Below are 114,542 nucleotides of genomic sequence, written 5' to 3' on the forward strand. Positions count from 1 at the left end.
CGGTCGGCGGCGGCCAGCACGGCCGCGCCGCCCAGGCTGTGGCCGATCAACAGGCGCGGCGCGGCGAAATTGTCCCGCAGGAAATCAGCGGCGGCCACCAGGTCGGCCAGGTTGGACGAGAAATTGGTGTTGGCGAACTCGCCCTCGCTCGCGCCCAGGCCGGTGAAGTCGAAGCGCAGCACGGCGATGCCGTGGCCGGTCAGCGCCTGCGCGATGCGGCTGGCGGCGAACACGTCCTTGCCACACGTGAAGCAGTGGGCGAACAAGGCGTAGGCCTTGATGTCGGCCGCGTCGCCATCGGGCGCGTCGAGCCGCGCGGCCAGTTTGGCGCCGTCGGCGCCGGGGAATGCCTGTTTATGTGATCGCATAGGGGTTCCCTGGATGAGTTCCGCCAAGAATACATCAAACCCCGGCCGCCATGTCAGCCGAATAGCCCGTGCAAATACCAGCGCGTGACCGCCTCGGCGTCGTTGCCGCTGCGTTCCCGGTACAACCAGTAATGCGCGTGGTCGCGCCCTTCTGCCATGAAATAATCGCGGTTCTGCATCTCGGCCCACCAGCCCGCCTCGATGCGCTCGCCGGTCGACACGATCTTCAACGGCGAGCCGTAAAACGGCCGGTGCTCGCGCATCAGCAGGGCGATCGGCTTGGCCAGCAGCCACGCCGGACGCGGCAGGCTCGGCAGGTCCGGCGGCAACTGCGCGCGGGCGTCGGCCGGGCGTATTTTGTCGTGCACGCCGACCCAGGCGTTGGCGTGCTCGGGCCGGTAATCGGCGCGCGGCGCCGCCTGCAACACGTTCTCCGGCCCCAGCCGCGCGGTCAGCAACTCGAGCAGGCGCTGCCAGTCCTCCTTGCTGCCGCCCGGCTCGGGAAACAGCGATTCGCTCGGCGGCGCCATCGGCCGCACCCGCGGCGCCTCCAGGCACAGGCCGATCACCGGCGCCTCCAACACCTGCTTGGCCAGGCGCTCCTTGAGCAGGCGCACCAGATGCTCGTCGCGCCAGGTCGGCTCGGCCAGCACCACCTCGAGCGCCGTCGGCGGGCGCGCCACCCGGCCGCGCTCGTGCTCGAGCAACAGGACGATGCGCTCGACGGCGAACTGGTGCGCGCTGAGCCACCCGGTCAGCTGCAGCAGCAGCCGGTGCGCGCCGAACAGCAGCGCCTCGGCGTTCTCGACCCGGTCGAACAACTCGAGCTTGGCGCGGAAGCTGGCCGGCGCCGCCAGCCACTGGTGCATTTCCGGGCGCTCGCCGTGGGCGTCGTCGAGCATGTCGAGCAAGGCGCGCCCGCAGCGCCGCTGCAGGCCCGGACGCGGCAGCGCGCGCGCCTGGCCCACGGTCAGGCAGCCGATGCCCTCCAGCCAGGCCAGGTAGGGCCGCGCCGGCGGCAGCAGGCCCACCGGCAGGCGCGCCAGGCGCCGCGTCATCGACGCCACCGTCAGCGCGCGCCCGGCGTCGGCGCGCGCCAGCAGCCAGGCGCCGCGCGCGGTCGGCGCGCAAGCGATGACGGCGCTGAAACCGAGCGCGCGCAGGCTGGCGGCGATCTGCCGGCACAATGACCGCACGCCGCCGAACAGGCGCAGGCTGGCGCCCACGTCGAGCAACAGGGTCGCCTCCTCGGCCATGGCCAGTTGCGGCGTGAAGCGCAGCAGCGCCATCGCCACCGCCTGCAGCGCCTCGGCCTCCTGCTGCGGGGCGCGCTGCTGGAAGCGCGCGTGCGGCGCCAGCATCAGCGCGCCGCCGCGCCGCATGCCCGGCCCGACGCCGGCCGCGCGCGCCGACGCCGACATCGCCGCCACCCGCTCCTGCTCGAGCACGACGGTGCAGGTGTCGTCAGACCAGCGCGGGCAAAACACTTCGAGCGGCAGCCGGGGCAGGTGCAGGGCGATCCAGAGGCGCATGGCGTTGTAGCAAAGAAGGGGTCAAAGGTAAGAACAAGGGGGTGTCGCGCTGCGGCCCGCGCCGCTTGACGAAACCGATGTCGACACCGCCGGCGGCGGCCGTCAGCGACAGGCGCAGCGGCGCCGGCGAGGCGTCCTGCGCGGCCGCCAGCGGGCGCAGCATGCAAAACAGCGTGTCCGCGCTTTGCGCGGCCAGATGCAGCCGGCGCAAGGTTTCGCCGCGCGCGTGGGTTTGCCACAGCAGCAGCGCGCCGCAACAGCCGCTGCGCAGCACCTGCTCGGCCGCCCACAAGGCGTCGCCGCCGCCTTTGCCCTGGGCGCCGCCGCCCCGTATCCAGATCAATTGCGACGGCTCGAGCCCCAGCGCGGCCAGCGCCAGCGCCTGCGGCGGGTGCGGCGGCTGCAACAGCACGATGGGCCGCTTGCCCAGCGCCGCCAGCGCCGGGCGCAGCAGGCGCAACTCGCCGATGCCGTCCTGCTGCAGCAGCAAGTCGATCAGGGTGCCCAGCGGCCAGCCGCCGCCGGGCAACTGCGCCGACAAGGCGGCAAAGCCGGTGTCGACGCAGCGCGTGGCGCTGTGCGCCAGTTGCGACGCCCGCCACAGCGACGGATGGACGGTTTCCGGCGCGGCAATAAGGGGGAAGGATTCATGATGTCACCAGCGCATTGTAGCGCAAATACTGTATAAATACACAGTACTATTTCAACCCCGTTTTGGCAAGGCCGAATTTGTATGGCGCGCGGCATGCTGTAACATGACGCGACGGAAACATCACCAGGACATTATTTTGCACACAATACAACTGGTCGGCGCGGTCATTTTCGGCCTCGCCCTGCTCCACACCTTCACCGCCAAATCCTTCGAGGTGCTCTCGCGCCGCCACCCGCGCCACGCCGGCCTGTTCCACCTGCTGGGCGAAGTGGAGGTCGTGTTCGGCTTCTGGGCCTTTATTTTGATCACCGCCATGGCCTTCCTCGACGGCCCCCAAGCCGCCATCGACTACGCCGAAACGCGCCACTACACCGAGCCGCTGTTCGTCTTCACCGTGATGGTGGTGGCCGCCTCGCGCCCGGTGCTCGACATCGTCCGGCGCGTGCTGCGCACCCTGGCCCGGCTGCTGCCGGTGTCGACCGACCTGGCGCTGGCCTGGTTCGGCCTGGCGCTGGTGCCGCTGACGGGCTCGCTGATCACCGAGCCGGCCGCGATGACCTTGGCGGCGCTGATGCTGGCGCCGCTCATTTTCCGCCAGGGCATGCCCGAATGGCTCAAGTACGCCGCCCTTGGCGTGCTGTTCGTCAACGTCTCGATCGGCGGCACGCTCACCGCCTACGCCGCGCCGCCGGTGCTGATGGTCGCCTCCACCTGGCAATGGGACAGCGCCCACATGGCGAGCCACTTCGGCTGGAAGGCGGCCGTCGCCGTCGCCTTCAACGCCAGCGTCGTCAGCTTGCTGCTGCGCCCGCACCTGCGCGCGCTGGCCGGCGCCGCCGGGCCGGGCCCGGACGGCGACGCCGTCGCCGTCGATACACCGTTGCCGGTGCCATGGCCGGTCACCCTGATCCACCTCGCCTTCCTGGCCGGCGTGGTGCTGCTCAGCCACCATCCGGTGCTGTTCCTCGGCCTGTTCATGCTGTTCCTCGGCTTCACGTCGGCCTACCAGCGCTACCAGAACCCCTTGATCATCAAGGAAGGCTTGCTGGTGGGCTTTTTCCTGGCCGGCCTGGTGGTGCTCGGCGGCATGCAGCAATGGTGGTTGCAGCCCATCGTCGAAAGCCTGTCGCCGGTGGCCTTGTTCTTCGGCGCGCTGGGCTTGACGGCGATCACCGACAACGCCGCGCTGACCTACCTCGGCTCGCTGATCGTCGGCATCTCCGAACAATCGCAATACATGCTGATGGCCGGCGCGGTGGCCGGCGGCGGCCTGACGGTGATCGCCAACGCGCCCAATCCGGCCGGCGCCTCGCTGCTGCGGCGCGGCTTCAACGACGAATCGATCGGCGCCGTCGGCCTGCTGCTCGGCGCGCTGGGACCGACCCTCGTCGCGGCGGCCGCCTTCCTGCTGCTGTAAGCCCGATGGTCCCGCGTGGCGGTACTTGTCAAAAAATAATGCCCAATCATTAAAATCATCTTAGTATCTAACTGCAACCTTTTCACCCATCAACTGTTAGAGATAGGATCGATGATGAGAACAACACCATTGGGTCTGCTGCTGCTGGGTGCCGCCTGCCTGCCGTCGTTCGCCCACGCGGCGGCGCGGCCCACCGACAGCGCCTTCGCCACACCGCAGCTGCGGGTCGACATCGGCGGGCGCAAGCTCAACCTGTACTGCAGCGGCGCGGGCAAAACCACCGTGCTGTTCGACAGCCCTTCGGGCGACGGCGGCTGGAGCTGGTTCAAGGTGCAACCGGAGGTGGCCAAGCACACCCGCGCCTGCGTGTACGACCGCGCCGGCTACGGCTTCAGCGACCCGGCCAGCCGGCCCAACACGTCGGACAACGCGGTCGAGGACCTGCACAAGGCGCTGGCCAAGGCTGGCGTCAAGCCACCCTATCTCCTGGTCGGCAACTCGCTGGGCGGCGGCAACGCCCAGGTCTATGCCTACCGCCATCCGGACGAGGTCAAAGGCCTGGTACTGGTCGAACCGCAAACCGAGGACGAGACCACGCGCCTGAACAAAGCCTCCGGCGGCATGATCGACAAAATCTACGACATGGTCAAACAGAATGATGACGACTGCCTGCGCGCGGCGGCCAAGGGATTCAAGGCCGGCGGCGAGGCGCTGGCCAACTGCGTCGGCAATCCCGCCGACTACTACGGCCCGGTGATCGGCCCGCAAGTGCTCAAGACGATGAAGACGACAGCCTACTGGCGCACGCGGGTCGACGAATACAAGGCGATCCCGACCAGCGACAACCAGCTGCGCGCGCTGCGCAAACCCTTCGGCGAGCTGCCGCTGCTGGTGCTCACGCGCGGCGTCAGCCCGTACGCCATTCCGGACAAGCCGCAAAGCGCAATTAACAAGGCCATGGAGGACGAGAACGAAAAGATCCACAAGGAGATCGCGGCGCTCTCGACCAAAGGCGCGCAACGCGTGGTGGCCGGTGCCGCGCACGGCATCCAAGGCGACCAGCCGGCCGCCGTGACGGCCGCCGTGCTGGAAATACTGAAACAAATCGACTAGGCGCGGTCGCCGGCACACCTGGCGCGCACCGTAGCGCCAGGATATTGCTTAACCGTCAATTATAGTATCATCAATGTTTCGGTCGGCTACGCCACCTCGCCCGCCCAACATTCCGACAGGACCACCAATGAAACCAGCAATCGCCCTCCTCGTGACCTTACCCCTCCTGACGTCAGCCGTTCACGCGGTCGACTTCGACGTGTCGGGCGTCAAACTCGGCATGCCGAGCGAAGCGGCGCAGAAGGTGCTCAAGGCAAGCAACCCAAAATATCAGATCACCACCATCAAATCGCCCAGCGGCGTCGCGGCCGGCGTGGACGGCATTGTGATGGGCTCGCAACAAACGGCCGAGGAACATTTCCAGATGCTCACCAACCCGTCGGGACAGGTCTGGTTCGTCGGCAAGGCACAAACAGTTCCCAAGGGTAAAAGCTTCGGCGGTGCGCAAATGAAAGCCTCGTTGATCGAAAAATACGGCCGCCCCACGGACGACTATGCCAGCAGCGCCGGCAGCGGACACATGCGCTGGCACTTCGACCGGGCGGGAAAACTTTATCAGGGAGACCCTGTGCTCTCGCCCTGCGTCGCCCCGCCCGGCGAAGCCCAGATCGGCTTGAGCGTGATTGGCGTCTGGGTCAAATACCCCACCAGTTTCAACCCGAAATGCGGCAAGGTGATCGACGCCGTCTATATGGGCGACGGAGCCACGGGCCTGGTCGAGAAGTACGTGACGCGTGCCTACGAGGCGGCGGCGACCTACGACACCATCGTGCGGGAAACCGCGGCGATGAAAAAGCAGCGCGACGACGCGATCAACAAAGAGACCAAGGCTGGAAACAAACCTGGCCTGTAACGCGTTGCGTCAGGCGCGCTGGTGGCGGTCGAAAAACTGCATCATCATCTTGCTGGCGTCCGGGCCGGCTTTGGTGTTGTAGGCCAGCGTGTCGTCGCCGCCGCTCCAGGCGTGCTCGAGCTGCTCGATCTGCGCCACGCGCAGCAGCAGCTTCCTGCCGTCGTAGAAGTCGTCGATGCGGTGGGCGTTGTGGCGCCCGCCCCGCCCCTGCGACTTGAGCGTGGTCTTCGGTTGCGCGACGGCGCCGATGCGGTTGAACGCCTGGCTCTGGCGGACCAGTTGCGTCTGATTGATCGGGCGCACCACGCTGTCGCCCTCGCCCTGGATCAGGATCATCGGCATGCCGGGGAACTGCGGCTGGCGCATCAGCACTTCGCGCACCGCCATATCGGCGCGCAGGCCGCCGCCGTGCTGCATGACGCCCAGCGCGCCCATCTGGCTGTGGCCGGCGCCGAACACGGGACCCGAATGCATGCCCACCGCCGCAAACAAACGCGGGTGGTTGAGCGCGACGATGTTGGCCATGCCGGCCCCCGCAGAGATGCCGGCGATATAGATGCGCGAGCGGTCGATCGCGTATTCCGTCATGACCTTGTTGACCATGCCGACGATCATCGGCACGTCGCCGCCCCCCTCCTGCGTGGCGCGGTCGTACCATTTCCAGCAGCGCTGCGCGTGCGCGCTGACCGACTGCTGCGGATAGAGCACGGCGTAGCCCATCTGCTCGGCCCACTGGTTCATGCGCGTGCCCTGCGCGAACTGGGTGGCGGTCTGCTGGCAACCGTGCAGCATCACCACCAGCGGCAAGCCCTTGCGGATCGCCTGGGCGGGAATATTGTTGGGCAGGTACAGCCAGTACCCGAGACGATGCGCGGGCGTACCCACGCCGGCCGGCGTCGCGTAGTGCGAGGCCAGCCATTTGCCGGGGGCCGGCGGAGTGTGGGGAGCGGGCGTGGGCGGGTTGGCGGCGCGAACCGGACGTTTAACCCGCACCCCGGCATCCGGGACCGCCCGCGCCGCCGGTTTTGGGGTCGGACCCCGTACGGGGTCCGACCCCTTCTTGGCTAGGGGTTTGGCCACCTTGACCACCTTGGCCACCTTGGCCAGCTTGGCCGCCGGCGCCCGCTTGCGCTTGGGCGCGGGCGGCGTGGCGGCCTTGAACAGCGCCGTCATCAACTTGTTGACGGACTTACTCTGACGTGTGCCGGTACGCACCAGACTACGCAGCAAACCAGCGGCACTCTTCATCGGATAGACCTCCTGTTGCCATAAAGTCTACCCTGAAAACGTCCTGCACCTGCGTTCGCCACCTCGCTTACCGGCCTATCGATGCGGCATCAACGCAACATCGACTCCCACACTTTCTGCAAGCGCTTGGCCGACACCGGCATCGGCGTGCGCAGCTCCTGGGCGAACAGCGACACGCGCAACTCCTCGAGCATCCAGCGGAATTCGACCATCTTCGGATCGGTGTTCTTGCCGGCCGATTTATCCTTGTTGGCACGCTGGTACAACGCCGCCGCCGACTGCCATTCGGCCATCAGCTTGGCGTCGCGCGCGGGGTCGCCGCGCAGCTTTTCGATGCGCACGTTGATCGCCTTCAGATAGCGCGGGAAGTGCGCCAGCTGGCTGTATTCGTTGTCCGACAGGAAGCGCTTGTTGACCAGCGCCTGCAACTGCGCCTGCATGTCGGCGGCGGCCGCCGCCGGCAGCCCCTGCAAGCGCTTGGGCAGGCCGTGGAATTCGGTCAGCACCTGCGACAGCAGGCGCGCGATCTCGTTCACCAGCAGCACCAGGCGCGACTTGCCCTCGTCCTTGCGCTTGGCGAAACTGGCGGCATCGAGCGGCAACGGATCTTGCAGGCAGGCGATATCGAGCGCCTTGTTGATGATCTGTTCGCGCAGCTCCTCCTGCGTGCCCATGCTCATGAACTGCATGCCCATTTGCTGCAGGCCGGGGATGCCCTTTTCGATGAACTTGATCTGGTCCTTCATCTGCAGCGCGAACAGCCGGCGCAGGCCGATCCGGTGGGTGCGCGCCGCCACCGTCGGATCGTCGAAGACCTCCAGGTCGCAGTGCGTGCCCTTGTCGACCAGCGCCGGGAAGCCGATCAGGGTCAGCTTGCCCTGGACGATCTCCAGCAGCTCCGGCAGCTCGCCGAAGGTCCAGCTGGTGAGGCCCGTCAAGGTGATGCCGCTGGCGGCGCTGGACGCCTCCTTGGCCTTATCGCTGCCCTTGCCCGGCGCCGACGCCGCTGCCGCGTTGCCGCCGGCCGCGCGCGACGGCACTGCCGAAGGCGCAGCAGCGCCCCCGCTGCCCAGCGCCCGCATCGTCACCCCCTGCGTGCCCGACGTCTCGGCCATCTTCTGGAAGCTCTCGCGCGCCTGCGCGCCGAATTCGGCCTGCAGGGTGGCCAGGTTGCGGCCCATCTCCAGCTGGCGTCCGTGCTCGTCGATCACCTTGAAGTTCATGAAGTGATGGGCCGGCAAGGTCTCGGGCTTGAAGTCGGTGGTCAGCACCGAGATCGTGATTTGCGACCGGATGTCGGCGATGATCGCGTCGATCAAGTCGCCCCGGCCGAAGATGCCCGCCTCGTGTACCCGCTCGCAGAACCTGGCCGCGTAATCGGGCAGCGGCACGCAATGGCGGCGCAGCTTTTGCGGCAGGGATTTGAGCAGCAGGTGCACCTTCTCCTTCAACATGCCCGGCACCAGCCACTCGCAGCGCTCGCGCGGCAACTGGTTCAACGCGAACAGCGGCACGGCCATCGTCACGCCATCGCGCACGCTGCCAGGTTCGAAGTGGTAGGTCAGCGCCATTTCCAGTCCCGTCACCGACATCATCTTCGGGAACAGGTCCGTGGTGACGCCGGCCGCCTCGTGGCGCATCAATTCGTCGCGATTGAGGTACAGCAGTTTCGGCTCGGCCGCCGTGGCGTCCTTGTGCCACTTCTCGAAGCCGGCGCCGTTGACCACGTCGGCCGGTATCAGCTTGTCGTAGAAGGCGGCGATCAATTCATCGTCGACCAGCACGTCGAGGCGGCGCGACTTGTGCTCGAGGTTCTCGATCTCCTTGATCAACTTGTGGTTGTGGGCGAAGAACGGCGCGCGCGTGTCGTAGTCGCCGCCGACCAGCGCGTCGCGGATGAAGATTTCGCGCGCCTCGGCCGGATTGTGCAGCGCATAGTTGATGCGGCGCTGGCTGTACACCACCAAGCCATACAACGTGGCGCGCTCGGACGCGCTGACCTGCGCCCCGCGTTTTTCCCAGCGCGGCTCGCCCCACGATTTTTTCAGCAGGTGGCCGCCGACCTTCTCCAGCCACTCCGGCTCGATGCGGGCCACGCAACGCGCGTACAGGCGCGTGGTGTCGACCAGTTCCGCCGCCATGATCCACTTGCCCGGTTTTTTCAGCAGCGAGGAACCCGGCCAGATATTGAACTTGATGCCGCGCGCGCCCAGGTAGCCCGCGCCCGGTTCGTCCTCGCTCTTGAAGCCGATGTTGCCCAGCAGGCCGGTCAGCAGCGCCAGGTGCAGGTTTTCGTACGTGGCCGGCGCCTCGTTGATGCGCCAGCCCTGCTCCTTGACGATGGTCAGCAGCTGCGAGTGCACGTCGCGCCACTCGCGCAGCCGCAGTTGCGACAGGAAGTTGGCGCGGCAGTTGTCCATCAGCTGGCGGTTGGTTTTTTTATGCTCGATGGCGTTCTCGAACCACTGCCAGATCTTCAGATAGCTGATGAACTCCGACTTCTCGTCGGCGAACTTCTTGTGCGCCTCGTCGGCCGCCTGCTGGTGCTCCATGGGGCGGTCGCGTGGGTCCTGCACCGACAGCGCGGAGGCGATGATCAGCACTTCGTTCAGGCTCGCGTTGTCCAGCGCGGCGAGGATCATGCGGCCCACCCTCGGGTCCAGCGGCAGCTTGGCGAGCTTGTTGCCCAGTGGCGTGAGCTGGTTGTATTCGTCGACCGCGCCCAGTTCCTGCAGCAGCTGGTAGCCGTCGGCGATGGCGCGCGCCAGCGGCGGCTCGATGAACGGGAAGGTCTCGACATCGGTCAGGTGCAGGGACTTCATGCGCAGGATGACGGCCGCCAGCGACGAGCGCAGGATCTCCGGCTCGGTGAACTTGGGCCGTTGCAGGAAGTCCTGCTCCTCGTACAGGCGGATGCAGACACCGTCGGCGACGCGGCCGCAACGGCCGGCGCGCTGGTTGGCGGCCGACTGCGCGATCGGCTCGATCTGCAGCTGTTCGACCTTGTTGCGGTAGCTGTAGCGCTTGACCCGCGCCAGGCCGGCGTCGACCACGTAGCGGATGCCGGGCACCGTCAGCGACGTTTCGGCGACGTTGGTGGCCAGGACGATGCGGCGCGCGTTGGTCAGCTTGAACACGCGCTCCTGCTCCTCGGCCGACAGGCGGGCGAACAGCGGCAGGATCTCAACGTGCGGCGGATGGTGCTTGCGCAGCGCCTCGGCGGCGTCGCGGATTTCGCGCTCGCCGGGCAGGAACACCAGCACGTCGCCGGAGCCGAGGCGGCACAGTTCATCGACGCCGTCGACCACCGCGTCCATCAGGTCGCGCTTTTCGCGGGCGGCGGCGGTGCGCTGGCCCTTGCCCTCGGCGTTGGCCACGGCCGGATTCTGCACATCGCTCTCGATCGGGCGGTAGCGCACCTCGACTTTATACAGGCGGCCGGAGACCTCGATCACCGGCGCCGGCATGTCCGGCGTGCCGAAATGGCGCGAGAAGCGCTCGGCGTCGATGGTCGCCGAGGTAATGATCACCTTCAGGTCCGGACGGCGCGGCAGCAGCTGCTTCAGGTAGCCGAGCAGGAAGTCGATGTTCAGGCTGCGTTCGTGCGCCTCGTCGATGATGATGGTGTCGTAGTTCTTCAGCAGCGGGTCGGTCTGGGTCTCGGCCAGCAGGATACCGTCGGTCATCAGCTTGACCGACGCGCCCTTCATCAGGGTGTCGGCGAAGCGCACCTTGAAGCCGACCGTCTCGCCCAGCGGCGTGCCCAGTTCCTGGGCGATGCGCTTGGCGGTGGACGAGGCGGCGATGCGGCGCGGCTGCGTGTGGCCGATCAGCGCCTTCTGGCCGCGTCCCAGCTCCAGGCAGATCTTCGGCAGCTGGGTGGTCTTGCCGGAGCCGGTTTCGCCCGAGACGATGATCACCTGGTGCTTTTGCAGCGCCTCGGCGATTTCGTGGCGGCGGCCGGAGACCGGCAGGTCTTCCGGGAACGTAATCGGCGGCAGCGGGTTGCGGAACGCGCGCTCGGCGGCGCGGGCGGCCTGCTCCTCGGGTGTCAGGCGTGGCTTCGGCGCGCGCTGTCCGACCCGCACACCGGAGCCAGGGGTCTGACCCCGCACGGGGTCAGACCCCGCCTTGGCCTGGGGTTCGCCTCTGGGATTGCGCGCCTGCTGGCCCTGCGCTTGCGGGGTGCGGGACGGGGCGTTGCGGGGGCTGCGGGGCTGGCCAGGCGTGCGGTTGTCGGCGGTTTTCGGTTTATTGCTGGCTTCTGACATTGTTTTTTACAAGATTGGAGCGCGGAACTCGCGCACCGAATTATAATGCGGCTAATGGAAAACCCTACCCAATTCGTCCAATGGCTGCGTTCCGTCGCGCCCTACATCCACGCCTTCCGCGGCAAGACCTTCGTGGTCGCCTTCCCCGGTGAACTGGTCAGCGCCGGCGCGCTGCAGGTGCTGGCCCACGATTTGTCGCTGCTGCACGCGCTCGACATCAACGTCACCGTGGTCTACGGCTCGCGCCCGCAGGTGGCCGAGCAGCTGGCCCTGCGGAACGTCGAGGGCCGCTTCCACAACGGCGTGCGCATCACCGACACGGCCGCCATGGAGTGCGCCAAGGAGGCCGCCGGCGAGTTGCGCCTCGACATCGAGGCCGCCTTCAGCCAGGGCTTGCCGAACACGCCGATGTCGAACGCGGCCATCCGTATCATTTCCGGCAACTTCATCACCGCCCGCCCGCTCGGCGTCATCGACGGCGTCGACCTGGAACTGACCGGCGTCACCCGCAAGGTCGACGCCGAGACGATCCACTCGATCCTCGGCTCCGACGGCCTGGTGCTGCTGTCGCCGCTGGGCTTCTCGCCCACCGGCGAGGCGTTCAACCTGACCATGGAGGACGTCGCCTGCAGCGCCGCCATCGCGCTGCACGCCGACAAACTGGTGTTCATCACCGAGACCGACATGATGGTCGACGCCGCCGGCACCGAAATCCGCGAGCTGTCGTCGCACCAGGCCGAGGCCGTGCTGCAAGCGGGATTCCTGCCCGATTCGACCGCGTTCTACCTGAAACACTGCATCAAGGCCTGCGACAACGGCGTCGAACGCTCGCACATCGTGCCGTTCGCGATGGACGGCTCGGCGCTGCTCGAGCTGTTCACCCACGACGGCGTGGGCACCATGATCTCGCACGAAAACCTCGAATCGCTGCGCAAGGCCACAATTGAGGACGTCGGCGGGATTATCAAGCTGATCGAGCCGCTCGAGGCCGACGGCACGCTGGTCAAGCGCGGACGCGAGCTGATCGAGCGCGAGATCGATTATTTCTCCGTCATCGAACACGATGGCGTGATCTTCGGCTGCGCGGCGCTGTACCCGTTCCCGGAACAGAAAATGGCCGAAATGGCATGCCTGACCGTCAACCCCGAGGTCCAGGCCCAGGGCGACGGCGAGCGCATTTTGAAACACATGGAAAACCGCGCGCGCGCCATCGGCGTGACCAAGTTGTTCGTGCTCACCACGCGCACCTCGCACTGGTTCCAGAAGCGCGGCTTCGTGCCGACCACGGTCGACTCGCTGCCGAAGGACCGCCAGCGCATGTATAACTGGCAGCGCAAATCCCAGGTCCTGATTAAATCTTTATAATCACGGTTTATCGAACCGTTTTCAGGAGCAACACAGATGGCCCGCACCGTGCAATGCGTCAAACTCAACAAGGAAGCCGAAGGACTGGACTTCCCGCCGTATCCGGGCGAACTGGGTAAGAAGATCTACGAGACGGTCTCCAAGGAAGCCTGGGCCGCCTGGCTCAAGCACCAGACCATGCTGGTCAACGAGAACCGCCTGAACCTGGCCGACCAGCGCGCGCGCAAGTACCTGGCGCAGCAGATGGAAAAGCATTTCTTCGGCGACGGCGCCGACGCGGCCATGGGCTACGTGCCGCCGACCGAGTAAATCTTAAAAACCCCGAACCAGCGTTGTGGCCAGCGGCCGCCGCGGGTTTGGGGTCGTACCCAGTTGGGTACGACCCCGGTTTGGCCGGGGGTATGCCTCTTAAAACTTCAACGTCTTCACGCCTTCGGCGGTGCCCAGCAGGCACACATTGGCCCCGCGCGCGGCGAACAATCCCACCGCGATCACGCCGACGATCTGGTTGATCCGCGCTTCCAGCGCCACCGGATCGGTGATGGCCAGGCCGGCCACGTCGATCAGCATGCCGCCGTTGTCGGTGATGAAAGCCTCGTCCGTGCCCGGCTTCAGACGCAGCTTCGGCTCGCCGCCCAGCTTGGCCAGCTCCCGCGTGACCGACGCGCGCGCCATCGGCAGCACCTCGACCGGCAGCGCGAACTTGCCCATCACGTCGACCAGCTTGGAGCCGTCGGCGATGCACACAAAACGCTTGGCCACCGAGGCGACGATTTTTTCGCACGTGAGCGCTGCGCCGCCGCCCTTGATCATCGCGCCGGTGTGGGTGATCTCGTCGGCGCCGTCGATGTAGACGGCGATCTCCGGCACGTCGTTCAAGTCGAACACGGCGATGCCGTGGCCGCGCAGGCGCGCCGCGGTGGCTTCCGACGACGCCACGGCGCCCTTGATGTCGGCCTTGATCTTGGCGAGCTCGTCAATGAAAAAATTGGCGGTCGAGCCGGTGCCCACGCCGATGATCTCGTTCTTGACCACGTAATCGATGGCGGCGCGCGCCACGGCTTGCTTCAGTTCGTCTTGAGTCATGATGCTATTTCTATATAAAAGGGAAAACGGTGTGGCCGCAAAGTGACTGAAATGCGGCCGAATAGCCGCCATTTTAGCGGATCGCCCCCGCCCGCCCCCGATTTCCGCTAAAAATTGCGCTTGGACAACATCGACCTGGACCCGGTGTCGCAGACTTGCACAACGGTGGCGCGGACGGTACGAACCTCGCCAGCGGCGCCGCCGATTGTGCGAAAATAAACCCAGCAGATCCCATCCAAACGCTCGTCCGGGGAGTTCCATGCCGCAAGCTAAAACAGTCTTGATCGTCGACGACAGCCGCGTCTCGCGCCTGATGGCCCGCCAATACATCACCGGCCTGCATCCCGACTGGATCGTCGAGGAGGCCGGCACCGGCGAGGAATCGCTGGTCAAGTCGCGCGACGTGCACCCGGACCTGGTGCTGATGGACGTGAACATGCCCGGCATGGGCGGCATCGCCGCCGCCGAGCAGCTGCGCCGCGAAAATCCCGACCTGCCGATTTCGCTGCTGACGGCCAACGTGCAGACGGCCACGCGCGAGGCGGCCGAGGCGATCGGCGTCGGCTTCGTCGAAAAACCCATCACCGAGGCGCGCATCGCCCGCCTGCTCTCGCCGCTCGAAGAGGCCGGGCCATGATCGTGCTGTCCGAGCTGGAAAACGACGCCCTGATCGAGATCTTCAACATCGGCGTCGGCCAGGCGGCCGCCTCGATGAGCGCCATCGTCAACGAGGCGGTGCGCATGTCGGTGCCGTCGATCACCTTCGTCCACCGCGCCGACGCCGCGCGCCTGCTGCGCAACCGGGTCTTCGAGCCCGAGCGCATCTGCGGCGTGAGCCAGCACTACGAGGGCGCCTTCGAGACCGAGGCGATCCTGATGTTCCCCGAGGATAAAAGCCTCGAGATCGTGCGCCTGATGGTCGGCGAGAGCGTGCCGCTGGCCGAGCTGACCGACATGGAGCAGGAAGCCATGTGCGAGATCGGCAACATCATCCTGAACTCCTGCGTCGGCACGCTGGCCAACATCTTCCAGCACGAGCTGCGCGGCTCGCTGCCGGCCTACCACGTGGGCACCAGCGACGAAATCCTGACCGCCTCGGGCAGCGAGCCGGACGCCGTGGTGCTGATGCTGCACATCGACTTCGTGCTTGAAAAGCACCAGATCCAGGGCTACGTCGCGTTCGTGCTCGACCTGTCGGCCATGCACGACCTCAAGGCCCAGATCAACCAGTACATCGCGCGCGCGATGGGGCAGGCCTGAGCCGTGCGGGCGATGGACAGCACGCTGCCGGAGGCGCACCGGCTCAAGGTGCTGCGCAGCGTGCTCGGGGCGGTCAACCTGGGCATGGTGGTGATCGACGCCGACGGCCGCGTGGTGCTGTGGAACGCCTGGATGAGCCGCCACTCGGGGCTGGCACAGGAAGGCATCGTCGGCGCCGAGCTGCTGGCGGCCTGCCCGGAGCTGCGCGGCGGCCGGGTCGACTCGGCCATCGGCCAGGCGCTGCGCGACAACTTCCCGTCGCTGCTGTCGCAAAGCCTGAACAAGGCGCCGTTCGCGCTGTACGCCAACGCGGCGGCGGCCGCGCGCGGCGAGCGCCTGCAGCAGGCGGTGGAAGTCACGCCGATCGAGGTCGAGGGCGCGCCGCGCCACTGCCTCGTGCAGATCAGCGACGTCAGCGTGGCCGTCGCGCGCGAAAAACTGCTGCGCGAGCAGACCATGGTGCTGCGCTCGCAAACCTTCGCCGACGGCCTGACCGGCATCGCCAACCGGCGCCACTTCGACGTGGCCATGGAAAAGGAGCACCGGCGCGCCAAACGTGGCGGCGCGGCGCTGTCGCTGCTGATGATCGACATCGACCATTTCAAGGCCTACAACGACCACTACGGCCACCAGAAGGGCGACCAGTGTTTGATCCAGGTGGCCGCCGCGCTGGCGGCCATGCTCAAGCGCCCGTGCGACCTGATGGCGCGCTACGGCGGCGAGGAGTTCGCCGTCATCCTGCCCGAGCTCGACATCGGGCAGGCCGGCCAGATCGCCGAAACGATCCGCGCCCGCGCGCTGGAGCTGGCGATCCCGCACGAGCGCAACGGCGACATGCCGTACGTCACGGTGAGCATCGGCGTGACGTCGCAGCGGCCGGAAGCGCCGGTCGACATCGAAGCGCTGATCGGCGCCGCCGACCGCGCGCTGTACGAAGCCAAGAACGCCGGCCGCAACCGCAGCGCCGCGCGCCTGCCGTAAGACGCGCCAAAGCACGCGAATCGCCCGCGCCGCACTCACACCCGGACTCAAAACCCGGGACACCACAGAGACACGTAGGGCGGATTAGGCGGCACGCCGTAATCCGCCAAGCGCCGCCTCGCGACAAAACGCAGGCACACCGCGCCAGGGGCGGCATGATGATGCGCGTCGAGTCGCGCACGGTGGCGGGCATCGCCAAAATTTATACGAAAGCGTGGCGAACGCGCCGCATTGTCGCAAGCGTTCAATACACCGCCTCGGCGACGCCGCATAGTGGCACAATGCAGAACCATGGAGACAACCAATGATGGAACACACCTTACCCTTAGCAGCGCGTGAAATCGCCGACCTGCCCGGCCCGGCCCCGTGGCCGCTGGTGGGCAACCTGCCGCAAATCCGGCCGCTGCGCGTCCACCAGGATGTCGAAGCCTGGAGCCGCCAATACGGCCCGCTGTTCAAGATCCGCTTCGGCCGCACCGACATCGTGGTACTGGCCAGCCACGAGCTGGTCGGCGCCGCGCTGCGCGACCGGCCCGACGGCTTCCGCCGGCCCGCGATCACCAGCGACGTGGGCGAGGAAATGGGCGGACGCCCCGGCGTGTTCGTGTCCGAGGGCGCGAACTGGCGCGAACAGCGCCGCATGGTGATGGCCGCGTTGTCGCCGCACGCGGTCAAGGCCTACTTTCCGGCGCTGGTGGCGGTGGCGTTGCGGCTGCGCGAGCACTGGCGGCGCGCGGCGGCCGGCAACCACGCGATCGACCTGACCGACGACCTGAAACGCTTCAGCGTCGATGTCATCGCCGGGCTGGCGTTCGGCACCGACGTCAACACCATCGACGGCGGCGAGGACGTCATCCAGCGCCACCTGGACATCATCCTGCCGGCGGTGGCGCGCCGCTCGATCGCACTGGTGCCGTACTGGCGCTACGTGCGCCTGCCGCAGGACCGGCAGCTCGACGCCAGCGTGGCCGCGCTCAACGACTCGATCGACGCGCTGATCGCCTCGGCGCGCGCGAAGCTCGTCGCCGAGCCGGCGCGGCGCGAGCGCCCCGCCCATTTGCTCGACGCGATGATCTGCGCGGCCGACGAAGGCGGAGGCATCGACGACCGCATCATCGCCGGTAATGTCATGACGATGCTGCTGGCCGGGGAGGACACCACCAGCCATACGTTGGCTTGGATGCTGTACCTGTTGCAGAAAAATCCGGCGGCGCTGGGCAAGGCGCGCGAGGAAGTAGCGCGCGTGGCGCCCGATCCGGAGGGGGTGACGATAGCGCAGATGGACGGACTGGATTACCTGGACGCCTGCGCGCAGGAGGCCATGCGCCTCAAGCCGGTGGCGCCGTTCATTCCGCTCGAGGCCTTGCGCGAGACCATGATCGGCGGCGTGCGCATTCCCAAGGGTGGCCTGGTCTGGTGCGTGATGCGCAACGACAGCGTCGACGAGATGCACGTGCCGCGTGCCGACGCGTTTGAGCCGGAGCGCTGGCTACGCAGCGGCGACGAGGCGATCGACAAGCACCTGTCGATGCCGTTCGGCGCCGGCGTGCGCACCTGCCCCGGACGCTATCTGGCACTGCTGGAGATCAAGCTCGCCAGCGCCATGCTGCTGAGCAGCTTCGAGATCGCGTCGATCGACACGGTGGATGGCAAGGAGCCGGAGGAGTTGATGGGGTTTACAATGTCGCCGATTGGATTACGCATGCGTCTCGGGCGGCTCAATCAGGCCTGATTGGCGCTGCCCCTGACGTTTTCACATTGCACTTCCGACGTCTTGGGGAGTGGCTTTCCTGCCAGCCGAATCCTTCTAAAAAATTTGAATGGACGGCTTACGCTGGTGGGCTCCGAGATTATTGGGATCGCAAACTCTTCGTTTGAAAGCAATGTCAGCGTCCACAATACGCCATCGAAGAACTGAAATCGAACGGTATTTGGCTCCGTCAAATCCAACGCTGAAAATATGCCGGTCGAGTACATGGCGCCCATGCGAGCCGAGTCCACGACAGTCAGATCCTGGTCAAGCAGATACATGCGCAGCGTGTCCTCAAATGGGACGTCATCAGTGAGGAAAAGTAGTACAAACTCGCCCACCTCAACGCAGCTCTCAGTATCGCACCAGCGACGACTTTCCCGGTGCGCAAGCCAGCAACCATAATTTCACTCTGCGGCGTCAATTCTGGCGTCGGTGCAGTAATTACGCGGATTGAGTACTCTGCGGCGGGGATCAATTTCATGGCAGCTCTACCAGATATAACTTGTTCCTAGGGCAGCAAACGCGCCACCTACAAACGCCCCCACTGTAACGCAAATCGGAGCAGCAGGGCCACATGCAAGTCCCGCTAGCGCGCCACCGGCGATTCCGCCCGCGACGCCCGCGCCGTTGCTTACGACCTCCTTTTTAAACGCTGCAATCGGATTACTTCCATGATCAGATTTCGAGTTTCTTGCGCTTGCCCAGCCGCATCGGCCCAAGTAATTCTGCGCGCAATGGCATCAGCTCGTAGCCTATGGGACATGCGCTTGATCTCTATCGTGTGCGTGAGCCGTGCCTTGGAGTCGATGGTCAGGTGAGCTCCAGCGCTGGTAATCTGGGCCTCCAAAGATTGCATAGTACGATCAAAAAGAATTTCGTCGTCGCTGCGTGTGATTGCATTCATATGCTCGCCATTGAGATTGGGTTATCGACGTAGGATAAGCTCAATGCTCGCTTAGTCGATTGTGGTGCCGCAATAATGTGGCGGCGCTACTCGGCGCTACTGGGGATCAAGCTCGCCAGCGTCGTGCCGCTGAGCAGCTTCGATATCGAATCAATGGAGACGGTGGACGGCAAGGAGTCGGAGGAATTGATAGGGTTTACAATGCCGCCGACTGGATTAAGATGCATCTTGGACCAATGAAAACCGCTCGATGAAGAGGAAAAAGATGTCCTCCGAAAAAGATAATTTTGAACGGAGCCTGTAAGAATTTCTGTGTGAACCGGGGTCATGAAATAATACCGAAAGGGATGTTCCATGACCGACACGATGACCACGAAGAAACCTCGCAAAAAGAAAGAGCCATATCCATTCCCAGTTGAGCTGATCGACCAACTGCTGGCCCAGGTTCAGGACAAGAACGCCGAGTCGATCCTCGGTGAGACTGGCTTAGCTGGCCAGCTCAAGAAGATGCTGGCGGAGCGAATGCTGGCGGCCGAATTGACGCATCACTTGGCCAACGAGGACGCGACCAGCAAGAATCATAGAAACGGCACCACGCCCAAGAAGGTGCTGGCACCGGGCGGAGAGCTGCACCTCGACATTCCACGTGACCGGCTGTCCAGCTTTGAGCCGCAATTGGTGGCCAAAGGCCAGCGGCGCATGCCGGGCTTCGATGATCATGTGATCAGCATGTATGCGCGCGGCATGAGCGTGCGCGAGATCCAGGGACATCTGCTGGAGTTGTACGGCACCGAGGTGTCGCCGATGCTGATCTCGACCATCACGGACGAGGTCATTGAGGAAGTGACCCAGTGGCAGCAGCGTCCGTTGGAGCCGATGTATCCCATCGTCTACTTCGACGCGCTGCGCTTGAAAATCCGCGACGAAGGCACAGTCAAGAATAAGGCGGTCTACCTGGCGTTGGGCATACGCGCTGACGGCCGCAAGGAAGTGCTGGGGCTGTGGATCGAGCAGACCGAGGGCGCCAAGTTCTGGTTGAAGGTGTTTAACGAGCTCAAGAACCGTGGGCTGGACGATATCCTGATCGCCGTCGTTGACGGCCTGCGCGGCTTCCCTGAGGCCATAGAGGCCGTCTATCCTCAGGCACAAATCCAGACCTGCATCGTGCACCTGATCCGCAACTCGACCACGTTGGCGTCGTGGAAGGACCGCAAAGAACTGGCGGCGGCTCTGAAGCCGGTCTACCAAGCCGCCAATGCCGACTTGGCTGCAGCGGCGCTGGACGAGTTTGAGGCGGGGCCGTGGGGGATGAAATTCCCGACCGTCGCAGCCATGTGGCGGCGCCAGTGGCAGCAGGTGATTCCGTTCTTTGCCTACCCGCCGGAGGTGCGCACCATTATCTATACCACCAACGCCATCGAGAGCCTGCATATGCGTCTGAGGAAGATCGTCAAGAACCGTGGGCACTTCCCCAGCGACGAGGCAGCGACCAAACTGCTGTTCCTGGCCTTGCGCAATATCGAAAAAGATTGGAAGATGCCGCAGCGGACTTGGAAGCTGGCGGCCAATCAGTTTGCCATCATGTTTGGCGAACGCTTCACGAACGCGATTAACTAAAACCCGGCCCCGCACACACAGAATTTCTTACACGTCCTTTGAACGCGACTTGCTTGAATCGGTAAAACAAATGCGCACTGGAGCGTTCGCGCGAGTCACCGTCGTCGATACTGGGCAGAACGGCGATCTCAGCCTATCTGCGTTACAGAATGATTTCGCGGCGTCGCATCCTCGTGAAACAGATCGAACAGGTATTCGCACAACTCCTCGTCGGCGACGTCGTCGGGAACGATGAAGTCCGCCGGGCGACGCTTGCCCTCCGCGCCAAGTTCGAACGTGCGCCGCTCACCGGCTTCGCCGCATATCGCGATCAACCGCCCGAATACATTGAAGCGAAACTCCTTCATTTGCGCCCTCCCCTTTTGATAGAGAAGTATATACTCGAGCGTCGCCCAGTATGATTCAAAGGATAGTATGAAGATGTTGACTCGCGTTGACGCGAACCTTGCAGAACAAATTAATAAGCAATTCCCCAACCTGAACGACATCTGGCAGCTCGGCGCCGATGGCGGCATGCAGCGCGTGGCCATCTCCGTGTTCGACCACTGGCTCGACGACGAATCGGAGTGGCACCTGATGGCCTGTTTCGAAGGCGAGGAGCGCGAGCGCAGGAACCAGAAAATGCTGGCCCACTGGGCGGCGCTGTACGACCTGACGCCGGTGTACACGTTGCGCTATCGCGGCCGCTGGCCCGCCAAGGCCAAAACCGTCATCAAACGCTACACCAACCGCGACGGCTTCCTGATCCAGTCGCGCTACGACAAACACCATCCGCCGTCCCAGTTCCTGATCATGCCGGAACTGGGCTGCATCTGCGCGGCCGGTTGGGACGACACCAACATCCTGTACTTCCACGATAAGGCGCAGGCAGCGCCGGTGCTGGAACTGGCCACCAAGGCCGGCCTGTTTGTCCTCGAGGGCGACGCGGCCTGACAGCGCGCGGCGTCACGCCTTCCGATGCGCGGCGAATCCGGTTAGGCCGGGAGCCACGTCCTCGCGCAAGGTTAATTGCGGGATGTCGTAATCGCCGCCATTCTGCGGACGGAAGGCGATTGGCGCGGTCGTCGCCAGCGTGTCGAGGCGCCGTCCCAGCTCCTGACGGATGGTATCGAAGCGCGTCTCGTCCACCTTGCTGGTGCGGTACACCACGAACGGCGGCAGCACCTCGAAGCCCGGGTAGTACAAAATGCCGTGCTGGATCGGGAAAAGGATGTCGTCGATCGGGCCGTTGATGCCGCGCGGGCTGTAGTGGGATTCCCAGCCGCCGGTGGTCACGACCAGCATCGCGCGCTTGCCCGCCAAGCTACCCTCGCCATAGCGGTCGCCCCAACGCAGGTCCGAATGCTCCCCCACGCCGTAGGCGAAACCATGGGCGTAGACCCGCTCGACCCAGCCCTTTAAAATCGCCGGCATCGAGAACCACCACATTGGAAACTGCAGGATCACGGTATCGGCCCACATCAATTTTTGCTGTTCGAGGGCGATGTCCGCGCTTTGCCGACCGCTGTCGAAGGCGCGCTTGGAATCGAGCGCGGCGTCGAAGCGTTCGGTCGCCGCGCCATCCAGGCTGTCGTTGGCGTCGAGCGCGGGTTTCCACTGCATCGCATACAGATCCGACACCTGCACGGCATGGCCGGCCGCTTCGAGACGTTCGACCGTGAAGTTTTTGATTGAGCCGTTCAGGGACAACGGCTCGGGATGGGCGAAGACGATAAGGACGTTCATGACGGTGGCTCCTGATGGAAAGCACACAGCGTAGGCCCGCCTCAGGTATATTGGAAATGAATTCGCAACATAGCAGGTATCAACAGGAATAATTTCGATGGATAGTTTACGGCGGCTCGACCTCAATCTGCTGGTGACGCTCGACGTCCTGCTCTCGGAGCACAACGTCACCCGCGCGGCACGGCGGCTCAATTTTTCGCAGCCATCGATCAGCGTGCACCTGGCCAAACTGCGCGACATCTTCGGCGATCCGCTGCTGCTGCCCGGACCGCGCGGCATGAAGCCGACCGCCAGGGCGGAGGAGCTGCGCGAACCCTTGCGGCAGGCGCTGGAAGCGCTCGGGCGCGCGGTGTCACCCGCGCAGCCCTTCGAACCGTCAAAAGCAGATCAAACCTGGCGCGTAGCCGCGACCGACTACGGGGAATCGACAATCCTGCTGCCGGTACTTTCCGAGCTGCGCGCCCTGGCGCCGGGCACCCGGCTGGCGGTGCTGGAGATGAACCCGGCGCGCATCGCGCGACAAGCGGAGCAAGGAGAAATCGACCTCGCCTTCCACACCGTCGCAGGCTCGCCCCCGGGCATGCGACGCCGCACCTTGTTCGCCGAGCGCTATGTGCTGGCCGGCCGCGCCGATCATCCACGACTGAAGCGGAAACCGACCCTGAAACAATTTTGCGCTTTGGAACACGTGCTGGTATCGTCAGATGGCGGCGGCTTTCATGGCGTCACCGACACGGCGCTGGCGCAAGTCGGCCTGTCGCGCCGGGTGGCGCTGTCGGTGCCGCACTTCCTGTTCATGGTATCGGTACTGCAAAGCACGGACCTGGTGGCGATGCTGCCGGAACGGCTGGTGCGCGACAACGCGGCGCTCAAGATAGTCGAGCCGCCGGTCGACATCCCCGGCTACGAAATGGCGATGCTGTGGCACGAGCGTTCGCACCGCGACCCCGCCCACCAATGGCTGCGCGAGCATATCCAGAAATCGGTTTAAGGATGCAACTCCGGGGCTAGGTCTACCATTTCCACACAAACGCAACCGCACAACGGGGGTCAAGTCTGACATTCGGACACGGCCCCTACCGTGGAGTGTCCTTAAGCTTGAGCTCGTGTCCGAATGACAGACTTGACCCCGACGGTAGGCTGTTTTGTGATTAAAGCGCCAAGGCCAAAAAAACCGCCCGGCTTGCACCGGACGGCTTCGACGCCTTGGCGTCGTTTCAGCGGGGTCAGGTATTAACGCAAACCGCTGGCCGCCTTGGCCAGATCAGTGATGCACAACGGGGGTCAAGTCTGACATTCGGACACGGCCCCTACCGTGGAGTGTCCTTAAGCTTGAGCTCGTGTCCGAATGACAGACTTGACCCCGACGGTAGGCTGTTTTGTGATTAAAGCGCCAAGGCCAAAAAAAACCGCCCGGCTTGCACCGGACGGCTTCGACGCCTTGGCGTCGTTTCAGCGGGGTCAGGTATTAACGCAAACCGCTGGCCGCCTTGGCCAGGTCGGTGATGCGGCCCCAGTCGCCGGCGGCGATGGCGTCCTTCGGCGTCAACCACGAGCCGCCCACGCAGGCGACATTCTTCAGCGCCAGGAACTGCGACGCCGTCTCCTGCGAAATCCCGCCCGTCGGGCAGAACGTCACGTCCGGCAGCGGACCGTTGATCGCGTTGAGCATGCCGATGCCGCCGGCCGGCACCGCCGGGAACAGCTTCAGTTGACGGAAGCCCTGCTCGCGCGCGGCCATCACTTCCGACGGCGTCATCACGCCAGGCAGCAGCGGCAGGCCGCTGCTCTTGGCGGCGGCGATCAGCGCGGCCGTCAGGCCCGGCGAGACGCCGAACACCGCGCCGGCGTCACGCGCGGCGGCAAATTCTTCCGGCTGCGTCAACGTGCCGACACCGACGATGGCGCCTTCCACTTCCGACATGGCGCGGATCGCGCCCAGGCCGTGCTTGGTGCGCAAGGTCACTTCCAGCACGCGGATGCCGCCAGCCACCAGCGCGCGCGCCAACGGCACGGCGTGTTCAGGTTCGTCAATCGCGATCACCGGGATCACGGCCGAGGTACGCATAATATCCAGCAAAGTCATAGTCATGATTTACGCTTCTTTCTTCATCGAGAAATCTTCATCGGAACCCGGCACGGTATTACCGACCGGGTCTTTGTCATGCAGGCCGACGATCGTCGGAATCGGCGACGGCAGCGGGAACGTGGTCGCGCCCTTCTCCGCTTCGCACACGCTGTTGCGGAACATGGCGAACAACTCGCGGCCCATGCCAACGCCGTTCGGCGTCAGGTCGGCAGTGGCTTGTTCGCGCGCGGCCCAGACGCCCGGCTCCACCAGCGCCTCCAGGGTGCCGTTCTTGGCGCAGACGCGGATGATGTCGCCGTCGCGCACGCGGCCCAGCGGGCCACCGGCCAAAATCTCCGGCGAGACGTGGATCGCCGCCGGCACCTTGCCGGAAGCGCCCGACATGCGGCCGTCGGTCACCAGCGCCACATGGCGGCCGGCGTCCTGCAGGTTGGCCAGCGCCGGCGTCAGCGCGTGCAGTTCCGGCATGCCGTTGGCGCGCGGGCCCTGGAAGCGCAGCACCGCGACGAAGTCGCGATCGAGCTGGCCGGCCTTGTAGGCTTCCATGAAATCTTCCTGCGAATTGAACACCAGCGCCGGCGCTTCCACCGTCTGGTGTTCCGGCTTGACGGCCGACACCTTCATCACCGCGCGGCCCAGGTTACCCTTGACCAGCACCGTGCCGCCGTCCGGCGAGAACGGCGCGGTGATTTTGCGCAGCACCGCTTCGTCGCCCGATTCGGCCGGCGCGTCGCGCCAGACCACGCCCTGGCCGGCTTCGCCCAGGAACGGTTCGGTGCAATGCGCGCGCAGGCCCTTGCCCAGGATGGTGGTGACGTCGTCGTGCAGCAGGCCGCCGTTGAGCAGCTCGCGGATGACGAAGCCGGTGCCGCCGGCGGCGTGGAAGTGGTTCACGTCGGCGTTGCCGTTCGGGTAGATGCGCGTCAGCAGCGGCACCACTTTCGACAGCTCGTCGAAGTCATCCCAGTCGATGACGATACCGGCCGCCTTGGCGATGGCCACCAGGTGCAAGGTGTGGTTGGTCGAGCCGCCGGTGGTCAGCAGCGCGACGATGGCGTTGACGATGGACTTCTCGTCGACCACGTGGCCGACCGGCAGGTACTCGCTCGATTGCGCCGTGATGACGGCCGCGCGGCGGGCGGCGGCCTTGGTCAGTTCGTCGCGCAGCGGCGTGTTCGGCGTGATGAAGGCGGCGCCAGGCAGGTGCAGGCCCATGACTTCCATCAGCATCTGGTTGCTGTTGGCGGTGCCGTAGAAGGTACAGGTGCCGGCGCCGTGGTAGGACTGCGATTCGCCTTCGAGCAGCTCGGCGCGGCCGACTTTGCCCTGCGCGTACAGCTGGCGGATCTTGGCTTTCTCGGAGTTCGACAGGCCGGTCGTCATCGGGCCGGCCGGCACGAACACGGCCGGCAGGTGGCCGAAGTGCAGCGCGCCGATCAGCAGGCCCGGCACGATCTTGTCGCACACGCCCAGGTAGACGGCCGAGTCGAACATATTGTGCGACAACGCGATGGCGGTCGCCATGGCAATGGCGTCGCGCGAAAACAGCGACAGTTCCATGCCCGGCTGGCCCTGCGTGACGCCGTCGCACATGGCGGGCGTGCCGCCGGCGAATTGCGCCACCGCGCCCACTTCGCGCACGGCGTCCTTGATCAGCGCCGGGAAGCCTTCGAACGGCTGGTGCGCCGACAGCATGTCGTTGTAGGCCGAGACGATCGCCACCGATGGCTTTTTCAATTCCTTCAGCGACAGCTTGTCGTTGGCCGGGAAGGCGGCGAAGCCGTGCGCCAGGTTCGTGCACGCCAGGGTGCTGCGTTGCACGCCTTTCACGCGCGCCGCCTCCAGGTGCGCCAGATACGCGCCGCGCGAAGGTTTGCTACGCTCGATGATGCGAGCGGTGACAGTTTCCAAGACCGGATGCAACGCCATGATTGTTCCTTATGAATGAATTCCGTGAAATTTTACTACAAAATCTCAAAACCGACTGTTTTTTCTCGTGTTTAAGCACACACACGCTGGCAAACGCTGGCGACTGGCCGGCACCGGAAAAGCATCCTGGCATGCAGGAAAAACTACCTCCAGAGCGATAAAAATTCTATTCTTTCAACAGTGTCGTAGTGAATTTACCGGGTTTTCCTGTATTATTCAGGCCATCCCCTCCTACCCATCAGACGAAGACGCCCGACTATTATGCGCCAGCCCGCCCTGACCTCCCTCGCCAGCTTCAAAGCCCTCGAATCGCACGCCACCGACGCCAAACACTGGCAATTGCGCCAACTGTTCGCGCACGACGCCAAGCGATTCCCGACCTTGACGGTCGACGCGGCCGGCCTGTTTCTCGACTATTCCAAGAACCGCCTGACCAGCACCACCATCGATTTATTGCTGGACCTGGCACGCGAGCGGAGCGTCGAAGCGAAACGCGACGCCATGTTCAATGGCGAGAAGATCAATATTACAGAACATCGCGCCGTGCTGCATACCGCATTGAGATTGCCGCGCGGGAAGAGTTTAACGGTCGACGGCCAGGATATTGGCGCCGACGTCCACGCCGTGCTTGACCACGTCAAGGAATTCACCGACCAGGTCCGCTCCGGCGCCTGGCTCGGCCACACCGGCAAGCCGATCACCGACGTCGTCAACATCGGCATCGGCGGCTCGGACCTGGGCCCGAAAATGGCCGTGCTGGCGCTGCGCTCTTACGCCCATCCGCGCCTGAAGATGCACTTCGTCTCCAACGTCGACGGCCACGACATGGACGCCGCGCTGGCCCTGGTCGACCCCGAGACCACCTTGTTCATCATCGCCTCCAAGACCTTCGTCACGGCCGAGACCATGCTCAATGCCGGCACCGCCCGCACCTGGTTCCTCAAAACGGCCAAGGAGGAGGACCTGGCGCGCCACTTCGTCGCCGTCTCCACCAATACCGAGGCGGTCAAGGCCTTCGGCATCGACCCTGCCAACATGTTCCCGTTCTGGGACTGGGTCGGCGGCCGTTATTCGGTCTGGTCGGCGATCGGCCTGGCCGTCGCGCTGGCGGTCGGCTACGGTTACTTCAGCGACTTCCTGGCCGGCGCCCACGCCATGGATGAGCACTTCCGCACCGCCCCGCTGGCGCAAAACATGCCCGTGCTGCTGGCCATGGTCGGCTTCTGGAACCGCCAGTTCCTCGGCGCCGGCTCGCTGTCGATCGCGCCCTACCACCAGGATCTGAACCGCTTCCCGGCCTACCTGCAGCAGCTCGACATGGAAAGCAACGGCAAGCGCGTCACCCGCGACGGCGCCGAAGTCGATACGCCGACCTGCCCGGTGGTTTGGGGCGAGTGCGGCACCAACGCGCAGCACGCCTACTTCCAGCTGCTGCACCAGGGCACCGACGTCACGCCCATCGACTTCATCGCCACCTTGCGCGCCACGCACGACCTGCCGGGCCACCACGACTCGCTGCTGGCCAACTGCTTCGCCCAGTCGGAAGCGTTCATGACCGGCAAAACCGCCGACGAAGTACGCGCCGACCTGACCGCGCAAAAACTGGGCGCCGAGGAAATCGAAGCGCTGGTGCCGCACAAGACCTTCCCCGGCAACCGCCCGTCCAACACCATCCTGATGGACCAGCTGACGCCAACCACCCTGGGCGCGCTGATCGCGCTGTACGAACATAAAACCTTCGTCCAGGGCGTGCTGTGGGACGTCAACAGCTTCGACCAGTGGGGTGTGGAGCTGGGCAAAGTGCTGGCCAAGAACATCCACGCCGAACTGACGGGCGAAGTCCAGCCGGACCGCCACGACAGCTCGACCAATGGCCTGATCGTCATGGCCAAAGCCGCCCAGCACATTTAATCCAGGGATGACCATGAGCGCACCGCACATCGAAGTGGCTTACGACGCCGTCATGCAAACCGGCGAATGCCCGCTGTGGCACGAGGGGGAACAGGCGCTGTACTGGGTCGACATCCCCGACTTCACCGTGCACCGGCTCGACCCGGCCAGCGGCGGGCACCGCGCGTGGCGGCTCTCGAGCGAGCCGGCCAGCCTGGCGGTCAGCGACAACGGCGGTTTGATCGTCGCCATGCGCAGCGGCTTTTATCACCTCGATACCGGCAGCGACGAGGTGCGCATCACCGAGATCGCGCCGGCGCCGTATGACACCTCGCTGGCCCGCTTCAACGACGGCCGGGTCGATCCGGCCGGGCGCTTCTGGGTCGGCACCATCTACGAGCCGCGCGACCGTCCGGCCGCCGAGATGTTCGTGCTGGAGCAAGGCGAGATCCGCAAGGCCTGGTCGGGCGGCATGACCAACTCGAACGGCCTCGCTTTCAGCCTCGATGGCAAAGCCATGTACCACGCCGACACCACGGCGCACCTGGTGCGGCGCTTCGACTTCGACGTCGACGCCGGCACGGTGGAGAACCAGCGGCCGCTGATGCAGTTCTCGGCCGACAAGGCCAATAATTACGGCGGCCGGCCCGACGGCGCAGCGGTCGATAGCGACGGCAACTACTGGTGCGCGCTGTTCGAAGGCGGCCGGCTGGTCAAGCTGTCGCCGGACGGCGAACTGCTCGACGACATCAAGCTGCCGCTGCGCTGCCCGACGATGCTGGCCTTCGGCGGCGCCGATTTGCGCACCTTATATGTCACCAGCGCCGGCGAACGCCCGGCCGCCGAGCTGGCGCAGTACCCGCTCAGCGGCAAGCTGCTGGCAATCAAGGTCGACGTCGCCGGCCGCGTGAATCCACTATATCGTAACTAATCGCCATTTAAAGCGACCGAAAACGGCAGCAAAATGTAGTAAAATTACTTGCATTTCACTGCTTGCCGTAGTAAATTTACACAACGAAAAATCGCCTCCGGGTATAGTGTCAAACCGGTGGCGCCGCTGTGCAGCGACTTCCCTTTCAGGCACTACTTACTCTTGCGACGACTCTCTATTATGGCTCTTACCGATTTTGATCTGGTTCTGTTCGGCGGCAGCGGCGATCTGGCGATGCGCAAATTGCTGCCGGCGATGTACGCCCGCGATGTGGCCAACGACCTGCCCCCGACCGCGCGCATCATCTGCGTCGGCCGCGCGGACGCCAGCCAGGAAGACTTCCTGCACACGGTCGAAACCACCTCCAAGCCCCACGTCAAGTCGCCGGCCATCACCCCGGCCGCCTGGAGCCGCTTCACCGCGCGCATCGTCTACGTGTCGCTCAACGCCACCGACAGCGCCAGCTACAAGAACCTGGTCGAGGCGCTGCGCAAGGACGACGCCATCACCCGCGTCTACTACCTGGCCACGCCGCCGGCGATCTTCTCGCAGATCTGCGACAACCTCAAAGAGAACGGCCTGGTCACCAAGAACTCGCGCGTGGTGCTGGAAAAGCCGCTCGGGCGCGACCTCGCCTCGGCCAAGCAGATCAACGCCGAAGTCGGCAAAGTGTTCGAGGAATCGCAGATCTACCGGATCGACCACTACCTGGGCAAGGAAACCGTGCAGAACCTGCTGGCCCTGCGCTTCGGCAACATCCTGTTCGAGCCGCTGTGGCGCCGCGAATGGATCTCCGACGTCCAGATCACCATCGCCGAAAAGCTCGGCGTCGGCAACCGCATGGGCTACTACGACACCTCCGGCGCGCTGCGCGACATGCTGCAAAACCACCTGCTGCAACTGTTGTGCATCGTCGCCATGGAGCCGCCGACCTCGATCGCCCCTGACGCCGTGCGCGACGCCAAGCTGCAAGTGCTGCGCTCGCTTAAAAAATTCACGCCGACCACCTTGGCGCAAAATATCGTGCGCGGCCAGTACCGCGCCGGCCACGTCGACGGCAAGGCCGTGCCGAGCTACCGCGACGAGCCGGACGCGCCGGAACACTCGCGCACCGAGACTTTTGTTGCCATGAAGGCGGAGATCGACACCTGGCGCTGGGCCGGCGTGCCGTTCTACCTGCGCACCGGCAAGCGCATGGCCGACGGCCTGGCCGAGATCGTCGTGCGCTTCAAGCAGATCCCGCACTCGATCTTCGCCCAGCCGACCAACAGCTTCCAGCCGAACTCCCTGGTGATCCGCCTGCAGCCCGACGAGGGCCTGCGCATGAATCTGATGGCCAAGACGCCCGGCGACGGCATGCGCCTGAAGCAAGCCGAGCTGGAACTGGACTTCCGCGAATCGTTCAAGTCGCCCCGCATGGACGCCTACGAGCGCCTGCTGCTGGACGTGCTGCGCGGCCAGCTGACGCTGTTCATGCGCGGCGACGAGCTGGAAGCGGCGTGGGAATGGGTCGAGCCGATCCTCAACAACTGGGAATCCGACGACAGCTACCCGATCCCGTACGCCTCCGGCACCTGGGGTCCGGCCGCCGCCTCCGCGCTGATCGGCCGCGACGGCCTGCAGTGGCGCGAAGAAGCGCTGCCGGAAGACTGACAGCCCGACCGCTCCGATGCTGCTCGACTCCATCCGCACCCAGCTCGACTCGCTCTCCAAATCGGAGCGCAAAGTCGCGCTGGCGGTGCTTGACCACCCCGGCCAGACGGTTAGCCAGAACATCACCGCGCTCGCCAAGAGCGCGCAAGTGTCCGAGCCGACCGTGGTGCGCTTTTGCCGCACCCTGGGGTACGACGGCTGGCACGAGTTCAAGCTGAAGCTGGCGCAGGGGCTGGCGCTGGCCCTGCCGGGCCTCAACGAGCAACCGACCCAGGACGACCTCGCGGCCGACCTGGTCAACAAGATTTGCAGCCGCTCGATCAACACCCTGCTCGACCTGCGCAACAACCTCGACCCGGACGCCATCCAGAAGGCGCTCGACATCCTGGCCAAGGCCAACAAGATCGAATTCTACGGCCAGGGCACGTCCGGCATCGTCGCCGCCGACGCCCAGCACAAGTTTTTCCGCTCCGGCGTGCCGACGGTGGCCTACGCCGACCCGCACATCCACAGCATCGCCGCCGCCCTGCTGCGCACCGGCGACGCCGTGGTCGCCATTTCCCAGCGCGGCAACAGCCCGTCGCTGGTGCGTTCGATCAAGCTGGCCCGCCGTGGCGGCGCCGAGGTCATCGTGCTGGCGCCGTCGGGCACGCCGCTGGCCGACCTGGCCACGGTGCTCATCCCGATCGACCTGATCTTCAACATCGACCCCTACACGCCGATCTCGGCGCGCCTGGCCTACCTGGTCGTCATCGACGTGCTGGCCGTCGGCCTGGCGCTGCAGCGCGGCCCGGAATTCCGCAAGAAAATGCAGAACGCCCAAAAGGCGCTGCAAGAGTTCGACTTGCAATTCGACTCCTTCATCGGCTAAGCTCTCGGCTTACAAAAAAACCACTACCTGCTCCCGTGGGTGTGCTGGCGTACGTGGGCTTCGCGCGAGGCCTCCTATAATTCTTGCTGTGCTACAGTGTGTCTGTTTTTACGCAGACGCAATATTGCTTTTTTGCACACGCAGTACGTTCGTGGCCGACGAGCCCCCGAGAGTGGACATGACTACCTTTACCTCCCATACCGCCCAACCCGCAGTGCGCATGCCGCTGCTGCAGACGGGCGTGTCCGGTTTCGACCAGATCCTCGGCGGCGGCTTTCCGGCCCACAGCCTGTATCTGATCCAGGGGCTAGCCGGCAGCGGCAAGACCACTCTGGCCTGCCAGATCGGCTTCCAGCACGCCCACCAGGGCAAAAAGGTGCTGATCCTGACCTTGATCGCCGAAACCCACGGCAAGATGCTCAACCACCTGAGCAGCTTTTCCTTCTTTGACGAAAAGCTGGTCGGCGAGCGCATCATCTTCCTCGGCGCCTACAACGAACTGCTCAAAGGCGGTTTGCGCGAGCTGCTCAAATCGATCGCCGCCACGCTGGCCGACCAGCGCCCCGACATCATGATCATCGACGGCTTCCGCACCGTGCGCGAGGCCAAGCCGTCGGACGTGGCGCTGTCGGAGTTCATGCTCTCGCTCAATTCGCTGGTGGCGACCATGCAGTGCACCACCTTCCTGCTCTCGCCCACAGAGGGCAACGTGGCCGATTCGGAAAACACCCTGGTCGACGGCTTGATCGAACTGAGCCAGTATGAGCAGGGCTTGCAGCTGATCCGCGAAATCAAGGTGTTTAAGTTGCGCGGCAGCAAGCACCTGCTGGGCCGCCACGTGTTCGAGGTCGGCGTCGACGGCGTCGCCATCTACCCGCGCCTGGAGGCCGTCAGCACCGTCTCCGGCGCCACCCCGGCCGTGTCGCGCCAGCGCCTCGGCTTCGGCATCGCCGGCTGGGACAAGCTGACCAACGGCGGCGTGGCGCGCGGCTCGACCACGGCGCTGCTGGGCAACCCCGGCGTCGGCAAGACCCTGATGGGCCTGCATTTCATCTACGAGGGCCTGCAACGCGGGGAAAATTGCCTGATCGCCGGCTTTTACGAGTCGCCGCTGCGGCTGCTGGAAAAGTCGGCCAGCGTCGGCATGGACATGACACCCTACTATAAAAGCGGGGCGCTGGAGATCATCTGGCACCCGCCGCTCGAGGTGCTGGTCGACGCCATGGCCCAGGACATGCTGCGCAATGTCGAGCGGCGCGGCGTCACGCGCCTGCTGATGGACGGCCTCGACGGCCTGCGCGAGATCGTCATCCACGAGGGCCGCTCGCGCTCCTTCCTGGCCGCGCTGGTCAACGAGCTGCGCTGCCGCAACGTCACCAGCTTCTTCACGCAAGAGCTGCCGTACTTCGGCAACGGGCCGGCGCACAGCGAAGTGTCGGCCTCGATGTTGTTCGAAAACATCATCCTGTTGCGTTATGTCGACGTGCGCGGCATTAACCGCCGCCAGATCGGCGTGCTCAAGCTGCGCGAGAACAGCTACGACGCGGCCAACCACATCCTGCTCATCACCGACGAAGGCATGACGATCGAGGGCGCCGTGTTCGGCCCCGTCGTGCCGCCGCAGACGCTATAGCGAGATGACATGAGCGACTCCCCGGCAATCATGGACGCCAACCCGGATGGAAAAATCATCCTGGTGGTCGACGACGAGTTCGACGTCTTGTCGGCGTACACGATGCTGTTCGAATACCGCGGCTACCGCGTGCGCACCGCAGGCAACGGCGCCGAGGCGCTGGAGCTGGCCGCGCGCGAACGCCCGGACATCGTCGTCTCCGACTACATGATGCCGGTGATGGACGGCGCCCAACTGTGCCTGCAATGGCGCGCCGACCCCGCGTTGGCCGCCATCCCCTTCATCCTGGCCAGCGCCGGCATCCCGCGCAAGGACGAAGTGGTCCCCTACGACACCTTCTTCCGCAAGCCGATCCGCTTCGAAGTGCTGCTTGACGAAATCGCCCGCCTGATCGCCGCCCGCGCGGCGTCTTGATATAACCACTATCGCGCACGCTTGCTTTCTCTCGGGCGCTGCCTTGAGTACAATAAGACAACGCAATCCCCTTACCTCTGATTGGCAGCGCACATGAACCAACTCGAACAGCTCAAGCAATTCACCACCGTGGTCGCCGACACCGGCGATTTCCAGTCGATCCAGGCCTACACCCCGCGCGACGCCACCACCAACCCGTCGCTGATCCTCAAGGCGGTGCAAAAGGACGAATACAAGCCGCTGCTGGAAAAAGCCGTGCGCGACAACCTCGACCGCTCGATCCCGGACACCATCGACCACCTGCTGGTGGCCTTCGGCAAGCAGATCCTGCGCATCATTCCGGGCCGCGTGTCGACCGAGATCGACGCCCGCCTGTCGTTCGACGTCGACGGCTCGGTGGCCAAGGGCCGCGACCTGATCAAGCTGTACGAGGCGGCCGGCATCGAGCGCGAACGCGTGCTCATCAAGATGGCCGCCACCTGGGAGGGCATCCGCGCCGCCGAGATCCTGGAAAAGGAAGGCATCCGCTGCAACATGACGTTGCTGTTCTCGCTGGGCCAGGCGATCGCCTGCGCCGACGCCGGCGCCCAGCTGATCTCGCCGTTCGTCGGCCGCATCTACGACTGGTACAAGAAATCCACCGGCCTCGACTACACCGGCGCCGAAGACCCGGGCGTGCAGTCGGTCAAGCGCATCTATAACTACTACCGCAAGTTCGGCTACAAGACCGAGGTCATGGGCGCGAGCTTCCGCAACACCGGCCAGATCCTGGAACTGGCCGGCTGCGACCTGCTGACCATCAGCCCGGAGCTGCTGCAAAAGCTGGCCGACACCGACGCCCCGGTCGAGCGCAAGCTCAGCGCCGACAAAGTGCCGGCCTCGGGCATCATCAAACTGACGCAGGACGAGAAGACCTTCCGCTTCCAGCTCAACGAGGACCAGATGGCGTCCGAGAAGCTGGCCGAAGGCATCCGCGCCTTCTGCGCCGATTCGGGCAAGCTGAAACAAATCATCTCCGGCATGCGCTGACCCCGGCGTGACGGCCGGGTCGCACCGGAAGGGGCGGGAGCACGGCGGCGGCCGTCCTCCCGCCCTTTGTCTTTCAGGGCACGTCCCGGAAACCGTTGGTTAACATCCGGCTACCGGCGCACGGCCATCTTGCACCAAAATGCGGCAATTTCGCGCAACTTGAGACAAATTGATAATTACAAAACGTTACATAACTGACTGTATTACAATGTTGCAGCGTCGGCCGGCAACCGCTTCGGCTGGCATACGTCCAACACCATTCTTTTCAGAGACCATCCAATGAGATCCGTCCCTCGTTCCACCGTATTCGCCTGCGCCACCCTCACTCTCGCCGCTGCAGGGCTGAGCGCCTGCGGCAAGAAAGACGCCGCGCCCGCCGCCCCGCCGCCGCCGACAGTGGCGGTCGTCACGGTGGCGCCGGCCAGCATCACCTTGACCAGCGAACTGCCGGGCCGCACCGAGGCCTCGCGCATCGCCGAGGTGCGCGCTCGCACCGCCGGCATCGTGCTGAAACGGGTGTTCAAGGAGGGCGGCGACGTCAAGGCGGGCGAGGTGCTGTTCCGCATCGATCCGGCCAGCTTCCAGGCCTCGTTCGACAGCGCGCAGGCCGCCGTCGGCCGCGCCGAGGCCAACCTGGCCCAGGCCGACCTGCGCGTCAAACGCTACACGCCGCTGCTGGCCGCGCAGGCCGTCAGCCAGCAGGAATACGACGACGCCATCACCTCGCAGAAGCAGGCCCGCGCCGACCTGGCCACCGCCAAGGCCGCGCGCACCAATGCCGGCCTGACCCTGGGCTACGCCACCGTCACCGCGCCGATCTCCGGGCGCATCGGCCGCGCACTGGTGACCGAGGGCGCGCTGGTCGGCCAGGGCGAAGCGACGCCGATGGCCACCGTGCAGCAGCTCGATCCGATCTACGTCACCATCACGCAATCGTCGACCGAGCTGCTCAAGCTGCGCCGGGCGCTGGCCGACGGCAAGCTGAAGAGCGCCGGCAAGGACGAAGCACGCGTCTCGCTGGTGACCGAGGACGGCCAAACCTATCCGCAAACGGGCAGGCTGCTGTTCGCCGACGTCTCGGTCGACCAGACCACCGGCTCGGTGTCGATGCGCGCCGAATTCCCGAATCCGAACCGCACCCTGCTGCCGGGCATGTACGTGCGCGCGCGCCTCGAGCAAGGCGTCAACGAGGCCGCCATCACCGTGCCGCAACAGGCCGTGGTGCGCGGCACCGACGGCGCCTCCGTGCTCATCGTCGGCGCCGACAACAAGGTCAGCGCCCAGCCGGTCAAGGCCGACGCCGCGCAAAACGGCAGCTGGGTCATCAGCTCCGGCCTCAAGGGCGGCGAGCGCGTGATCGTCGAGGGCTTCCAGAAGGCCAAGCCCGGCGCCACCGTCACGCCGGCAGCCTGGAAGGGTCCGGTCGGCGCCGCACCTGCCGCCGCCGCTCCCGCAGCCGCCCCGGCCGCCGCCACCAAATAATCGGGAGACCAGATGGCAAAGTTCTTCATCGACCGCCCCGTTTTCGCGTGGGTGATCGCGTTGTTCATCCTGATCGGCGGCGCGCTGTCGATCTCGCTGCTGCCGGTGGCGCAATACCCGACCATCGCGCCGCCGTCGATCGTCATCGACGCCAATTATCCGGGCGCCACCGCCCAGATCCTCGACGACGCCGTCACCAGCGTGATCGAACAGGAAATGAACGGCGCCGACGGCCTGCAATATGTCGAGTCGGTCAGCGACGGCAACGGCGCGGTGTCGATCACCGTCACCTTCCTGCCGGGCACCAACCCCGACCTGGCCTCGGTCGACGTGCAAAACCGCATCAAGCGAGTCGAGTCGCGCCTGCCGCAGGCGGTCACGCAACAGGGCGTCAACGTCAACAAGGCGCGCAGCAACATCCTGATGTTCGTCGGCGCCTCGTCGACCGACGGCAAGATGGACACGGCCGCCATCGGCGACTACCTGGCGCGCAACGTCGTCAATGAAATCAAGCGCCTGCCGGGTGTGGGCCAGGCCCAGCTGTTCGGCACCGAGCGCGCCATGCGCATCTGGGTCGATCCGGCCAAGCTGCTCGGCCTGCGCCTGACAATGGCCGAGGTCACCGCCGCCATCCGCGCCCAGAACGCCCAAGTCACCGCCGGCACCCTGGGCGACCTGCCGTCGCCCGAATCGCAGGCCTACGCCGCGCCCATCGTGGTGCAGGGCCAGATGACGTCGCCGGAGGAATTCGGCAAGATCGTGCTGCGCGCCAACACCAACGGCTCCTTCGTGCGCCTGAGCGACGTGGCCCGCATCGAAATGGCCGGCGCCAACTTCAGCCGCAGCGCCCGCCTCGACGGCAAACCGTTCGTCGCCGTCGCCGTGCAGCAGTCGCTGACCGGCAACGCGCTGGCCACCGCCACCCTGGTGCGCGCCAAGATGGACGAGCTGTCCAAGTTCTTCCCGCCCGGCCTGAAGTACACGGTGCCGTACGACACCTCGACCTTCGTCAAGATCTCGATCGAGGAAGTAGTCAAAACCTTGTTCGAGGCGGTGCTGCTGGTGTTCATCGTCATGTACATCTTCCTGCAGAACCTGCGCTACACCTTGATCCCGACCATCGTCGTGCCAATCGCGCTGATGGGCACCTTCGCCGTCATGCAGCTGGCCGGCTTCTCGATCAACGTGCTCACCATGTTCGGCATGGTGCTGGCGATCGGCATCCTGGTCGACGACGCCATCGTCGTCGTCGAAAACGTCGAGCGCATCATGAGCGAGGAAGGCCTGTCGCCGCGTGACGCCACCCGCAAGGCGATGTCGCAGATCACCGGCGCCATCGTCGGCATCACCCTGGTGCTGATCGCCGTGTTCATCCCGATGGCCTTCTTCGGCGGCGCCGTCGGCGCCATCTACCGCCAGTTCTCGCTGGCGATGGTGTCGGCGATGGTGTTCTCGGCGCTGATGGCGCTGACGCTGACGCCGGCGCTGTGCACCACCATTTTGAAACCGGTCGAAGCGGGCCACCACATCGAGAAGAAAGGCTTCTTCGGCTGGTTCAACCGCAAGTTCGCCGTCACCGCCACCGGTTACCAGGGCATGATCGCCAAGATGCTCACGCGCACCGGCCGCTTCATGATCGTGTTCCTGCTGATCTGCGGCGTGGTCGGCTGGCTGTACGCGCGCCTGCCGTCGTCGTTCCTGCCGAACGAGGACCAGGGCTACATCATCGCCAACGTCCAGCTGCCGCCGGGCGCCTCGCGCAGCCGCACCGAGGCCGTGCTGGCCCAGGTCGAAGACTACCTGCACAAGCAGCCGGCCGTGGCCCGCACCATCGCGGTGGCCGGCTTCAGCTTCTCCGGCGCCGGCCAGAACGTCGGCCTGGTGTTCGTGCCGCTGAAGGACTGGGACGAACGCGGTCCGGACGACGCCGCCGACAAGGTCGCCGCGCGCGCGTTGAAGGCGCTGTCGGGCATCGCCGACGCCGTGGTCTTCCCGCTCAGCCCTCCGCCGATCCGCGAGCTGGGCAACGCCACCGGCATCACCGCGCGCCTGCAGGACCGCGCCGGCGCCGGCCACGCCGGCCTGCTCGACGCCCGCAACCAGCTGTTGGGACTCGCCGCCAAGAGCGAGGTCCTCAAAGGCGTGCGCCCCGAGGGACTGGAAGACGCGCCGCAGCTGCAGATCGACGTCGACCGCGACAAGGCCAACGCGCTGGGCGTGGCCTTCGCCGACATCAACAGCCTGCTGTCGGTGGGCCTGGGCTCGAGCTACGTCAACGACTTCACCAGCAGCGGACGACAACAGCGCGTCATCGTGCAGGCCGACGCGCCGCAGCGGCTGCAACCGGATGATCTGATGCGCCTGAACGTGCGCAGCGCCTCCGGCGGCATGGTGCCGCTGTCGGCTTTCGCCACCACGCGCTGGATCAACGGCCCGGTGCAGCTGGTGCGCTACAACGGCTATCCAGCCATCAAGCTGACCGGCGACGCCGCGCCCGGCCGCAGCACCGGCGAGGCGATGGCCGAACTGGAACGCCTGGCCACGCAACTGCCGCCCGGCTTCAGCATCGAATGGACCGGCCAGTCGCTGGAGGAGAAAACCTCCGGCTCGCAGGCGCCGGCGCTGTTCGCGCTGTCGATGCTGGCGGCCTTCCTGGTGCTGGCCGCGCTCTATGAAAGCGAATCGATTCCGGTCGCGGTGCTGCTGGTGGTGCCGCTGGGGATCCTGGGCGCGCTGCTCGGCGCCCACATCCGCGACCTGCCCAACGACGTGTACTTCAAGGTGGGCCTGATCGCGATTATCGGGCTGTCGGCAAAGAACGCGATCCTGATCATCGAATTCGCCAAGGACCTCCAGGCGCAGGGCATGGGCCTGATCGAGGCGACGCTGGAGGCGGTGCACCTGCGCTTCCGCCCCATCATCATGACCTCGCTCGCCTTCATCCTCGGCGTGCTGCCGCTGGTGATCGCCACCGGCGCCGGCTCGGCCAGCCAGCGCGCCATCGGCACCGGCGTCATGGGCGGCATGATCACGGCGACGGTGCTGGCGGTGTTCCTGGTGCCGGTATTCTTCGTGGTGATCCGCAAAATCTTCAAGGGCAGCGAACGCCAACGCAAGTTGGCCGCTCACGAAATGGACGACAAAAAGCATGAGACTTATGACTAACCCGGCCCGCGCATCCTCTGCCGCCCCGCGCACCACGCTGCTGGCGGCGGCCCTGGTGGGCGCGGCACTGCTGTCGGCCTGCTCGCTGGCGCCGACCTATCAGCGTCCCGACGCACCGGTGGCCGCTACCTTCCCGGCCGACGACGCCGGCAAGGCCGCCAGGACCGGCGCGGCGCCAGCCGCCGCCCCGAATCAGCGCGACGCCGTCGATACCGGCTGGCGCGAGTACTTCAACGAGCCGCGCCTGCAACAGTTGATCGCCGCGGCGCTGGAGAACAACCGCGACCTGCGCACCGCCGCCCTGCGCATCGAAGAAGCGCGCGCGCTGTACAACGTGCAGTCGGCCGACCGCCTGCCCAACCTGAACGCCAGCGTCGGCGCCACGCGCGCCAGGACGCCGGCCACGGTCTCGCCAACCGGCGAGACCGTGATCGGCCGCCGCGTCGACGCCGGCCTGTCGATCTCCTCGTTCGAGCTCGATTTCTTCGGCCGCGTGAAAAGCCTGAACGACGCCGCGCTGGCGGCCTACCTGGCCACCGACGAAGCACGCCAGGCGGCGCAAATCAGCCTGGTCGCGCAGGTGGCGCAGGCCTACTTCACCGAGCGCGCCTACGCCGAACAGTATGCGCTGGCGCAGCAGACCTACGAGGCGCGCGCGCGCACCTACAAGCTCACGCAGCAGCGCGCCGAAGCGGGCGCCTCGTCGCGCCTCGACCTGCGCTCCAACGAAACACTGATGGAGACGGCGCGTGCCGCCGCGCTGACGTTGGCGCGCCAGCGCGCGCAAGCCGAAAACGCCCTGACCTTGCTGGTCGGCCAGCCGTCGGCCGCCGGCGCTGCCGGCACCAACGCCAACGCCATGCCGACCGACGCCCAGATCGACGCGCTCAGCGCCTTGCCGGCCGGCTTGCCGTCCGACCTGCTGGCGCGCCGCCCGGACATCCGCGCCGCCGAGCAGCGGCTCAAATCGGCCAACGCCAACATCGGCGCCGCCCGCGCGGCATTCTTCCCGCGCATCAGCCTGACGGCGGCCATCGGCAGCACCAGCCCCACCCTGGGCGGCTTGTTCGACAGCGGCACCGGCAACTGGTCGTTCGCGCCGCAACTGGTGCTGCCGATCTTCGACGCTGGCCGCAACCGCGCCAACCTGACCTTGAGCGAAGTGCGCAAGAACATCGCGGTGGCCGACTACGAGAAGACCATCCAGACCGCCTTCCGCGAAGTGGCAGACGCGCTGGCCGCGCGCGACTACCTGGGCGAACAGGTGGCGGCGCAGCGCGCGGTGCAGGACGCACAGGCGGACCGCTTGAAGCTGTCGCAGCTGCGCTTCGACAACGGCGTCGCCAGTTCGCTCGACGTGCTGGACGCGCAGCGCGAGTTGTTCAGCGCCCAGCAATCGCTGGTGCAGGCACGCCTGCTGCGCACCACCAGCGCGATCGACCTGTATCGCGCGCTGGGCGGAGGCATAAAATAACACCACCGACCCCGGCACACCGGGGTCGTACCCCAATGGGTACGACCCCATGCGGTTCACGCCGTGCGGGTTAAAAACGCTCCCACCTAACGCATACACCGCATGTCGTCGCCAATTAACATCCGCCTTGGTCAGCGTGCCCGCCAGCGCATCGCCGCTGAGGGCGTCCTGCCCTCCGACATCGCCATCATTCCGGCCGCCGCCGGCGGCCCCAAAGGCCTGATCCTCAACGGCCTCGATCTGTGGCTGTTCGGTTCCTGGCTCAAGACCGCGCCGCGCCCGCGCAAGCTGGTCGGCGCCTCGATCGGCGCGTGGCGCATGGCCGCTTCCGCCTTCGACGACCCGGTGGCCGCGCACAAACGCCTGGCCCACCTGTACGCCCACCAGCGCTATCCGGCCAAGGTCACCGCCTCCTATGTCAGCCAGACCTGCCGCGCGCTGCTCGACGAACTGCTCGACGGCCGCGCCGCCGAGGCGGTCGAGCATCCGCACCACCACGTCAGCGTGCTGACCGCGCGCGGCACCGGATCGCTGGCCCGGGCCAACGGCGTGCGCTGGCGCGAGCTGGCCGGCTTCCTGCTGGCCGCCGCCGGCAACGCCGTTTCGCGCGACCGCCTGGCCGGGGCGATGGAACGCGTGATCTTCCACAACCGCCACGACAACGCGCACTGGCTGCGCGAGCCGTTCGACGCCTTCGCCGGCCACTTCGTCGATCTGTCGCAAGCGAACCTGCGCGACGCGTTGCTGGCTTCCGGCTCGATCCCGCTGGTGCTCGAGGCGGTGACCGCCATCGCCGGCGCGCCCGCCGGCGCCTACTGGGACGGCGGCTTGATCGACTACCACCTGCACCTGCCCTACCAGCGCGACCCCGGCCTGGTGCTCTACCCGCACTTCAGCGACTACATCGTGCCGGGCTGGCTGGACAAGTCGATGCCGTGGCGCCGCGCCGGCGCCGCCGATCCCGCGCTGGACAACGTGATCCTGGTCTCGCCGTCGGCCTCCTTCGTCGCCGCGCTCCCGAACGGCAAACTGCCGGACCGCAAGGACTTCACCGCCTACGGCCAGAACCACGGCGGCCGCATCCGCGACTGGACGCGCGCCATCGCCGAAAGCGAACGCATGGCCGAGGCCTTCGCCCGCTGGTGCGAAAAACCCGACCTGAAGGCAACATTGTCTTTTTAAGCAAGACACATTGTTTCATATTTGCAACAATAATTCATCGACCTTCATTGACCGCATGACCGCCCGCGATGTCGGGTGCATACTTGCAACCATAACTAAGCCGCCGCGGCACGTGCCGTTCTGGCACGCACATAGTCAATGGAGTCCACCATGAATTTCCTCTCGCATACGCGCATCGGAACCCGCCTCGCCGTCGCCTTCGCCACCGTCCTGCTGCTGGCGGTCGTCGCCACCACGGCCGGCCTGGTCAACGCCCGCAGCAATGCCGCCGCCACCAGACAGATGATGGAACAGCCGCTGGCCAAGGAACGCCTGGTGTCCGACTGGTACGTGCTGATCTACTCCGCCGTTGCCCGCACCGAGCTGATCGCGCGCAGCAAGGACGACACCTTGCCGGTGGTGTTTGCCGACACCATCGCCGCCAGCACCAAGCGCGGCAGCGAACTGATCGGCAAGATCAAGGAACTGCTGGCCACCGACGAGGAGCGCAAGCTGTACGATGCCACCATCACGCTGCGCGCCGCCTATCAGAAGGCCAAGAACGACGTCGGCGACATCCGTAAAACGGGCGACGACGCCGCCGCGGAAGCGGCCTACCGCGACAAGTTCCTGCCGGCCGCCGAGGCGTACAAGAACAAGGTCAACGAGCTGCTGGCCCACCAGCGCAAGGCCATCGACGATACCGCGCACGCGATCGACGACGCCAATGACCGCAGCAACACGCTGCTGCTCATCCTGACGGTGCTGATGGTCGCCATCGGCTCGCTGGCGGCGTGGATCATCTCGCGCTCGATCACCGCGCCGCTCAAGTCGGCGATCGACATCGCCGCGACGGTCGCCAACGGCGACCTGACCACGCGCTTCGACGGCCCCACCTCGCGCTCGGAAATCGGCGAGCTGATGACGGCACTGAAAGGCATGAACGACTCGCTGCGCAACGTCGTCAGCCAGGTGCAGGTCGGCACCAAGACCATCGCCACCGCGTCCAACGAAATCGCCGCCGGCAATATGGACCTGTCGCAGCGCACCGAGGAACAAGCCAGCTCGCTGGAGGAAACCGCGTCGTCGATGGAGGAACTGACATCGACCGTACGCCAGAACGCCGAGAACGCCCGACAGGCCAACCAGCTGGCGCACGCCGCCTCCGACGTGGCAGAACGTGGCGGCTCGATCGTCGGCCAGGTGGTCAACACCATGGGCACGATCAACGACTCGTCGCGCAAGATCTTCGACATCATCAGCGTCATCGACGGCATCGCCTTCCAGACCAATATCCTGGCGCTGAACGCGGCGGTGGAAGCGGCGCGCGCCGGCGAACAGGGACGCGGCTTCGCGGTGGTGGCCTCGGAGGTGCGCAATCTGGCGCAGCGCTCGGCGGCGGCGGCCAAGGAGATCAAGGAATTGATCGGCAATTCGGTCGAGCAGGTCGACATCGGCTCGAAGCTGGTGCAGCAGGCCGGCAGCACGATGAACGAAGTGGTCGACAGCGTGCGGCGTGTCACGGACATCATGGGCGAGATCACCTCGGCCAGCAGCGAGCAAAGCATCGGCATCGATCAAGTCAACACCGCGATCACGCAGATGGACCAGGTCACGCAGCAAAACGCCGCGCTGGTCGAGGAAGCCGCTGCGGCGGCGGCCAGCATGCAGGAACAGGCCGAGCGCCTGGCCGACGTGGCGTCGTCGTTCAAGCTCGATGACGGTGGGGCGCGTCAGTCGCTGGCGCCGCCGCCGGGCGCGCGCAAGATCGCCACGCCGGTGCATTCTGCGCCAGCCCGTCCGGCGCCAGCGGCCCCGAAAAAGCCGGCCGTGCGTCTGGCGACGTCCAGCGCCAGCAGCACCACCCGCAAACCGGCAACCGTCGGCAACGATAAGGATTGGGAAGAGTTTTGACCCCAAGCCACGGCTGGGGTCTGACCCCACGGGGTCAGACCCCGAACTTCCGGGTCAGCTGGTCAAGAACATCTGCTGCAAATCGTTGAGGAAACGCTGGCCCAACTCCGTGGGCCGGATGACCTTGTAATCCCGGTACAGCAAGCCTTTGGCCTCGGCCGCGTTGAGGCTCTTCTCGATCGCGTTCAAACTCAAACCGGTGCGCTCGCTGAACAGGTTCGGATCGAAGCCGCCGTGCAGGCGCAAGGTGTTGAGCATGAACTCGAAGCCCATGTCCTCGCGGGCGATCTCGACCTCCTCCTGCACCGGCGTACCCAGCCTGACCTGCTCCATATAGGCTTTCGGCTGCTTGTAGCGCGCCTGCCGCAGTATGCGATGCGGGAACGATATCTTCGAATGCGCCCCGGCGCCGATGCCCAGATAATCGCCAAACTCCCAGTAATTCAGATTGTGGCGCGCGCGGTGGCCTTCCTTGGCGTACGCCGACACCTCGTACTGCTGGTAGCCGTTGGCGGCGGTGAGTTCGGCGATCATGTCCTGCATGTCGGCGCTGGCGTCGTCGTCGGGCAGCGACGGCGGATACTTGGCGAACAGCGTATTCGGCTCCATCGTCAGGTGGTACAGCGACAGGTGCGGCGGCTTGAAAGCCATCGCCGTCTCCACATCCAGCCTGGCCTCCTCCAGCGTCTGCGACGGCAGCGCGTACATCAAATCCAGATTGAAGTTGTCGAAGTTGGCCAGCGCGATATCGACCGCGCGCCGCGCCTCGTTGTCGTCATGGATGCGGCCCAGCGCCTTCAAATGGCGGGCGTTGAAGCTCTGGATGCCGATCGACAGCCGGTTGACGCCACTGGCGCGGTAGGACTTGAACTTCTCCGCCTCGAAGGTGCCGGGGTTGGCCTCCATCGTGATCTCGACATCGCTGTCGAGCGGCAGCAGGGTGCGCACGTCCGACAGCAGGCGGTCCAGGCCCGCCGCCGACATCAGGCTGGGCGTGCCGCCGCCGATGAAGATCGTATAGATCTTGCGGCCCCAGATCAGCGGCAGCGCCATTTCCAGGTCGGCGCGCATGGCGTCCAGGTATTCCTGCTCCGGGAAGGCGCCGCCCTCCTTGGCCTCGTGCGAGTTGAAGTCGCAATACGGGCACTTTTTCACGCACCACGGAAAGTGAATGTACAGCGACAGCGGCGGCAGCGCCGACAGGTTCAGCGCGCCGCTTTGCAGGTACTTGAGCGCGACGCCGGCGGCGTCGCCCAGGTCGGCGCTGGGGGCCACCGGTGAAGCCGGCTTGCCGCCGGCGCCGACGATTTTGATCGGGATCATTTCAGTTTCTCTACCAGCGCGCGCAGGGCCTGGCCGCGATGCGACAGGGCGTTCTTCTCATCGGCGGTCAGCTCGGCCGCGCACTTGCCCAGAGCCGGGATGAAGAAGTAAGGATCGTAGCCGAAGCCGCCATTGCCGCGCGGCGTGGCGATCATCTCGCCGTTCCAGCGGCCGTCGGCGATGACCGGCTGCGGATCGTCCGCATGGCGCACGAACACCAGCACGCAATAGTAGTAGGCCGATTTGTCGGCGTGCGCGGCCAGGTCGGCGATCATCTTCTCGTTGTTGCGGGCGTCCGACTTCGGCTCGCCGGCGAAGCGCGCCGAGTACACGCCGGGCGCGCCGCCCAGGGCGTTGACGCACACGCCGGAATCGTCGGCCAAGGCCGGCAAGCCGGTCAGGCGCGACGCGTGGCGCGCCTTTTGCAGTGCATTTTCGACAAACGTGTGAAAAGGTTCATCCGCTTCGGGCACGCCGAATTCGCCCTGCGCGTGGACGGAAAAGCCCACGGTGGACAGCAGTTCGTTGAATTCCTTGAGTTTGCCGGCGTTGTTGGAGGCGAGGATCAGGCGTTGGGTCATGGTATGGGCTGCGATCGAGTCATGCGGAGAAGGCGACATTGTAAACCTTTTGCATGGCGCCCACCCGCCGGCGATATGCCGCTAGGGCACCAGCAATGACTGGATCTCGGGCCGCAGATGGTTTTCCAGGGTGACCATCACCGCCTCGGTTACGATATCGCGCCCTTTGACGGGGGCGCCCCTGGCTGCGGCGATGGCCGCCTTCATGCCCTGATAGCCCATCTGACGCGCGTTTTGCAGCACCAGGCCGTGGATTTCCTGCTTTTTCAAGCCGTCGAGCAGGAAATCGCTGGTGTCGAAGCCGATGAGCTTCTTCTTGCCGGCCTCCCCGGTCTGGCGCAGCGCGCGCAGCATGCCGTCGCTGGCCGACTCGTTGACCGCGAAGATGCCGTCGATCTGCTTGTGCTTTGTCAGCGCCGCCAGTCCGGCGCGGGCGATCTTGCCGCGCGTGCCGCCGCCGTATTCGTCGATGACGGTGATGTGCGGCGCGTGCCTGGCGAGATAGTTGACGAAGCCGTTGGCGCGGTCCTCGGTCGATGCGCTGCCCGGGATGGTGCGCATCACCAGCACGGCGCCATGCCCGTTCAGCAGCGACGACAGGCGCTCGGCGGCGAGCCGGCCGGCGGCGTGGTTGTCGGTGCCGACGAAGTTGGTGTGCCAGTTGCCGCCCAGCGCGGAATCGACGACGACGATCTTCACGCCCATCTCCGCCGCCTTGCGCACCGGCTCCATCAGGCGCACGCGGTCGGTCGGCACGATGATGACGGCGTCGACGTCGGACCGGGAGTACAGGCGCAGGATATCGATCTGCGAATCGATATCGTCGTTGTAGGCCGGGCCGCGCCAGGTCAGCTTGACGCCGCCCTCCTCGCGCACCGCCCTGTCGACGCCCTGGCGCATGAAGGTCCAGAAATCCTGGTCGCGCGACTTGGGGATGAAGACGATATTGAGGTCTTTGGACAAGGCCGCGAACGGCCAGCCCGCAAGAAAGAAAGCCCACAACAGCAGCACTAACGGCCACTTTTTCATGAATGTCTCCTCCACCAAGGCGGTCGCCATGCAACGGAACCACGTAGGGCGGATTAGGCGGAACGCCGTAATCCGCCAATCCATGAGCCGTCAGCGGCGCATGCATGGCGGATTACGCTTCGCTAATCCGCCCTACGTGGATTTGTGGCGACCCGGCGTCCGTTAAGCGACGCCCAGCACCTGCTTTTGCAACTTGATCAAATCGGCGATGCCGCCCTGCGCCAGATCGAGCAGGCGATTCATGCCGGCGCGGTCGAACGCCGCGCCTTCGGCCGTACCCTGCACCTCGATGAAGTGGCCGGCGTCGTTCATCACCACATTCATATCGGTATCGCAGCCCGAATCCTCGACATAATCGAGGTCCAGCACCGGCACGCCCTGGTACACGCCGACCGAGATCGCCGCCACAAAACCCTTCAGCGGAATGGCCGGCACCGCGCCGCGCGCGACCAGCTTGGAAAACGCGTCATGCGCGGCGACCATGGCGCCGGTGATCGACGCGGTGCGGGTGCCGCCATCGGCCTGGATCACGTCGCAATCGAGGTGCAAGGTGCGTTCGCCGAAGGCCTGCAGATCGAAGGCGGCGCGCAGCGAACGGCCGATCAGGCGCTGGATCTCCTGCGTGCGGCCGGACTGCTTGCCGCGCGCGGCCTCGCGGTCCATGCGCGTATGGGTCGAACGCGGCAGCATGCCGTATTCGGCCGTCATCCAGCCCTGGCCCTTGCCCTTCAGGAAGCCGGGCACCTTGTCCTCGATGCTGGCGGTGCAAATGACCTTGGTGTCGCCGCATTCGATCAGCACCGAGCCTTCGGCGTGCTTGGTGTAGTCGCGGGTCAGGCGCAGGGCGCGCAAGGCGTCGACCGGGCGGCCGCTGGGACGGGCGAAGGTGGGTGTTGCTAAGGTCATACGGTGTCCTTGTAAATTGTGTGGGAATTATTTGAGGATCTGGGAGGATTTTTCGATCGCGCCGCGTATCTCGGCGATGGCTTTTTCAATGTCATCGTCATCGAAGGCGGCATCCATATCCGCGACCGGCGGTTCCGCCGGCGCCTGGACCGGCCCGCCCTGGATGGTGGTGCTGTGCAGGTCCTGCGGCAGGGCTTCCGTCGAGATCTCGGTCGAGATCACCGTCGGCATCCCGGCCGCCGTCATCGCGCCCATGTCGCCGGCGACCGAACCGCCCTGCCACATGATGGCCAGCGCGGTGACGTTGTCGCTGCCATCGCCGGCGGCGTCGAGCGCCGCCCGCAGCAGATCCGGCACCGCCCGCACCACCGTATGCGCATGCATGCGGCGCGCCATTTCATCGTCCGGCAGCATAGACCACAAACCGTCGGAGCACAACAGCATCTGGTCGCCCGGCAGCAGGCCGCCGCCGCTGGACACCTCCACCTTCGGCAGGCTGTCGGCGCCGAGGCAGTTATACAGCTTGTTGCGGTCCGGGTGGGTGGCGCGCCCCGACGCCGGCACCAGCCCCTTGGCGATCAGGCTTTCGATATGCGAGTGGTCGCGCGTGCGCGCCAGGATGCACCCTGCGCGCAGCCAGTACAGGCGCGAGTCGCCGCAGTGCGCCCAGGTCGCCGTGTTGTGCTGGATCAGGCAGGCGACGATGGTGGTGCGCGGCGTCTCCGGCATGGCATGGGCCCTGCGATAGTCGTGGATGTCGTGGTGCGCCGCCATGAAGGCCTCCTCGAGGAAGCGCTGCGGTTTTTTGACGTAGGGTTTGGCCTGCTGCTGGAACATGGCGGATATGGTTTGCAGCGCGACGGCGGCGGCGATCTCGCCGCGCAGGTGGCCGCCCATGCCGTCGGCCAGCACCAGCAGCAAGGCGTCGCGCGTAAAGCTGTAGCCCATGCGGTCCTGGTTGACCTTGCGGCCGCCGATGTGGCTTTCCTGATACACGGAGAATTGCATTGTTTGCCTGTCGCCTTGTTTAACGCATTCGGTGCCCGGTCGGCTCAGACCAGCGTATCCGGTCCGGCCTTCGCCTTCGGTCCGTCCGCGCCGCCCAGCCGTCCCACCAGGCCGCGCAGGCCGCCGCCCAACTTTTCGATGATACCCCGCCGCGCCTGCGCCGATGGCGGCGGCTCTGGCGCCGGCGCCGCCGCCTGCAGCACTTTCTGCAGCGCGAACAGGCTTTGCGGCCGCTCCAGCGGATCGACCATCAGGCACCATTGCACCAGCCGCACCAGCTCCGGGGTGTAAGCGCCGGCGAGCTTTTCAAAGTGTGCGGCCATTTTATCGTCGGTCTTGCGCTGGTCGGCCGGCTGCGGCGGCGAGCCGACCATGCACGCGAACATCGACGCGCCGATGCTGTAGACGTCCGACCACGGCCCCAGGCCGCCGGTTTTGGCGTACAGCTCCGGCGGCGCGAAGCCCGGCGTGTACATCGGCGCCAGGGTCGGCATGTCGTTGTTGACGGTCTGGCGCGCCGCGCCGAAGTCTAACAGCATCGGCGTGCCGTCGGTGCGCAGGTAGATATTGGCCGGTTTCAGGTCCAGGTGCAGCAGCTTGTTGGCGTGGACCTCGCGCAGGCCCTTGAGCACCTGAATAAAGATGGTTCGGATGAACGCCTCGCCCACTTTGCCGCCCTTGGCGCGCTGGCCCTGGATATGTTCCTGCAGCGAATGGCCCGATTCGTAGGCCATGACCATGTAGACGGTATCGTGGGCGCGGAAGAAATTGAGCACGCTGACGACGTTGGGATGGGAGATGCGGGCCAGCGCCCGGCCCTCCTCGAAGAAGCATTTCAGGCCGATCCGGAACACCGGCAGGTTGGTGCGCGGAACGGCCGGCGCCAGCTCGCCGTCCCGGCGCAGCGCAAGCGAACTGGGCAAATACTCCTTGATGGCGACGGCCACCCCGTCGGGGTCGTACGCGAGGTAAACAATACTGAACCCGCCGGACGCAATTTTCTTTACAATGCGATATCCAGCAATTTCCAGACCATCTGGTAACGGGGCGTTGTTTTGTGCAGCCATAGGATTCCTCGCCTCAACACACCGGATTGTGTGGATAAATCACTGTTTTGTAAAGATTAAATCGGGGACATCCATTGAGCATTTCCAGCATGACGGGCTACGCAGTCGCCACCAGTGAAAGCGCGGCGGGCACACTGACGATCGAAATCAAGAGCGTCAACTCGCGCTTTCTCGACCTTCAGTTTCGAATAAACGACGATTTGCGCGCGCTCGAACCCGATTTGCGCTCGGCGATCATGGCCGCCATCACGCGCGGCAAGGTCGAGCTGCGGCTCAGTTTCGGCCGCAAGGCGGCCACGGCCGGCACACAGGCGCTCAACCTGCCCCTATTGACTGAATTGCAACGATTGCAACAGGAAGTCGGCGCGCACTTCCCCGCCGCGCCGACCATGTCCGTGGCCGAACTGCTGCGCTGGCCCGGCGTCATCGAGGAAGCCCAGATCGGCCAGGAGTCGCTGCAGGCCGACGTCGCCGCGCTGACCGCGCGCACGGTCGAAGCCTTCGTCATCAGCCGCCAGCGCGAAGGCGCCGCGCTCGAAGCGATGCTGACCTCGCGCATCGAGGCGATGGAAGTGATCGTCAAGCGCATCACCCCGCTCATTCCGCAGGTGGTCGCCGCCTTCCAGCAAAAGGCCGTCGAGCGCATGCAGGATGCGCTGGGCCTGGCTTGCCAGGGCTCGAATTCGGCGCTGTCGCGCCAGGACGCGCTCGAGCGCATCCGCCAGGAAGTGATCCTGTACGGCATCCGCATCGACGTCGCCGAGGAGCTGGGCAGGCTGTCGGCGCACCTGACCGAGACCCGCCACATCCTGAAAAAGGGCGGCCAGGTGGGCAAGCGCCTCGACTTCATGATGCAGGAGCTCAACCGCGAAGCGAACACGCTGGGCGCCAAGGCCTCGGTGAAGGAACTGGCCGACGCCTCGATGGAGCTCAAACTGCTCATCGAGCAGATGCGCGAACAGGTGCAAAACCTGGAGTAACGCCGGCATCAAACCAGGGGAGCTTCGGCTCCCTTTCTTTTTTGACGTTCTCCCATACATCCGCCCAATTGAGAGACTCGCTTGCGGCACCGTGCCGGCTGAAGTAATTTTCCCGTACTTGCCAGTACGAGGTGCTGCCATGACTATCACAACTCAACGAACTTCTGCATGGTGAGTTTGTTTGCTTCCGCGGTCATGGCAATGCTCCTTTATCGGCGTTACTGGTGGGGCCTGGTCTAACGGGCTGTTCGACCAGGCCGGTCCCGCTTGCCGCGCCGGGCTTATGGCCGGCCCACCACGATCCCCCTGCCCGCCGTGCTCATGTAGACCACACCGAAGGTATTCATGTCGCCGACGACGAACTTGCCATTGCCCGGCCCGCCATACTGATGGGCGTTGTCGTTGATCCGCGCCCAGCTCTGGCCGGTGTCGGTCGAACGGAACAAGCCGCGCACGCCGCCCACCGTCCCCCAGATGAACACGGTCGGATAGCTGGCGCCCGCCGCCGCCTTGCCGAAGCCGACCGCGGCGCAATAACTGACATTGGCGAAGGTGGTGAACTGCCAGCCGGAGCTGGTGGTGCGCGCCAGGCCGCCACCGTAGAGCGGCACCCAGATGTCGCCCTCGCGGCCGGGCGCGGCGCGGATCACGTCGCTGCCGCCGGTGGCCAGCGTGTTGTACTTCCAGAACGACGCGCCGCCATCGGTGCTGATCATGAAGGCGCCGTCGGCCGGGTTATGCACGTAAAACTTATTGTTGTTGACCGGATCGGCCACCGGCCGCGCGTTGCTCACACCAAGTCCGCCGATGGCCGTCCAGTTCGTGCCAAGGTTGGTCGACCGGTAGCTGGTGGCCGAGTTCTCCGGGCTGTGCAGCAGCACGCCGCCACTGGCCGACAGCGCCACCTGGCCCTTGGTGCCGTTGATGGTCGCCTGCGTCCAGTTGGTGCCGCCATTGGCCGACCGGTACATCGCGTTGCCGACACGAACACCCGTGCCGGTGTTGGCGTCCGCCACCGCCAGGCCGGTGGTCGTGCCCATCGTCGGCGTGTACATCGGGTTGGTGTAGGTCTGGGTATTGTAGTGCTGGAAGCCGTCAACGTCGCCCAGCGCCGACAGCAGCGGGCCGCCGGCGATGCTGTTGATGTTCAGCGGCACCGTCTCCTCCAGGCCCTTGGTGTTGAAGGTCCAGGTGGTCGTGGTGGCGTCGATGTCGCTGGTCTTGAAGATGCCGTTGCCCGACGTGACCCACGCGCTCTTGGTGTTGAACGGATCGAATGCCACCGTGCCGGCCCAGTGGATGGACGCACCGGCGATCCAGTTGATGCCGCCGGTGTCCTTGGCGAAGCCGCGCGCGACGACGTCGGTCCAGGCGGCGCCGCCGTTGGTCGAGATATACACCCGGTCGCCCCAGCTGTTGCCCTGCTGGGCGTACTGGTTGACCGACGAGGCGATCAAGCGCTGGGCATTGTTCGGATCGACGCTGATGCCGCTGAACGCGACCGTCACGCCGGCCGGCGTGACGTTGGTCCAGGCGCCGTTGGCGATCGTGTATTTCCAGATCTGGCCGCTGTTCATCGGCTCCGTGCCGGACTGGTTGCCGTGCGGGCCGGCGCCGTTGGCGTAGGCGATGTACAGGTTGCCGGCGCCGTCGAAGGCGGCGCGCTGCGGCATCAGGTTGGCCGGGCCGCCGGAGACGGCGCTGAACGAGCCGCCGGCGTTGTCGCTGCGATAGAGATTAGCGCCGGCCGAAGCATAGCGCGACACGCCGACGAACAGGCGCTGGGCCACGCCGCCGGAGACGCTGGCCGGATCGGCCATGACCACGCTGATGCCGTTCTCGTTGGCCGTGGTGGTCACGTTGAGCGAATTTACCTTGGCCCACGCCGCGCCGGCGTTGGTGCTCTTGAACAGGCCGTTGGCGCGCGTGCCCAGGTACAGCACGTTGCTCGACCCCGGATCGACCACCATGCGCTCGCCGTTCTGGCGCCCCATGCCGTTGCCGTGGGCCTTGAACTGGGCGGTCACGTCGGTGGTCGAGAAGGTGGCGCCGTAGTCGGTCGAGCGCAGCACGGCGCTCTTGCCGCCGTTGAAGTAGCTGATGCCGACGTACAAATAGACGTTGGCCGCGTTCTTGGGATCGACCGCCAGCGATTCGACGCCGAGGTAGCCGGTCTGGTCGTCCGCCACCCAGTCGAGCATCGACACCCAGCGCGCGGCCGCATTGTCCCAGCGGAAGGCGCCGCCGACGTCGGTGCGCGCGTACACCACGCCCTGGGCCTTGCTGGGAATGACGGCCGAGACGAATCCGCCGCCGCCCATGGCCACCGTGTCCCAGGTGTAGGCGGCAGCCGGCTGCTGGGCCGCCACGACCATCGCGCCGACGGCCACCAGGGGCCGGGCCGCGACGAGCACTGCGTTGATCCATTTCATGTCAATTGTCTCCTTATGAATTGTTATGTAAAGCGAATACCTAACAAACATATACCAAACGATTCAGAAGACTAGACCAGAGCGTGCCGTGCACGAAAAATCATTCCGCCGTTTGAGAATTTTAATAATTGACCGAAACGACGCCGGCGAGCGCGGCGTATAGCAGCGCCACCTGCTGCGCAAGCCGAGGCCGGACGTGTTGCTTTTTTGTCGAAACGACAATTTATGTATATTTTTTCATCTTTTTAAAGCAGAATTCACGAGTTATGTAGGACAAATCTTACATGGAATCTCAAATGATCCGATGCCGCTCCCTTTTGCCAGTCCTGGCCGGCTCCCTGATGCTTGGCGGCTGCGCCCATTCCTGGATCGACACCAGCGGCAACCGTCGCGTGATCGGCTGGGTCGATCTGACGCTGCCGCCGCCGACAACGGTTGGGGGCGCCGATTGGACGCGTGTGCGCACCATAGGCCTGGCGTTGAGCCGCAGCGAGGGCGGTGCCGAAATCACCGTCGGCTACAGCGACAACACGTTGGCCATCATCCGTGACAACAGTTGCGTCGCCATTCATCCACTGATGTTCCCGCCAACCACGCCATGAGGAGCAAGCATGACCAACCGCCGAATCGCCGAGTACACCCGACTGGCCTGTGGCATCGGTCTGATCGCGATGCTGAGCGCCTGTGCCAGCCGCGCCGACAATGTCATCTTCGTGACCAAGACGTCGCTGGGTATCGACATCGAGCCTGGCACCGGCAGCGCCGCAATCGCCTACGACCGGCTGGAGGGTTACTCGGCGCCGCGCTATGACGACAAGGCACCGCCACCGGTGGTGGGCAGCTTCGAATATGGCGGCAACCGGTTGACAAGCCCGAGCGTCCGGCAGGTCTACGCCACGGGCAAGGCCGCCTTGCTGGTGAGCGCACCCGCAGCCTCCGCACAACCCATGCTTCAAGCGGCGCCGGTGGCCGCCGCGCAGCCGCTCTTCGCGGCGCCATCCACACCAGCGCCGTCCACGCCCGCAAAGCAAGCTTTGGGCGATGCACCCGCGTCCATGGACACGCCCGCCAAGGTGATGTTCTTCGGCACCGGCACGGTTATCGGCATCAAGCTGGGAATGAGCACCAACGGCTTGGACGGTTTCACCTTCGGCTTCAAACGCAAGGAAATGTCACTCATCCCCGTTAAGAGAAACGGGACGCAATTGCCATCGGTGCTCGCCTCGGTCGAAGCTGGCACGGTGGCCGAGGCCAGAAATGCCCAGACCGACATACGCCAATTTTTCGCCACTGGCGAGGCAGCCGAGAACCTGGCGCAAAACTTGACCATCAAGGCGGCCTTCGACGACAAGGCGAAGGAGATGTTACGCGAACAAGGCGACGCGGCTTTGGTGAGCCTGAGCTGTGTGATGCGGGTGGACGAGGCGAAGCTGTCACGGGTATGGGACAACCTGGAAGCCCACACGCTGGTGGATCTGACGGAACCGTCCGGACGGCGCAAAACGCTGCTGGCCGCGACGGCGCAAGAACAGCGCATCGCGTACGCGCAGGCGCTGCAATTCATCGATCACAACGTCGAAAAGAATACCGCGCGCTTGCGGGAACATCGGGCCTATGTCTGCGGCTTGGCTCAACACTAAGGGGTAACATATGGTCATAACACAATCGATAGACTGTCAGCGCTGCGAGCATTTCGCGGTGGTGATGAGCGAGCAAGGTTACGAGGTGCTCGGCTGCGCGCCACTGCCGGGGCGGCCGCAAACATGCAGCTTCAGTTATGAGGACACACACCTGCCCAGCGCTGCCGTCAGGGCGCTGCGGGACGCCCCCTTGGCGCTGACCGACCTACCGGCCGCCGGCATCGGACCGACACAAAAAAGCACCGCGCAGGCGATCGTCAACATCTTTGAAACCGGCAGCGTGTTGGGCGATTATAGCCAGATCACGCTGCTGGCCAACGACAGCGGCCACCTGACCTTCGGCCGCAGTCAAACCACGCTCGGCTCGGGCAACCTGGCCACGCTGGTCGACCGCTACTGCCAGGTGCCGGGCGCCTCCATGGAGCGGCGGCTGCGTCCATACCTGTCCAGACTACGCGCGATCGATCTCGACCTCGACCACGACAACACCCTCAAGAACGTGCTGCGCGCCAGCGCCGACGATCATCTGATGCGCGAGGCGCAGGACCAGTTCTTCGACAAGGTCTACTGGGAACCGGCGGCGGACATGGCCACGGCCGCTGGCATCACCACGCCCCTCGGCGTGGCCGTGGTGTACGATAGCGTGGTACACGGATCATGGGACCGACTTCGCGAGCGCACCACGAGCAAGTTCGGCGCGCTGGAGCTGATTGGCGAAAAAAAATGGATCACGAGCTACGTTGCCACCCGCCTCGACTGGTTGATCAATCACATCAACCCCGTGCTGCACGCCACGCGCTACCGCATGGACGCCTTCCAGGCGCTGATCGCTCAGAAGCGCTGGGGATTGGAACTGCCGCTGGTGGTACGCGGCCAGGAAATCTCGACGGCGACATTAAGTGGCCTGCCCACGCAGTGCTACGACGGCCCGCCGCTGGGCAGCAGGCCGCTGGCGTTGTCGTCGCCGCTCAGCCGGGGGGCGGACGTGCGCCTGCTGCAGCTGAGCCTGTCCGACCAAGGTATGGAGATAAGCGCCGACGGCATCTATGGCAACGGCACCGCGCAGCAACTGCGCGCCTACCAGGCCAAACAGGGCATGGCGGCCACCGGCATCGCCGATATCGCGCTTCTGGCCTCCATCGCAGCCGTTTAACGAAACGAAAGCTGGCGGGACGGCGCACCGCGCGCCCCCGCCATTGCCAACGACGGCTATAAAAGCTGATTCAGCTTGGTAACCTTGATGTCGGCCACCTCGCCGATGGTGTTGACCAGCTCCAGGAAATGCGGCGTGGTTTCGTGCAGTGCATGCGCTTCGGCGTCGTCCCAGGCTTCGAGCATGACGAAGGTCGCGGGATCGCCCAGGTCCTGATGCAGGTCGTAGCGGATACAACCGGCCTCCGCGCGGCTTGGCGGCACGATTTGGTCCAGCGCGGAACGCACCAGCAGTTCGGAACCCGAATGGGCGGTGATGGTGGCGACGATGATCAGATCTGACATGTTCTATCCTGTGAATGGGGGAAATTGCATTGTTGGGGCGGATTGCGAAACGAAAAGGCCGGCCACGCGAAATCCGCTATCATCGGCGCAACAACTTCCGGGGAGCGAGGCATGGCCGCATCGAACGCAGCACCGATGATACGCGTGGGCATAGGCGGCTGGGATTTCGCGCCGTGGCGCGAGACGTTTTATCCGAAAGACGTGGCGCAAAAGAAGGCGCTCGAATACGCCAGCCGGCACGTCACCAGCATCGAAATCAACGGCACCTTTTACCGCACCGCCAAGCCCGAACACTTCGCCTCGTGGAACGCGCAAACGCCGGACGATTTCATCTTCTCCGTCAAGGCCAGCCGCTACGCCACCAACCGCAAAGTGCTGGGCGAGGCGGGCGAATCGATCGAGCGCTTCATCGGCAGCGGCCTGGCGGAACTGGGCGACAAACTCGGTCCCCTGCTGTGGCAACTGGCGCCGACCAAGCAGTTCGATCCGGACGACCTGGAAGCGTTCTTCAAACTGCTGCCCACCAAACTGGGCACGCGCAAACTGCGCCACGTGCTCGACACCCGCCACGAGAGTTTCATGTGCGCGGACTACGTCAAGCTGGCGCGCAAATACAAAGTCGCCAGCGTGTTCACCGACTCGCCCAAGTTCCCCTCCTTCGCCGACGTCACCAGCGATTTCGTCTACGCCCGTTTGATGAACGCGCAGAGCGAACAGGTGACCGGCTACACCAAGCCGGCGCTGAAGAAATGGGCGGCGCTCGCGCAGCAGTGGCAGGCCGGCGCGCTGCCGCCGGAACTGCCCTACGCGGCGGCGCCGCCATCGTCCGCCAAGGCCGGCGGCAAGGCGCGCCCGGTGTTCGTCTACTTCATCAACGGCGCCAAGGAACGCGCGCCCGCCGCCGCCCAGCATCTGATCGGGCTGCTGTAATCGCGGGCCGATTGAACGCGAATTGAAAGCCGAATTGAATGCCGACCGTTGCTCTTGGTAAAATACGTCTTTGGGCGCTGCCCGAACAAGTATTTGAACCGCATTTGAAACGCATTTGAAAGTTACACACATGAGCTCATCCAACGCATTCGCCGGCAGCCTGTTCATGGTGGTGGCGCCATCGGGCGCCGGCAAGTCGACGCTGGTCAACGCGCTGCTGGCGCAGGAACCGACGATCAAGCTGTCGATTTCGACCACCACGCGCGCGCCGCGTCCGGGTGAAACCCACGGCAAGGAGTACTACTTCACCAACGCCGAGGATTTCGTCGCGCGCGCCGACGCCGGCGAGTTCCTGGAATGGGCCGAAGTGCACGGCAATTACTACGGCACCTCGCGCATCATGGTCGAACAGCAAATGAAAACCGGCACCGACATCCTGCTCGAAATCGACTGGCAGGGCGCGCGCCAGGTCAAGAAGCAGTTCCCGCAGGCGGCCGGCATTTTCATCCTGCCGCCATCGATCGAGGCGCTCGAACAACGGCTGAAAAAACGCGCCACCGACGAAGCCCACGTGATCACCCGCCGCATGCTGGCGGCGGGCGGCGAAATCGCCCACGCTCCCGAGTTCGAGTATGCTATTATCAATGAAGAATTCGCGGTCGCCCTGTCGGAATTGACGGCGATTGTCAGAGCGGCCCGTTGCCGGTTTGCGCAACAAGCGGCACGCAACATCTCGCTATTTGCCCAATTGGGTATCCACGCTGAATAAATACACAAGATTTTAGGAGTTATCATGGCCCGTATTACTATTGAAGATTGTCTCAAAACCATTCCTAACCGTTTCCAGCTGACCCTGGCCGCGACCTACCGCGCCCGCCAACTGCTGCAAGGCCACACCCCTAAAGTGGAAGCCAAGGACAAGCCGACCGTCGTCGCGCTGCGCGAAATCGCCGCCGGCAAGGTCGGTCTGGAAATGTTGAAAAAGGTCCCAATGTAAGTTGGGCCCGCGTTCCCGAACAATGTGAATGATGCGCGTTGGCAGCGATTGAGCAGCGGTTGAGCAGTAGCGCGCGCCATCAGGTAGTATTTACATTGACATTCTCATGACGACGGAACGCACACGTATGAATCTGATCCCCGCCGATCCGACACTAAGCGGCAAGCCCCGGTCCAAGCAACCGGGCAAGCAGCCGGCCAAAGCGCCGGCCGCAACCACGTCGGGCGCCAACGCGGGCGACAGCACTGCCTCCACCATCGCCTCCTCCGCACCAGCCCCCGTTCAACCAGTGATTTCCTCGTCGCCCCTGGCCACGCCCACCCTGACCGCCGGTGTCGCCTCCGTCACGCACCTGACCGAAAAACTGGCCGAGTACATGACGGCCGCCGACCTGAAAAAGGTCAAGGAAGCGTACCGCTTCTCGGACGAGATGCACCTCGGGCAGGTGCGCAAATCGGGCGAGCCGTACATCTCGCACCCGATCGCCGTGGCCGAGATCTGCGCCGACTGGAAGCTCGACGCGCAAGCCATCATGGCCGCGCTGCTGCACGACGTGATGGAAGACCAGGACGTCAAAAAGGACGAGTTGATCGAGCGCTTCGGCGCACCGGTCGCCAACCTGGTCGACGGCCTGTCGAAGCTGGAGAAAATCGAGTTCCAAAGCCAGATCGAGGCGCAGGCGGAGAACTTCCGCAAGATGCTGCTGGCGATGGCGTCGGACGTGCGCGTCATCCTCATCAAGCTGGCCGACCGTCTGCACAATATGCGCACGATGGAAGTCATGGCGCCGGCCAAGAAGGCGCGCATCTCCAGCGAGACGATGGAAGTGTACGTGCCGATCGCGCACCGCCTCGGCCTGAACAACATCTACCGCGAGCTGCAGGACTTGTCCTTCTCGCACCTGTATCCGCTGCGCTACCGCACCTTGGCCAAGGCCGTGAAGGCGGCGCGCGGCAACCGCCGCGAAGTGGTGTCGAAGATCCTCGACTCGGTCAAGACCACCCTGCAGATCGCCGACATCGAGGCGGAAGTCTACGGCCGCGAAAAAACCCTGTACGGCATCTACAAGAAGATGCGCAGCAAGCACCTGTCGTTCTCGCAGGTGCTCGACGTCTACGGCTTCCGCGTGGTGGTCGACAGCTTCCCCAACTGCTATGTTGCGCTGGGCACCCTGCACTCGCTGTACAAGCCGATGCCGGGCAAGTTCAAGGACTACATCGCGATCCGCAAATTGAACGGCTATCAGTCGCTGCACACGACCCTGATCGGCCCGTACGGCACGCCGGTCGAGTTCCAGATCCGCACCCAGGAAATGCACCGCACCGCCGAATCGGGCGTGGCCGCGCACTGGCTGTACAAGAACGGCGAATCGAACCTGACCGACCTGCAGCAGCGCACCCACGCGTGGCTGCAGTCGCTGCTCGACATCCAGCAGCAGACCGGCGACTCGGCCGAATTCCTCGAACACGTCAAGGTCGACCTGTTCCCCGATTCGGTCTATGTGTTCACGCCGAAGTCGAAGATCATCGCCCTGCCGCGCGGCGCCACGCCGATCGACTTCGCGTACTCGATCCACACCGGCATCGGCGACCACACGATCGCGGTCAACATCAACAACGAGCCGGCCTCGCTGCGCACGGAACTGCGCAACGGCGACATCGTCGAAATCGTCACCGACTCGTCGTCGCGGCCGAGCCCGACGTGGTTGTCGTTCGTCCGCACCGGCAAGGCGCGCTCGGCGATCCGCCACCATCTGCGCACCATCAACCTGCCGGAATCGATCACGCTCGGCCAGCAGTTGCTGTCGCAGGCGCTGACGTCATTGGGCATGAGCGCCGACCTGGAAGAGCACCTGATCGACCGGCTGCTCAACGAATCGAGCGCCAAGTCGCTCGACGAACTGTATGCCGACATCGGCATCGGCAAGCGCATGGCGGCCCTGGTGGCGCGCCACATCTTCGGCCTGCGCGGCGGCGAGTCGGCCAGCGCGCCGGTGGACCACAACAGCGCCGCCGAACTCGATCCGGTGACGATCTGCGGCAGCGAAGGCGTGTCGGTGCAGCTGGCGCCGTGCTGCCTGCCGATCCCGGGCGACTCGATCGTCGGCCAGCTGCGCCGCGACCAGGGCCTGCTGGTGCACACCAACGACTGCACCGTTGCCAAGCGCCAGAAGATCAAGGAGCCGGACCGCTGGATCGCCGTCAAGTGGGGCACGGAATTGAACCGCCGCTTCGACAGCCGCATCAAACTGTTGATCAACAACGAAAAAGGCATCCTCGCGCGCGTGGCGGCGGAAATCGGCGAGTCCGACGCAAATATCACCTACGTCGGCATGGACGAGGACAAGGAACACGTGCTGCACCAGTTGCGCTTCACGATCCAGGTCAAGGACCGCGTGCACCTGGCGGGCCTGCTGCGCAACGTGCGCCGCGTGGCCGGCGTCAACCGCATCCTGCGCGAACGCAGCGAAGTTAACCCGCGATGCCGGACGGGGTCGTACCCCTTGGGGTACGACCCCTAAATGGTGACGCGAGCGTATCGCTGAAGGCTAGCGGGGTTGCGCCACCACCGGATCGTACCAATACGCCTTGTTTGCCAACGGCGTCTTGGGCGGCAAAAACGGATTCTCCAACCGGAAAATCCGCCGCTTGCGCAAGCCCACCTTATCGATCAGTCCATCGTACGCCTGGTGAAACAGCCGGTCCAGACGGCCATCGGCGGCGATCAACTGCATCCCATATTCCAGCCGTTCCGCCAATCGCTGGTGGCTCGGCGAGATAAAAAAATACCGTGCCAACGGCATGTACAACGCCAGTTCGCCCTCGACGGCCAGCGCAGGAAACTCCGCCGCGAACGAATCCCGCTCAAACAACGCTTCCTCTATCGAGCGCGGGAAGTAGGCGAAGCGCTGGGCCGCCAGCATCGCGAGCAAGCCGTTGGTGGAAGGACCGGCCACGACGTCGAAGCCGGCGTGGCGCAACACCGGCGTCGAACTCCACTGCCGCCCCGATCCCACCGGCAGCACCTGCAACTGCTGCAGCGTGTTCACCGCGCTGAATTGCGCCTGGCGCCGGCCGTCGATCAGGAAGATGCGGTAACCGGAAAAACCCTTGTCGAGCGGAATGCGGATCGGAATCAGCCTGCGTTCCCACTCCACCGACGTAATCTGCGCGGTCAGGTTGACCAGGTCGCCCCTGACCATTTCCAGCATCAGGCGGTCCCGCTCCATGATGCGTTTTGAAACGTTCAAATCGAACGGTCCATATTTGGCGCTGGACGCCTCCAACGCCGCCGTCAACACGCCCATCGCATAGCGGTCCCGATAGTCGGGGTTGGCGAAGACAAAGTCGAGCGAATAGGTATCGAGCGCGCGCGCCGGCGGCGCCCAGCAGAGCAGCGCCAGCGTCGACGCCAACAGCGCGCGGCGGATCGGACGGCGGGCGCGCCCGTCATCATGCCGATCCGACCTCTGGACAATTGGCGTTTTCATTTTGTCCATTGTAACGAGTTCCTGATTCCACCATGAAACGAATGGACGAACGAAGCGGGGTAGCCTACTTTTGTGCGAACGGGTCGTACCAATACGCCTTGTGGGCCAACGGCGTCTCCGGCGACAGCAGGGGGTTGTGCAGTTTGAAGACGCGGCGTTTGCGCAGCGCCACCTTCTCGATCACGCCGTCATAGGCTTGGTGAAACATCTTGTCGAAGCTGCCATCGGCGACCAGTAAATTCAGGCCGTATTCCAGGCGCTGCGCCAGCCGCTTGTGGCCGGGCGCGACAAAGAAATAGCGCGGCAACGGCATATAAACGACCATGCCGCTTTCGATGGTCAGCGCCGGAAACGCCGCCACGTGGCTGTCGTACTCGAAGACCACCTCGTCCACCCCGCGCGGAAAATGCACGAAGCGGTTCGCCGCCAGCATGCTGTGCAGGTTGTCGGTCGAATTGCCTGGCACCACATCGAAGCCGGCACCGCTGAACACCGCGGTCGAGCTCCACTGCCGCCCGGCGCCCAACGACAAGGCCTTCAACTGGGACACGCTGGTGATCGCGTTGAATTGCGCCTGGCGGCTGCCATTGATCAGCGAGATCCGGTAGCTCGATAAGCCTTTGTCGATGGGGACACGAATGGGTATCAGCTTGCGCTCCCATTCCGGCGACGAGATTTGCGCGCTCAGGTTAACCAGCTTGCCGCGTACCATTTCCAGCACCAGGCGGTCGCGCTCCATGACCATGGGAGAAACACTGAGTTCGTAAGGACCATATTTGGCGCTGGACGCCTGCAACGCCGCCTGCAACACCTGCAAGGCGTGACGATCCCGGTAATTGGGCCGGCTGAAGTTGAAGTCTAGCGTGTAGGCATCGACCGCCCCGGCGTGTAGCGGAGCGCCGCACAGCGCCAGCATCGCCAATGCCGCCAGCCAGCGCCCGAGCGCCCGGCGGGCGATCCCGGGCGACCCGTCGTCATCCTTGGCGTGCGATATATTAACAATTGCCATATTCATTTTGGCATTGTAACGGCTTTCCCGGCTCTTGCTGCCGTGGGACAACAAGGCATGAGAAAGCCCCTCGCCTTAACCGTTAAAACTGTTGCAAGATCAAAGTGATCCGCAACGTCAATCGCTTGTCGGCGCGGGATAGCTCACTTCCAAAATCTCCAACTCCTCCACCCCGTGCGGCGCCTGGAAGGTGATGACGTCCCCTTCGCGCGCCTTGGTCAGCGCGCGCGCCACCGGCGCCACCCAGCTGATCTTGCCGTTCAGCGGGTCGAGCTCGTCGATGCCGACGATGGTGATCGTGCGGGTCTCGTCGTTCTGGTTGCAATAGGTGACGGTGGCGCCAAAGAAGATCTGGTCGCTGCCATGGTGCACGCTGGGATCGACGATGGCCGCCGAATCCATGCGCTTGGTGAGGAAACGGATGCGCCGGTCGATCTCGCGCAGACGCCGCTTGCCGTAGATATAGTCGCCGTTCTCGGAGCGGTCGCCGTTCGACGCCGCCCAGTGCACGATGCGCACCACCTCCGGCCGGTCGACGTCGATCAGCTGCAGCAGCTCATCCTTGATGCGCTGGTAGCCCGCCGGCGTGATGTAGTTCTTCGACCCGGCCGGGATGGCCAGCGCCAGCGCGGCGGCTTCCTCGTCGTCGCCGTCCGATTCTTTGACAAATGCTTTATTCATGCGAGCCATTGTAACCCCTGTCACCCCCGCCACGCCGCGCCGCGCCGCACGCGTGACGAGATTCCCCGCGCCGGCGGTGCTTTCACGTATCATGCTGTCAGAGGAACAACATAACAAACAATGAAACCCATCCGCCGCTACGCACGCAGACTGTTCGCGCCGCTGGTGTATCTCGCCGCCGTGCTGCTGCTGCTGGAAGACTGGCTCTGGACGCTCGGCGCGCGCCTGATGGCCCGGCTCACCGCATGGCCGCCGCTGCACCGGCTCGAGGCCTGGATCTGCCGGCTGGGACCGTACACGGCGCTGGTGCTATTCGCGCTGCCGGCGGTGCTGCTGTTTCCCGTCAAGCTGCTGGCGCTGTGGGCGATGGGCAACGGCCATGCGCTGACCGGCCTGATTGTCATCGTCGTGGCCAAGTTCGTCGGCGCGGCGGCGGTTGCGCGGCTCTACCTGCTCACGCGGCCGGTGCTGCTGACCATCCTCTGGTTCGCCCGGCTGCTGGGCTGGTTCCTGGCCTTGAAACAGCGCTGGGTTGCAAGCCTGCGCGCCACGGCCGCCTGGCGCCAGTTCGACGCCTTCGCGGCCAGGGTGCGGCGCTGGCGCCAGGCGGCGCCCATGTCCGCCCCCGCACCCGGCAGCTGGACGGCGCGCTTTCGCCGCCTGCTGAAACGTTTCCGCGCGCGCTGACGCGCCCTACCCCGACACCATGATCGATGGCCTGCCCATGAACGCACCTTCCGACAATCCACACGACAGCGCGGCGCTGGCGGCCGAACTGGCCGAGATGCGCGCCCGCTTCGACGCCATCGTCTCCAACACGCCCGGCCTGGTCTACCAGTTCGTGCTGCACGCCGACGGCGCCGTCTCCTTCCCCTACCTGAGCGACGGCTGCCTGGCGCTACTGGGCGTGACGGCGCCCGAGCTGCACGCCGAGCCCGGCCGCTTCCTCGACCTGATCCTGCCGGACGACCGCCGGTCGTACCGCGACGCCATGCAGGCGTCGGCGTCGGCGATGTGGAGCTGGAACTGGGAAGGCCGCATCTGGGTCGACGCCTGGAAAGACGTTAAATGGATCAACCTGCGCGCCACGCCGCACGCGCTGCCCGGCGGCGACGTGCGCTGGGACGGCATGATGACCAACATCACCGAGAGCAAACTGGAGCAAATGGAGGTGCGCCAGTCGCGCGCGCGGCTCGCCGAGCTGAGCGCGCACACCGACCGCGTCAAGGAGCAGGAGCGCACCCGCATCGCCCGCGAAATCCATGATGAACTAGGCGGCAACCTGACCGCGATCAAGATGGCGCTGGCCATGCTGGCGGCCCGCCTCGACGACGCCGATCCGGCGCTGCGCGAAAAAACCGACTACGTTGACGCGCTGGTCGACCGCACCATCGACGCCGTGCACCGCATTTCGCTCGACCTGCGCCCCGCCCTGCTGGACCTGGGCCTGGTGGCGGCGCTGGAGTGGCAGGTCAAGGAGTTCGAGAAGCAGGCCGGCGTGCCGAGCACCTTCTGCGCCAACCAGCGCGACATCGCGCTCGACAACGACCAGGCCACGGCGCTGTTCCGCATCGCCCAGGAGGCGCTGACCAACATCGCCAAGCACGCCAACGCCACCCGGGTAACGGTCAAGCTGGCGCGGTTGCGGCACCACGTGTCGCTCAAAATCACCGACGACGGCCGCGGCATCCGCCAGGCCGACCGCGCCAAGGCGGCTTCGTTCGGGCTGCGCGGCATGGCCGAACGGGCCCGCGCCCTGGGCGGAACGTTAACGCTTAGCCACGCCGCCGGGGGCGGAACCGTTGTTGCCATCAAGATTAAGCAAGATACGTCGCGCGAAACCCTCATCGCGGCAGCGGCCGGCACTACAATAGCTGGAGAAAACATTACCACTGTGAAATAATGTCACAGCGGGCATCGCGCAAACGTAAAAGAAAACAATAATGACAGAGAAAGCCATCATCAAGGTCTTCATCGCCGACGACCACGCCATCGTGCGGGAGGGCTTGAAACAAATCCTGGCCGAGACGCGCGACATCGTGGTGGCGGGCGAGGCCGAGAACGGCCTCGACGCCGTCAAGCTGTTCCGCAAGTCCGAATGCCAGGTGATGCTGCTCGACATTTCGATGCCGGACCGCAGCGGCATCGAGGTGCTCAAGCAGATCAAGAAGGAAAAGCCGGAGCTGGCCGTGCTGATGCTGTCGATGCACCGCGAGGACCAGTACGCGATCCGTTCGCTCAAGGCCGGCGCCTCCGGCTACCTGACCAAGCAGAGCGCGCCGCGCGAGCTGGTGACGGCGATCCGCCAGGTGGCCGGCGGCCTCAAGTACATCAGCCCGGCGCTGGCGCAGGAACTGGCCAACCACGTCGGCGAGGACCACGAGGCGCCGCCCCACGACACCTTGTCGGACCGCGAATACCAGACCCTGACGATGATCGCCTCCGGCAAAACGGTGGGCATGATCGCCAAGGAACTGTCGCTGTCGGTCAAGACCGTGAGCGAATACCGCGCGCGCCTGCTGGTCAAGATGAAACTGAAGAATAGTGCCGAATTGACGCACTATGCGATCAAAAACCAACTGATCGAGTAATCGGACGCGGCCACCCCGGCGGCGCGGGTAAGATGGCGGGTAATCCATCGTCGGCGCCCCACCGGCATGGTTGACGGATTACACATATTTAATGCTGTGATGAAAGGCATCTTCCGCCCCCTTTTCCGGGCATGGCGATGCGGCGCACGGTCTTAATATGGTGTAATCAGAAAACCTTTTAAAAGGCCGCGTTTCATCTATGTCCAAACCATCCACTCCCGAGCAGAATCCGGCCGACATCGCGCGCGAGGCGTTCAAGCGCCTGGCCGTGCGGCGCATCGCGCCGACGCCGGAAGCGTACCGGGATATTTATAACGAGATCGCCGGCATCACCGAGCCGGCCGCCGCGGCAGCCCCGGCGGCGGCGCCGCTGGGAAGCGTCGATCCCGGCCCGGAATCGGTGCTGAGCCAGTTCGCCACGCGCCTGACCGAAAACACCGGCGACCTGGCCGAGTTCGGCCGCCGCTTCAACCGCGCCGTCAAGACGCGCGACTGGGAAGGCTACGCCAAGACGCTGTCGCAACTGGTCGAGCGCCACTTCGTCGCCAAAAAAGGCATCGAGATCGCCGGCGTCGACACCGACGACGACCAGAGCCGCGTGCTGCGCGACCTGCTCAGCCGCACCCTGACCTTCGCCGTGGCCTCGCTGCTGAGCGGCGCGCCGGTGCTCGTGGCCGAGGCCGAATCGCTGGGCGCGGCCACCAAGCTGGCCCACAGCGAGGAGGCCTTGTCCGAGATCGGCCTGCGGCTGAAACAATTGTGCTTCCAGATCGAATTGCGCGGCGGCGACAGCGGCGAACAGCAGGAATTGCTGCTGCGCCTGTTCAAGCTGCTGCTGGAGAACGTCAGCGAGCTGCTCGACGACGACAGCTGGCTGCGCGGCCAGATCGAATCGGTGCAAAACCTGATCGCCGGCCCGCTCGACGTGCGCGCGCTGGAGGAAGCCACGCGCAGCCTCAAGGAAGTCATCTACAAGCAGGGCCAGCTCAAGCACAGCCTGTCGGACGTCAAGCTCACCGTCAAGAACATGATGATGACCTTTATCGACCGCCTGGGCCAGGTCGCCGCCTCGACCGGCGACTTCCACGAGAAGATCGGCGGCTACTCGGAGAAGATCAGCAAGGCCGACAATATCTCCGAGCTCAACAGCATCCTCGACGAAGTGCTCAAGGAAACCCGCCTGGTGCAGAGCGAGGCCCTCAAGGCGCGCGACAAGATGGTCCTGGCGCGCCAGGAGGTGCAGGACGCCGAGTCGCGCATCCACGCGCTCGAGGCCAAGCTGCAGCATTTGAGCGAACTGGTGCGCGAAGACCAGCTGACCGGCAGCCTCAACCGCCGTGGCCTGGACGACGTCTTCGAACGCGAGACCGCCCGCGCCGACCGCCGCGGCACGCCGCTGTGCATCGCCATCCTCGACCTGGACGATTTTAAAAAGCTCAACGACACCTACGGCCACATCGCCGGCGACGCGGCGTTGAAGCACCTGGTCAAGATCGTTAAGGACACCTTGCGCTCGATGGACGTGATCGCCCGCTTCGGCGGCGAGGAATTTTTGATTCTGATGCCGGAAACTTCGGTCGAGGCCGCCGCCACCACGATGACGCGCCTGCAGCGCGAGCTGACCAAGCACTTCTTCCTGCACGATAACGAGAAGGTCTTGATCACCTTCTCGGCCGGGGTGGCGTTGCGCCGCCCCAACGAGGAGCAAACCGAACTGGTCAAACGGGCCGACAAAGCGATGTACACTGCCAAACAGACCGGGAAGAACCGGGTGGTGACTGCCGACTAGTGGTCAAACCGACCACGAACGGGTGCTGCCACCCTTCGAAACGCCCCCAGCCCGGCCGTCGCCGGGCTTTTTTTTCATCTAAATCAGGGTGAAAAATAATTATTTTGGCCCTAAAGATTCCCGTTTCGCGGTCGTTTAAGCGGGCACACGGGACGAACTTGAGGGGGTGGCGTGAACATTTCATGCTGTTTCCCACCCTAAAGCTTCCCATAGGGCAACCGTTAATCATTACAACAGCGGTTTGATTGTCTCGGAACAGGGAGGCAGACCAAAGTGAAATGAGCACCTAGCCCAAATCGAAGTATTCTGGAGAAACATCATGGCACAAGTCATCAATAGCAACATCGCATCGCTGAACTCGCAACGTAACCTGAGCACCTCGCAAGCTTCCCTGTCGACCTCGTTGCAGCGTTTGTCTTCCGGCCTGCGCATCAACAGCGCCAAGGACGATGCCGCCGGTCTGGCCATTTCCGAGCGCTTCACGTCGCAGATTCGCGGTAACCAAACGGCTGCGCGTAACGCCAACGACGGTATCTCGCTGGCTCAAACGGCCGAGGGTGGCTTGAGCACTGCTGGCGATCTGCTGCAACGTATCCGCGAACTGGCTGTCCAGTCCGCCAACGGCACCAACTCCGATTCGGACCGCGCATCGATTCAAAACGAGGTCTCGTCGCTGTCGCAAGAACTGGACCGCGTCGCCAACACCACCCAGTTCAACGGCCAAAACGTGCTGGACGGCTCGCTGACCTCGGCCCAGTTCCAGGTCGGCGCCAACTCCGGCCAGACCATCAACGTCGGCGTGCAGTCGGCCAAAGCGACGGACCTCGGCAATAACTCGCTGAAATCGGCGACCGGCGCAGGCAGCGCCACTGCGTTGTCCCAAGTCAAAATCGGTGCTGTCGGCGACAAAGCCAACAACATCGCTGCCGATGAAACGCTGACCATTAAATCGGGCTCTGGCGTCAGCACCAGCGTGCTGATCAAAGGTCCTGACGCGGCAGTGGCCGGTTCCACCGGTGCGAGCGCGGCGAAAATCGCCGCCAACGTCAACGCGCTGAGCGGCACGACCGGCGTCACCGCCCAAGCGTCGACCACCGCCACGTTGACCAAGATCGGCGACGGCTCGGTGCAATTCGACCTGCGCGGCGCTAACTCGACCGCCAACGACGCGACCTCGAAAGCTGTCACGATCTCGGCCAAAGTCGTCGGTGGCGATCTGTCGGCCCTGGCGCAGGCGATCAACGCCCAGAGTGGCACCACCGCCATCACCGCCTCGATCAAGAAAGACGGCGCGACCGGCGCATCCTCGCTCGTGCTGAACAACAAGAACGGCGACGACATCAACATCAGCGACTCGCTGGGCACGGCCACCACCAATGCCTTGGCCGCCGCCGAAGTGGCTGGTGCCGATACCCCGGCCGTTGGAACGACCGCGGCCTCGCCGGCCGGCGCGCTGGCCTTGGCCGGCACCTCGGCAACCGTGGGTGGCACCTTGGCTTTCTCGTCGGACTCGGGTTTCTCGATCAGCTCGACCGGCACCGCGATTTTGGGCGGTACGGCGGCCGACTCGTTCGGTTCGGATCTGCAATCGGTTGCCAAGCTGGACGTCAGCACCGTCGCCGGCTCGAACGCGGCACTGAAAACCATCGACTCGGCGTTGAACCAGATCAACAGCAACCGCGCTGCGCTCGGTGCGATCCAGAACCGTTTCGCTTCGACCATCGCCAACCTGAACACGACGACGGAAAACTTGTCCGCTTCGCGTAGCCGGATTCAAGATACCGACTTCGCTGCGGAAACGGCAACCCTGACCCGCGGCCAGATTCTGCAACAGGCTGGCACCGCGATGCTGGCCCAGGCCAACTCGCTGCCGAACGGCGTGCTGTCGCTGCTGCGTGGTTAAGATCCGGGGATGAGCCGGCGCACCTGAGCGCCGCACTCTGACTAGGTTCCCCGGCTGATTTTCGTCAGCCGGGGATTTTTCGTAAAGGAAAAGCATCATGACTATCGATACCATAGGCTCCGCCACCCCGGCCCGCCAGGCCGATCGCGCCGCCGTCGGCAGCGATGCGGCAACGTCGCTGGGCGCCCCGCGCGCGCCGGCCACCGCGGTCGAAACGGCGGCCGCCGTCAAGGGCCCGGCCAGCGTGCCGACCTCCGAGCAGCTCAAGGAGGCCGTCTCGCAGCTCAACAAGGCGTCGCAGGACAAGTCGCAAGGCTTGGAGTTTTCCATCGACAATGACAGCAAGCGCACCGTCGTCAAGGTGATCGACCAGACCACCAAGGAAGTGCTGCGCCAGATTCCGACCCCGGAAGCGCTGGAAATTGCCAAAGCGCTGGAGTCGAAATCCAGCACCGCCGGTTTGCTGATCCAGCAAACCGCATGAAGCGGCCGCGCCGAGCGCGCGCCGCTTTTTCTTCTTTTCAGGCATGCTTCTTAGAGGCAATGCCCAGCTTTTCCCCTCGCGCCCACGTGGTTGGCGCCCGCCGACGCGGCGCTGCCGCCTGTTTTTTCCGCTTTGCCCGAACAGGCCGGTAATCTCCCCTCTCAAGTCCGGTTTGATTCTGCCGATATTGTCTTATATTATTGCTTTACTTAGGAGCGCATTGTGGCCATCTCATCACCAGGCATCGGCTCGAACCTTCCGGTCAACGAGATCATCAGCAAGCTGATGGTGGCGGAATCGGCGCCGCTGGCGCAGTTCGACAAGAAGTCGGCCAGCTATCTGGCGCAGGTGTCGGCGTTCGGCAACCTGTCGAGCGCGCTCGGCGCGTTCCAGTCGTCGCTGTCGAGCCTGACGTCGCTGAGCGGCTTCCAGACCATGTCGACGACGCCGGGCGACGCTTCCATTTTCACCGCCACCGCCACCAGCAGCGCCAAACCGGGCAGCTACCGCGTCAACGTCACGCAGATCGCCCAAGCTCAGGTGCTGGCCTCGAACGGCTACAAATCGACCACGGCCGCCATCGGCCTGGGCGCGAAGACCACCATCAATTTCTCGCTCGGCGCCGTCAGCGGCGGCACCTTCGGCATCACCGGCACCGCGCTCGGCGCCAGCCTGAACACCGGCGGCCTCACGCCCGGCGCGCTGAGCATCAACGGCACGGCCATCGCCACCGACGGCACCACGCGCAGCGCGCGCCTGCTGGCCGACGCCATCAACGCCAAGAGCACCACCACCGGGGTGTCGGCCAAGGCGGCTGCCACCGTCACCAGCGCCACCCTGTTCGGCGCCGCCGGCGCGTCGAGCTTCGGCCAGGTCGACACCAGCGGCGGCGGCACCTATTCGCTGTCGGTCGGCGGCGTGGAAATCGCCGTCCAGGCCGACGGCGTGGCAGGCGGGGCCGGCGTGACGGCGGCCTCGATCGACGCCGCCCTGACCGGCAACACGGCCACCGCGCGCGCGCTGGCCGACGCCAACATCACCTACACCGGCAGCGCCGCCGACGGCACATTGAAATTCACCAACGCCGACGGCAGCAACATCGCCGTCGCCGAAGCGGTCTCCGGCACAGTGACCGGCGGCATCGGCAACAGCGGCACGGCCAACATCGGTTCGAGCACCACGGCGGTCGCGTCGATTTCACTGGTGTCGGCCGACGGCAGCCCGATCAAGATCGGCGGCACCAACCCGGAAGGCGCCGGCCTGACCGCCGGCACCGGCGGCGCCTATCTGGGCGCCGACTTCGCGGCCGACGCCGACCGGACCAGCGGCAACATCGTCATCGACAGCTCGAACAACACGCTGGAGGGCATCCGGGACGCCATCAACAAAGGCAATTTCGGCGTCACCGCCTCCATCGTCAAGGACGGCTCGACGGGTCCAAACGCCACCCCGAACCGCCTGATCCTGACGTCCACCAACAGCGGCCAGAGCTCGACGATGAAAATCACGCTGGCCGGCACCGGCGGCGACCCGGCCGATCCGGCGCTGGAGAGCCTGCTGGCCTACGATCCCAAGGGCGTGCAGAACCTGAGCCAGAAAGCGGCCGCCTCGGACACCAAGGCCACCGTCAACGGCATCGATGTCACCAGCTCCAGCCTCGGCATCTCGGGCGCGATCGAGGGCGTAACCATCAGCACGCTCAAAGTGGGCGCGTCGACCTTGACGGTGTCCAAAGACACCGGGGCGTTGACCAATTCCGTCAACGGCTTTGTCAAGGCGTACAACGAACTCAACACGCAGATGACCGCGCTGGGCGGCTACAACGCCGACACGAAAACCGGCGGTCCGCTGCTTGGGGACACCACCTTGCGCACGCTGCAAGCGTCGATCCGCGCCCAGATGTCCAGCCCCATCACGGGCTTGCAAGGGACTAGCCTGACGAACCTGTCGCAGCTCGGCATCGCGTTCCAAAAGGACGGCACGCTGACCCTGGACAGTTCCAAGCTGCAAAAGGCCATCGACAACAACTATAACGATATCGCCGGTTTGTTTGCGGCGGTCGGGCGCAGCACCGATCCGGAGGTGAAATTCGTCAGCTCCAGCGCCAAGACCAAGGCCGGCGATTACGCGGTCAATATCACGCAGCTGGCCACCAAGGGCAACTTGCAAGGCAGCGCCGCGCTGCCGGCCGAAACCACGATCGACGCCGGCACCAGCTGGACCATCACGCTCAACGACACCGTGCCGGCCAACCTGAACAACACGCAAACGGTGAGCATCCCGGCCGGCACCTACAACCCGAGCCAATTGGCGACCATGCTGCAGTCGGCGATCAACGGTGTGAGCCAGTTCTCCACGGCCGGCGCGACCGTGGCGGCCACGGTAGGGGATGACGGCAAGCTCAAGCTTGAATCGACGCGCTACGGTTCCAAGTCGAACATCACCGTCTCGAGCGACAGCGGCAGCCCGGTCTCCACCGTTTTCGGTGCCGGCGCCCCGGTCAAGGGTGTCGACGTGGCCGGCACCATCGGCGGCTTCAGCGCCACCGGTGACGGTCAGACGCTCACCGGCGCCCCCGGCGCCGACGTCGATGGCCTGAAACTGACGGTGGAGGGCGACAAGATCGGCTCGCGCGGCACCTTCGGCTTCTCGCAAGGCTATGCCTATCAGCTCAACACGCTGGCGGCCGGCTATCTGGGCGCCCAGGGCGCGCTGACCAGCCGCACTTCCGGCCTGAACAAAACCGTGGCCGACATCACCAAGCAGCGCGACGCCTTCAGCGTGCGCCTGGTCGATATCGAGGCGCGCTACCGCAAGCAGTATTCGGCGCTCGACACCATGATCGCCAGCATGAACACGACAACGTCGTTCTTGACCCAACAACTGGCCGCCCTGGCGGCCAACAGGTAACACGAACCCATTCACAGGAGACGGAATATGTTCGGATCTCGACAAACTGGCGTGCATGCCTATGCCAAGGTCGGCATGGAAACAGGTGTAGTGGCCGCCAGCCCCCACAAGCTGATCGTGATGCTGTTCGACGGCGCGCTGGTCGCGCTGAGCACGGCGTTGAACGGCATGCGCAGTGGCAATATCGCCGAGAAAGGCAAGTCGATCTCCAAGGCCATCATGATCATCGACAGCGGCCTGCGCGCCGCGCTCGACAAAAAGGCCGGCGGCGAGATCGCCGAGGGGCTCGACTCCTTGTACGAATACATGAGCGGGCGCCTGGTGACGGCCAACATCACCAACGACCCGGCCATCCTGGAGGAAGTGCAGCGCCTGCTCATCGAGCTGCGCGACGCCTGGAACGCCATCGCCGACACCCCCGCCGTCACCGGCATCAAACAACCCAACCTCGCGAGCGCCTGATCCATGATGACGAGCCAAGAAATTTTATCCGTGTACGCCGCCATGGCCGCCCTGACCGAGCAGATGGTGCAGGCCGCCACGCGCAGCGACTGGGACATGCTGGTGCTGCTCGAAGACCGCGTGGCCGTGCACGCCAAGTCGCTGCGCGAGCAGGAGCCGCCGGCGCCGATGCGCGGCGCCGAGCGCGAACGCAAGATCGAACTGATACGCCAGATGCTCAACGCCGACCGCCGGATCCGCGACCTGACGATGCCGTGGATGGAGCAATTGTCCAAACTGATCAACTCGACGGGCACGGAACGGCGCGTGGTTAACGCCTACGGCAGCGTTTAAAGCAGGCCGGCGTCATGCTGCCGCGCTTTGACGCCGCCGTCTTGCCCGTCCGGCCGGCCGATGGCATCGGCGCCGGCGCGGCCGTCGGCGAGGAGCGCCAGGTCGCCTTCCAGCGCGCCATGCAGAGCATGGTCGGCCAGTCGGTGACGGCCGAGGTCATGTCCCGCTTCAAGGACGGCAGCTCGCTGGTCAAGGTGGCCGACAACGCGGTGCGGATGATGTTGCCGCCGGGCGTTAACGTCGGCGACCAAGTGCCGCTGACGGTCCTATCCGCCTCGCCCCGTCCGACCTTCCAGCTCGGCACCGGCACACCGGGCGCCTCCCCCACCGTGGTCTACAGCGAAGGCGCCGCCGCCGAAGGTGGCGAGGCCTTGTATTCGCCGTCGCTGCCATCGCAGCAAGCCGCCGGCCAGCCCGCCGGCACCGGCCGGCCGCCGGCCACCACCGTCCCCGGCGAGCCGGGCCAAGCTGAAAGCGGCGCCGCCGCCGATCCGGACGCCCTTCCCGGCCAGGCCCGCCCCGGTGTCGCGCCCGGCGCTCCCGCCGCCCAGCCAGGCACGCAGCCGGCCGTGGCACGGCCCGGCAGCGAGGCTGCCCAGGCCGCCGCAGCGCAGGGAAAACCCGCCGACGCCGCAGCGGCCGGACCGGCGGGACGCCCACTACCAACCGCCGCCGGCCAGCCCGCCGCCGCGCAAGCGGCATCAGCCGCATCAGCCGCCGCGACGCCGCTGCCCGCCGACGCCGTCAAGCCGCAAAGCCTGGCGGCCACCTTGCTGGGCAAGGCGCCGTTGACGCCGTCCAGCGAACTGCCGGAGCTCGACCACACCACACCGCAATCGACCTTGAGCAACACCGCCCGCGTGCTGACCACCGTGCTGACAACGGCCCAGAGCGGCCAGGTGGCGCAACTGGCGCTGATCGGCAAGACCGCACTGCTCGGCAGCGGCCTGCCGGACACCGACGCGCTGGCGCAAAAGCTGCATGACACCATCTCCAAGAGCGGCCTGTTCTACGAGTCCCATGTCACGGAATGGGTCAAGGGCGAGCGCACCCTGCCCGAACTGATGCGCGAGCCGCAGATGCAGCGCATGGCGCAAGCCGGCGAGCAGACGGCCGCGCGCGCAGCCGCCAACGGCCCCGACCTGACGGCCGCGCAGATGATCAACCAGCAGCTCCACACCCACGAGCAGGGCCGCGTCCAGTGGCAGGGCGAGGCGTGGCCGGGCCAGCCGATGCAGTGGGACGTGCGGCGCGAACAGCGCGAAAAAGGCAAGCAGGACGGCGGCGCCGGCGATGACACGCCGGAACAGATCTGGCGCAGCGGCGTGCGCTTCCGCTTTCCGCTGCTGGGCGAGGTGTCGGCCTCGGTCACCCTGGTCGGCGACCAAGTCCACATACAGGTGCAGACCGGTAGCGACGGCGCCGCCGACACCCTGCGCACCCACGCCGGCCGGCTGGAGCAGGCGATGGAGGCGGCCGGGGCGCCGCTGTCGTCGCTGCTGATCACCCAGGATAACGGAGGCGGCGATGGCGGATGACGCCCCGCGCCGGCCGCTGCAGCAGGCGGTGGCCCTGGCCTACCAGGAGGGCGCGCCGGCGCCCAAGGTCGTCGCCAAGGGGCGCGGGCTGGTGGCCGAGCAGATCATCGGCGTCGCCAAGGAGGCAGGCGTATTCATCCACGAATCCAGGGAACTTGTTTCTCTGCTCATGGATGTGGATTTAGATCAACAAATTCCGCCCACCCTCTATAGGACGATTGCGGAACTATTGGCATGGCTATATCATATTGAATCAGCGCAAAAGTCCGGCTTGCCGCTTCCCGAAGCACCGGACACCAGCCTCCCACTCACCGAAATTTGACGCCGGCCCCAGATGTATCCACACTTTCAGGATGTCGAATTGGAAAACTGGCATGACTATGAAATCGAGTCGCGCAAGGAGATCATTTCCCTGCTGCGCGGCATCGGTGAGAAAAACCAGCTGATCCGCATGCTGATCCAGGGCGAGTCCGACGTCTGCGTCACCGCCATCCTCGACGTCGACGACCAGCTCGACACGGTCTTGCTCGACTGCTCGATCGATCCGGAGCAAAACAAGCGCATCCTGGCCTCGCAGGGCTTGTCGTTTGAAACCACGCTCGACAAGGTACGCATCCTGTTCGCCGCCGAAAAAGTCGAAGCGGCCGTTTTCGAAGGCAATCCGGTCTTCAAGATCGCCGTGCCGCCCACGCTGATCCGTCTGCAGCGGCGCGAGTATTACCGCATCGCCACGCCGGTGACCAATCCGGTGCGCGTGGTCGTCACGCTGCCGGATGAACTGGGCGGCATCACCACCTTCCCGCTGGCCGACATCAGCTGCGGCGGCATCGCTATCCTGGACAACAAGATGATCCTGGGCGACGCCATCGGCAAGGAATATCCGAACTGCCGCATCGACCTGCCGGAGATTGGGCAAGTCACCACCGCGCTGCAGGTGCGCAACTCGCTCGACCTGACCCTGCTCAACAACAAGACCAACCGCCGCCTCGGCTGCGAGTTCGTCAACATCCAGCGCAGCACGCTGGCCTACGTGCAGCGCTACATCACCAAGCTCGAACGCGAACGCAACGCCCGCATCGCCGGCATGATGTAGCCAGGGTTAGCGGCGATACGTCCCACGGTAGGCCGACGGCGAGGTCTGCAACACCGCGCGGAAATGCTGCCGCAACGACAACGCCGAGCCGAATCCCGCCTCCTGCGCCACCACCTCGATCGAGGCGTCGCCGCTTTCGAGCATCCATTGCGCGTGCGCCAGCCGCTGGCCCAGCAACCACTGCTTGAACGAGGTGCCGGTGGCCTGGCGGAAATGACGGGTGAAGTTGCGCCGGCTCATGGCCGCCCGTTCCGCCAGCGCGTCGATGCTGTGGGGTTGCCCGAGGCGCTGCGTGACCCATTCCAGCACGTCGGCGAAGCGGCCATCGCTGCTGGACACGGGCAATGGCCGCTCGATGAACTGCGCTTGGCCGCCCTGCCGGTGCGGCGCGATCACCAGCTGGCGGGCCACCCGGTTGGCCGCATCGGCGCCGCTTAGCTGGCGCAGCAGATGCAAACAGCAATCGAGGCCGGCGGCGACACCCGCCGACGTCAACACCTGGCCGGCATCGACATACAGCACGTCGGGATCGACCGCGATCCCGGGATGGCGCGCGGCCAGCGCGGCGGCGAATTGCCAGTGGGTGGTCGCGGTTTTGCCGTCCAGCAGGCCGGCCTCGGCCAGCGGAAACGCCCCCAGGCACAGCCCCACCACGCGGGCGCCACGGGCATGGGCGGCGCGCAAGGCCGCCAGCAGCGCGGGCGGCGCCGCCCGGCAATCGTTGTGCCACGACGGCATGATGACGATGTCGGCGTCGTCGAGCGCGCCCAGGTCGTAGTCGGTAGCGATGGCGAAGCCGGCGGAGGTGCGCAGCGGCGTGCCATCGGCCGCGCAGACGCGCACGTCGAAGCCCGCCTGCCCCGCTTCCTGGCCCGCTTCGAACACCAGGCACGGCACGGACAGATGGAAAGGCGTGATGCCGTCGAAGGCGATCACGGCGACGCTGATGGGACGGTCTGAAATGGTCATGGCCCGATTATATCGCAACAGTGCCTTCGGGCCACTGGCCGGGCGCGCGGCATAGGCCGACAATGGACCCATCATCCACCACCCAAGGAAGCCACCATGTCCACCTCCCCGCGCCGCGCCCTGCTCGTCATCGACGTGCAAAACGAATACTTCACCGGCCAGTTGCCGATTGAGTTCCCGCCGGTATCGACTTCGCTGCCCAACATCACGCTGGCGATGGACAGCGCCACGGCGGCGGGCATCCCAGTAATCACGGTCCAGCATGACGCGCCCGCCGAGTCGCCGGTGTTCGCGGTCGGCTCGCCGGCATGGCAATTGCACCCGGATGTGGCAGGCCGCCGCGCCGACCATCACATCCACAAGCAAGCCTCGAGCGTGTTCGCCGGCACTGATCTGGCGCAATGGCTCAAAGACAAGCAAATCGACACCCTGACCATCGCCGGCTACATGACGCACAACTGCGACGCGGCAACGATCTACCACGCGGCGCACGACGGTCTGACGGTGGAGTTTTTGGCTGATGCGACCGGCTCGCTGCCGTACCAAAACGCGGCGGGCAGGGCCAGTGCTGAGGAGATCCACCGGGTCTACAGCACGGTGTTCCATTCGAACTTCGCGGCAGTGACCAGCACCGCCGACTGGGTAAAGGCCGTGCAAGAGGGCAAAACCATCGAGCGCGACAACATCTATCTGTCCAACCAGCGCGCCCGAAACCAGCATTAACATTAGCCGAGATTTTTAAACACATCTGTTATTTAAAAACAGATGTGTTGTATGATGATCTCCGTGGCCAACGCCCGGAGGGCTCATGAAATACAGCGAATTCCGACGTTGGCTGGAACGGCAGGGAGCGAAGTTTACGCCTGGCCGAGGCAGTCACTACAAGGTTACGTTGAATGATCGAATCTCTACCTTCCCAGACCACGGAGCAAAGGAAATCAGCAAGGGATTGGTTGAGCGAATCAAAAAAGACCTCGGCTTAAAGTGAACCCCATAGCGAACAGGAGAAAACATGTTGAATTACCCCATCACTGTGGCGCGCGACGAGGCGAGTTTTCTGGTCGACTTCGCCGACTTCCCGGAGGCGCATTCGGTGGGCGAGACCATGGAGGAAGCCCACCGCGAAGCCGTGGACGGTCTCATTACCGCCGTGGAGCTCTACATGGACGACCGGCGGATAGTGCCGATGCCATCGGCTGCGGGTGAAGGACAGCACACTGTGCCGCTGCCGGCGCTGGAAACCGCAAAAGTGTTGTTGTGGAATGAAATGCTGCAGCAAAAGATGCGCAAAGCGGACTTGGCCCGCAAGATGCAAGTGCATCAGCCACAAATTGACCGCCTTTTCGATTTACGTCACGCGACCAAGCTCGACTTTGTAGAACAAACGGCCGCCGCCTTGGGCCGCCGCCTGACAGTCGAGCTGGTGTAACGAACCGTTCTTACACCTGCATATTCATGATTTCGTGATACGACGACACCAGCTTGTTGCGCACCTGGATCGTTGCCTGGAAGTTAATGCTGGCCTTCTGCATGGCGATCATGGTGTCCGACAGGCTGACGCTGTCGTCGCCCATGGCGAAGCGCTTGCCCATGTCGGCCGCCTGCACCTGGCTGGCGTTGACCGCCGCCAGCGATTTTTCCAGCGCGTCCGAGAACTGCGCCTTGGGCACGGCCGGCGCTTCGGTCTGGATCACCGGCGGCGTCAGGCTCGGGCGCGTGGCGTGCGCCTTCAACTGGGCGATCATGGCCTGGATCTGGCTGCTGTCGATGCCACCTGTTTTCATTTGATACTCCTATCTGTTGCTGTCGCGAAACAAATTCCGCGACATGGCCGAACCCGGCGTTACAATACGGAACGGCTCTATCAGTCCTGCCAGAATACCAAGCCCGGCGCAACACCACATGCACGAGCAAGACGGTAAAGGGCGCTCTATTCCAAGCATTAAATTTCCGGACGACAAGCAATAATCTGTTCTGCACTCCCCCATTTCAGACCCAGTTACCCGGAACCCAACCATCATGGCCGCAGCCGAAGCAATCGACAACGACACAGCAGCCCCGCCAGCATCCGGCGACGACGGTGCGGAACGGCTGCCCTTTATCCGGACCCCGATGGGCCGCAACTTCATGCGCGCGGCGGCGGCCGCCGCGATCGTGGCGCTGCTGATCGGCCTGTATTTGTGGAATAAACCGCCCGATTACGGCGTGCTGTTCTCCAATTTCACCGACCGCGACGGCGGCGCCATCACGGCCGAGCTGGATAAGCTGAACATCAAGCACAAGTTCTCGGACAACGGCGGCGCCATCCTGGTGCCGACCGAGCAGGTCCACGACGCCCGCCTGAAACTGGCCGCGCAAGGCTTGCCCAAGGGCGGCAACGTCGGCTTCGAGCTGATGGAAAACCAGAAACTGGGCGTGTCCCAGTTCCTGGAACAGGTTAACTACCAGCGCGCGCTCGAAGGCGAGCTGGCGCGCTCGATCCAGTCGCTGGCCGCCGTCGAGAACGCCCGCGTCCACCTGGCGCTGCCGAAGCCGTCCGTGTTCGTGCGCGACCAGCAAAAACCGACCGCGTCGGTGCTGCTGACCTTGCACCCGAACCGCATGCTCGACCCGGCCCAGACCGCCGCCATCGTCCACCTGGTCGCCTCCAGCGTGCCGGAACTGATGCCGGCCAACGTCACCGTGGTCGACCAGGCCGGCAACCTGATCTCGGACCAGAACAAGAACGGCAGCGGCGGCCTGAACGCCAAGAACATGGATGAAACCCAGCTCAAGTATGTCAAGGACATGCAGCTGCAGGTCATCAAGCAGGTCGAATCGATCATCATCCCCATCGTCGGCGAAGGCAATGTGCGCGCCGAGGCGACCGCGGACGTCGATTTTTCAAAAGTCGAGCAGGCAGCAGAAACCTACAAGCCGAACTCGCCGCCGGCGGCCTCGGCCATCCGCAGCCAGCAAAGCAGCGAGACCAGCGGCGACGCCAACGCCAATCCGGGCGGCATTCCGGGCGCGCTGTCGAACCAGCCGCCGGGCACCGCCACCGCCCCGCTCGACCAGGCCGTCGCCAACGGCCCCAACGCGCCGGCGCCGGGCACGCCGCCGGGCGGCGTCAACGCCAACGCGGCCGGTCCGAAACACAAGGAATCGACTACCAATTATGAAGTCGACAAGACCGTGCGCTACGAGACGCGCGGCATGGGCGGGCTGCGCCGCATGACGGTGGCCGTTGTGGTCAATTACAAACGCCTGGTCGACAAGGACGGCAAAGTCACCATTAAAGCCTATACTCCAGAAGAGATGTCCAAGATCAACGATCTGGTCAAGCAGGCGATGGGCTACAACCAGGACCGGGGCGACGCCGTGAGCGTGGCCAACTCGCCGTTCGACGGCGTCGACCGTCCGTTCGAGCCTGCGCTCGACTGGTGGCGCGATCCGGCCAACCTGCCGATGGCCAAGGACCTGGCCAAGTTCCTGATCACCGCGCTGATCCTGCTGTACATCGTGCTGCGCATCGTGCGTCCGATGATGCGTCCGGTCTTCAAGAAGATCGACGAGATCAACGCCCCGGAGCCGGAGCCGGAAGAGCCGGAGGAAGTCGTCGAGGAAGGCCCCGACGAGGCCCTCATCGCCGAGGAAGAACTGCGCAAGATGGAAGAGAACACCGTCAAGACTTACCGCGAAAACCTGGCGATGGCGAAAAAACTCGCCGTCGAAGACCCACGCATCGTTGCCAACGTCATCAAGGAATGGATAGGCGCAAATGACTGAGAATACCGGACTCCAAAAAGCCGCCATCCTGATGCTGGCGATGGGCGAGAGCGAAGCGGCCGAAGTGATGAAATACCTCGGCCCGCGCGAAGTGCTGAAACTCGGCGCGGCCATGGCGACCATGAAGAACGTGCCGCACGAGGAAGTGGTCGGCACCTTGGACAACTTCCGCGAGATGGTCGCGGCCGCCTCCACGGTCGGCCTCGATTCGGACGAATACATCCGCCAGGTGCTGACCAAGGCGCTGGGCGACGACAAGGCCTCGGTGCTGCTGTCGCGCATCCTGGGCGGCAAGGACGCCTCCGGCATCGAGTCGCTCAAGTGGATGGATTCGCAGTCCGTGGCCGAGCTGATCCGCAACGAGCACCCGCAGATCATCGCCACCATCCTGGTCCACCTGGAGCGCGACCAGGCCTGCGAAATCCTCAGCCACTTCACCGACCGCCTGCGCAACGACGCCGTGCTGCGCATCGCCACCCTGGACGGCGTGCAGCCGGCCGCGCTGCGCGAACTGAACGACGTGCTGACCAAGCTGTTGTCCGGTAACGAGAACATCAAGAAATCGTCGCTGGGCGGCGTGCGCACGGCCGCCGAGATCCTTAACTTCATGAGCGGCGAGCAGGAAGGTTCTGTGATGGACAACATCAAGAACTACGACAACGATATGGCGCAGAAGATCATGGACGAGATGTTCGTGTTCGACAACCTGATCGACATCGACGACCGCGGCATCCAGTTGCTGCTGCGGGAAGTGCAGTCGGAAATGCTGATCATCGCGCTCAAGGGCGCGTCGCAGGAATTGCGCGACAAGATCTTCAAGAACATGTCGGCGCGCGCCAGCGAGATGATGCGCGAAGACCTTGAATCGAAAGGCCCGGTGCGCCTGTCCGAAGTCGAAACGCAACAGAAGCAGATTCTGCAAATCGTCCGCCGCCTGGCCGACGAAGGCCAGATCGTGTTAGGCGGCAAAGGCGAGGATTCGTTTGTCTAATTTGCCCAAAGAGCAGCAAACCGCATTCCAGCGCTGGGAAATGCGCTCGTTCGGCGACGAGCGCCCCAGCGTGGTGGCGCTGCGCGACGCCGAGCAGCGCGAACGCGACGCCGAGAACGCGCGCATCGAAGCCGAGCAGCGCGTGCACGAGGCGCTGCTGGAGCAGCAGGAACTGGTCGAAATCGGCCCGCCGCTGCCGCCGCCGCTCGAGTATCCGACCGTCGAAGAACTCGAACAGATCCGCGAAGAGGCGCGCCAGTCCGGCTACGAGGAAGGCCACGCGGCCGGCCACGCCGACGCCATCGCCGCCGGCGAAATCGCCACCAGGGAAGAACTGCAACAGATGCGCGCGCTGGCCGACGGCTTCAGCGGCGCCCTGCGCGACGCCGACCAGCTGATCGCCAACGACGTGCTGGACCTGGCGCTGCAACTGGCCAAGGGCATGCTCAAGAACGCGCTGCAGGTCAAGCCGGAACTGGTGCTGCCGATCGTGCGCGACGCCATCGATTACCTGCCGGCGCTGCAACAGCCGGCGCAATTGCATTTGCATCCGGACGACGCCGCCATCGTGCGCACCGCCATCGGCGAAGAGCTCGACAAGAGCGGCTGGCGCGTGATCGAGGATGCCAACGTCGGACGCGGCGGCTGCAAGGTCGACACCGCCACCAACCAGATCGACGCCACCGCCGCCGCGCGCTGGCAACGCCTGAGCCACGCGCTGGGCAAAGAAGTGGATTGGCTGGACTGACATGAGCGCCGTCCGCGACAAAAAACCCGACGACGCAGCCGCCGCCAGCCCGCACGCCGGCCGCTGGAAATCCTATCTGGGCGACTGCGGCGCATTGGTCGGCTTCGTCGAACCGATGCAGATCTCCGGCCGCGTCACCCGCGTGGCCGGCCTGGTCATGGAGGCGGTCGGCCTGCGCCTTGCCGTCGGCGCCGCCTGCACCGTGCCGCTGCCGGGCGGCGGCAAGATCGAGGCCGAAGTGGTCGGCTTCGAGGGCGACCGCCTGTTCCTGATGCCGCAAAGCGATGTCGAAGGCGTGGTGCCCGGCACCCGCGTGTTCCCGGTCGAGCCGGCCATTCCGAAACCGGGCACCGTGGCCCATCCGCGCCGCCGTCCCAGCGACCGCGCGCGCCACCTGCCGGTCGGCCCCGAGCTGCTGGGCCGCGTGCTCGACGGCGCCGGCCGCGTGCTCGACAACCTCGGCCCGCTCAACGCCTCCGACAGCGCGCCGATCAACACCCGCCCCGCCAACCCGCTCGGCCGCGCGCCCATCGTCGACACGCTCGACGTCGGCGTGCGCTCGATCAACGCCATGCTGACGGTGGGACGCGGCCAGCGCATGGGCCTGTTCGCAGGCTCCGGCGTCGGTAAATCCGTTTTACTCGGCATGATGGCGCGCTACACCGAGGCCGACGTCATCGTCGTCGGCCTGATCGGCGAACGCGGCCGGGAAGTCAAAGAATTCATCGAGCAGATCCTCGGGCCCGAGGGCCTGGCGCGCTCGGTGGTCGTGGCCGCGCCGGCCGACACGCCGCCGCTGATGCGCCTGCAAGGCGCGGCCTACGCCACCGCCATCGCCGAGCACTTCCGCGACAAGGGCCAGAACGTGCTCCTGATCATGGACTCGCTGACCCGCTACGCCATGGCGCAACGCGAAATCGCGCTGGCCATCGGCGAGCCGCCGGCCACCAAGGGCTATCCGCCGTCGGTGTTCGCCAAGCTGCCGGTGCTGGTCGAACGGGCCGGCAACGGCGAGGTCGGCGGCGGCTCGATCACCGCCTTCTACACCGTGCTGACCGAGGGCGACGATCAACAGGACCCGATCGCCGACTCGGCACGGGCGATCCTGGACGGCCACATCGTGCTCAACCGCCGACTGGCCGAGTCGGGCCACTACCCGGCGATCGACATCGAACAGTCGATCAGCCGCGCCATGCACTCGATCACCACGCACGAGCATCAGCAACGCGCGCGCCACCTGAAACAATTGTTTTCGCGCTACGAGCGCAGCCGCGACCTGATCAGCGTCGGCGCCTACGCCCCCGGCACCGACCCGGTATTGGACCAGGCTATCGTGCTGCACGATCGGATAGAAAACTTCCTGCAACAACAGATCACCGAACGGGTCACCATGGATGAGAGTTTGGGCCAACTTACCTCTCTGTTCGACTGATGGACGCGGTCCGCCGCCACCTATAATTGATTCACTATGGCATCCAAAGCGCAACTTGAAACATTGATCGACCTGGCCCGCCGGGAAACCGACGATGCGGCCAAGCGGCTCGGCGCGTCCCTGAAAGCGGTCGACGAGGCCACGCAGAAGCACCAGATGCTGGTCGGCTACCGCGACGAGTACGTCAAGCGCTTCGAAGAGGCGCAGGCGGCCGGCATCACGCCCATGGCCTACCGCAATTTCCAGGCGTTCATGGAAAAACTGGACGTGGCCGTCAAGGGCCAGCTGGAGATGATACGGCATGCCGAATACCGCGCCGACCAGGAAAAAGCCGCGTGGCAGACCGCCGAGCGCAAGCGCATGTCCTACTCGACCCTGAACGAGCGGGCGGACGCCGAGGCGCTCAAGCTGGAAAACAAGCGCGACCAGAAGCAGATGGACGAACACGCAGCACGACAGGCTTATTACAAGCGCTAACCCACAGTTACCAACCTAGTTGAACCCTACCGACACGGCGCGATCATGCAAACCTCCAATCTCCAACTTCCGACGCTGAACGCCAATGCGGTCTCGGCACCGAAAGCCAATCTGAACCTGGGCGCGGGTGGCGACAACAACGCCTTCAAGCAGGCGCTGTCGCGCGAGATGGATCAACGCCATGCCAACAATGGCAACATGATCGCCAAGACCCCGGACCGCCCGGCGCCGGCGTCGCGCCCGTCCGCGCCGAAACAAACCGCGCCGGCCAAACCGGCGCAACCACAAAACCAGCAAGCCGACGCGGCGGACAAGGCCGTGCAGCCGGCATCGCGCGCCGACGCCGCGACGGCAGCCGCAACGACCGCTTCAACCAAGACCACCGCCGGCGACAGCGGCACCGATGGCGCCAGCGACAGCGCGACCAGCGACGCCCAGGCCGCCAAATCGGCCGATCCGGTGGCCGATATGCTGGCCCTGGTGGCGGCGTTCAATCAACCGCCCGCCCCGGTCGCCAGCACCGCCACCGATACCTCGGCCGCGATCGGCGGCAACACCGCCGCCAGCGCCGCCGCGCTCGCCGCCGAAGCGGCCGCGCTGGCTGCTGAACTGGCCGCCGCCAAAGCCGGCGATGCCGCCATCGGCGTCGACGCCGACGCGTTGGCGGGCGCCGCCGACCCGACCAAAGCCGCCGACGCCGCCGCGCTCGACGACGCCGCGCTGGCCGCCAAGGCCGGCGCCGGCGCCGATGCCGCCGCCGACTTCAAGGCCGCGCTGACCAACGCGGGCGCCACGGCGCAGGCGGTGGCCGATGCCGCCGCAGCCGCAGCGGGGGCCAAGACCGCCGCCGATGCCGCCAACGCCGCCGGCAAACTGACCCCGGTACCGTCCAGCGCCTTGTCCAAAATGACCGCCACCACCAACGCACCGGGTGTGGCCAGCCTGGACGATAAGGCAGGCGCTACCGCCGTGTTGAAAGACACGACCGCGATCACCGCCGACACCGACGCGGCCGCCACCACCGGCAAGGCTGCGCCGGCCGCCGACTTCCAGCAACAACTGACCCAGTCACAGCAGGCCCAGCAGCATCAATCCGACGCCGCCCTGGCCGCCGCCGCGCCGCGCGCCGGCGCCAATGCCGCCGGTGCCGCCGCTGCCGAAACGCTGCCGGCGCTCAAGGACAGCGCCGCCGCCATCGCGCCGACCGCGCAAGCCGCGCTGGAAACCGCCAAGGCGGCCGTGGCCGCGCCGACGGACAAGCTCACCAGCCGCGTCGGCACCCAGGCGTGGGACCAGCAACTGGGCCAGAAAGTGATCTTCATGGCCGCCGGTGGCGAACAAAGCGCCACCATGGAATTGAATCCGCCGGACCTCGGCCCGCTGCAAGTCGTGCTGAGCGTGAACAAGGACCAGGCCACCGCCGCCTTCAGCTCGGCCCAGCCGGAGGTGCGCCAGGCGCTCGAACAGGCGCTGCCGAAGCTGCGCGAAATGATGAGCGAAGCCGGCATCCAGCTCGGCAGCGCGACGGTATCGGCAGGAATGTCGGACCAGAACAACGGTTTCAACCAGCAAGCCGCTTCGATGCAAAACGATAACGGCAGCCAGCGCGGCGCACGCGCCGGCGGCAGCGGCCGGGCCGGTCGCGGCGACGTCGACGATGGCGGCAATGCCGCCCGCGCAAGCGCTCCGGCGCGTCGCGTGCCGGCAGGCGCTGTCGACACCTTCGCGTAAGCGGCGGCGGGCGGCGGCGCGGCCCTCCCGGTTTTGTTGTCGGTTCAACTATGGAAGCGTCAAGCAGCCACTGGATCATGGTTCTTTTCGGCATTTCCAACCGCGCAGTCACAACCGATAATGACATAATGGCGAAGTGATCCACTCGCACAATACAGTGCACCATCCGGGCAAGGGCAGGAATTTTGAAAGCGAATCCAAAAGTGAAAGCCGATCAGAAAGTCGAAGCGCCCGCGGGCGGCGGCAGCAAAAAACTGATCATCATCATCGTCGCAGTGGTGCTGTTGCTGGCCGCCGCCGGCGGCGGCGCGGCCTGGTTCTTCATGCACGGCAAGGAAGACGCGCACGAGGAAGAAGACAAGCCGGTCAAGAAAAAATCGGCCAAGAAGGCCGGGCCGTCCGAGTACATTCCGGTCGAGCCGTTCACCGTCAACCTGCAACCGGGCGAATCGGGCGTCAGCGACCAGTACCTGCAACTGGCGTTCACCTTGGAAGTATCGAGCCTGGAAGAGGCGGACAACGTCAAAAAGAATATGGCCAAGGTGCGCAACCGCGTGCTGCTGCTGTTGTCGAGCAAAAAAGCCGCCGACATCAACACGCCCGAGGGCAAGGTCCAGCTGTCGAAGGAAATCACCGAGCAGTTGTCGGAACCGTTCGAACACCGCGGCGACAAGCAGGACATCATCGATGTGCTGTTCACGTCGTTTATCATCCAGTAAGCAGCAGTTGACAGGTAAGTAATCCACCATGGCCGATAATTTTCTCTCCCAGGAAGAAGTCGATGCCCTTCTGAAGGGCGTCAACGGCGACCAGGACGACGCCCAGCAGCAAGAGGACGTCGCCGGCGTACGGACCTACAACCTGGCCACGCAGGAACGCATCGTCCGTGGCCGGATGCCGACCCTGGAGATTATCAACGAGCGTTTCGCGCGCCTGCTGCGCGTGGGCCTGTTCAACTTCCTGCGCCGCAGCGCCGAGGTCTCGGTCGGCTCGGTGCGGGTCTCCAAGTACAGCGAATTCATCCGCAATCTGGTGGTGCCGACCAACCTCAACCTCGTGCACATGAAGCCGCTGCGCGGCACGGCGCTGATGGTGTTCGATCCGGGCCTGGTGTTCCTGCTGGTGGACAACCTGTTCGGCGGCGACGGCCGCTTCCACACCCGCGTCGAGGGCCGCGATTTCACGCAGACCGAGCAGCGCATCATCCTGCGCATCCTCGATATCGTGTTCGAGGCGTATACCAAATCTTGGGAGCCGGTTTATCCGGTCGAGTTCGAGTACATCCGCTCGGAGATGAACACCCAGTTCGCCAACATCGCCACCCCGAACGAGGTGGTGGTGGCGTCGACCTTCACGGTGGAGCTGGGATCGGTTTCCGGCCAGATCCACTTCTGCATGCCGTATTCGATGATCGAGCCGATCCGCGATTCGCTCACCTCCAGCCTGCAGGGCGAGGCGCTCGAAGTCGACAAGCGCTGGATCCGCCTGATGACGCAGCAAATCCAGATCGCCGAGGTCGAGGTGGTCGCCTCGCTGGGCACGGCCAAGGTCAATTTCGACGAGATCCTCAACATGCGGGTGGGCGACATCATCCCGCTGACGATCCCGGAAATGATCTCGGCCACCGTCGACGGCGTGCCGGTGATGGACTGCAGCTACGGCGTGATGAACGGACAATACGCGTTGAAGGTCGAGAAATTGCTCTCCAACGCAGAAAACCTTAAATAAGACCGCGGCGTTGGCCGCCGGTAACCGCAACACAGGAGAGAAACATGTCGGATAATCAAGACGACGATCAAAGCATGGACGACCCTTGGGGCGCCGCGATCGCCGAGCAAGCCCAGGCGGAGGCGGAAGCGCTGCAGGCGCAGCAAGCGCAGCAGGCCGCCAGCGCGGCCGTCTTCAAGGACTTTTCCGGCACGCCGAGCAAGACCGAGACCCACAACGACATCGATTTCATCCTCGACATCCCGGTCCAGCTGACGGTCGAACTGGGCCGCACCAAGATCGCCATCAAGAACCTGCTGCAACTGGCGCAGGGCTCGGTGGTCGAGCTCGACGGCATGGCCGGCGAGCCGATGGACGTGCTGGTCAACGGCTGCCTGATCGCCCAGGGCGAGGTGGTGGTGGTCAACGACAAGTTCGGTATCCGCCTGACCGACATCATCACGCCATCCGAACGCATCCGAAAACTGAATAAATGAAGCACGGACCGATCCTCTCCCTGATCCTCGCGGCGGCCCTGGCCGCCGCGCCCGCGATGGCGCAGACCACCGCCGCTCCCGCCGCCGGCAAGGCGGCGACTGCCGCTTCGGCCACCGTGCAGGCAACCCCCGCCCCGACCGTGACGCCGGTCGTCCCGGCCGCCGCCGAACCCGCTCCTGCCGCCAGCGACACCGCCACCGCCCCGGCCGCGACGGCGCCGCCGGCCAAACCGGCCGCCACCCCGCCCGGCCCGCTGGCGATGACGATCCCGACGCCGCCACCGGCGGCCCCGGGCGCCGGCAGCCTGATGCAAACCACCTTCGCGCTGCTGTTCGTGCTGGCGTTGCTGGTGGGCGGCGCCTGGTTCCTCAAGCGCTTCGGCCCCAGGAACCTGGGCGGCGCCGGCGGCACCGTCAAGCTGGTCGGCTCGCTGAGCCTGGGCACGCGCGAGCGCATCCTGGTGATCGAGGTGGGCGATCAATGGATCGTCGTCGGCGCCTCGCCGGGCCGCATGAACGCGCTCGCCACCATGCCGCGCCAGGAAAACAGCGAAGCGGCGGTGCCGGCCACCCTGCAGACGGCCAACTTCGCCGAATGGTTCAAACAAACGATCGACAAGCGCAATGCGAAATAAATTGCAGGGTAACAAGGCCGCCGCGCTCAAATCGCTGCTGCTGGTGGGCGCGCTGGCGCTGCCGCTGCTGGCGGCGGCCCAATCGAACATCGGCATCCCGGCGCTGAACGCGACGCCGGCGCCGGGCGGCGGCACCAACTACACCTTGCCGCTGCAAACCATGCTGTTGATGACGGCGCTGTCGTTCATCCCGGCGGCGTTGTTGTTGATGACTTGTTTCACCCGCATCATCATCGTGCTGTCGCTGCTGCGCCAGGCGCTGGGCACGCAGTCGGCGCCGCCGAACCAGGTGATGGTCGGCCTGGCGCTGTTCCTGACCCTGTTCGTGATGGGACCGACCTTCGACAAGATCTACAACGAAGCCTACCTGCCGCTGCAGGAAAACAAGATCACCATGACCGACGCGATGGACAAGGGCGCCGCGCCGCTCAAGACGTTCATGATGAAGCAAACCCGCCAGGCCGACCTGGCGCTGTTCGTCAAACTGTCGCGCAGCCCGGCCTTGCAGGGCCCGGAGGACGTGCCGCTGCGCATCCTGGTGCCGGCGTTCGTCACCAGCGAACTGAAGACCGCGTTCCAGATCGGCTTCGCCATCTTCATCCCCTTCCTGATCATCGACATGGTGGTGGCGTCGGTGCTGATGTCGATGGGGATGATGATGATGTCGCCGGCGGTGATCTCGCTGCCGTTCAAGCTGATGCTGTTCGTGCTGGTCGACGGCTGGCAGTTGCTGCTCGGCTCGTTGGCGCAAAGTTTCTACTAGGAGGCCGCGATGACACCCGAAAGCGTCATGACCCTGGGCCGCCACGCGATGGAGGTCACCCTGATGATCGCCGCGCCCATGTTGCTGGTGGCGCTGATCATCGGCCTGGTCGTCAGCATCTTCCAGGCCGCCACGCAGATCAACGAGGCGACCCTGTCGTTCATCCCCAAGCTGGTCGGCATCTTTGTCGCGCTGGTCGTGGCCGGCCCGTGGATGTTGTCGGTCATGCTCGACTATATGCGCGAGGTATTCGGCGGCATCCCCAACCTTGTTGGCTAGATGCCATTAGTTCCGAAAAGAAATGTAACTGCGGGTAACAGACCCTCATGATTACCATCGCCAGTGCCGATATCAACATGTGGATCGCAGGATTGCTGTGGCCGCTCACGCGCATCCTCGGCCTGCTGGCGGCCGCCCCGCTGTTCGGCAACAAGGCGGTGCCGGCCAGCGTCAAGGTGATGCTGGGGGTGATGCTGGCGGCGATCGTGGCGCCGGCCGTGCCGGCGCTGCCGGCGACCGATCCGATGTCGCTGGCCGGGCTGCTGATCCTGGCGCAGGAGATGCTGATCGGGCTGGCGATGGGTTTCAGCATCCGCATCATCTTCGCCGCCGTGGAAATGGCGGGGGAAATCTCCAGCCTGACGATGGGCCTGGGCTTCGCGACGTTCTTCGATCCGAACACGCAGGGGCGCTCGTCGGCGATCAGCCAGTTCCTGGCGCTGGTGGCGACCCTCGGTTTCCTGTCTGTCAACGCCCACCTGGTGCTGCTGTCGGCGCTGGTGGAGAGTTTTTCGTCGCTGCCGGTGTCGGCCACACCGATCTACAGCGGCGGCTTCAAGCAGCTGGCCGATTGGGGCGGGCGGATCTTCAGCACCGGGGTGCAGCTGTCGCTGCCGATCGTGGCGGCGTTGTTGATCACCAACGTCGCGCTGGGGATCCTGACGCGCGCGGCGCCGGCGTTGAATTTGTTCGGGATCGGTTTTCCGATCACCTTAGGTGTGGGTTTGCTGGTGGTCGCCATGACACTGCCGTACTTGGCGACGCCGGTACAAAACCTGTTTTTGGATGGCATTGAACGGGCGCGGCTGATGCCGCGCACCTGGTCCCAGCGGCCCCCTCCCGTCGCCCCGGCAAGCTTGCCGGATCGACAATCGGGCCCGGCGCCATAGCGAGGTTCAATCGCCTTTCGTCAGTATTTGGTTTCCATATGGAAATTTAGTGCGTATCATGGAAACTCCCCGGGAGACCCAGCAATGACTTCGATTATCACAGGCTTTACCACAGACGCGATCGCCAGCATGTCGACGACCATGATCGCGAGCCTGTCGACCGAAGACTTGGCCGCCTTCAGTTCCGACCAGTTTTCCGTGCTGAGCACGGCGCAATTGCGCGCCATCGGCACACGCCAGCTGGGCTTCCTGAGCGCCGACGGCCTGGCCGGGCTGACCACCGACCAGGTGCCGGCGTTGACCCTGCCGCAGGTGGCCGCGCTGACCACGCTCCAGATCGCCCTGCTGAGCACCGACCAGCTCGTCGCGCTGAGCACGCGTGAAATGACCGCCCTCGGCAGCCGCCAGCTCAACGTCCTCAACCACTTGCAGGTGGCCGCGCTCGAGACCGACGACCTGCGCGCGCTGCAAACCCTGCAGATCGCCACCCTGGGCTCGAACCAGGTCGCCTCGCTGACCACCGACCAGCTCAACGCGCTGGCCACGCGCCAGCTGGTGGCGCTGAGCACGGGCGCGATCCAGGCGCTGGGCGCCGATCAGTTGACCTCGCTGGCGACGGCCGCCATGGCGCACCTGACCACCCAGCAGATCAACGCGCTGACGGCCGAGCAACTGGCGCTGGTCACGACCGACCAGATCGCCGGCCTGGGCACCGCCCAGGTGGTGTCGCTGACCACCGCGATGGTCGCCCAGCTGACCACCGGCCAGGTGGCCGCGCTCGAAACGCGCGACCTGGCGCGGATGACCAGCGGCCAGATCCGTGCCCTCAACAACGAACAATTGGCGGCCTTGACCACCGACCAGATGGTCGCGCTCAGCAGCGCCAACCTGGCCGCGCTGCTGCCCGATCAGCTGGCCGCGCTCAGCACCGACCAGATCGCCGCGCTCAAGAGCCTGGCGCCGCTGGGCACCTTGCAGATGGCGGCGCTCACCACCGACCAGATCGTTTCGCTGGAAACGCGCGACCTGGTCAACCTGACCAGCACCCAGCTGGCGGCGCTGACCGCCGAGCAGGCGCAGGCGCTGACGGCGGCCCAGATCGTCGACCTGACGGTTGCCCAGTACCGCGGCCTGTCGACCGCCATGCTCAATGCGCTCACCAGCGCCCAGATCGGCCAGATCGAAACGCGCGACATCGCCGCGCTGCAATCGGCGCAGGTGGCCCGCCTGTCGACCGACCAGATCGTCGCCCTCAGCTCCGACCAGTTCGGCGCGTTGGCCAGCGCCGCCGTCGCCGCCCTCGACACCGACCAGATCGGCGTGCTCACCAGCGACCAGGTCAATGCGCTGTCGAGCCTGGACATGCTGTCGAGCGCCCAGATCACCGGCGTCACCACCGGGCAGCTGGCGTCGCTGACCACGCGCAACCTCGGCACGCTCACCAGCGGCCAGCTGCGCGCGCTGTCGGCGGAACAGGCGCGCGCGCTGACGACCGACCAGATCGTCGCGCTGAGCGCGGCGCAGCTGCGCGGCCTGGGCGCGGCCACCCTGGCCACCCTCTCCACCGACCAGATCGCCGCCATCGAAACGCGCGACATCGCCGGCCTCGACACCAGCCAGGTCAACCGGCTCACCAGCGACCAGATCGCCGCGCTGGGCACCGCCCAGGTCGCCGCGCTCGACACCGCCGGCACCGTCGCCCTGTCGACCGACCAGATCGCCGCGCTGTCGACCGACCAGATCGACGCGCTGCGCTTCATCGGCGCGCTGGCCACGCGCCAGGTGCGCGCGCTCACGACCGACCAGATCGCCAGCATCACGACCCGGGACCTCGGCGCGCTGGCCACCCGCCAACTCGGCGCCCTCGATGGCGGCCAGGCCGCCGCGCTCACCACCGACCAGATCGTCGCGCTCAACAGCGCGCAACTGGCGGCGCTGGGCACCGAGGCCATCGCCGCGCTCGGCACCGACGCCATCGCCGCCATCGAAACGCGCGACTTCCGCGCGCTGCGCACGGCGCAGGTGGCGCGCCTGACCACCGACCAGATCGTTGCGCTGACCACCGCCCAACTGACCGCGCTGGGCACGGCGGGCATCCGCTCGCTCACCGCCGAGCAACTGGCCGTGCTCAACAGCGACCAGATCGCCGCCCTCAGCGCGCTCACGCCGCTGACCTCGCGCCAGATGACGTCCTTGACGACCGACCAGATCGCCCAGCTCAGCACCGCCGACTTCGCCTCGCTGCAAACCTCGCAGATCGCCGCGCTCAGCGTCGAGCAGGCCGCCGCCATGACCAGCGACCAGGTGCGCACGATGACCACGGCGCAAGTGCGCGCGCTGGGCACCGACCGCATCGCCGCGCTCGGCACGGACCGCATCGCCGCGCTGCGCCTCGACGAGATCGTCGCGCTGAGCACGCGCCAGGTCGCCGCCCTCGGCAGCGATCAGCTCGACGCGCTGGGCAGCCGCCAGTTGCGCGCGCTCACCACGGCCGAGCTGGCCGCGCTGACGGCCGACCAGATCGCCAGCCTGGACGACGACCAGATCGACGCGCTGGCCACCCTGGCCGCGCTGACGACGCGCCAACTGGGCGCGTTCAGCACCGACCAGCTGTCGCACCTGAACCTGGCCGACCTGCACACGCTGCGCTCGAACCAGATCGCCGCCCTCAACAGCGACCAGTTGATCGCGCTGACCACCGACCAGATCGCCGGCCTGGCCACCGCCCAGGTGCGCGGCGTGTCGACCGCCAACATCGGCCTGTTGACCACCGACCAGATCGTCGCGCTCAGCAACACCGTGCTGGCCAGCCTGTCGACGCGGCAAGTGGCCGCGCTGTCGACCGACCAGGTGGCGTCGTTGACCACCAGCCAGATCACCGTGCTGACCACGCAGGAGATCGCCGCGCTGACGGCCGAGCAAAAGGCCGCCCTCACCAGCGACCAGCTCGGCGCGCTGTCGTCGCTGGCGAGCTTCTCGACCGCCGCCATCGCCGCGCTCACCACCAACCAGATCGCCTCGCTGTCGCTGGGCATCCTGGCCAGCCTGACGACGCGCCAGATCGCCGCCCTCACCACCGACCAGATCGGCGCGCTGAGCACCAACGCGGTGGTCGCGCTGAGCACCGCGCAAATCCGCGCGCTGGGCTCGGAACAGATCGCCGCGCTGACCTCCGACCAGGTGCCGGCCATCGAGCTGGCCGACGTGCTGGCGCTGTCGACGCGGCAAATCGCCGCGCTGACCACCGACCAGCTGGGCAGGCTGACCAACGCCCAGTTCGCCACGTTGACGACGCAGCAGATCGCCGCGCTGACCACGCGCCAGATCGCCGCCCTCACCACCGGGCAGGTGGCCGGCTTCGCCGACCTGGCGCCGCTGACCAGCCGCCAGATCGGCGCCCTGACCACCGACCAGATCGCCAGCCTGGCGCTGGACAAGATCGCCACCTTGCGCACCAACCAGATCGCCGGCCTGACCAGCGTCCAGGTGGGCGCCTTGACAACCGACCAGATCGTCGCGCTGAGCACCGCGCAGGTGCGCAGCCTCAACGCCGCCACCCTGGCCGCGCTGTCGACCGACCAGGTGGCCGCGATCGAGGCGGTCGATGTCGCCGCGCTCGGCACCCACCAGATCGTCACCCTCACCAGCGACCAGCTGGCCGCGCTCACCGCCGCCCAGTTCGCCGCGCTGAGCACGCGCACCATGGCCAGCCTGACGAGCGCCCAGGTGGCCGCGCTGTCGACCGCCCAGCTGGGCAGCCTGGCGTCGCTGGCGCCGCTGACCACCTTGCAGATCCGGGCCCTGAGCAGCACCCAGATCGACAGCCTGGGGCTGGGCCAGATCGCCACCCTGAACACGCGCCAGCTCAACGCGCTGGCCAGCGCCCAGTTGCAGGCGCTGAGCACCAACCAGATCGTCGCGCTCGAGACGCGCCAGGTGCGCGGCCTGGCCACGGCCGCGCTGGCGGCGTTGACGACCGAGCAGATCGCCGCGATCGAACTGGCCGACATCGCCGTGCTGCGGACCGACCAGGTCGCCTCGCTGACGACCGACCAGGTGTCGGCGCTGACCCTGGCCCAGCTGTCGAGCATGACCAGCCAGGAAATCGGCGCGCTGACTCCGCGCCAGATCGCCGTGCTGAGCCAGGCGCAGTTCGCCGCGCTGGGCAGCCTGGCCAGCCTGGGCACGCGCCAGATCGCCGGCCTGTCGAGCGACCAGATCCTCGCGCTCACGCCGGAGCAGTTCGCCGCGCTGCGCACCGCCCAGATCGCCGCGTTCACCACCGGCCAGATCCAGTTCTTCACCACCGACCAGATCCCGGCGCTGACCACCGCGCAAGTCCGGGCCTTGTCGAACGCGGCCATCGCGGCGCTGACCACCGGCCAGATCGCCGCGCTGGCCGGCGACGACCTGGCCGCGCTCAAGACCAGCCAGCTTGTCGTGCTGGGCAGCGACCAGTTGGCGGCGCTCTCGGCCGACCAGTACAACGCCCTCACCAGCAGCGAAATCTCGGCGCTGACCACGCGCCAGATCGGCTACCTGACGTCCGGCCAGCTGGCCGCGCTGTCGAGCCTGAAGCCGCTGACGAGCGTGCAGATCGCCGCCCTCAGCACCGACCAGCTCGGCGCGATGTCGGCCGACCGCTTCGCCACCCTGGGCACGCGCCAGCTGGCCGCGCTCACCAAGAACCAGGCCGGCGGCCTGACCGCCGCCCAGCTGATCGGTTTGTCGACCGGGCAGATCCGCGCCATCGCCACCGCCCTGCTGTCGCGCCTGGACCCGGCCCTGATCGCCCAGATCGAGGTGGAGGACCTGGCCGCCTTCACCAGCGCGCAGCTGCGCTCGCTCACGACCGACCAGGTCGTCGCGCTGACCCTGGACCAGTTGCACGCCCTCAGCAGCGCCGACATCGCCGCCTTCTCGCAGACCCAGCTCGAAGCGATGACGCCCGACCAGGCCTCCGCGCTGGGCAACCTGGCCGACTACACGACCGCGCAGATCGCCGCCATGTCGACGGCGCGCATCGCCGCGCTGACGGCGTCCGACATCGAAGTGCTGAACTCGCGCCAGATCGGCGCGCTGCAGACCGCGCAGATCGCCGTGTTCAGCGACGCCCAACTGGTCGCGCTGAGCGCGGCCCAGGTCGGCGCGCTGAGCCTGCCCGTGCTGCGGGCGCTGACCCTGGCGCAGATCGCCGCCATCGAGGCGGCCGACATCCCGGGCCTGAAGACGGCCCAGCTCCAGGCGCTCTCCACCGACCAGCTGCTGGCGTTGACGGCCGAGCAGGTCGGCGCGCTGTCGAGCCAGGGCGTGGCCAGCCTCACGGCGCAGCAGGTGGCCGCGCTGAGCGCCGACCAGTTGCGCGCGCTCACCAGTCTGCGCGCGCTGACCACCGCCCAGGTGCGGGCGCTGACCGGCGACCAGCTGCAAGCGCTGCTGCCCGACCAGATCGCCAGCCTGCGCACCGCGCAAATCGCCGCGCTGAGCACCAGCCAGGCGGCGCAGCTGACGACCGACCAGATCGTCGCGCTGACCACCGCCGAGCTGCTGGCGCTGAGCACGCGCGCGCTGGCCGCGCTCACGGCCGAACAGATCGCCGCGATCGAGCTGGGCGACATCGCCGCGCTGCGCTCGACGCAATTGATGTCGCTCACGACCGATCAGATCGCCGCCCTCGGCCTCGAACAGATCGGCGCCATCACCACCGGCGCGCTCGGCGCGCTGACGGCCAACCAGGTGCGCGCGCTGAGCGTCGACCAGATCGTCGCCCTGAGCGCGGCGCAGGCGGCGGCGCTGTCGACGCGCGCCATCGCCACGCTCAGCGCCGACCAGTTCGTCGCGCTCGAGCCGGGCGACCTGGCCGCGCTCAAGACCGCCCAGATCCGCGCGCTGACCTCGGCCGCGATCGGCAACATGACCAGCGACCAGTTGCTGGCGCTGACGGCGATCCAGGTGGCCGCGCTCAGCGAGACCCAGCTGGACTACCTCACCCCTGCGCAGTTCGTGCTGCTCGACCTGCTCGGCTCGTTCAGCACGGCGCAGGTGGCCGCGCTGGGCACCGACCGCATCCAGGCGCTCAGCGACACCCAGCTCGGCGCGCTGACCAGCCGCCAGGTGGGCGCGCTCACCAGCCGCCAGGTGCAGGCGCTGACCACCCACCAGATCCAGGCGCTGTCGCTGAACCAGTGGCGCGCGCTCGGCACTTCCGCGCTGCGCGGCCTGTCCAGCGCGCAGATCGCCGCGATGGAGATCGAAGACCTGTCGGGCCTGCGCCCGGGCCAGTTCTCGGCCCTGTCGACCTTGCAGATCTCGCAGCTGAGCGTCGACCAGTTCGGCACGCTGTCGACCGCCGAACTGGCGGCGCTGACGGCGGCCCAGATGAAGGCGGTGTCGAACGCGCAGCTGGCCGGCCTGACCACCTTGTCGGCCTTCAACACGGCGCAGGTGGCCGCGCTGACCACCGGCCAGCTGGCCGCGCTGGGTATGGACCAGCTCGCCACATTGCGCTCCGCCCAGGTCGCCGCGCTGACGCTGGCGCAGATGCGCGGCATCACCACCGGCCAGCTGGCCGCGCTGAGCACGGCCCAGGTGCGCGCCATCAACCTGGCGGCGCTGGCGGGCCTCAGCAGCGACCAGATCGCCAGCATCGAGCTCGAAGACATCGGCGCGCTCAGCGACGCCCAGGTCGACGCCTTGAGCAAGCCGCAGATCGCCGCGCTCACCCTGGAGCAGGTCGCCACCCTGAATACCTCGCAGATCGAGGCCATCAGCGTGGCCGACATCGGCGCGCTGTCGACCGGCCAGATCAACAGCCTGCGCACCCTGGGCGCGCTCAACGGCGGCCAGGTGGCGGCACTGACCACGCAGCAGGTCGGCGCCATCGACGGCGACCACTTCGCTACCTTGCGTTCGGCGCAGCTCAACGGCCTGAGCGTGGCGCAGGTGGCGCAACTGAACGCCGGCCAGCTCGGCGCGCTGAGCACCCGGCAACTGCCGGGCCTGAATCTGGTAGCGCTGAGCACGCTTCAAATCGGCGCGCTGAACGTGGCCGCCGTCGCCGGCCTGAACTCGGCGCAACTGAGTTCGCTCAAAACCAACCAGCTGGGCGCGCTCACGATCGAGCAGTTCACGGCGCTGACGACGCGCACCCTGGCCGGGCTGGACGTGACCAAGATCCGCGGCCTGACCACCAGCCAGCTCGGCTCGCTCACTTCGCTCAACACCTTCACCGCCGGCCAGATGACCGGCTTCACGTCGGCGCAGATCGCCGGCCTGGGCGCCGAGATGATCGGCAACCTGCGCACCAACCAATTGGCCGCGCTGGGCGCGGCGCAGGCGCTGGGCATGACCACCGCCCAGATCGCCAACCTGGACGCGCCGCAGGTCGTGGCGCTGAACGCGGCGGTGTTCAACGCCTTGAACTCGGACCAGATCCAGATGCTCGACGCCAACGACATCGTCGCGCTGCGGACGGCGCAGGTGGCCGCGCTGTCGGCCGCCACCATCGTCAACCTCAGCGCCAACCAGGTCGCCGCGTTCACCACGGCGCAGGTGCGCTCGCTCAAGGCGGTGCAAATCGCCGCGCTCACGTCCGACCAGCTCGCCGCGCTGACGATGGCCGAGCTGTCGGCCTTCACGATGGCGCAGGCCGGCGCGTTCAGCGCCGACCAGCTCGCCGCGTTGAGCGACGAGCAGCGCGCGGCGTTGCTGACCAGTCCGCTGATCCTCGACCTCGACGGCAACGGCGTGCGCACCCTGGCGCTGGAGGCCGGCGTGCGCTTCGACCTGCACGCCGACGGCGAACGGGTCGCCACCGGCTGGGTCGGCCAGGGCGACGGCCTGCTCGCGCTGGACCGCAACCATGACGGCACCATCAACGATGGCGGCGAGCTGTTCGGAACCAGCACCAGCAGCTCCAGCACCGGCGCCGGTGCCGGCGCCGGCAAGGCGCGCGACGGCTTCGCCGCGCTCGCCGAGCTCGACGCCAACGGCGACGGCGTGGTCGACGCAAAGGACGCGCAATTCGGCGACCTGCGCGTGTGGGTCGACGCCAACGCGGACGGCGTCAGCCAGGGCGGCGAGTTGCTGACCCTGGACGCGCTGGGCATCGCCGGCCTGAACGTCGGCGCCACCAAGACCAGCGAGCTCGACAACGGCAACTGGATCGGGCTGCGCTCCAGCTACACCACCACCGACGGCGGTGTCCACCAGGTGGCGGACGTTTGGTTCCGGGCGGACCATTCGACCCGGCCGGGCACGCCGGTGGGCGCCCAGGTCAGCGCATTGGCGCAGGCGCTGGGCGGCTACGCGCAGGCGCAAGCCACGCCGGACACCACGGTCGCCCGGTTGACCGTGCCGGCCCTCACGGCGGCCTCGGCCGTCGTGGCGGCCCCGTCAGGTACGCTGGGCGGCAACGTCGCCGCCCTGGGTGAGCAGATGCGGCAATACCACGCCGGCACCGGCTTGAGCGGCGGCGCCACGGCCCACACCGACGAGTGGTTCCGCAAGCAGGCGCCGACGGGCATGCTGGCCGCCAAGTAAGCGGCGCGGTCGACGAAAACGGCAAGCGCCATGCTTGTCGTTTTTTTTTGCGCCGTCCGTTTGCGCTTTGCAATTTACACAATGTCGTTTCCTTCGTAGACTAGCGTCGATACCTCTACCGGTCGATCCAGCATGCCCACGCGAAAACTCAAGATCGGCGCCAAAACCGTCCAGCTGGACGCGCGCCCGGACCGGCTCGACCTGCGCGACCGTCCCTACGCGCCGCCGATCGCCGCGCTGCCGCCGCGCTGGCCCAACGATATGGCGCTGCGCAAGCTGCTGCCGGCGTATATCCGGCAGGGCCTGGTGCTGGACCAGAAAAAGCACGGCGCCTGCACTGGCTACGGCCTGGCGGCCACCGTCAATTTCCTGCTGTGGACCAGCGCGAAAAACAAAAAGGAGGTCGCGGGGGTCAGCCCGCACATGCTGTACGACCTGGCGCGCTTCTACGACGAATGGCCGGGCGAGGATTACGACGGCTCGAGCTGTCGTGGCGCCATGAAGGGGTGGAACAAGCACGGCAGCTGCGCCGGCGCGCTGTGGACCCGTAGCGTGCACGCCGCCGGCACAAGGGCCTACCGCCCCGCCGCCGACTGGGCGCGCGACGCGCTGGCGCGGCCGCTGGGCACCTATTACCGGGTCGACAGCGCCTCGCTGACCGATATGCAGGCGGCCATCCACGAGATCGGCGCGATCTATGTGTCGGCCGCCGTGCACGACGGCTGGGCGCTCGACGCCAGCGCCCCGCAAGCGCCGGGCCGGGGCCACGACGGCCTGCCCGGCATCGCCTGGCGCGAGGGCGCCGAAGCGACCGGCGGCCATGCCTTCGCGCTGGTCGGCTACAACGAGCGCGGCTTTGTGGTGCAGAATTCCTGGGGCACGGACTGGGGCGCGGGCGGCTTTGCCGTGCTGGGCTATCCGGACTGGCTCGCCAACGGCACCGACGCCTGGGTCGCCGCGCTGGGCGTGCCGCAGGCGGAACAGGCGCTGCCGCCGTCGCGCGCGCGGCGCATCGGCCACTCGCTGGTGTCGGGCGACCTCCATCCACGCACGGCTGCGGCCCCGGCGGCGGCCAACCCGTGGACCACCGAGGCCGCCTACGAACACGCGCTGGTGGCCGGCAACAACGGCGCGGTGCGCATCGGCCGTCCCGACATCGGCCGCGCCGAGGACCTGGTCGAGCGGGTGGCGCTGGAGAACATCGACCGCTGGCTGCGCGGCGCCGGCGCCGCCGGGAAGAAAGTCGTGATCTACGCCCACGGCGGCCTCAACAGGGAGGAGGACGCGCTCCGGCGCATCCGCGTCATGGGCCCCTACTTCCTGGCCAACGGCGTCTATCCGCTGTTCTACACCTGGCGCACCGGCATCCTCGACACCTTGGCCGGCGCGCTGGACGACGCGCTCGGCATCGTACCCGGCCAGGCCCAGTTTCGTGGCCTGGCCGGCGGCCTGGTGGCCGAGGCCCGCGACAAGCTGCTGGAGGCGGCCGCCCACAACATCAAGTGGTCGTGGAACGAGATGAAGGCCAACGCCGCCGAGGCCGCGCTGGCCGGCGGCGCGCTGCACCTGCTGGCCGCCGCGCTGCTGCGGCTGCGCGCCGCCCACCCCGGGCTGGAATTGCATCTGGTGGGCCATTCGGCCGGCGCCTTCGTGCACGGCCACCTGCTGGACCTGTGCCAGGCCGCCGGCCTGCCGATCGCGTCGGTCACGCTGTACGCGCCGGCCTGTTCACTCGACTTCGCGGCGCGCCACTACCAGGCCAGGGTGGCCGACCGGTTCATCGCCGCCGACCGCTTCTGGCTGCACCTGCTGTCGGACGTCAGCGAGCGCGCCGACACGGTCGGGCCGTACGGCAAGTCCTTGCTGTACCTGGTGAGCCGGGGCTTTGAGAACCTGCGCAAGACGCCGCTGGCGGGCCTGCAGCGCCTGTTATATCCGGGCGCCAACCAGCGCGACGACGATCTGTGGAAACCGGCCGACTGGCCGCAAGTGAAGGCGTGGCGCGCCTGGGTGGCGGCGCTGCCGCGGCAGGCCGACGGCGCCGCCGCATGCGAGGTGACGAGCGACCGCATCCGGGTCTCGGCGACGCGCACCGAGCAGGCCAGCCACGGCGGCTTCGACAACGATATCCGCGTGCTCGGCCGCACCATCAACCGGGTGCTGGGGCGCTCGCCGGCCGCGCCGCTGGCGGTGCCGGTCGCGGACCTGGGGTATGATTAGGTGATATGGCTAGATAGTATGGCTAGATAGTATGGCTAGATACCCGCGACTAACTGATGTAGTTAAACAGCGACAAGCCGGCCAGGGTCTTGAACGACTTCTGCGCCGCGTCCAGGTTGGTCTGCTGCTGCGTGAACAGCGAGATCGCCTTGACCACGTCGACGTCCTGCAGGCCGGACAAGGTGGTCGCGTATTGCAGGTTCAGGTCGTCGCCCGAGCTGTCGAGGTAATCGAGCTCCTTGAGGCGCGAGCCGACCGCCGACTCGATCGACAGCATATTGTCGTAGGCGTTGTCGACGTTCAGGTGCGCCTGGTTGAGCTTGTTGGTCAGGCTGGCTTGGCCGGCCGGGCCGTCGCCGGGGGCGCGCAAGGCGGCGATGATGTCGGTGACGGTGGTGAACACCGACTGCTTGGTGCTGGGCTCGACGCTAAAGCTGTCGAGATCGGCCGGATCGCCCTTGATATCGAATTGCAAGCCGTCAAAGGTGATGTTCTGGCCGCTGACATACGGCTGCGGCACCGCCGGCACCGGCGTGGCCGGCACCGGCTGGTTCAAGGTCAGGTCGGTGACGGTGTAGGTGGTCACCTTGGGCACGCCCGGGGAGGCCGGCACCACCTGGAAATCGATCTGGTAGCGGTTGCCCGTCAACTGGGTGGCGTCCTTGACCGAACCGCCGCTGATGATGCCGCTGCCGCCGCGGTCCAGGTTGCCGGCCGCCGCGCCGGTGACGAAGGTGCCGTTGCCGGTGGCGTTGTTCTCGTAGACGGACGCGCCCGAATCGCTGATCGGCAAGGTGCGCGTCGAGCCCACCTGCAGCGAGCGCTGCCCCTGGTCGCCCTGGTAGGCCGCGCCGGTGGCCGTTTGCGTGAATGGCAAGGTGGTCGATTTGTAGCCGGCGAACACGAAGCCGCCGACGCCGTCCGAGCTGTTGGCCTGGCCCAGCAGATCCTGCAACCGGCCCTCCAGCTCGACCGCCAGCGATTCGCGGTCTTTTTGCGTCATGCTGCCGTTGCCGGAGTTGACCAGCAAGGTCTTGATGTCCTGCATGATCGTGCCCGAGCTGTGCAGCGCCACCGTTTCCAGCGACAGCATGCTCTTGGCGTTGGCGCGGTTGGTCACCAGCTGGGTGTTGATGCCCTGCGATTGCGTCACTTCCAGCGCGCGCGCGGTGGCGATCGGATCGTCGGCGGCGGTCAGGTTCTTGCGCCCGGTGGACAACTGCGACTGGGTGCGCGCGAGCCCGGCCTGCAGCGAGCTGATTTGCCCGACGCCGACGTCGTAGATGGTCTTGGAACTGATGCGCATGATCATGATGCCACCTCGTTAATATTATTCACTAGCTCAATTACCCAAACTCAAAAGCGTATCGAACAACTGGCTGGCCACCTGCATCACCTTGCCCGACGCCTGATAGGCCTGCTGGTAGCGTAACAGATTCGCCGCCTCCTCATCCAGATTCACGCCGGACACGCTCTGCTGGGCGTTGGTGGCCTGGGCCACGGCGGCATCGGCGGCGGCGCCGCCGATCTGCGCCTCGCGCGCCTTGTTGCCGACATAGTTGACCATCTGCGCATAGGTGGTCTGGAAGTTGGCGTTGCCGTTGTCCATCGTGTTCTTGGTCTGCAGCGCCGCCAGCAAGGCGCCGTTGCGGCTGTCGCCCACGCCGCTGGTGTTGGGGCCGACCGTGAATTTATCCAGGTCGGCCGGCGTGCCGCTGATGGCCAGGCTGACGCCGCCGAAGCTGATCGCCGCGCCGTCCGTATACGGAATGGTCGGCGTGCCGGCCGGATACACCGTGGCCACGCCGTTGACGGTTACCGTCACGTCCTGCCCGGCCGGGAAGCCCGACAACGAACCGGTGGCCTTGTCGAAGGTCAAGGTCACCGGCGCTGTCAGCGCGTTGCCCGGCGTCAGATAGTTGGCGTCGACGGTGCCGGCCGTGATCTTGGCGTTGCCGGCGTTGGTGGTCGGCGCGGAGGTCGAGATCGGCGCGGCCAGCGCGATCTTGGTGCGGTCCTCGATCAGGACGTCGAAATCCTTGGCCGCGTTGTAGGTCGGGCGCACCAGGAAATTGTCGTTGGCGGCCGGCGTGCCGGTGATGGTGTAGGCGACGCCGTCGATCACCTGCGGCTCGGTCTGCGGGAACGGGTTGATCTGCGTGACCTGGCCGTCGCTCAGGCGCTTGACGCTGAAGTTGGTGCCGTCGAAGTCGACGCTGTAGTCGCTCGCGGTCAAGGCGCTGGCGTCCTTCACCACGGCGCTGACCTCGGCGGTGCTGGTCGGCAGGTTGTTGTTATTGGTGCCGACATAGGCGTTGATCGGGCCGAAGAAGGCGGTGCCGAGGGCGCCGTTCTGGTCCTGGCCCAGCTCGTGCTGGGCGTTGAAGGTGACGGCGATGGCTGCCGCCACCTGGCCCAGCGAATTTTGCGCGCGGTCCATGGCGCCGTTGCGGAACTCCAGCAGGCCGCCCAGCTGGCCGCCGGTCAGCACCCGGTCCGGCAGCGCGCTGAAGCCGCCGTTGTCGGCCAGGTAGCCGACCGTGACGCGCGAGACGTCGGTCGGCGAGGTCGAGGTGCCCAGGGTGAAGGCCTTGTTGCCCACCACCAGCGGCTGGCCGGTGCCCATCTGCACGGTCAGCGAGTTGTTGTCGCCGGGGATGACGCTGGTCTTGACCAGCTTGTTCAGTTCGGTCAGCAGCGCGTCGCGGTGGTCCAGCAGGTCGTTGGGCGCCTTGCCGTCGGTGGTCAGCCCCGCGATGGTGTTGTTGAGTTCGGCGATCTGGCGGGCGTAGGAATTGATCTCGCCGACGTTCGAGACGATCTGGCCGTTGACGCCCGAGGCGATCTCCGTCAGGCGCGCGCTCATGCCCTGGAAACGCGCCGCCAGCGACTCGGCGCTCGACAGCATGGCCTGGCGCGACGCGGCCGAGGCCGGATTGGACGTGGCGTCCTGGACGCCGTTGAAGAAGTCCTGCATCGCCGGCGACAGGCCGGCGGTCGGATCGGCCAGCAGGTTGTCGATCTGGCTGATCTGTTTGTTGTACACATCGAGCGAGGCCTGGTTCGACTCGGCATTGCGCAGCTGGGTGGCGAGGAAATTGTCGTAGTAGCGGCGCACGGCCGCCACCTCGGTGCCGGTGCCGACGAAGCCGAAGCCCTTGTCCTGCGTCGGCGTGTCGACCTGGATCGCCACCTGGCGGCTGTAACCAGGCACGCCAGCGTTGGTGATGTTGTTGCCGGTGGTCGCCAGCCCCACCTGCGCTGCCAACAGACCGCTTTTGCCGATGCTGAGAAGACTCATGATGTTTTACTCTATGTTGTTATTGTTAACGGCGGCGCGCCAGGAAACTTGAATCAACCGCTTGAGCGCGCCAAGCCGTCAACGGTCAGCCGGCCAGCGAGCGCTTGATGATGCTGGTCAATTTGGCCGCATACTGCGGGTCGGTGGCGTAGCCGGCCTTCTGCAAGCCCTGGGCGAAGCTGCTGGCGTCGCCGGCGCTGGCGAGCACCTTCTCGTAGCGTGGATTGTTCGACAACAATTTCGCGTAATCCTTGAAGCTGTCGGCGTAGCTGTCGTAGGCGCGGAATTTCTCGACCCGGGTCTGCGGCCTGCCGTTGACGTATTCGGTGGTGGTGGCGTCGACCGTCTTGCCCTTCCAGTCGCCGCCGGCCTTGATGCCGAACAGGTTGTGGCTGTTGGTGCCGTCGCGGCCCTTGATCTCGCGCTTGCCCCAGCCGCTCTCGAGCGCCGCCTGGCCCAGCATGAACTTGGCAGGGATGCCGGTGGCCAAGCTGGCCTCCTCGGCGTGCGACGACAGTTTTTCCTGGAAGCTGCGCACGTGCGGCGCCTGCGAACCACGGTTGCCGATCACTGTGGCCGGCACGGCGCTGTTGTCGTCGACCGACCCCGCCTTGGGGACGACATTGGCGGCGCCGGCGCCGCCGGCCGCCGCGATGGCTTTCTGCAGCTTGGCGTCCATCAGGCTGGCCACGCCGCTGAAACTGCCGGCGTTGGCGCCGCTGGCGCCGTCGGCGGCGCCGCCGGCCGCCAGCGCCTGGGCTTGCGCATCGGCGGTCTTGGTCAACTGGCGGATCAGCACGTCGGACAGGCCGATGCCCTTCTTGGCGATGTTCTGGCTGGTCTGCTGGTCGAGCATGGTGGTGAACATCTTGGTCTGCTCGCTGTTCATCATGCCGTCCTGCGGCGAGGCGTCGCGCATGCTCTTCATCATCATGTTGACGAACATCGCCTCGAACTGGGTGGAGGCGGTTTTCAGCGACTCGGCGCCGCCGGCCTTGGCCGACTGGCGCAGGCCGCCCATGTCCTTGATGTCGAGGGCGAACTTATTGCTGAGGTCATTGGAGGTCTTGGGACTGGTCATGGCGAACTCCGCTTAAATAATTTCGAGCTCGGCGCGCAACGAGCCGGCCGCTTTCATGGCCTGCAGGATCGACAGCAGGTCCTGCGGCGTGGCGCCGATGGCGTTGAGCGCCTTGACCACCTCGGCCAGCGAGGCGCCGCCCTTGACCATCATGACCTTGCCGCTATCCTTCTTGATATCGACGGTCTGGTTGGGCGTGACGACGGTGCGGCCGCCGGCCAGCGCGTTGGGCTGGCTCACCTGCGGATCGGCTGTCACCGAGACTGACATATTCCCATGGGAAATGGCGCATGTTTCCAGGGTCACGGCGCGGTTCATCACCACCGAGCCGGTGCGCGCGTTCATGATGACCTTGGCGGGCTGCTCGGCCGGATTGACTTGCATGTCCTGCAGGGTGCCGATGAACGTCACGCGCTGGTCGCTGCTGCTGGGCGACTGCACGCGGATCACGCGGCTGTCGAGCGCGTAGGCGATGCCGGCGCCGTATTTGTCGTTGATGGCTTCGACCACGCGGCTGGCGGTGGCGAAGTCGGCGGTGTTCAGTTCCAGCTTGATCTGGTTGCCCTCGCCCAGGTTGGAGGCGACGGCGCGCTCGACTGTCGCGCCGGCCGAAATCTTGCCCACGCTAAGATGGTTGACCGTCAGCGAGCTGCCGCCGGCGCCCCCGGCGGCGACGCCGACGCCGCCGACCAGCACGTTACCCTGCGCCATGCCGTAGACCTGGCCGTCGGCGCCCTTGAGCGGCGTCATCAGCAAGGTGCCGCCGCGCAGGCTCTTGGCGTTGCCCATCGACGACACGGTGATGTCGAGCGTCTGGCCCGGCTGCGCGAACGGCGGCAGCGAGGCGGTGACCATGACGGCGGCGACGTTCTTCAATTGCAATTGGGTGCCCTGCGGCAGGTTCACGCCCAGTTGCTGCAGCATCGACACCACGCTTTGCACCGTGAACGGTGTCTGCGTGGTCTGGTCGCCGCTGCCGTCGAGGCCGACGACGATGCCGTAGCCGATCAGCTGATTCTGGCGCACGCCGGCGATGCTGGCCAGGTCGCGCAGGCGCTCGGCGTTGGCGTTCTGCACCAGCGAGGCGAGCAAGGTGAACGCGAGGACGATCGCCACCAGCTTGCACACTTTGGCGAGGCGGCGCGGGACCTGGATCGGTACGGGAGTTTTCATCATCGGCCTCAGAACGGCAGCAGGCTTTGGAAGAAGCGCGAGGCCATCGAGGCCATTTCCGCGCGGTCGACCTGGCTGCTGGTGCGGTATTCGACCTTGGCGTCGGCCACGGCGGTCGAGGCCACGGTGTTGCCGGTGGCGATATTGTCGGGATTGATCATGCCGGAGAAGCGGATGAATTCGACGCCCTTGTTCATCGCCACCTGCTTCTCGCCGGCCACGATCAGGTTGCCGTTGGAGAGCACCTCGACCACCGTCACGCCCATGGTGCCGGTGAAGGCGTTGCTGGCGGTCTGGTTGTCGCCGTCGGAATACTTGCTTTCGTTGGTTACCGCCAGCGGGTTGCCGAAGGTCGACTGCAGCGGCTTGGGCAGCGCCACGCTGACATTGCCCGATTTGTTGCCCGAGCTGGTGCCGGCCTTGTTGGCGGTGGTGCGTTCGGTGATGACCAGGGTCAGCACGTCGCCGACCTGGCGCGCGCGGCGGTCCTCGAAGATCGGCCGAAAGGCCGAACCCTGGTAGATGGCGCCATTGTTGGGCTTGGCGGCCAGCTGCTCGGCGTTGAGCGGACGGGCCGACATCGGCGTGTTGACGATCGACGTCGGCGTCGTCATGCAGCCGCTCAGGGCGGCGGCGGAGAAGATGATGGCGATGGCGTGTTTCATGATGCTCCCCTTACAGCTGCGCCAGCTTGGCGAGCATCTGGTCGGACGTGGTGATGGCCTTGGAATTGATTTCGTAGGCGCGCTGGTTCTGGATCATGTTGACCATCTCCTCGACCACGTTGACGTTGGACGTTTCGACAAAGCCCTGCAGGATCACGCCGGTGCCGTTGGTGCCCGGGGTGTTGGTCTGCGGATTGCCCGACGCGCCGGTCTCGACGTACAGGTTCTCGCCCTTCGATTCCAGCCCGGTCGGATTGATAAAGGTCGACAACTGGATGCTGCCGATCTGCTGCGGCGCGATCTGGCCCGGCAACGTCACCGAGACGGTGCCGTCGCGGCCGACGGTGATGCTTTGCGCGGTGATCGGGATGGTGATGGCCGGCTGCAGCACGAAGCCGCTGGAGGTGACCATCTGGCCGTTGTTGTCGCGCTGGAAGGAGCCGTCGCGGGTGTAGGCGGTGGTGCCGTCGGGCAGCAGCACGTTGAAGAAGCCGTTGCCGTTGACCATCAGGTCCTTGTCATTGCCGGTCGACTGCGGATTGCCCTGGGTGTGGACGCGCTCGATCGCGACGGGACGCACACCGGTACCGAGCTGCATGCCGGACGGAAGATTGGTTTGTTGCGACGATTGGCCGCCGGGCTGGCGGATGTTCTGGTACAGCAGGTCTTCAAAGACGGCGCGCGACTTTTTAAACCCGTTGGTGCTGACGTTGGCCAGATTGTTGGATGTGACGTCGAGCGCGGTCTGCTGCGCTTCCATGCCCGTCTTGGCGATCCAAAGTGAACGTATCATTTTCCTTCTCCCGTAGCATGGATGGGAGCGGCCAGAAGCGACAGCTACTCATCCCACACCACCATTATGCGGGAGAGGTGATCAACCCAAAGCGAGGATCTGGGTGGCTTTTGCGGCGTTATTCTCGGCGTTCTTCAACAGGCTCATTTGCATCTCGAACTGCCTTGCCAGACTGATCATATTGACCATGGAATCGACCGGATTGACGTTGCTGCCCTCGACCGCGCCGTCGACCACGCGCACCAGCGGATCGTTCTGCGCCGGCGTGCCATCCTTCTGGCGGAACAGGCCGTCGTTGCCGCGCACCAGGCCCTTGGGGTCCGGATTGACCAGCTTGATGCGGCCCAGGGTGTTGGACGGGCCCGGCTGGTAGTCGGTCGAGACGGTGCTGACGGTGCCGTCGCCGGCGATCATCACCGTCACGTCCGGCGGAATGGCGATCGGGCCGCCGTCGCCGATCAAGGTCTGGCCGCTGGCCGTTTGCAGCAGGCCGTTTTCGCTGACTTTGAGGCTGCCGTTGCGGGTGTAGGCCTCGGAGCCATCCGGCGACTGCACGGCGATCCAGCCTTGGTCGCGGATGGCGATGTCGAGCGGCCGGCCGGTGGTCTGGATCGGCCCGGCGCGCATGTCGGCGCCGACCGTCGAATCGACCACGAAGGCGCGCGTTTGCAAGCCCTCCGACACCACCGGCACGGCGCGGAAGCTGTCGAGCTGCGCGCGAAAGCCGGTGGTGTTGACGTTGGCCAGGTTGTTGGACGTGGTGGCTTGTTGCTCCAGCACGTGCCGCGCCCCGGTCATCGCGGTGTAGATCAGACGGTCCATGGCTTACTCCTTCATTCTTACCGCAGATTGACCAGGGTCTGCATGATGCCGTCCTGGGTCTTGATCGTCTGCGCGTTGGCCTGGTAGACGCGCTGCGCGGTGATCATGTTGACCAGTTCGGCCGTCAGGTCGACGTTAGAGGCTTCCACCGAGCTGGCGCGCAGCGAACCCATCGAGCCGGCGTTGGGCACGCCCACTTGCGGAGGACCCGAGTTCGAGCTTTCCGCCCAGGTGTTGTTGCCCAGCGGGGTCAGGCCGTCGACGCTGGCGAAGTTGGCCATGGCGATCTGGCCCATCGCGCGCGATTTGCCGTTGCTGTACTGGCCGAGGATCACGCCGTTCTCGTCGATCGCGTAGCGCTGCCACGAGCCGGCCGAGTAGCCGTCCTGGGTCGAGCCCAAGTCGTTGGTCACGCTGCCGTACTGGGTGGTCTTGTCGAAGGTGGTCAACACGGTCATCGGCTGCTGCGCGCCGGTATCCGGGAAGATCGGCAGGCTGATCGAGAACGGCAGGGTTTGCGGCGTCGGCAACGCGGCCATGGCGCCCGGGCTGAGCGCGCCGTTGCGGTCGAACACCAGCGTACCGGCCTTGACGGCTGGGACGGTGACGGCGGCGGCCAGCTTGGCGGCGATCTCGTCCGGCGTCATGTCGACAATCGTGCTGCTGTTGGTCGGGTCGAGCGCGGCAAGCGCGTTGTCCAAGGCCAGCAATTGTTCCGGCGATGCGTTGGCCGGCGGCGTAACCGCGGACGCGGCCATCACGTCGTGGGCGGCTTGCGCGTAGACGAAGGCTGCCTGGCTGATGACCGCCGGGTCCGGCGGCGTGGCCTTCACCGCCTCGTTGTAGGCGCTACGCGCCGCGACCACGCTGTCTTCGTTGTTGATCGACGCGACCACGCCGGCGGACACCACTTCCTTGTTGTCGGCCGAGGCGTACACGTCCCAGGTATTGGCGTCGGTCTTGACGTAATACGTGGTCATGATATGCGAGGTGCCCAGGCTGTCGTAGACGTTGAGCACGGTCTGCTTGTTATACGAGTTCGGGTCGTTCGCGTTGAACGGGTTCGTCTTCGGCACTTTCTCGGCCGAGCTCAGGTTCATCTGGAAATTGGCCTTGGTGGTCTGCACCGGCGTCAGGTCGGACTTGTCCAGGGTCAGCGGCACCGGGGCGCCGAGCTGGATCACGCCTGCCGTGTTCGACAGGTAGCCGGTCAGCTGCGCGCCCTGGGCGTTGACCAAGGTGTGGCTGTTATCTTCGTGGAACTGGCCGTTGCGCGAGTATTGCACTGCGCCGTTGACCACCAGGCGGAAGAAGCCGCCGCCGTTGATCGACACGTCCAGCGGGTTGTTGCTGGTTTCGATATTACCCTGGGTGAATTGCTGGGCGATCTTAGAGGTCGTCACACCGATACCCGGATTGTTGCCGGAGACGCCGTTCAGCGAGTTGGCGTACAGGTCCGCAAACTGGGCTTGCGAACCCTTGAACCCGACCGTGCTGGCATTGGCGATGTTGTTGCCGATGACGTCCAGCGATTTGGATGCGGCGTTCAGGCCGCTCAGTCCTTGTTGGAACATGGTATTCCCCTATGGTGTGAGACTTACAAAACTTCCTTGATTTCAGCCATCGTGAAATGGCCGAGCGAGGTATTCAATTTGACGCCGCCGGCGCCGGTCGACACGCTGGCGACCGCCGCCAGCTGCAATTGGGTGGCATCGGTGAGCGTCTTGCCGGTGCTGACGGCCTTGACGCTGAAGGTGTAGCTGCCAGCCGGCGCCGCCGTCTTGTCGTCCATGGTGCCGTCCCAGGTGATCGGGTAAGTGCCGACGTCGGCGTTTTTCATCGACATGTTGCGCACCACCTTGCCGGTCTTGTCCATGATGCTGATGTCGACGGTTTCGGCCGGCGAGGCCAGGTCGACGCCGAACACGCTGCTGCTGGTCTTGACGCCGGCCGCGTCGGTGCTCGTGCTCAGCTCGATGCCCTTGCCCGCCACCAGCACGCCCTTGCCGATCAGGCTGACCGCGTTCATCGACTGCGCGCTGGCCTGGTCGGTGCGCAGCGATTCCAGCGTGGCGTTGACCTTGTTGATGCCGGTCACCGTCGACAGCTGGGCCAGCTGGCTGGTCATGGCGGCGTTGTCCATCGGGTTGAGCGGGTCCTGGTTCTTCAGCTGCGTGATGAGCAGCTTCATGAACTTGTCCTGGTCGGCGCCGATGTCGTTGCTCGTCGTCGCGCTGTTGCTGGTGGCGCTGCTGGTGGTGTTGTACGTCGACGCCTTGGGCGTGTCGATGATGCCGCTGGTGGTGGCCATGGTTGGACTCTCTTGATATTAGTTCTGACCGATGGTCAGCGTTTTCGCCAGCAGCGACTTGGCCGCGTTCATCGTCTCGACGTTGGTCTGGTACGAACGCGACGCCGACAGCATATTGACCATCTCGTCGACCACGTTGACGTTGGGCATGGTCACGTAGCCCTTGTCGTCGGCCATCGGATGCTTGGGGTCGTACATTTGCTTCATCGGCGACTGGTCCTCGACCACCTTGCGCACGCGCACGCCGGTCGAATCGCCATTGGCCGTGGGCGTGGCCTCGAACACCACCTGGCGGGCGCGGTAGGCCTCGCCGCTGGCGCTGGTGGCGCTGTCGGCGTTGGCCAGGTTGGAGGCGACCACGTTGAGGCGCTGCGCCTGGGCGCTCATGGCCGAACCGGAAACATCGAAGATTTTAAAGAGTGACATGATTAGTTCCCTGACTGGATCGCCGCCATCATCCCTTTGATCTGGGCGTTGATCATGGTGACGCCGGCCTCGTAGCGGATGGCGTTGTCGGCGAACTGGTTGCGCTCGACGTCCATGTCGACCGTGTTGCCGTCGACCGCGCCCTGCACCACGCCGCGGTACAACAGCGGCGTGCCGTCGCCCAGTGTTCCACCGGTTTGCTGGGGGTTGGGGAAATGCTTGGCGGCCGTGGTCTTGAGCGCGGCGTTCGCGCTCGGGCTGGCCTTGTCGAGCGCGGCCTTGAGCGCGCTGCCGAAGTCGACGTCGCGGGCCTTGTAATTGGGCGTATCGGCGTTGGCGATGTTGGACGCCAACACCGTCTGCCGCTGCGAGCGCAGGCTCAGCGCGGCTTCGTTAAAGCGCATGTAATCGTCGAGTTTACCAAGCATGACAACCTCCGGATACCGCCCAAACAGTGGACGAACTTGTTATGACAGGATTCATCATACGGAGTTGCTCCAGTGAACCATCGACAGAGAAGCACCCGCTTTTCCGCGCTATTCAAGGTTTCAAGTCGGGCCCGCCAGACTATGATGGCAACATTGAAGGGGAAACCTACGCCATGACATCACGCCTGACCCACACCGCCATCCAGCTCGCCGCAGCGGGCGCCATCGCCCTGTTGTCGGCGACGCCATCGAGCGCGCAAACGCAGCCTGCACAGCCACAGCCGCGCCAGGCCGCCTATCACGACCGCGCCGCGCTCAAGCGCACCGTGGAAGAGTTTCTGCAGGTGCAGACCGGCGGCCTGCCCGGCCAGGTGACGGTCGCCGTCGGCGCCATCGATCCACGCATGAGCCTGGCACCCTGCCCCGACCCGCAAGCCTTCTTCATGCCCGGCGCGCGCGCCTGGGGCAAGACCACCGTCGGCGTGCGCTGTGCGACACCGTCGGCCTGGACGGTATATATTCAGGCCAGCGTGACGGTGATCGGCGAGTACGTCGCCAGCGCCGCGCCGCTGGCCCAGGGCCAGGCCATCGAGGCGGGTCAGTTGGTGATGCTCAAGGGCGATTTGACAATGTTGCCGGCGGGGATAGCCACCGACATCAGCCAGGTGGTCGGCCGCAGCAGCAATAGCTCCCTGCCGCCGGGCACGCCGATGCGGGTCGACACCCTGCGCACCAAGCCGGTGGTGCAATCCGGACAACTGGTGCGGCTGGTGTCGAGCGGTTCCGGTTTCAGTGTCTCGGCCGAGGCGCGCGCCATGGGCACGGCGGGCGACGGCCAGGTGGTACAGGTAAAAACTTCCGGTGGGCAACAAATCACCGGGATCGCCAAGGCAGGCGGACTGGTGGAGGTGGCGTTTTGATCGAACGCCGGGTTCTGATGACGGGGCTAAAGTTTTCCCAGCCGGCGCCGTTACATACTCAGAGCCCGGGGCTTTAGGCCCCACCCAGAGAAGGATGATGCTGTGAAAATCAACGATACATTAAAGAACACGACCGGCTTGCCGGCGTCGAACGCGCCTTCCGCGCCCGCCTCGCGCGGCGCGGACAAGGCTGCGCCGGCGCCGACCGCCACCAACTCGGAAAGTGTGCGTCTGTCGCCGCAGGGCCAGGCCATGGCGGCCAGCGCGGCCGGCGGCAGCAGCGGCGTGTTCGACACCAAAAAAGTCGAGCGCATCAAGCTGGCCATCGCCGATGGCCAGTTCCAGGTCAACTCGGAAAAAGTAGCGGATGGCTTGCTGGATACAGTCAAGGATCTGCTGCACTCAAGAAAACGTTAGGATCGTCATGTCAACCGTCACCCCGCTCAACAATCTGCGCGAAGAAGAGCAGATCATGGCTACGCTGCTGGAGCTGCTCAAACAGGAGCAGCAATTGCTGGTGA

At 65.6% G+C, this 114,542-nt stretch carries 101 protein-coding genes (2 of these 101 only partly in view); 65 read left to right on the forward strand and 36 right to left on the reverse strand.

The genetic code is table 11. The features are described 5' to 3' along the window. The 3 genes in view from AC0IYS_RS23860 to imuA are tightly spaced (at most 53 nt apart) and all read right to left on the reverse strand, a layout consistent with a single transcriptional unit that may run on beyond the window. Positions 1–368, reverse strand: the 5' portion of a protein-coding gene (locus AC0IYS_RS23860) for an alpha/beta hydrolase family protein (protein ID WP_471707508.1). 400 nt of this gene lie to the left of the window's left edge; the window shows 368 of its 768 coding nt (coding positions 1–368); the start codon lies at positions 366–368; the stop codon falls past the left edge of the window. A gap of 53 nt (positions 369–421) precedes the next feature. After that, positions 422–1,900: a Y-family DNA polymerase gene (locus tag AC0IYS_RS23865; RefSeq protein WP_471707509.1), complete on the reverse strand. Its 1,479-nt coding sequence runs from the start codon at positions 1,898–1,900 to the stop codon at positions 422–424. Further along, on the reverse strand, positions 1,833–2,534 hold the full coding sequence (gene imuA / locus AC0IYS_RS23870; protein WP_471708928.1) for a translesion DNA synthesis-associated protein ImuA: 702 nt from the start codon (positions 2,532–2,534) through the stop codon (positions 1,833–1,835). The genes AC0IYS_RS23865 and imuA overlap by 68 nt, the downstream gene beginning before the upstream one ends. Before the next feature lie 121 nt (positions 2,535–2,655). Here imuA and AC0IYS_RS23875 point away from each other — a divergent pair, with 121 nt between their 5' ends. The 3 genes from AC0IYS_RS23875 (at position 2,656) to AC0IYS_RS23885 (ending at position 5,935) form a co-directional block, all read left to right on the forward strand. Further along, the gene (locus AC0IYS_RS23875) at positions 2,656–3,969 is read left to right on the forward strand and encodes a putative Na+/H+ antiporter (protein ID WP_471707510.1); all 1,314 of its coding nucleotides are present in this window, start codon (positions 2,656–2,658) and stop codon (positions 3,967–3,969) included. A gap of 114 nt (positions 3,970–4,083) precedes the next feature. After that, positions 4,084–5,082, forward strand: a complete 999-nt coding sequence (locus AC0IYS_RS23880) for an alpha/beta fold hydrolase (RefSeq protein ID WP_471707511.1) — start codon at positions 4,084–4,086, stop codon at positions 5,080–5,082. A 127-nt stretch (positions 5,083–5,209) separates the two neighbouring features. Beyond that, positions 5,210–5,935 carry a hypothetical protein gene (locus AC0IYS_RS23885; RefSeq protein ID WP_471707512.1) on the forward strand — a complete coding sequence of 242 codons (726 nt, stop codon included), beginning with the start codon at positions 5,210–5,212 and terminating at the stop codon, positions 5,933–5,935. A 9-nt stretch (positions 5,936–5,944) separates the two neighbouring features. On the opposite strand, the gene AC0IYS_RS23890 is transcribed toward AC0IYS_RS23885, so the two are convergent. Together AC0IYS_RS23890 and hrpA are read right to left on the reverse strand one after the other, a co-directional pair. After that, complete coding sequence (locus AC0IYS_RS23890) at positions 5,945–7,183, reverse strand: extracellular catalytic domain type 1 short-chain-length polyhydroxyalkanoate depolymerase (protein ID WP_471707513.1); 1,239 nt, start codon at positions 7,181–7,183, stop codon at positions 5,945–5,947. Positions 7,184–7,272: 89 nt separating this feature from the next. Continuing rightward, positions 7,273–11,454, reverse strand: coding sequence for an ATP-dependent RNA helicase HrpA (gene hrpA, locus AC0IYS_RS23895; protein ID WP_471707514.1), 4,182 nt, complete (start codon positions 11,452–11,454; stop codon positions 7,273–7,275). Positions 11,455–11,508: 54 nt separating this feature from the next. Between hrpA and argA the strand changes: the two genes are divergently transcribed. Further along, entirely contained in the window at positions 11,509–12,819 is a 1,311-nt protein-coding gene (gene argA, locus AC0IYS_RS23900; RefSeq protein WP_315223018.1) for an amino-acid N-acetyltransferase, read from the forward strand. 36 nt (positions 12,820–12,855) lie between these two features. Beyond that, positions 12,856–13,128, forward strand: coding sequence for an oxidative damage protection protein (locus AC0IYS_RS23905; protein WP_463449403.1), 273 nt, complete (start codon positions 12,856–12,858; stop codon positions 13,126–13,128). A 99-nt stretch (positions 13,129–13,227) separates the two neighbouring features. On the opposite strand, the gene rpiA is transcribed toward AC0IYS_RS23905, so the two are convergent. Continuing rightward, on the reverse strand, positions 13,228–13,905 hold the full coding sequence (gene rpiA, locus AC0IYS_RS23910) for a ribose-5-phosphate isomerase RpiA (protein ID WP_471707515.1): 678 nt from the start codon (positions 13,903–13,905) through the stop codon (positions 13,228–13,230). A gap of 259 nt (positions 13,906–14,164) precedes the next feature. On the opposite strand from rpiA, the gene AC0IYS_RS23915 reads away from it, so the two are divergent. From AC0IYS_RS23915 to AC0IYS_RS23930, 4 genes are all read left to right on the forward strand, one after another. Beyond that, the gene (locus AC0IYS_RS23915) at positions 14,165–14,542 is read left to right on the forward strand and encodes a response regulator (protein WP_471707516.1); all 378 of its coding nucleotides are present in this window, start codon (positions 14,165–14,167) and stop codon (positions 14,540–14,542) included. Then, positions 14,539–15,165 carry a chemotaxis protein CheC gene (locus AC0IYS_RS23920; protein ID WP_471707517.1) on the forward strand — a complete coding sequence of 209 codons (627 nt, stop codon included), beginning with the start codon at positions 14,539–14,541 and terminating at the stop codon, positions 15,163–15,165. Before AC0IYS_RS23915 ends, AC0IYS_RS23920 begins: the two co-directional genes overlap by 4 nt. A gap of 12 nt (positions 15,166–15,177) precedes the next feature. Next, positions 15,178–16,146, forward strand: a complete 969-nt coding sequence (locus tag AC0IYS_RS23925) for a GGDEF domain-containing protein (protein WP_471707518.1) — start codon at positions 15,178–15,180, stop codon at positions 16,144–16,146. A gap of 304 nt (positions 16,147–16,450) precedes the next feature. Next, the gene (locus AC0IYS_RS23930; protein ID WP_471707519.1) at positions 16,451–17,878 is read left to right on the forward strand and encodes a cytochrome P450; all 1,428 of its coding nucleotides are present in this window, start codon (positions 16,451–16,453) and stop codon (positions 17,876–17,878) included. Here AC0IYS_RS23930 and AC0IYS_RS23935 read toward each other — a convergent pair. Together AC0IYS_RS23935 and AC0IYS_RS23940 are read right to left on the reverse strand one after the other, a co-directional pair. Next, positions 17,869–18,177 (reverse strand): hypothetical protein, encoded by a 309-nt coding sequence (locus AC0IYS_RS23935; RefSeq protein ID WP_471707520.1) that lies wholly within the window; start codon positions 18,175–18,177, stop codon positions 17,869–17,871. The genes AC0IYS_RS23930 and AC0IYS_RS23935 overlap by 10 nt on opposite strands. A gap of 353 nt (positions 18,178–18,530) precedes the next feature. Beyond that, positions 18,531–18,803 (reverse strand): hypothetical protein, encoded by a 273-nt coding sequence (locus tag AC0IYS_RS23940; protein WP_471707521.1) that lies wholly within the window; start codon positions 18,801–18,803, stop codon positions 18,531–18,533. Positions 18,804–19,169: 366 nt separating this feature from the next. Here AC0IYS_RS23940 and AC0IYS_RS23945 point away from each other — a divergent pair, with 366 nt between their 5' ends. Further along, a complete protein-coding gene (locus AC0IYS_RS23945) occupies positions 19,170–20,420 on the forward strand; it encodes an IS256 family transposase (RefSeq protein WP_471708806.1) in 1,251 nt (416 codons plus the stop codon). A gap of 128 nt (positions 20,421–20,548) precedes the next feature. Here the strand turns inward: AC0IYS_RS23945 and AC0IYS_RS23950 are convergent, their stop codons facing one another. Continuing rightward, positions 20,549–20,767: a DUF7661 family protein gene (locus tag AC0IYS_RS23950; protein ID WP_463449396.1), complete on the reverse strand. Its 219-nt coding sequence runs from the start codon at positions 20,765–20,767 to the stop codon at positions 20,549–20,551. A gap of 73 nt (positions 20,768–20,840) precedes the next feature. Here AC0IYS_RS23950 and AC0IYS_RS23955 point away from each other — a divergent pair, with 73 nt between their 5' ends. Next, positions 20,841–21,353: a hypothetical protein gene (locus AC0IYS_RS23955; protein WP_471707522.1), complete on the forward strand. Its 513-nt coding sequence runs from the start codon at positions 20,841–20,843 to the stop codon at positions 21,351–21,353. 12 nt (positions 21,354–21,365) lie between these two features. Here AC0IYS_RS23955 and AC0IYS_RS23960 read toward each other — a convergent pair whose 3' ends face one another. Next, entirely contained in the window at positions 21,366–22,145 is a 780-nt protein-coding gene (locus tag AC0IYS_RS23960; protein ID WP_471707523.1) for an NAD(P)H-dependent oxidoreductase, read from the reverse strand. A 97-nt stretch (positions 22,146–22,242) separates the two neighbouring features. Between AC0IYS_RS23960 and AC0IYS_RS23965 the strand changes: the two genes are divergently transcribed. Then, positions 22,243–23,136 (forward strand): LysR family transcriptional regulator, encoded by an 894-nt coding sequence (locus AC0IYS_RS23965; protein ID WP_471707524.1) that lies wholly within the window; start codon positions 22,243–22,245, stop codon positions 23,134–23,136. A gap of 477 nt (positions 23,137–23,613) precedes the next feature. Here AC0IYS_RS23965 and eda read toward each other — a convergent pair whose 3' ends face one another. Then, positions 23,614–24,237, reverse strand: a complete 624-nt coding sequence (gene eda, locus AC0IYS_RS23970; protein WP_090315029.1) for a bifunctional 4-hydroxy-2-oxoglutarate aldolase/2-dehydro-3-deoxy-phosphogluconate aldolase — start codon at positions 24,235–24,237, stop codon at positions 23,614–23,616. A gap of 3 nt (positions 24,238–24,240) precedes the next feature. Next, positions 24,241–26,163: a phosphogluconate dehydratase gene (gene edd, locus AC0IYS_RS23975; RefSeq protein ID WP_471707525.1), complete on the reverse strand. Its 1,923-nt coding sequence runs from the start codon at positions 26,161–26,163 to the stop codon at positions 24,241–24,243. A gap of 261 nt (positions 26,164–26,424) precedes the next feature. Here edd and pgi point away from each other — a divergent pair, with 261 nt between their 5' ends. The 12 genes from pgi to AC0IYS_RS24035 all read left to right on the forward strand — a co-directional run bounded on the left by pgi (position 26,425) and on the right by AC0IYS_RS24035 (position 43,780). Further along, positions 26,425–28,074, forward strand: coding sequence for a glucose-6-phosphate isomerase (gene pgi, locus AC0IYS_RS23980; protein WP_471707526.1), 1,650 nt, complete (start codon positions 26,425–26,427; stop codon positions 28,072–28,074). A gap of 13 nt (positions 28,075–28,087) precedes the next feature. Further along, positions 28,088–28,984 carry an SMP-30/gluconolactonase/LRE family protein gene (locus AC0IYS_RS23985; RefSeq protein ID WP_471707527.1) on the forward strand — a complete coding sequence of 299 codons (897 nt, stop codon included), beginning with the start codon at positions 28,088–28,090 and terminating at the stop codon, positions 28,982–28,984. A gap of 180 nt (positions 28,985–29,164) precedes the next feature. Beyond that, positions 29,165–30,637: a glucose-6-phosphate dehydrogenase gene (gene zwf, locus AC0IYS_RS23990; RefSeq protein ID WP_471707528.1), complete on the forward strand. Its 1,473-nt coding sequence runs from the start codon at positions 29,165–29,167 to the stop codon at positions 30,635–30,637. 16 nt (positions 30,638–30,653) lie between these two features. Beyond that, complete coding sequence (locus AC0IYS_RS23995; RefSeq protein WP_471707529.1) at positions 30,654–31,508, forward strand: SIS domain-containing protein; 855 nt, start codon at positions 30,654–30,656, stop codon at positions 31,506–31,508. Positions 31,509–31,686: 178 nt separating this feature from the next. Further along, complete coding sequence (locus AC0IYS_RS24000) at positions 31,687–33,141, forward strand: ATPase domain-containing protein (RefSeq protein WP_471707530.1); 1,455 nt, start codon at positions 31,687–31,689, stop codon at positions 33,139–33,141. A gap of 9 nt (positions 33,142–33,150) precedes the next feature. Beyond that, positions 33,151–33,555 carry a response regulator gene (locus tag AC0IYS_RS24005; RefSeq protein WP_471707531.1) on the forward strand — a complete coding sequence of 135 codons (405 nt, stop codon included), beginning with the start codon at positions 33,151–33,153 and terminating at the stop codon, positions 33,553–33,555. Between the two features lie 93 nt (positions 33,556–33,648). After that, positions 33,649–34,584, forward strand: coding sequence for a transaldolase (tal, locus tag AC0IYS_RS24010; protein WP_471707532.1), 936 nt, complete (start codon positions 33,649–33,651; stop codon positions 34,582–34,584). A gap of 279 nt (positions 34,585–34,863) precedes the next feature. After that, entirely contained in the window at positions 34,864–36,066 is a 1,203-nt protein-coding gene (locus tag AC0IYS_RS24015; RefSeq protein WP_471707533.1) for an efflux RND transporter periplasmic adaptor subunit, read from the forward strand. 12 nt (positions 36,067–36,078) lie between these two features. After that, positions 36,079–39,231 (forward strand): efflux RND transporter permease subunit, encoded by a 3,153-nt coding sequence (locus AC0IYS_RS24020; RefSeq protein ID WP_471707534.1) that lies wholly within the window; start codon positions 36,079–36,081, stop codon positions 39,229–39,231. Continuing rightward, positions 39,224–40,705: an efflux transporter outer membrane subunit gene (locus AC0IYS_RS24025; protein WP_471708929.1), complete on the forward strand. Its 1,482-nt coding sequence runs from the start codon at positions 39,224–39,226 to the stop codon at positions 40,703–40,705. Before AC0IYS_RS24020 ends, AC0IYS_RS24025 begins: the two co-directional genes overlap by 8 nt. A gap of 102 nt (positions 40,706–40,807) precedes the next feature. After that, positions 40,808–41,887, forward strand: coding sequence for a patatin-like phospholipase family protein (locus AC0IYS_RS24030; protein ID WP_471707535.1), 1,080 nt, complete (start codon positions 40,808–40,810; stop codon positions 41,885–41,887). Positions 41,888–42,037: 150 nt separating this feature from the next. Beyond that, positions 42,038–43,780, forward strand: a complete 1,743-nt coding sequence (locus AC0IYS_RS24035; RefSeq protein ID WP_471707536.1) for a methyl-accepting chemotaxis protein — start codon at positions 42,038–42,040, stop codon at positions 43,778–43,780. Positions 43,781–43,834: 54 nt separating this feature from the next. Here AC0IYS_RS24035 and hemW read toward each other — a convergent pair whose 3' ends face one another. From hemW to AC0IYS_RS24065, 6 genes are all read right to left on the reverse strand, one after another. After that, entirely contained in the window at positions 43,835–45,103 is a 1,269-nt protein-coding gene (gene hemW / locus AC0IYS_RS24040) for a radical SAM family heme chaperone HemW (protein ID WP_471707537.1), read from the reverse strand. Continuing rightward, on the reverse strand, positions 45,100–45,684 hold the full coding sequence (gene rdgB / locus AC0IYS_RS24045) for an RdgB/HAM1 family non-canonical purine NTP pyrophosphatase (protein WP_471707538.1): 585 nt from the start codon (positions 45,682–45,684) through the stop codon (positions 45,100–45,102). The genes hemW and rdgB overlap by 4 nt, the downstream gene beginning before the upstream one ends. An 81-nt stretch (positions 45,685–45,765) precedes the next feature. Beyond that, positions 45,766–46,713, reverse strand: a complete 948-nt coding sequence (locus AC0IYS_RS24050; RefSeq protein WP_471707539.1) for an ABC transporter substrate-binding protein — start codon at positions 46,711–46,713, stop codon at positions 45,766–45,768. Between the two features lie 162 nt (positions 46,714–46,875). Then, a complete protein-coding gene (gene rph, locus AC0IYS_RS24055; RefSeq protein ID WP_471707540.1) occupies positions 46,876–47,619 on the reverse strand; it encodes a ribonuclease PH in 744 nt (247 codons plus the stop codon). A 27-nt stretch (positions 47,620–47,646) separates the two neighbouring features. Beyond that, positions 47,647–48,627, reverse strand: a complete 981-nt coding sequence (locus AC0IYS_RS24060; protein WP_471707541.1) for a PP2C family protein-serine/threonine phosphatase — start codon at positions 48,625–48,627, stop codon at positions 47,647–47,649. A 44-nt stretch (positions 48,628–48,671) separates the two neighbouring features. Continuing rightward, on the reverse strand, positions 48,672–49,694 hold the full coding sequence (locus AC0IYS_RS24065; protein ID WP_471707542.1) for a serine/threonine protein kinase: 1,023 nt from the start codon (positions 49,692–49,694) through the stop codon (positions 48,672–48,674). Positions 49,695–49,783: 89 nt separating this feature from the next. On the opposite strand from AC0IYS_RS24065, the gene AC0IYS_RS24070 reads away from it, so the two are divergent. After that, positions 49,784–50,674, forward strand: a complete 891-nt coding sequence (locus AC0IYS_RS24070) for a YicC/YloC family endoribonuclease (RefSeq protein ID WP_471707543.1) — start codon at positions 49,784–49,786, stop codon at positions 50,672–50,674. A 281-nt stretch (positions 50,675–50,955) separates the two neighbouring features. Here AC0IYS_RS24070 and AC0IYS_RS24075 read toward each other — a convergent pair whose 3' ends face one another. Further along, positions 50,956–53,106 (reverse strand): WD40/YVTN/BNR-like repeat-containing protein, encoded by a 2,151-nt coding sequence (locus AC0IYS_RS24075; RefSeq protein WP_471707544.1) that lies wholly within the window; start codon positions 53,104–53,106, stop codon positions 50,956–50,958. 284 nt (positions 53,107–53,390) lie between these two features. Here AC0IYS_RS24075 and AC0IYS_RS24080 point away from each other — a divergent pair, with 284 nt between their 5' ends. From AC0IYS_RS24080 to AC0IYS_RS24090, 3 genes are read left to right on the forward strand one after another with little or no spacing between them, the layout of a single operon-like run. Beyond that, positions 53,391–53,708, forward strand: a complete 318-nt coding sequence (locus AC0IYS_RS24080; protein ID WP_471707545.1) for a hypothetical protein — start codon at positions 53,391–53,393, stop codon at positions 53,706–53,708. Positions 53,709–53,717: 9 nt separating this feature from the next. Next, entirely contained in the window at positions 53,718–54,746 is a 1,029-nt protein-coding gene (locus AC0IYS_RS24085) for a hypothetical protein (protein WP_471707546.1), read from the forward strand. A 10-nt stretch (positions 54,747–54,756) separates the two neighbouring features. Beyond that, entirely contained in the window at positions 54,757–55,899 is a 1,143-nt protein-coding gene (locus AC0IYS_RS24090) for a chitosanase (RefSeq protein WP_471707547.1), read from the forward strand. A 56-nt stretch (positions 55,900–55,955) separates the two neighbouring features. On the opposite strand, the gene AC0IYS_RS24095 is transcribed toward AC0IYS_RS24090, so the two are convergent. Then, on the reverse strand, positions 55,956–56,243 hold the full coding sequence (locus AC0IYS_RS24095; RefSeq protein ID WP_471707548.1) for a putative quinol monooxygenase: 288 nt from the start codon (positions 56,241–56,243) through the stop codon (positions 55,956–55,958). 111 nt (positions 56,244–56,354) lie between these two features. On the opposite strand from AC0IYS_RS24095, the gene AC0IYS_RS24100 reads away from it, so the two are divergent. The 4 genes from AC0IYS_RS24100 to AC0IYS_RS24115 all read left to right on the forward strand — a co-directional run bounded on the left by AC0IYS_RS24100 (position 56,355) and on the right by AC0IYS_RS24115 (position 60,691). Next, positions 56,355–57,173 (forward strand): DUF72 domain-containing protein, encoded by an 819-nt coding sequence (locus AC0IYS_RS24100; protein ID WP_471707549.1) that lies wholly within the window; start codon positions 56,355–56,357, stop codon positions 57,171–57,173. 130 nt (positions 57,174–57,303) lie between these two features. Next, the gene (gene gmk / locus AC0IYS_RS24105; RefSeq protein ID WP_090315068.1) at positions 57,304–57,942 is read left to right on the forward strand and encodes a guanylate kinase; all 639 of its coding nucleotides are present in this window, start codon (positions 57,304–57,306) and stop codon (positions 57,940–57,942) included. 24 nt (positions 57,943–57,966) lie between these two features. After that, on the forward strand, positions 57,967–58,170 hold the full coding sequence (rpoZ, locus tag AC0IYS_RS24110) for a DNA-directed RNA polymerase subunit omega (RefSeq protein WP_008451304.1): 204 nt from the start codon (positions 57,967–57,969) through the stop codon (positions 58,168–58,170). A 127-nt stretch (positions 58,171–58,297) separates the two neighbouring features. Beyond that, positions 58,298–60,691 carry a RelA/SpoT family protein gene (locus AC0IYS_RS24115; protein ID WP_471707550.1) on the forward strand — a complete coding sequence of 798 codons (2,394 nt, stop codon included), beginning with the start codon at positions 58,298–58,300 and terminating at the stop codon, positions 60,689–60,691. Between the two features lie 27 nt (positions 60,692–60,718). Here AC0IYS_RS24115 and AC0IYS_RS24120 read toward each other — a convergent pair whose 3' ends face one another. The 3 genes from AC0IYS_RS24120 to greB form a co-directional block, all read right to left on the reverse strand. Continuing rightward, positions 60,719–61,669 carry a hypothetical protein gene (locus tag AC0IYS_RS24120; protein WP_471707551.1) on the reverse strand — a complete coding sequence of 317 codons (951 nt, stop codon included), beginning with the start codon at positions 61,667–61,669 and terminating at the stop codon, positions 60,719–60,721. Positions 61,670–61,724: 55 nt separating this feature from the next. Beyond that, complete coding sequence (locus tag AC0IYS_RS24125) at positions 61,725–62,669, reverse strand: hypothetical protein (RefSeq protein ID WP_471707552.1); 945 nt, start codon at positions 62,667–62,669, stop codon at positions 61,725–61,727. A gap of 117 nt (positions 62,670–62,786) precedes the next feature. Continuing rightward, positions 62,787–63,350 carry a transcription elongation factor GreB gene (greB, locus tag AC0IYS_RS24130; protein ID WP_471707553.1) on the reverse strand — a complete coding sequence of 188 codons (564 nt, stop codon included), beginning with the start codon at positions 63,348–63,350 and terminating at the stop codon, positions 62,787–62,789. A 120-nt stretch (positions 63,351–63,470) separates the two neighbouring features. Between greB and AC0IYS_RS24135 the strand changes: the two genes are divergently transcribed. The 12 genes from AC0IYS_RS24135 to AC0IYS_RS24190 all read left to right on the forward strand — a co-directional run bounded on the left by AC0IYS_RS24135 (position 63,471) and on the right by AC0IYS_RS24190 (position 76,453). Beyond that, positions 63,471–64,037 carry a hypothetical protein gene (locus tag AC0IYS_RS24135; protein WP_471707554.1) on the forward strand — a complete coding sequence of 189 codons (567 nt, stop codon included), beginning with the start codon at positions 63,471–63,473 and terminating at the stop codon, positions 64,035–64,037. Positions 64,038–64,074: 37 nt separating this feature from the next. Then, the gene (locus tag AC0IYS_RS24140; protein ID WP_471707555.1) at positions 64,075–65,253 is read left to right on the forward strand and encodes a sensor histidine kinase; all 1,179 of its coding nucleotides are present in this window, start codon (positions 64,075–64,077) and stop codon (positions 65,251–65,253) included. Between the two features lie 40 nt (positions 65,254–65,293). Then, a complete protein-coding gene (locus AC0IYS_RS24145) occupies positions 65,294–65,941 on the forward strand; it encodes a response regulator (protein ID WP_090322288.1) in 648 nt (215 codons plus the stop codon). A gap of 199 nt (positions 65,942–66,140) precedes the next feature. Next, positions 66,141–67,730 carry a GGDEF domain-containing protein gene (locus AC0IYS_RS24150; RefSeq protein WP_471707556.1) on the forward strand — a complete coding sequence of 530 codons (1,590 nt, stop codon included), beginning with the start codon at positions 66,141–66,143 and terminating at the stop codon, positions 67,728–67,730. A gap of 319 nt (positions 67,731–68,049) precedes the next feature. Continuing rightward, a complete protein-coding gene (locus AC0IYS_RS24155) occupies positions 68,050–69,633 on the forward strand; it encodes a flagellin N-terminal helical domain-containing protein (protein ID WP_471707557.1) in 1,584 nt (527 codons plus the stop codon). Positions 69,634–69,730: 97 nt separating this feature from the next. Then, complete coding sequence (locus tag AC0IYS_RS24160) at positions 69,731–70,117, forward strand: flagellar protein FlaG (protein WP_471707558.1); 387 nt, start codon at positions 69,731–69,733, stop codon at positions 70,115–70,117. A 222-nt stretch (positions 70,118–70,339) separates the two neighbouring features. Further along, entirely contained in the window at positions 70,340–73,027 is a 2,688-nt protein-coding gene (gene fliD, locus AC0IYS_RS24165) for a flagellar filament capping protein FliD (protein WP_471707559.1), read from the forward strand. 27 nt (positions 73,028–73,054) lie between these two features. Continuing rightward, positions 73,055–73,489, forward strand: coding sequence for a flagellar export chaperone FliS (gene fliS / locus AC0IYS_RS24170; protein WP_471707560.1), 435 nt, complete (start codon positions 73,055–73,057; stop codon positions 73,487–73,489). Positions 73,490–73,492: 3 nt separating this feature from the next. Beyond that, the gene (locus AC0IYS_RS24175) at positions 73,493–73,822 is read left to right on the forward strand and encodes a flagellar protein FliT (RefSeq protein ID WP_471707561.1); all 330 of its coding nucleotides are present in this window, start codon (positions 73,493–73,495) and stop codon (positions 73,820–73,822) included. 14 nt (positions 73,823–73,836) lie between these two features. Next, positions 73,837–75,360, forward strand: a complete 1,524-nt coding sequence (fliK, locus tag AC0IYS_RS24180; RefSeq protein WP_471707562.1) for a flagellar hook-length control protein FliK — start codon at positions 73,837–73,839, stop codon at positions 75,358–75,360. Beyond that, entirely contained in the window at positions 75,350–75,682 is a 333-nt protein-coding gene (locus tag AC0IYS_RS24185) for an EscU/YscU/HrcU family type III secretion system export apparatus switch protein (RefSeq protein WP_471707563.1), read from the forward strand. The genes fliK and AC0IYS_RS24185 overlap by 11 nt, the downstream gene beginning before the upstream one ends. A gap of 12 nt (positions 75,683–75,694) precedes the next feature. Next, positions 75,695–76,453 (forward strand): flagellar brake protein, encoded by a 759-nt coding sequence (locus AC0IYS_RS24190; RefSeq protein WP_471707564.1) that lies wholly within the window; start codon positions 75,695–75,697, stop codon positions 76,451–76,453. 6 nt (positions 76,454–76,459) lie between these two features. On the opposite strand, the gene AC0IYS_RS24195 is transcribed toward AC0IYS_RS24190, so the two are convergent. Next, complete coding sequence (locus AC0IYS_RS24195) at positions 76,460–77,401, reverse strand: GlxA family transcriptional regulator (RefSeq protein ID WP_471708930.1); 942 nt, start codon at positions 77,399–77,401, stop codon at positions 76,460–76,462. A gap of 117 nt (positions 77,402–77,518) precedes the next feature. On the opposite strand from AC0IYS_RS24195, the gene AC0IYS_RS24200 reads away from it, so the two are divergent. From AC0IYS_RS24200 to AC0IYS_RS24210, 3 genes are all read left to right on the forward strand, one after another. Next, positions 77,519–78,145: a cysteine hydrolase family protein gene (locus tag AC0IYS_RS24200; protein WP_471707565.1), complete on the forward strand. Its 627-nt coding sequence runs from the start codon at positions 77,519–77,521 to the stop codon at positions 78,143–78,145. A gap of 85 nt (positions 78,146–78,230) precedes the next feature. After that, a complete protein-coding gene (locus AC0IYS_RS24205; protein WP_315218649.1) occupies positions 78,231–78,410 on the forward strand; it encodes a type II toxin-antitoxin system HicA family toxin in 180 nt (59 codons plus the stop codon). Positions 78,411–78,434: 24 nt separating this feature from the next. Then, positions 78,435–78,851 (forward strand): type II toxin-antitoxin system HicB family antitoxin, encoded by a 417-nt coding sequence (locus AC0IYS_RS24210; RefSeq protein WP_463454678.1) that lies wholly within the window; start codon positions 78,435–78,437, stop codon positions 78,849–78,851. Positions 78,852–78,861: 10 nt separating this feature from the next. Here AC0IYS_RS24210 and fliE read toward each other — a convergent pair whose 3' ends face one another. After that, the gene (gene fliE, locus AC0IYS_RS24215; protein ID WP_090322339.1) at positions 78,862–79,206 is read right to left on the reverse strand and encodes a flagellar hook-basal body complex protein FliE; all 345 of its coding nucleotides are present in this window, start codon (positions 79,204–79,206) and stop codon (positions 78,862–78,864) included. 235 nt (positions 79,207–79,441) lie between these two features. On the opposite strand from fliE, the gene fliF reads away from it, so the two are divergent. The 15 genes from fliF to AC0IYS_RS24290 all read left to right on the forward strand — a co-directional run bounded on the left by fliF (position 79,442) and on the right by AC0IYS_RS24290 (position 102,101). Continuing rightward, positions 79,442–81,190: a flagellar basal-body MS-ring/collar protein FliF gene (gene fliF / locus AC0IYS_RS24220; RefSeq protein WP_471707566.1), complete on the forward strand. Its 1,749-nt coding sequence runs from the start codon at positions 79,442–79,444 to the stop codon at positions 81,188–81,190. Beyond that, on the forward strand, positions 81,183–82,181 hold the full coding sequence (fliG, locus tag AC0IYS_RS24225) for a flagellar motor switch protein FliG (RefSeq protein WP_090322347.1): 999 nt from the start codon (positions 81,183–81,185) through the stop codon (positions 82,179–82,181). Before fliF ends, fliG begins: the two co-directional genes overlap by 8 nt. After that, entirely contained in the window at positions 82,174–82,929 is a 756-nt protein-coding gene (locus AC0IYS_RS24230; protein ID WP_471707567.1) for a flagellar assembly protein FliH, read from the forward strand. The genes fliG and AC0IYS_RS24230 overlap by 8 nt, the downstream gene beginning before the upstream one ends. Before the next feature lies 1 nt (position 82,930). After that, positions 82,931–84,361, forward strand: a complete 1,431-nt coding sequence (gene fliI / locus AC0IYS_RS24235; RefSeq protein WP_471707568.1) for a flagellar protein export ATPase FliI — start codon at positions 82,931–82,933, stop codon at positions 84,359–84,361. 36 nt (positions 84,362–84,397) lie between these two features. After that, on the forward strand, positions 84,398–84,838 hold the full coding sequence (fliJ, locus tag AC0IYS_RS24240) for a flagellar export protein FliJ (RefSeq protein WP_090322363.1): 441 nt from the start codon (positions 84,398–84,400) through the stop codon (positions 84,836–84,838). A 45-nt stretch (positions 84,839–84,883) separates the two neighbouring features. Next, entirely contained in the window at positions 84,884–86,569 is a 1,686-nt protein-coding gene (locus AC0IYS_RS24245; RefSeq protein WP_471707569.1) for a flagellar hook-length control protein FliK, read from the forward strand. A 203-nt stretch (positions 86,570–86,772) separates the two neighbouring features. Continuing rightward, positions 86,773–87,288: a flagellar basal body-associated protein FliL gene (gene fliL, locus AC0IYS_RS24250; RefSeq protein ID WP_471707570.1), complete on the forward strand. Its 516-nt coding sequence runs from the start codon at positions 86,773–86,775 to the stop codon at positions 87,286–87,288. A 28-nt stretch (positions 87,289–87,316) separates the two neighbouring features. Continuing rightward, positions 87,317–88,297 (forward strand): flagellar motor switch protein FliM, encoded by a 981-nt coding sequence (gene fliM, locus AC0IYS_RS24255; protein ID WP_090322379.1) that lies wholly within the window; start codon positions 87,317–87,319, stop codon positions 88,295–88,297. 44 nt (positions 88,298–88,341) lie between these two features. Then, positions 88,342–88,773: a flagellar motor switch protein FliN gene (gene fliN, locus AC0IYS_RS24260; protein WP_090322382.1), complete on the forward strand. Its 432-nt coding sequence runs from the start codon at positions 88,342–88,344 to the stop codon at positions 88,771–88,773. Next, the gene (gene fliO / locus AC0IYS_RS24265) at positions 88,770–89,408 is read left to right on the forward strand and encodes a flagellar biosynthetic protein FliO (protein ID WP_471707571.1); all 639 of its coding nucleotides are present in this window, start codon (positions 88,770–88,772) and stop codon (positions 89,406–89,408) included. The genes fliN and fliO overlap by 4 nt, the downstream gene beginning before the upstream one ends. Then, a complete protein-coding gene (gene fliP, locus AC0IYS_RS24270; protein ID WP_471707572.1) occupies positions 89,398–90,171 on the forward strand; it encodes a flagellar type III secretion system pore protein FliP in 774 nt (257 codons plus the stop codon). The genes fliO and fliP overlap by 11 nt, the downstream gene beginning before the upstream one ends. A gap of 9 nt (positions 90,172–90,180) precedes the next feature. Further along, positions 90,181–90,450 (forward strand): flagellar biosynthesis protein FliQ, encoded by a 270-nt coding sequence (gene fliQ, locus AC0IYS_RS24275; RefSeq protein WP_463454670.1) that lies wholly within the window; start codon positions 90,181–90,183, stop codon positions 90,448–90,450. A 47-nt stretch (positions 90,451–90,497) separates the two neighbouring features. After that, positions 90,498–91,340: a flagellar biosynthetic protein FliR gene (gene fliR, locus AC0IYS_RS24280; RefSeq protein WP_471707573.1), complete on the forward strand. Its 843-nt coding sequence runs from the start codon at positions 90,498–90,500 to the stop codon at positions 91,338–91,340. An 84-nt stretch (positions 91,341–91,424) separates the two neighbouring features. Next, positions 91,425–99,881 (forward strand): iron-regulated protein frpC, encoded by an 8,457-nt coding sequence (locus tag AC0IYS_RS24285; protein ID WP_471707574.1) that lies wholly within the window; start codon positions 91,425–91,427, stop codon positions 99,879–99,881. 132 nt (positions 99,882–100,013) lie between these two features. Then, complete coding sequence (locus AC0IYS_RS24290; RefSeq protein ID WP_471707575.1) at positions 100,014–102,101, forward strand: C1 family peptidase; 2,088 nt, start codon at positions 100,014–100,016, stop codon at positions 102,099–102,101. 49 nt (positions 102,102–102,150) lie between these two features. On the opposite strand, the gene flgL is transcribed toward AC0IYS_RS24290, so the two are convergent. From flgL to flgB, 11 genes are all read right to left on the reverse strand, one after another. Continuing rightward, positions 102,151–103,413: a flagellar hook-associated protein FlgL gene (gene flgL, locus AC0IYS_RS24295; protein WP_471707576.1), complete on the reverse strand. Its 1,263-nt coding sequence runs from the start codon at positions 103,411–103,413 to the stop codon at positions 102,151–102,153. Positions 103,414–103,443: 30 nt separating this feature from the next. Then, positions 103,444–105,402, reverse strand: a complete 1,959-nt coding sequence (flgK, locus tag AC0IYS_RS24300; RefSeq protein ID WP_471707577.1) for a flagellar hook-associated protein FlgK — start codon at positions 105,400–105,402, stop codon at positions 103,444–103,446. 85 nt (positions 105,403–105,487) lie between these two features. Further along, on the reverse strand, positions 105,488–106,483 hold the full coding sequence (gene flgJ / locus AC0IYS_RS24305; RefSeq protein WP_471707578.1) for a flagellar assembly peptidoglycan hydrolase FlgJ: 996 nt from the start codon (positions 106,481–106,483) through the stop codon (positions 105,488–105,490). 12 nt (positions 106,484–106,495) lie between these two features. Next, positions 106,496–107,656, reverse strand: a complete 1,161-nt coding sequence (locus AC0IYS_RS24310) for a flagellar basal body P-ring protein FlgI (RefSeq protein ID WP_471707579.1) — start codon at positions 107,654–107,656, stop codon at positions 106,496–106,498. 8 nt (positions 107,657–107,664) lie between these two features. Continuing rightward, positions 107,665–108,321 (reverse strand): flagellar basal body L-ring protein FlgH, encoded by a 657-nt coding sequence (locus tag AC0IYS_RS24315; RefSeq protein ID WP_471707580.1) that lies wholly within the window; start codon positions 108,319–108,321, stop codon positions 107,665–107,667. Between the two features lie 10 nt (positions 108,322–108,331). Continuing rightward, on the reverse strand, positions 108,332–109,114 hold the full coding sequence (gene flgG, locus AC0IYS_RS24320) for a flagellar basal-body rod protein FlgG (RefSeq protein WP_315218678.1): 783 nt from the start codon (positions 109,112–109,114) through the stop codon (positions 108,332–108,334). 81 nt (positions 109,115–109,195) lie between these two features. Further along, the gene (gene flgF / locus AC0IYS_RS24325) at positions 109,196–109,936 is read right to left on the reverse strand and encodes a flagellar basal-body rod protein FlgF (protein ID WP_315218680.1); all 741 of its coding nucleotides are present in this window, start codon (positions 109,934–109,936) and stop codon (positions 109,196–109,198) included. A gap of 17 nt (positions 109,937–109,953) precedes the next feature. Beyond that, a complete protein-coding gene (locus AC0IYS_RS24330) occupies positions 109,954–111,510 on the reverse strand; it encodes a flagellar hook protein FlgE (RefSeq protein ID WP_471707581.1) in 1,557 nt (518 codons plus the stop codon). Positions 111,511–111,533: 23 nt separating this feature from the next. Continuing rightward, positions 111,534–112,247, reverse strand: a complete 714-nt coding sequence (locus AC0IYS_RS24335; RefSeq protein ID WP_471707582.1) for a flagellar hook assembly protein FlgD — start codon at positions 112,245–112,247, stop codon at positions 111,534–111,536. An 18-nt stretch (positions 112,248–112,265) separates the two neighbouring features. After that, the gene (flgC, locus tag AC0IYS_RS24340) at positions 112,266–112,673 is read right to left on the reverse strand and encodes a flagellar basal body rod protein FlgC (protein ID WP_090322445.1); all 408 of its coding nucleotides are present in this window, start codon (positions 112,671–112,673) and stop codon (positions 112,266–112,268) included. A gap of 2 nt (positions 112,674–112,675) precedes the next feature. Further along, positions 112,676–113,101: a flagellar basal body rod protein FlgB gene (gene flgB, locus AC0IYS_RS24345; RefSeq protein WP_471707583.1), complete on the reverse strand. Its 426-nt coding sequence runs from the start codon at positions 113,099–113,101 to the stop codon at positions 112,676–112,678. A 173-nt stretch (positions 113,102–113,274) separates the two neighbouring features. Here flgB and flgA point away from each other — a divergent pair, with 173 nt between their 5' ends. From flgA to AC0IYS_RS24360, 3 genes are all read left to right on the forward strand, one after another. Beyond that, positions 113,275–114,021 carry a flagellar basal body P-ring formation chaperone FlgA gene (gene flgA, locus AC0IYS_RS24350; RefSeq protein ID WP_471707584.1) on the forward strand — a complete coding sequence of 249 codons (747 nt, stop codon included), beginning with the start codon at positions 113,275–113,277 and terminating at the stop codon, positions 114,019–114,021. Positions 114,022–114,123: 102 nt separating this feature from the next. After that, positions 114,124–114,438 carry a flagellar biosynthesis anti-sigma factor FlgM gene (gene flgM / locus AC0IYS_RS24355; protein ID WP_471707585.1) on the forward strand — a complete coding sequence of 105 codons (315 nt, stop codon included), beginning with the start codon at positions 114,124–114,126 and terminating at the stop codon, positions 114,436–114,438. A 7-nt stretch (positions 114,439–114,445) separates the two neighbouring features. Beyond that, positions 114,446–114,542: the beginning of a flagella synthesis protein FlgN gene (locus AC0IYS_RS24360; RefSeq protein ID WP_471707586.1), read on the forward strand. 374 nt of this gene lie beyond the right edge of the window; the window shows 97 of its 471 coding nt (coding positions 1–97); it begins with the start codon at positions 114,446–114,448; its stop codon lies off the right edge, out of view.

This window comes from Duganella sp. AC237 (assembly GCF_979254035.1).

Excerpts from the sequence above, each read along its gene's own strand:
- AC0IYS_RS24060 (WP_471707541.1), bottom strand. The coding sequence starts at position 48,627 with ATGCAATTCTCCGTGTATCAGGAAAGCCACATCGGCGGCCGCAAGGTC.
- AC0IYS_RS24175 (WP_471707561.1), top strand. The coding sequence starts at position 73,493 with ATGATGACGAGCCAAGAAATTTTATCCGTGTACGCCGCCATGGCCGCC.
- AC0IYS_RS23875 (WP_471707510.1), top strand. The coding sequence starts at position 2,656 with ATGACGCGACGGAAACATCACCAGGACATTATTTTGCACACAATACAA.
- AC0IYS_RS23960 (WP_471707523.1), bottom strand. The coding sequence starts at position 22,145 with ATGAACGTCCTTATCGTCTTCGCCCATCCCGAGCCGTTGTCCCTGAAC.
- AC0IYS_RS24285 (WP_471707574.1), top strand. The coding sequence starts at position 91,425 with ATGACTTCGATTATCACAGGCTTTACCACAGACGCGATCGCCAGCATG.
- AC0IYS_RS24035 (WP_471707536.1), top strand. The coding sequence starts at position 42,038 with ATGAATTTCCTCTCGCATACGCGCATCGGAACCCGCCTCGCCGTCGCC.
- AC0IYS_RS24140 (WP_471707555.1), top strand. The coding sequence starts at position 64,075 with ATGAACGCACCTTCCGACAATCCACACGACAGCGCGGCGCTGGCGGCC.
- AC0IYS_RS24190 (WP_471707564.1), top strand. The coding sequence starts at position 75,695 with ATGTATCCACACTTTCAGGATGTCGAATTGGAAAACTGGCATGACTAT.
- AC0IYS_RS24205 (WP_315218649.1), top strand. The coding sequence starts at position 78,231 with ATGAAATACAGCGAATTCCGACGTTGGCTGGAACGGCAGGGAGCGAAG.
- zwf (WP_471707528.1), top strand. The coding sequence starts at position 29,165 with ATGGCTCTTACCGATTTTGATCTGGTTCTGTTCGGCGGCAGCGGCGAT.
- fliP (WP_471707572.1), top strand. The coding sequence starts at position 89,398 with ATGCGAAATAAATTGCAGGGTAACAAGGCCGCCGCGCTCAAATCGCTG.
- AC0IYS_RS23950 (WP_463449396.1), bottom strand. The coding sequence starts at position 20,767 with ATGAAGGAGTTTCGCTTCAATGTATTCGGGCGGTTGATCGCGATATGC.
- AC0IYS_RS24330 (WP_471707581.1), bottom strand. The coding sequence starts at position 111,510 with ATGTTCCAACAAGGACTGAGCGGCCTGAACGCCGCATCCAAATCGCTG.
- fliF (WP_471707566.1), top strand. The coding sequence starts at position 79,442 with ATGGCCGCAGCCGAAGCAATCGACAACGACACAGCAGCCCCGCCAGCA.
- AC0IYS_RS24095 (WP_471707548.1), bottom strand. The coding sequence starts at position 56,243 with ATGTCAGATCTGATCATCGTCGCCACCATCACCGCCCATTCGGGTTCC.
- fliO (WP_471707571.1), top strand. The coding sequence starts at position 88,770 with ATGAAGCACGGACCGATCCTCTCCCTGATCCTCGCGGCGGCCCTGGCC.
- AC0IYS_RS24135 (WP_471707554.1), top strand. The coding sequence starts at position 63,471 with ATGAAACCCATCCGCCGCTACGCACGCAGACTGTTCGCGCCGCTGGTG.
- AC0IYS_RS24200 (WP_471707565.1), top strand. The coding sequence starts at position 77,519 with ATGTCCACCTCCCCGCGCCGCGCCCTGCTCGTCATCGACGTGCAAAAC.
- flgA (WP_471707584.1), top strand. The coding sequence starts at position 113,275 with ATGACATCACGCCTGACCCACACCGCCATCCAGCTCGCCGCAGCGGGC.
- AC0IYS_RS23920 (WP_471707517.1), top strand. The coding sequence starts at position 14,539 with ATGATCGTGCTGTCCGAGCTGGAAAACGACGCCCTGATCGAGATCTTC.
- AC0IYS_RS23965 (WP_471707524.1), top strand. The coding sequence starts at position 22,243 with ATGGATAGTTTACGGCGGCTCGACCTCAATCTGCTGGTGACGCTCGAC.
- fliI (WP_471707568.1), top strand. The coding sequence starts at position 82,931 with ATGAGCGCCGTCCGCGACAAAAAACCCGACGACGCAGCCGCCGCCAGC.
- fliJ (WP_090322363.1), top strand. The coding sequence starts at position 84,398 with ATGGCATCCAAAGCGCAACTTGAAACATTGATCGACCTGGCCCGCCGG.
- fliS (WP_471707560.1), top strand. The coding sequence starts at position 73,055 with ATGTTCGGATCTCGACAAACTGGCGTGCATGCCTATGCCAAGGTCGGC.
- pgi (WP_471707526.1), top strand. The coding sequence starts at position 26,425 with ATGCGCCAGCCCGCCCTGACCTCCCTCGCCAGCTTCAAAGCCCTCGAA.
- argA (WP_315223018.1), top strand. The coding sequence starts at position 11,509 with ATGGAAAACCCTACCCAATTCGTCCAATGGCTGCGTTCCGTCGCGCCC.
- flgL (WP_471707576.1), bottom strand. The coding sequence starts at position 103,413 with ATGATCATGCGCATCAGTTCCAAGACCATCTACGACGTCGGCGTCGGG.
- rpiA (WP_471707515.1), bottom strand. The coding sequence starts at position 13,905 with ATGACTCAAGACGAACTGAAGCAAGCCGTGGCGCGCGCCGCCATCGAT.
- AC0IYS_RS24080 (WP_471707545.1), top strand. The coding sequence starts at position 53,391 with ATGGAATCTCAAATGATCCGATGCCGCTCCCTTTTGCCAGTCCTGGCC.
- tal (WP_471707532.1), top strand. The coding sequence starts at position 33,649 with ATGAACCAACTCGAACAGCTCAAGCAATTCACCACCGTGGTCGCCGAC.
- AC0IYS_RS24150 (WP_471707556.1), top strand. The coding sequence starts at position 66,141 with ATGTCCAAACCATCCACTCCCGAGCAGAATCCGGCCGACATCGCGCGC.
- AC0IYS_RS23925 (WP_471707518.1), top strand. The coding sequence starts at position 15,178 with ATGGACAGCACGCTGCCGGAGGCGCACCGGCTCAAGGTGCTGCGCAGC.
- AC0IYS_RS23890 (WP_471707513.1), bottom strand. The coding sequence starts at position 7,183 with ATGAAGAGTGCCGCTGGTTTGCTGCGTAGTCTGGTGCGTACCGGCACA.
- AC0IYS_RS24025 (WP_471708929.1), top strand. The coding sequence starts at position 39,224 with ATGACTAACCCGGCCCGCGCATCCTCTGCCGCCCCGCGCACCACGCTG.
- greB (WP_471707553.1), bottom strand. The coding sequence starts at position 63,350 with ATGAATAAAGCATTTGTCAAAGAATCGGACGGCGACGACGAGGAAGCC.
- gmk (WP_090315068.1), top strand. The coding sequence starts at position 57,304 with ATGAGCTCATCCAACGCATTCGCCGGCAGCCTGTTCATGGTGGTGGCG.
- AC0IYS_RS24100 (WP_471707549.1), top strand. The coding sequence starts at position 56,355 with ATGGCCGCATCGAACGCAGCACCGATGATACGCGTGGGCATAGGCGGC.
- AC0IYS_RS24155 (WP_471707557.1), top strand. The coding sequence starts at position 68,050 with ATGGCACAAGTCATCAATAGCAACATCGCATCGCTGAACTCGCAACGT.
- rpoZ (WP_008451304.1), top strand. The coding sequence starts at position 57,967 with ATGGCCCGTATTACTATTGAAGATTGTCTCAAAACCATTCCTAACCGT.
- AC0IYS_RS24015 (WP_471707533.1), top strand. The coding sequence starts at position 34,864 with ATGAGATCCGTCCCTCGTTCCACCGTATTCGCCTGCGCCACCCTCACT.
- AC0IYS_RS23995 (WP_471707529.1), top strand. The coding sequence starts at position 30,654 with ATGCTGCTCGACTCCATCCGCACCCAGCTCGACTCGCTCTCCAAATCG.
- flgG (WP_315218678.1), bottom strand. The coding sequence starts at position 109,114 with ATGATACGTTCACTTTGGATCGCCAAGACGGGCATGGAAGCGCAGCAG.
- AC0IYS_RS24000 (WP_471707530.1), top strand. The coding sequence starts at position 31,687 with ATGACTACCTTTACCTCCCATACCGCCCAACCCGCAGTGCGCATGCCG.
- AC0IYS_RS23985 (WP_471707527.1), top strand. The coding sequence starts at position 28,088 with ATGAGCGCACCGCACATCGAAGTGGCTTACGACGCCGTCATGCAAACC.
- AC0IYS_RS23940 (WP_471707521.1), bottom strand. The coding sequence starts at position 18,803 with ATGAATGCAATCACACGCAGCGACGACGAAATTCTTTTTGATCGTACT.
- AC0IYS_RS24145 (WP_090322288.1), top strand. The coding sequence starts at position 65,294 with ATGACAGAGAAAGCCATCATCAAGGTCTTCATCGCCGACGACCACGCC.
- fliG (WP_090322347.1), top strand. The coding sequence starts at position 81,183 with ATGACTGAGAATACCGGACTCCAAAAAGCCGCCATCCTGATGCTGGCG.
- AC0IYS_RS23930 (WP_471707519.1), top strand. The coding sequence starts at position 16,451 with ATGATGGAACACACCTTACCCTTAGCAGCGCGTGAAATCGCCGACCTG.
- AC0IYS_RS24030 (WP_471707535.1), top strand. The coding sequence starts at position 40,808 with ATGTCGTCGCCAATTAACATCCGCCTTGGTCAGCGTGCCCGCCAGCGC.
- AC0IYS_RS23880 (WP_471707511.1), top strand. The coding sequence starts at position 4,084 with ATGAGAACAACACCATTGGGTCTGCTGCTGCTGGGTGCCGCCTGCCTG.
- AC0IYS_RS24090 (WP_471707547.1), top strand. The coding sequence starts at position 54,757 with ATGGTCATAACACAATCGATAGACTGTCAGCGCTGCGAGCATTTCGCG.
- AC0IYS_RS24245 (WP_471707569.1), top strand. The coding sequence starts at position 84,884 with ATGCAAACCTCCAATCTCCAACTTCCGACGCTGAACGCCAATGCGGTC.
- flgF (WP_315218680.1), bottom strand. The coding sequence starts at position 109,936 with ATGGACCGTCTGATCTACACCGCGATGACCGGGGCGCGGCACGTGCTG.
- AC0IYS_RS23915 (WP_471707516.1), top strand. The coding sequence starts at position 14,165 with ATGCCGCAAGCTAAAACAGTCTTGATCGTCGACGACAGCCGCGTCTCG.
- flgJ (WP_471707578.1), bottom strand. The coding sequence starts at position 106,483 with ATGACCAGTCCCAAGACCTCCAATGACCTCAGCAATAAGTTCGCCCTC.
- rdgB (WP_471707538.1), bottom strand. The coding sequence starts at position 45,684 with ATGACCCAACGCCTGATCCTCGCCTCCAACAACGCCGGCAAACTCAAG.
- AC0IYS_RS23885 (WP_471707512.1), top strand. The coding sequence starts at position 5,210 with ATGAAACCAGCAATCGCCCTCCTCGTGACCTTACCCCTCCTGACGTCA.
- AC0IYS_RS24335 (WP_471707582.1), bottom strand. The coding sequence starts at position 112,247 with ATGGCCACCACCAGCGGCATCATCGACACGCCCAAGGCGTCGACGTAC.
- flgC (WP_090322445.1), bottom strand. The coding sequence starts at position 112,673 with ATGTCACTCTTTAAAATCTTCGATGTTTCCGGTTCGGCCATGAGCGCC.
- rph (WP_471707540.1), bottom strand. The coding sequence starts at position 47,619 with ATGACCTTAGCAACACCCACCTTCGCCCGTCCCAGCGGCCGCCCGGTC.
- hemW (WP_471707537.1), bottom strand. The coding sequence starts at position 45,103 with ATGATCCCGATCAAAATCGTCGGCGCCGGCGGCAAGCCGGCTTCACCG.
- AC0IYS_RS24125 (WP_471707552.1), bottom strand. The coding sequence starts at position 62,669 with ATGGCAATTGTTAATATATCGCACGCCAAGGATGACGACGGGTCGCCC.
- AC0IYS_RS24115 (WP_471707550.1), top strand. The coding sequence starts at position 58,298 with ATGAATCTGATCCCCGCCGATCCGACACTAAGCGGCAAGCCCCGGTCC.
- AC0IYS_RS24310 (WP_471707579.1), bottom strand. The coding sequence starts at position 107,656 with ATGAAAACTCCCGTACCGATCCAGGTCCCGCGCCGCCTCGCCAAAGTG.
- AC0IYS_RS24050 (WP_471707539.1), bottom strand. The coding sequence starts at position 46,713 with ATGAAAAAGTGGCCGTTAGTGCTGCTGTTGTGGGCTTTCTTTCTTGCG.
- AC0IYS_RS23945 (WP_471708806.1), top strand. The coding sequence starts at position 19,170 with ATGACCACGAAGAAACCTCGCAAAAAGAAAGAGCCATATCCATTCCCA.
- AC0IYS_RS24020 (WP_471707534.1), top strand. The coding sequence starts at position 36,079 with ATGGCAAAGTTCTTCATCGACCGCCCCGTTTTCGCGTGGGTGATCGCG.
- AC0IYS_RS24315 (WP_471707580.1), bottom strand. The coding sequence starts at position 108,321 with ATGAAACACGCCATCGCCATCATCTTCTCCGCCGCCGCCCTGAGCGGC.
- flgB (WP_471707583.1), bottom strand. The coding sequence starts at position 113,101 with ATGCTTGGTAAACTCGACGATTACATGCGCTTTAACGAAGCCGCGCTG.
- AC0IYS_RS23955 (WP_471707522.1), top strand. The coding sequence starts at position 20,841 with ATGTTGACTCGCGTTGACGCGAACCTTGCAGAACAAATTAATAAGCAA.
- AC0IYS_RS24185 (WP_471707563.1), top strand. The coding sequence starts at position 75,350 with ATGGCGGATGACGCCCCGCGCCGGCCGCTGCAGCAGGCGGTGGCCCTG.
- AC0IYS_RS24005 (WP_471707531.1), top strand. The coding sequence starts at position 33,151 with ATGAGCGACTCCCCGGCAATCATGGACGCCAACCCGGATGGAAAAATC.
- flgK (WP_471707577.1), bottom strand. The coding sequence starts at position 105,402 with ATGAGTCTTCTCAGCATCGGCAAAAGCGGTCTGTTGGCAGCGCAGGTG.
- AC0IYS_RS23865 (WP_471707509.1), bottom strand. The coding sequence starts at position 1,900 with ATGCGCCTCTGGATCGCCCTGCACCTGCCCCGGCTGCCGCTCGAAGTG.
- fliR (WP_471707573.1), top strand. The coding sequence starts at position 90,498 with ATGATTACCATCGCCAGTGCCGATATCAACATGTGGATCGCAGGATTG.
- AC0IYS_RS24065 (WP_471707542.1), bottom strand. The coding sequence starts at position 49,694 with ATGGCTGCACAAAACAACGCCCCGTTACCAGATGGTCTGGAAATTGCT.
- fliN (WP_090322382.1), top strand. The coding sequence starts at position 88,342 with ATGTCGGATAATCAAGACGACGATCAAAGCATGGACGACCCTTGGGGC.
- eda (WP_090315029.1), bottom strand. The coding sequence starts at position 24,237 with ATGACTATGACTTTGCTGGATATTATGCGTACCTCGGCCGTGATCCCG.
- AC0IYS_RS24210 (WP_463454678.1), top strand. The coding sequence starts at position 78,435 with ATGTTGAATTACCCCATCACTGTGGCGCGCGACGAGGCGAGTTTTCTG.
- edd (WP_471707525.1), bottom strand. The coding sequence starts at position 26,163 with ATGGCGTTGCATCCGGTCTTGGAAACTGTCACCGCTCGCATCATCGAG.
- AC0IYS_RS24290 (WP_471707575.1), top strand. The coding sequence starts at position 100,014 with ATGCCCACGCGAAAACTCAAGATCGGCGCCAAAACCGTCCAGCTGGAC.
- AC0IYS_RS24160 (WP_471707558.1), top strand. The coding sequence starts at position 69,731 with ATGACTATCGATACCATAGGCTCCGCCACCCCGGCCCGCCAGGCCGAT.
- fliE (WP_090322339.1), bottom strand. The coding sequence starts at position 79,206 with ATGAAAACAGGTGGCATCGACAGCAGCCAGATCCAGGCCATGATCGCC.
- AC0IYS_RS23935 (WP_471707520.1), bottom strand. The coding sequence starts at position 18,177 with ATGTATCTGCTTGACCAGGATCTGACTGTCGTGGACTCGGCTCGCATG.
- AC0IYS_RS23905 (WP_463449403.1), top strand. The coding sequence starts at position 12,856 with ATGGCCCGCACCGTGCAATGCGTCAAACTCAACAAGGAAGCCGAAGGA.
- AC0IYS_RS24085 (WP_471707546.1), top strand. The coding sequence starts at position 53,718 with ATGACCAACCGCCGAATCGCCGAGTACACCCGACTGGCCTGTGGCATC.
- hrpA (WP_471707514.1), bottom strand. The coding sequence starts at position 11,454 with ATGTCAGAAGCCAGCAATAAACCGAAAACCGCCGACAACCGCACGCCT.
- AC0IYS_RS24075 (WP_471707544.1), bottom strand. The coding sequence starts at position 53,106 with ATGAAATGGATCAACGCAGTGCTCGTCGCGGCCCGGCCCCTGGTGGCC.
- fliQ (WP_463454670.1), top strand. The coding sequence starts at position 90,181 with ATGACACCCGAAAGCGTCATGACCCTGGGCCGCCACGCGATGGAGGTC.
- AC0IYS_RS24120 (WP_471707551.1), bottom strand. The coding sequence starts at position 61,669 with ATGGACAAAATGAAAACGCCAATTGTCCAGAGGTCGGATCGGCATGAT.
- AC0IYS_RS24070 (WP_471707543.1), top strand. The coding sequence starts at position 49,784 with ATGACGGGCTACGCAGTCGCCACCAGTGAAAGCGCGGCGGGCACACTG.
- fliK (WP_471707562.1), top strand. The coding sequence starts at position 73,837 with ATGCTGCCGCGCTTTGACGCCGCCGTCTTGCCCGTCCGGCCGGCCGAT.
- fliM (WP_090322379.1), top strand. The coding sequence starts at position 87,317 with ATGGCCGATAATTTTCTCTCCCAGGAAGAAGTCGATGCCCTTCTGAAG.